This window comes from Schumannella soli (genome assembly GCF_006517435.1).
GTDB lineage: Bacteria > Actinomycetota > Actinomycetes > Actinomycetales > Microbacteriaceae > Schumannella > Schumannella soli.
The window spans coordinates 1-87,510 of the sequence record NZ_VHQG01000003.1 but is presented as its reverse complement, the minus strand read 5'-3'; the positions used below and the strand labels follow the sequence as shown (position 1 = coordinate 87,510).

The following is an 87,510-nucleotide window of genomic DNA, read 5'->3' as shown; positions in this document are numbered from 1 at the left end:
GGGACCTCGTGGGAGAGTAGGACACCGCCGGACTTCTTTCGAAAGAAGCCCACCCGTTTTCACGGGTGGGCTTCTTTTGTTTAAGGCGCCGTCGAGGCGGCCCGCAGCCTGGTTCGATGAGCGGCCTCATGATCTGGTCCCGTCGACTGGTCCGCGCCGCCTGGTGGCGGGCGCACACGCTGTCGGCCGGTGTCTTTCTCGGCGCGGGATCCCTCATCGGTTTCGAAGCGCTCGCTCTCGTCGTGGGGTTCTCAACCGCGTGGCCCGTCCCATCCCATCCCGTTGGTCGTGGCCGCGCTAGCTCTCGTGTACTGGCTTCGGCGGCTGCTCATCAGGCGCCCGTACCCGAATGAGCCAGACCTTCCGCCATGCCGTCAGGGGACGACTGGAGCGCGCCGGCGACGGTGATCGACGGGGTGTTCTGCGGTCCGGAGCCCGGTCTCGCAGAAGTCGCTACTCGTGCGGCAGCTGCCCTGAGCGCCGCTGGCGCCGGTCCCGCAGAGCGCGTTACGGCTTCTTCGGGGCCGGCATCTCGCGCACGTTGCCGGCGCGCTTCGCGATGGCGATGACGCGACCGGGGCCGAAGAGGAACCAGGCGCCGACCGCCAGCAGCAGAGAGACGACGAAGACGATCAGGCCGATCGCATCCGTGGCATCCCGCGCCGCGTACATCGTGTTGAGGTTGCGCAGGGCACCCGTGGTGAGCACGAGTCCCACGTGCACGATCGTGAAGACCACGAAGTACCAGAGCACGAGGGCGTGGATGCGACGGGCGAACAGGTCGCCGAGAACGCCCGAGGCGCGCTTCCACGCCGCAGGCCATCCGGGAGAGAGGCGCAGGCCGGTCAGCAGAGCGAGAGGCGCCGCGAGGAACACGGTCGCGAAGTAGCTGAGCTGCTGCAGTCCGTTGTAGTTGGTCCAGCCGTGGTGCACGGGCCACTCGAGCGAGAGGTACTGCACGCCTGCGGATACGGCGTTCGGCACGACGTCCCAGCTGAGCGGGACGATCCGCATCCACTGCCCCGTTGAGAAGAGCAGCACGACGAAGACGATGCCGTTCAGCACGAACAGCGAGTCGACGACCAGGTGCCACCAGACGTGGATGCTGAGCCGGGTCGGCTTCCCCTTCAGTTTCGGGAAGCGCTCGGGATCGCGGGTGAAGAACGCCGGCGGGCGCTGCTTGGAGCGGATGCGCAGCCCCGAGGCCACGATGAAGATCAGGAAGAACGAGTTGAGCGCGTGCGACCAGTTGAGCCAGGCCGGGAAGCCGATCGGCGTTCCGGCGGCCGGGAGCACCTCGCCCGGGTAGGCCGCGAGGAAGTCGGTTCCGGTGGCGGTTCCCCGCCACCAGCGCGCGGCGACGATGGCGACCACGAGCACGACGACGGCCACGGCAGCGGTGATCACCACGGTGCGAACCGGCCAGCCGAGAACACGGCGGGGCTCGGGGTGACTCACCCGCACGAATCTACCGGGTGGCGCGCACGGATCCCGCGCTCGACGCCCTGCCGACGCGGTCCTACGGCGCAGGACGACGCACGACGCCGCTGACCGATCGGCCCGGGCGTGACATCCTGGAACCCCGTGCCTCGCGCTGTCGCGTGCACGGAAGAGAGGACGACTGGAATGACCATGGAGCGAGCCGTCGCCCCCGCGCAGCGCGCGGTCGACATCCTCGGCGGCGACGTGAGCGAATCGGCCCTCAAGGGCTACCTCGACGGCCTGCCCGGCGTGGATGCGGTGGGCCTCGAGCAGCGGGCAGCCGGCCTCGGCACCCGCTCGATCAAGACCAGCTCGAAGAAGTGGGCGCTGGACCGCATCATCGAGCTCATCGACCTGACGACGCTCGAGGGCGCCGACACCCCCGGCAAGGTGCGCTCGCTCGTCGCGAAGGCGCTCGTGCCCGACGCGAGCGATCTGACGACGCCGCGCGTCGCGGCGGTCTGCGTCTACGGCGACATGGTGCCGCACGCGGTCGAGGCGCTCGGCGCCGCCCACGGCGACCCCGACCAGGGGCTGGTCAGCGTGGCGGCGGTCGCGACGGCGTTCCCGAGCGGACGCGCGTCGCGCGCGGTCAAGCTGGCCGACACCCGGGATGCCGTGGCCGCCGGCGCCGACGAGATCGACATGGTCATCGACCGCGGCGCCTTCCTCTCGGGGCGCTGGGGTCAGGTCTTCGACGAGATCGTCGCCGTGAAAGACGCCTGCCGCAAGGCCGACGGCAGCTACGCCCACCTCAAGGTGATCCTCGAGACCGGCGAGCTCAACACCTACGACAACGTGCGCCGCGCATCCGTGCTGGCGATCCTCGCCGGCGGCGACTTCATCAAGACCTCGACCGGCAAGGTCAGCCCGGCGGCGACGCTGCCGGTAACGCTGCTCATGCTCGAGGTCGTGCGCGACTGGCACCGCTGGACGGGCGAGAGGATCGGCGTGAAGCCGGCCGGCGGCATCCGCACCTCCAAGGACGCGATCAAGTACCTCGTGACGGTCGCCGAGACGCTGGGCGAGGAGTGGCTCGTGCCGCACCTGTTCCGCTACGGCGCCTCGTCGCTGCTCAACGATGTGCTGCTGCAGCGGCAGAAGCTCGCGTCTGGCCGCTACAGCGGCCCGGACTACGTGACGATCGACTGAGACCAGCGGAGATACGGACAATGAGCTTTCTCGAGTACGCCCCGGCGCCGGAATCGACGTCGGTCCTCAAACTGAAAGACGCCTACGGCCTCTTCATCGACGGCGAGTTCGTCGACGGCAGCGGCGCCCCCTTCGACACCATCGCACCCGCGACGGGCAAGAAGATCGCGACGGTGTCGACGGCGGATGCGGCCGACATCGACCGCGCGGTCGCCGCGGCCCGCCGCGCCTACGACACGACCTGGTCGCGCCTCAGCGGTCGCGACCGCGGCAAGTACCTGTTCCGCATCGCGCGGCTCGTGCAGGAGCGCGCCCGCGAGCTCGCCGTGGCCGAGAGCCTCGACAACGGCAAGCCGATCAAGGAGACGCGCGACTTCGACATCCCGACCGTCGCGGCGTGGTTCTTCTACTACGCCGGATGGGCCGACAAGCTCGACCACGCCGGGCTGGGACCCGCCCCGCGCGCGCTGGGCGTGGCCGCGCAGGTCATCCCGTGGAACTTCCCGCTGATGATGCTCGCGTGGAAGATCGCACCGGCGCTCGCGGCCGGCAACACGGTCGTGCTGAAGCCGGCCGAGACGACGCCGCTCACGTCGCTCGTGTTCGCCGAGATCCTGCAGCAGGCCGACCTGCCCGCCGGCGTGGTCAACATCGTGACCGGCGCGGGGGAGACGGGCGCGGCGCTCGTCGCGCATCCGGGCGTCGACAAGGTCGCCTTCACCGGCTCGACCGCCGTCGGCAAGCGCATCGCCCAGACGATCGCCGGCCAGGGCAAGAAGCTCACGCTCGAACTCGGCGGCAAGGGCGCGAACATCGTGTTCGACGACGCCCCGATCGAGCAGGCCGTCGAGGGCGTCGTGAACGGCATCTTCTTCAACCAGGGCCAGGTCTGCTGCGCCGGCAGCCGTCTGCTGGTGCAGGAGAGCATCCACGACGAGTTCCTCGACCGGCTCAAGCAGCGCATGCGCACCCTGCGCGTGGGCGACCCGCTCGACAAGAACACCGACATCGGCGCGATCAACTCGGCCGAGCAGCTGCAGCGCATCACCGCGCTGACCCAGGCGGGGATCGCCGAGGGCGCCGAGGCGTGGAGCCCCGAGTGCGAGCTGCCGAGCGAGGGCTTCTGGTTCCGCCCGACGATCCTCACGAACGTCGCCACCTCGAACACGGTTGCGCGCGACGAGATCTTCGGACCGGTGCTGTCGGTGCTGACCTTCCGCACCCCCGCCGAGGCGGTCGCGAAGGCGAACAACTCGCCCTACGGCCTCTCGGCCGGCATCTGGAGCGAGAAGGGATCGCGCACGCTCGCCCTCGCCGACAAGCTCAAGGCCGGCGTCATCTGGTCGAACACCTTCAACACCTTCGACCCGACCTCGCCGTTCGGCGGGTACAAGGAGTCGGGCTACGGCCGCGAGGGCGGACGCCAGGGCATCGGCGCGTACCTGCAGGCGGCGGATGCGCCGGCTCCGGCGCGCGCGCCGGGTGAGCTCGGCGCTTCCGGTTCGGCCGGCGCGGGCAGCGCTGCCGGTGCTGCCTCCTCGGTCGCCCAGCGCGTCGCGAAAGCCGTGACCAAGCCCGCCGCATCCAAGTCGCCGGCTGCCAAGGCCGCCGCTGCCAAGCCCGCGAAGACCTCGACCCGGAAGGCCGCCAAGTGACCCGCCTCGCCGTGCCCAAGACCTACAAGCTCTACCTGGGCGGCAAGTTCCCGCGCAGCGAATCGGGTCGCACCTTCGAGGTGCGCACGCCCGCGGGGGAGTTCCTCGCGAACGCCGCCCTCGCCTCGCGCAAGGACGCCCGGGATGCGGTCGTCGCCGCCCGCGGCGCCGTCAGCGGCTGGGCGGGCGCCACCGCCTACAACCGCGGCCAGGTGCTCTACCGCGTGGCCGAGGTGCTCGAGGGGCGTCACGCGCAGTTCGTCGACGAGATCGTGCAGCAGGAGGGCGTCTCGCGCGCCGCCGCGACCGCGCAGGTCGACGAGGCCATCGACCGCTGGGTCTGGTACGCGGGCTGGACCGACAAGTTCGCCCAGGTCGCCGGCAACGCCAACCCGGTCGCCGGCCCGTACTTCAACATCTCGGTTCCCGAGCCGACGGGCGTCGTGGCGATCGTGGCGCCGCAGGACAGCTCGCTGCTCGGCCTGGTCAGCGCGATCGCCCCGGCCCTCGTGACCGGCAACACGGTCGTCGTGGTGGCGAGCGAGCGCTTCCCGCTGTCGTCGATCAGCCTCGCCGAGGTGCTGGCGACGAGCGACCTGCCCGGCGGCGTCGTCAACGTGCTCACCGGCTCGCCGGCCGAGATCGCGCCGTGGCTCGCATCGCACCAGGACGTGGACGCGCTCGACCTCGTCGGCGCAGGCGACCTCGACTGGGTCGCCCTCGAGCAGGCGGCCGCGGAGAGCGTCACGCGCGTCTCCTGGCCCGAGCAGGGGCCGGATGCGGCGGCGCCGTCGCTGGAGCGCATCCGCCAGTTCACCGAGACCAAGACGGTGTGGCACACGAAGTCGCTGCTGTAGCCCAGCCCGCGAGAGTACGTGCTTTACGCCCCTCGCTCGGAGCGTCGCGCCGCACAGTGCGTCCTCTCGCGGAGCCCGGTCGGACGGACGGGCGACGCGCCCGGACCGACCGCGGGACCAGGCGAGTGGTCAGAGCGGGCTCGTGCGTAGGGTAGAGTGATTCCTCGGTCCGGTCCTTCGGGAACGGCCTTGGGGTATGGTGTAATTGGCAACACGGCGGTTTCTGGTACCGTTGTTCTTGGTTCGAGTCCAGGTACCCCAGCTTTTCGAAGCCTCGTTCTTCTTCCTCAGCCTCGGCAGCGTCGGGGATTTTTGTTGCCCGGGTGCGGGCTGGAGCCGCGTCGACGGCGCTCTACACTCGGGCGCATGACCACCCCGCCGCGCTCGCCGCGGAGTCGTACTTCGGTGCGATCCGATTCGGGTGAGGCGCGGGGATCATGGGCGCGGGAGCCCGGCACTGAGGTGCGGGCGTTCACGGCGACGGACGTCGATCCGCCGGGCGGGGAGGCGACGCCGCGGGTGATCCGCACCGGGTCCGAAGTGGCGGACGTCCCACTCGAATGGGCTCCGCACGCGCACTCGATGCATGAGCTCGTGTGGGTGCGCGGCGGCACGATGACCTCGCGCGTCGGGGATCGGGTGTTCACCGTCGCGGAAGGGCGCGGGCTGTGGATGCCGGCGGGCGTCGAGCACGCCGGTCGGCTGACCGCGGGCGGCGAGCTCTTCGACGCGTTCTTCGAGGTGGGGACGACGCCCGGCGATGTCGCGCGGCGGCTCGGCGGCGACCGCGCGCGCGAGATCGAGATGACGCCCGTGCTCGAATCGCTGCTGCTGCACCTCGCGCGGCCCGACCTCGAGCCGGCGGCGCGGGCGCGCGCCGAGGCGGTGGTGTTCGACGTGATCGAGCCGGCCGCGCATCCGCTCGCTCTGGCGGTTCCGCAGGACGCGCGCATCGCGCCGATCGTGACGGCACTGCTCGACGATCCGGCCGACGCGCGCGGGCTCGAGGACTGGGCCGCCGAGCTCGACGCGAGCGAGCGGACCATCACGCGGGCTTTCCGGCGGGCGACGGGGCTCTCGTTCGCGCAGTGGCGGCAGGCGCGGCGGGTGCACCACGCGCTGCTGCTGCTCGCCGAGGGCGGCGACGTGAACTCGGTCTCCGACGAGCTCGGATACGCCCAGGCGAGCACCTTCATCACCGCGTTCCGTCGGGTGATCGGCGTGACGCCGGGCGCCTTCGCGGCACGCCAGTGAGTCGAGCCGCGGTCCGGCGTTCACGGGGAGTGGTGGCCGGAATCGTGGATCGGGTGTCGGATGGACCGGGTTGCTGACACGGCGGCGCGCGACCTAGGGTGTTCGAGGCAAGGTAAGCCTTACCTGATCTGAGACGAGGACCTCGCCGTGTCAGCACCCATCGACGGGAGCCGGCGTCGCGCGCACCACAGCAGCGCACGACGAGCGGCGAACGGACCGGCGACGCGGAGCAGCATCCGCTCGCCGGCGCCGGAAGGTCGGAAGACCGGACCGCCGCGCCGATCGCGATCAGGACAGCGCCGTGCCACGCATCCACCCGAGAGGATCCACCCCATGACCCGACTGCGCCTGCTCGCCGCGGCCGCCACGGCCGCGGCCGTCGCGCTCGCTCTCAGCGCCTGCGGCACCACGACCGTCGCCGACGCCGGCTCCGACGCGCCCGCGAAGCCGACCACCGCCGAGTGCAAGGCCGACACGACGACGACCGACACCGGTCCGGTCACGATCACCGACGGCGTCGGTCGCACCGTCGAGCTCGAGCACGCCGCGAAGCGCGTCGCCGTTCTTGAGTGGCAGCAGATCGAGGATGCGCTGACCCTGTGCATCACGCCCGTCGCCATCGCCGACCCCGAGGGTTACGCCACCTACGTCACTGCCGAGCCGGTTCCGACGGGTGTGAAGAGCGCCGGCACCCGCGAGGAGCCCGACCTCGACGCGATCTACGCCCAGAAGCCCGATCTGATCATCGTCGAGGCCTTCAGCGCCGATGACGAGAAGGTCACCCGCCTGCTCAAGCGCGACGTGCCCGTGCTCGTGACCAAGGGGTCGGACACGAGCGATCCGATCGGCAACATGAAGAACGTGTTCTCGACGATCGCGAAGGCCACCGGACGCACCGAGCGCGCCGAGGCGGTGCTGAAGCAGTTCGACGAGCACCTCGCGAAGGCGAAGGCGAAGGTCGCCGACGTGTCGCTGCCGACCAAGAAGTTCCTCTTCTTCGACGGCTGGATCGAGGGCGGCAACGTCGTCATCCGCCCCTACGGCCAGGGCGCGCTCTTCACGGCGCTCGGCGAGGAGCTCGGACTCGAGGGCGCCTGGACCGACGACATCGACAAGACCTACGGCTCGGGCGGCGTCGACCCGGCTTACGGACTCGGCCAGACCGACATCGAGGGACTGACCGCCGTCGGCGACGCGAACCTGTTCTTCTCCAACGACGAGACCGACGAGAGCTACGTGCCCGAACTCGAGAAGAGCCCGATCTGGACCGCGCTGCCGTCGGTCAAGGAGAAGCGCGCGCACGCGTTCCCGGCCGGCGTGTGGGGCGCGGGTGGTCCGAAGTCGAACCAGCTCGCGATCGACGCTTACGTCGACACGATCCTCGGTTCCTGAGCGCCGCGGCCGCGGGTGGATGCCGGTGGCCCGCCTGAACACGGAGTGATGACCACCACGTGACGTCGACCTTCGAGCGCGATGCGCCTTCCGGCACCGAGTCGGAGGGCGCATCGGCGCGTCCGGATGAGGCGCTCGTCGCGGCCGATGCGGCCGATGCGGCCAACGCGACGAGCGCGCGCCCCCGGCTCGGCCTCCGCGGCGGCTCGGCCGGCGCGCTCGTGCTCGTCGGACTCGCGATCGCTGTCGTCGTGGTCGGCGCCTGGCACCTGACGCAGGGCACCTCGGGCATCGGCCCGCTCGACCTGCTGCGCCTGGCGACGGGGGCGAAGGAGACGGTCGGCGGGGTTCCGGTCGAAGACGTGCTGACCGGCTCACGTCTGCCGCGCCTGCTCGCCGGCGTCGCCGTCGGCGTCGCGCTCGGCGTCGCGGGCGCGCTGCTGCAGTCGGTCACGCGCAATCCGCTCGCCTCGCCCGACACGCTCGCGGTCACGGCCGGCTCGTACTTCGCGGTGTCGGCCGTCGCGGCGTTCGGCATCAGCATCCCGCTCTGGGCTTCGGGCGCCGTCGCCTTCATCGGCGGGCTGCTCGCCGCCGCGGTGGTGCTCTCGATCGCCGGGGCGGGCGCGGCGACGGCGACGACCCGGCTCATCCTGGCCGGCTCGGCGATGGCGATGGCCCTGGACGCGGCCAGTGCGGTGCTGCTGATCCTGTTCAAGGAGAGCACGACCGGGCTGTTCGCGTGGGGGAGCGGTTCGCTCGCGCAGCTCAATCTCGACGCATCGCTGCGCGCGGCGCCGCTCATCGCCGTGGTCGTCGCGGTCGGCATCCTGCTCGCGCGCCGACTCGACCTGCTCACGCTCGGCGACGACGCGGCCGCGTCGCTCGGCGTTCCGGTGCGCTCGACCCGGGTGATCGCGGTCGTCGGAGCAGTGCTGCTGACGAGCACCTCGGTCACGGTCGCCGGCCCGATCGCGTTCGTCGGGCTCGCGGCGCCGGTCGTGGCGCGCCTGCTCGCCGGGCGCATCCGCTCGCTGCACCGGCACGTGCTGTTCCTGCCCGTGTCGGGGCTGCTCGGGGCGCTGCTGATCCTGCTCGCGGATGCGGTGGTGCGGGCGATCCTCGGCGCCGAGGGCGCCACGGTGGTGCCGACCGGGGTGCCGACCGCGCTGCTCGGGGCGGTCGTGATCGTGCTGCTCGCGCTGCGCATCCGGGCCGCGTCGGCCGCGCGCACGCCGCCCCAGGCGAAGCTGCGGGCGCGTACGCGTCGGCGCTTCGTGGTGATCCTCGTCGGAGCGGCGGTGCTGGTCGTCGCCGCGGTCGTGCTCGGCGTGCTCGCGGGCAGCCTGTGGCTGAAGCTGGGGGATGTCGCGCTCTGGCTGCAGGGCGCCGCACCCGACCTGATCGCGCACGCGCTCGATGAGCGGGTGCCGCGCGTGCTCGCGGCGCTGCTCGCCGGCGCCGGGCTCGCGCTCGCCGGAACGGTCGTGCAGAGCACCGTGCGCAATCCGCTGGCCGAGCCGGGCGTGCTCGGCATCAGCGCCGGCGCGGGCCTCGGCGCCGTGATCGTGGTCACGTCGCTCGGGGGCAGCCGACCGCTGCTCGTGCTCTTCGCCGTCGTGATCGGCGTCGCGACCTTCGCCGCCGTCGCCCTGCTCTCGGCACGCGGAGGGCTGCAGCCCGAGCGCTTCGTGCTGGTCGGCATCGGCTTCGGCTACGGGCTGAGCGCGCTGACGACGTTCCTGCTGCTGCGCTCCGACCCGTGGAACACGCCGCGCATCCTCACCTGGCTGTCGGGCACGACGTACGGGCGCGAGTTCGTCGACGTGCTGCCGATCGCGGTCGGGCTGGTCGTGGCGGTGCCGCTCGTGGTGGGCCTGCGTCGCCGGCTCGACCTCGTCGCGATCGACGACGACACCCCGCGGCTCATGGGCGTGCAGGTCGGCCGCACGCGTCTGCTGCTGCTCACCATCGCGGCGCTTCTCGCGACGCTCAGCGTCGTCGCGGTCGGCGTCGTCGGCTTCGTCGGACTCGTGGCGCCGCACCTCGCCCGCGCTCTCGTCGGCGCGCGGCACGGGCGCATCATCCCGGTCTCGCTGCTCTTCGGCGCGCTGCTCGTCTGCATCGCTGACACGCTCGGACGCACCGTGATCGCGCCCTCGCAGATCCCGGCCGGGCTCGTGATCGCGCTGATCGGGGCGCCGTACTTCGTCTGGCTGCTGCGGCGCACGCGCGCCTGAGATCTCGGGTGCTGCGCGCGGGCGGCGTCAGCCGCCGGCGAGGAACTCCCGGATCAGCGTCTCGACCAGCGCGGGGCGGTCGGCGACCACGTCGTGCGTGGATCCGGGCACGATCGCGAGCTGCGCGCCCGGGATCGAGGCGGCGATGAGCAGGCTGTGATCGACCCGCACCGAGTCGCGGTCGGCCGAGAGGATGAGCGTGCGCGCGGTGATCGCGGCGAGCGAGGCCGGGTGGATGCGCGGCTGCTCGGTCCAGAGCTTCACGAGCTTCGCCATGACCACGTCGCCGTGCGCGGGGCCGTCGGGGGAGAGGCGGTCGTAGTGCCTCCGCTCGGCGTCGCGCTGCGGAGCGGCGGATGCGGCGCTCGAGCCGTCGGTCTCGGTCTCGGCGGTTGCGGATGCGGCCGGCGCCGCCCGTTCCCGCAGCACACGCGCCCCCGCCGGGGCGTCCGGCGCATCCACCGCGAAGCTGAAGCCGGAGTAGTCGAGATTCCCGCTGATCGCGACGAGGGAGCGCACGCGGCGGGGCTGCTCGCGCGCCAGCAGCAGGCCGAGGATCGCGCCGTCGCTGAACCCGACGACATCCACCTCCTCGAGCGCGTGCGCGTCGAGGTAGGCGATCAGCGAGGCCAGCGCGACGTCGTAGGAGTAGTCGCCGGCGACGTCGGCCGTGCGACCGTGCCCCGGACGCTCGTAGGCGAGCACGCGACGCCCGCCGGCGACGAGCGCGTCGCCCTGCGCCCGCAGGTGCTCGAGCGAGCAGAAGCCGCCGTGCAGCAGGAGGAGCGGGTCGCCCGAACCCGCGACCTCCTCGTAGAGGTCGTCGTCGCCGATCCGCAGGTAGCTCACGGTCTGACAGGCTAGCGACGATGCCCGATACGCCCGCTCCGCTCGCCCCCGCCGTCTCGCCCGCGCGCCACTGGATCGGCCTGCTCGCCGTCGGCCTGATCGGCGGCTTCCTGTCAGGCCTCTTCGGCGTCGGCGGCGGCATCATCATGGTGCCGCTGCTCACCACGATCGTCGGCTTCGACCACCGCCGCGCCGCCGCGACCTCGCTCGCCGCGATCGTGCCGACCGCGATCGCCGGAACCGCGAGCTACGCCGCGGGCGGCCAGGTGCAGCTCATCGCGGCGACGATCATCGGCGTCGGCGGCATCATCGGCGCCCAGATCGGATCGCGGCTGCTGCGACGGCTGCCGCTCGGCTGGCTGCGCTGGCTCTTCGTCGCGCTGCTCGTCGTCGTCGCCGTGCGCACCCTGATCGAGGTGCCGTCGCGCGGCGGGGAGTTCGCGATCACCGGCCCGAGCGTCGTCGGACTCATCGCGCTCGGGCTCGTGATGGGGATCGCGTCGGGGCTGTTCGGCATCGGCGGCGGCATCCTCGTCGTGCCCGTGCTGATCGCCGTCTTCGGCGCGAACGACCTGCTCGCGAAGGGGACCTCGCTCGCCGCGATGATCCTCACGGCACTGTCGGGCACGATCGCGAACGTGCGGGCCCACCTGGTGCGTCCCGCGGAGGGCCTCGTGCTCGGCGTCGCCGCGGTCGCGTCGTCGTTCGGCGGCGTCGCGCTCGCCTTCGGACTGTCGCCGATCGTGGCGAACGTCCTGTTCGCCCTGCTGATCGCCTTCTCGGCGGTGCAGATCGTGATCGCCGCGCTGCGGGACCGCCGGTCGCGCTAGGTCGACGGCTCAGCCGATCGTCGCCGACGAGAATCCGGAGGCGACGTGAACGGTGAGCTGATCCGGCGCGTCCGTCGAGTAGGCCAGCAGGAAGGTGGCGCTGCCGCCCGCATCCAGCTCGCCGGTGTGGCCGGCGTCGATCCCGGCGCGGCGGTCGAGGAGCGGCGTAGCCGCCACGCCGTTCGCGGACGCCGAGAAGAGCAGATCGAGGTCGGCGGCCTTCGTGCCGGTGTTCGTGACGGTGACGGTCATCACCCGCTGAGCGGCCTGGTCGTCGCCGATGGCGCGACGGGTGGGCGTGTAGTCGGCGGGCTGTGACACGGTCACATCGAAGCCGCCGACGTGCACCGTCTGGCCGAAGGCGGGCGACGCGACGGGCTGCGCCTCGGCGGTGTCGCCCGTGACCGACGCGGCCGTCGTCGTGTCGGCGAGAGCGGATTCGCTCGGGATCGGCGCCGAGGTGTAGCCGAAGATCAGGGCCAGAGCGATGGCCGAGAACGAGAGGGTGGCGCCGAACAGCGCGACCGCCTCGCCGCGACCGCGGCGGCGGGTGAGCACGATCAGCCCGGCGATGATGCCGACGAGACCGGCGCCGGCGGCGACGATCATCGTGCCCTGCATGGCCGACATCACGGCCGCGATCGAACCGAGCCCGAGCGAGAGGGTCGCGAAGGCGACCGGCGGCAGACCGCCGCGGGGAGCAGATCGATCGAGGGCGGCCGCCTCGGCGTCATCCGCCAGGCTCACGCCGGCGACGCCGCCGTTCGCGTGACGCAGAGCGGAGACCGGCGCCGCATCGGCGGCGGGCGCGGCCGGCTCGAGCACGGACGCGACGACGGAATCCACGAGGGATACCGCCGAGGTGTCGAGTGTGCTCATGGTGCCCACCCTGCCCCTCGCGCGCGGGCGGGATCAGTCCCAATTCGAGCGCGCCCCTTTCGAGGGACGGGCTTTCCGCTGCCGCCGACCGCGGCCCCGGATCAGAGCTCGATCGACTCACCGGGCTGCAGGACGAAGGCCTCGCCGCCGACCTGCGCCACCATGTCGGCGATGCGGGTCTCGGCCATCGACTTGCCGGCCTGCGAGTTGATCATCTCGTGGATGGGGAAGGTGCGCTTCGGCTTGACCTCGAGCACATAGTCCATGAACTCGGCCGCCTTCAGCCAGGGCGCGCTCGACGGCACGGCGAGCACATCCACCGGCTCGTCGGGGATCGTGAACGAGTCGCCCGGGTGGAACAGCGTGCCGTCGACGAGCACGGCGACGTTGTCGATTTGCGGGATCGACGAGTGGATGATCGCGTGGCGTCCGCCCTCGAACTTCAGCGTGAACGGCCCCACCTCGACGGTCTCGCCGGGTCGGGCGATGATGACGTCGAATCCGGTCGCCGCCAGCGCGACGGCCTCGGTCGAGTAGACCGGGATGCCCTCGTTGAGCTCGAGGATGCGCTCGACCTGCTGCTGCGTCCAGTGATCAGCGTGCTCGTGGGTGATGACGATGCCGGCGACCTTCGTCAGGTCGAACAGCGGAGTGGTGAACGAACCCGGGTCGATGACGAGCTTCTCGTCGCTCTTCTCCAGCACCAGGCAGGCGTGCTCGTACTTCGTCAGCTTCATGCCGCCGACGCTAGCGCGCGCGGCCGACGCGGATGCGGTGCGCGCGGTGCGTGCTCAGGATGGCGCGGTCTGCCGCCGGCTCAGGACCGCATCCAGCGCCGCAGGTCGAGCGCGACGACCCGGCGACGCCCGGGCCACTCGCTGTGCGTCCAGAGCCGGCGGCGGTCGGGGTCGACGGCGATGTCCTCGGGGCCGGAGGGCAGCACCTCGCGGTGGCGGACGAAGCCGCCGACGATCTCGAGCTCGGCAGCGCGGTCATCGGCGGCGGCGCGTCGAACCGCGCCGTCGCCGACCCCGCCGACCCAGAGGTCGCCGCCGCGCCGGTCGCCGTTCGTCGAGGTGAGGAACCAGGTGCCGTCGACGACGACCGCCCCCTGCAGTCCGCGCAGCCCGGGCTGGTGCACGTCGTCGATCGGGATGCGGTCGGGTTCGTCGTCGGCGCCGCAGCCGTCGAGCAGGGCGTCGGCGTCGAGCGGGATGCGGAGCAGGCGCCCGCCCTCGGGGGTCGAGCTGAACTCGCCGGCGACGAGGAAGGCGCCGGCGGTGCCGGTGCCGGTGCCGCCGTCCGCGGTGCCGCCCGGCTTCCCGCTCTCGAGCGAGATGAAGGAGAAGCGCAGGCGGCCGCGCGCCCCGAGCGAGGAGTAGGAGCGGTGCTGCGGCAACACCAGCCGGTGTCCGAAAGGCAGCCGTCCGGCCGCCCAGGGGATGCCGGCTCCGGCGCGGCCCGATCCGTCGAGGAGCAGCAGATCGCCGAGCCGGAACTCGCGCAGCCCGCCGCTCGCCGCGGCGACCAGAAGTCGATCGCCCGTGAACGCGATGCCGCCCGCGTGCACCTCGACCGGCTCGAAGCGCACGCCGCTCGGGGCCGCCTCGTCGACGACCGCGTGCACGAGCAGCACGTTCCAGTAGCGCGGGCGCCGTACATCCAGGTCGACGATGCTGAGCCGCGATCCCTGACTGGCGCCGCGCCGCTTCTGCGCGAACCAGCTGACGAGCAGCACGCGGCGTCCCTCGTGGCGGATGACCTCGATGCCCTGCGGCCACCAGCGTTGACTCCGGTCGTCGAGCCACTGCCAGCGGAGGGTGTGCGTCGCGGCCGGAGCGGTCGAGCGGATGCGCGACATGCGCCGCGGGCGGGGGAGGCCGTCGCTGCGGCGCCACCCGAGTCGGGCGAGCAGCGCGCTCGCGCCCGCCGCCTGACGTCCGGAAGCGAGCAGCCCGTCGAGCCCGAGCCGGGTGTGCGCGGCGAGCAGGCGGTCGCGGGCGTCGTCGTCGGCGATCTCCCGCCGCAGTCCGTGCCGCACCTGAGCCACGCGACGAGCCTAGGGCGGGCCGCCGTCGCGGACCCGGCCGTCGAGCGGGCGGTGCGCATCCACTCGGCGAACGCGCATGCGGGATGCGTCGATCGAGCGGCCGCGCCCCGCACTGGGGGAGCGCGCCGTCTCGGAGCGGACGCGGCGTTCTGCCATGATGCGAGGCATGCCGCGCGACGACGACCGTCCGCGACGCGTCGTCGTCGCGATCAACCCGAGTGCCTCGTTCGGCGCGAAGTCGACCGTGGGCCCCGCCCTCGTGGCGACGCTGCGCGCCTCGGGTCACGACGTCACGTCGTTGACCGAGCCCGACTTCGAGCAGCTGATCGCCTCGGCCGAGCGTGCGATCCGGTCGAAGCCCGACGCCTTCGTGGTCGTCGGCGGCGACGGCATGGTCAACCTGGCCGCGAATCTGCTCGCCCGCACGAAGGTGCCGATGGGTCTCGTGCCGTCGGGCACCGGCAACGACATGGCGCGCGGGCTCGGCATCCCGCACGACGATACCGAGGCGGCCATCCGCCACCTGGATGCGGCGCTGAAGCGCCCGCCCCGCACGATCGACGCCGCTCTGATGCGCTTCACCGACGCGAAGACGGGCACCGCGACCGAGAAGTGGTTCGCTTGCATGCTCAGCGCCGGCTTCGACGCGATCGTCAACGAACGCGCCAACAACATGCGCAACCCGAAGGGGCCGAGCCGCTACATCCTGGCGATGCTGATCGAGCTGCTGAAGCTCAAGCCGATCCGCTACCGCCTCGAGATCGACGGACGCCCGCTCGAGACCGCCGCGAGCCTCGTCGCCGTCGGCAACGCGATCTCGCTCGGCGGCGGCATGAAGCTGACCCCCGACGCGCAGGTCGATGACGGCGTGCTGGATGTCGCGGTCGTTCAGCCCCTGTCGCGCCTCGGCTTCCTCAAGCTCTTCCCCTCCGTCTTCAAGGGCACGCACGTGCGCGACAAGCGCGTCGCGATCTACCCGGCGAAGCGCGTGCGCATCGAGGCGGATGTGGTGGCCTACGCCGACGGCGAGCGCGTCGCCCCGCTCCCCATCGACGTCGAGGTGGTGCCGGGCGCCCTGCGCGTGCTCGCGTGACCCGCAATCCCTGCTCGGCGGCCGGCGCGCAGCTGACGCGCGCATCGTACGGAAGATTGCCGTACGCTCGAATGCTATGGCTGCCATCAAATCCGAACGACTCGAATTGCGGCTCACCGGTGAGCAGAAGTCCGAGATCGAGCAGGCTGCGGCACTCTCCGGCCGCTCGGTGACGGACTTCTCGGTGACGGCACTCGTGCGCGAAGCCGAGGAGGTCATCCGGGTCGAGCGCGACCTCCACGTGTCTCCGGAATCGTGGGACGCGTTCAACGCGATCCTCGATCGTCCGGCGAAGCCCGTGAGCGGACTGGCCGATCTGCTCCGTCGCCCGAGCGCTTTCACCGAGTGAGCTCGTTCGAGCCGCCACGCGCGATCGTCGCGGGGGATCGATTCGTCACCTTCGACTGCGGCCGGCAGCCGCTCGATGAGTGGCTTCGATCGCGGGCGCTGCGGAACGAGGTGACGGGAGCCTCGCGCACTTTCGTCACGGTCGAGCGGGATTCCGGCGATGTGGCCGGGTACTACTGCTTGTCGGCCGGTTCGCTCGCCCTCGACGAGGCGGTCGGTCGCGTCCGGCGCAACATGCCGTCTCCCATTCCGATCATCCTCATCGGTCGGCTCGCGGTGGATCGGCGATTCGCCGGTCGCGGACTCGGCGCCTCGCTTCTGCAGGACGCGGTGCTCAAAGGTCTCGAGGCGTCGCGCATCATCGGCGCGCGGGCGTTTCTGGTCGATGCCCTCGACGATTCCGCCGAGAGCTTCTATCGCAAGTTCGGCTTCGAGCTGATGCCGCCCTCGTCCAAGCGCGCCATGTACCTGCTCGTGGCCGATGCCGAGGCGACTGTCGCCGCACTCTGACTGGAGCGTCGGACTTTCGATCCGAAGTCCGACTCTGCGTGCCACCTGGCCGAACGATCCGCGCGTCAGGCGTCGACCCAGCCGAGGTCGGCGTCGGGGACGAAGCGCACCTGCGCGGCGGGGGCCGCATCGAGCTCGAGCACGAGGATGTCGTTGAGGCCGGCACGGAGCACGGGCCCGGGCACGACCAGGGTGCGCTGCGGCCCGCGCGACCAGTAACGGCCGAGGCAGAAGCCGTTGACCCAGACGATGCCCTTGCCGAGGGTGCTCGTGTCGAGGAAGTGATCCGGGCGCGAGGCATCTGCCGGGGCTTCTTCGAGCTCGATGGTGCCGCGCGCGAAGGACGGGCCCGCCAGCGGGCGGAGGGCGGCGCTCGCCGCGTCCGCGTCAACGGGCCTGCCCGACGCGCCTGATTCGTCTGACTCGCCTGACCCATCAGGCCGGCGCGCCCCATCCTCGCCTCCGAGCTCGCGCAGCGCCGGCTCGCCGAGCACCCGCGTCGTCCAGCCGAGCAGCTCCTCGCCGTCGAGATGAGCCCCGCCGATCACGCCCTTGTCCTCGCCGATGCGCGGGCCGTAGTTCACGCGGCCCTGGTTCTCGACCAGCAGCTGCAGGCGGGTGCGGATGGGCGGCACGGTCAGGGCGCGCTGGTGGTGGTCGCGTGCGATCACGCCGACCACGACGTCGTCGACGATCACGTGCACCCGGTCGCGCACCTCGCCGACGGTGAGCACCGAGGCCGCGGCGGTGCGGATGCTCGTCTCGTGCAGCAGGAATGCCGCATCCACCGTCACCTGCGACATGGTCGGCAGCGCGCCGGTCGCGGCGATGGCCGGCAGGGACGCGGCGGCGTCGATCATCGAGCGCGACCGTGTGAGCGGGATGTGCCCGGTCGCCGGCTCGACCGACGACGGCGGAACCTCGTCGGGCAGCGTCGTGTAGCGCCCCAGCACCTCGCGGAACGCCCAGTACTTCTCGGTCGGCCGACCCGCCTCGTCGAGTGGCGCGTCGTAGTCGTAGCTCGTCGCGATCGGCTGGAACAGACCCTTGTCGTTCGCCCCGCTCGTCAGGCCGAAGTTCGTGCCGCCGTGCAGCATGTACAGGTTCACCGAGGCGCCCGTGGCGAGCAGCGCATCCAGGTCGGCGGCGGCGTCCGCGGCCGAGGTGGTGTGGTGCGGCTGGCCCCAGGAGTCGAACCAGCCGTCCCAGTACTCCATGCACATGAGCGGACCGGTCGGCTGGTGCTCGCGCAGCGTCGCGAGCCGTTCCGGGGAGCGCGATCCGAAGGATGCGGTGCGGTGCAGGCCGGGGCGGGATCCGCGGTCGAGCATGTGCGGCTGCGGCTGATCGACCGTGGTGAGCGGCACGGTGATGCCGGCCGCGCGGGTCAGCCGGGTCAGCTCATCCAGATAGTCCGCGTCGTCGCCGTAGGCGCCGTACTCGTTCTCGACCTGCACGAGCACGACAGGACCACCGGCATCGATCTGCCGTGGCGCGACGATCGCGAGTGACCGTGCGAGGTAGTCGCCGACCGCGGTGAGGAAACGCGGCTCCTGTCGGCGCACTCCGACGTCGGGATCGCTGAACAGCCAGGCGGGGAGCCCGCCGCCGTCGAGCTCGGCGCAGATGTACGGCCCCGGGCGCACGATCGCGTGCATGCCCTCGGCCGCGATCTCGTCGAGGAACCGCGCCAGATCGAGCGCGCCCTCGTCGAGCCAGACTCCCGGTTCGGGGGAGTGCTGATTCCAGGCGATGTAGGTCTCGATCGTGTTGAGGCCGAGCAGCCGCGCAGCCCGGATGCGGTCGCGCCAGCGGTCGGGGTGGATGCGCCAGTAGTGCAGCGCTCCCGACAGGATGCGGTGCGGTCGCCCGTCGAGCAGGAAGTCGTGCTCGCCGATCTCGAAGCGGGTCATGCGCGGACCGCCGCGCTCGCCGTGGTGTCGGCGTCGGCGTCGACGCCTTCCGGCGCCCCGATCGTGTCGAGCAGCACGAGCAGCACCGACGCCGTCCAGGTCATCGAGCGGTCGCGCAGCCCGGCGCCGCTCAGCGCGTCGAAGTTCTCGGCCATGCCCTCGGCGGCGCAGGCGGCCGCGAAGTCGCGCGCGATGCGCTCGGCGAGATCCGCTCGCCCGCCGCGGCGCAGCCCGTCGACGAGCAGCAGCGTCGTCGGCGCCCAGACCGGGCCGCGCCAGTAGCCGTCGGGGTCGTAGTCGGGGCTCGACGGCGGCTCGGTCGCCGGGCCGACCGCGGTCAGGTAGCCGTCCTCGATGAGGGTCGCGACCGCCGCATCGAAGACCTCCGTCGGCAGCAGCTCGCCGAGAGCGAGCGGCATGAGCGTGAGCAGACTCCGCGAGGGGATGCGCTCGCCGCTGAGCGTGTGCCGCGCCGCGAAGCGCTCCCCGGTCCAGAAGCCGTCGACGAGCAGCGCGACCGTCGCCGCGGCGCGCTCTCGCCGGAGCGCCGCCTCATCCGGCCGACCGAGTCGTCCGGCGATGCGACCGAGCGCGGACTCCTGCAGCGCCAGGAAGGCGAGCAGGTCGGGGCTCTGCACGGGCACGCCCTCGCCGAAGACGGTCGAGTTGTCCCAGCCGGAGTCGTTGCCGTGGTTGTAGGAGGGGATGCGGTCACCGCGGTAGTCGCGCTGCTCGCGCCACCACGTCGTCCAGCGTCGCAGCGGCGACTCGAGCGCGGCGAGCTGGCCGTCGCTGACGGCGTCGTGATCCATCAGCCAGGAGACGGTCCAACCGTGGATGGGCGGCTTCGCGAAGTTGAACTGCACGCCGGCGTCGTCGATGTGGTCGGGCAGTCCGCCGTGCTCGTCCTGGTGGTCGAAGATCGTCAGCAGCTGGTCGACCGCGGCTGTCGGGTCGCGGCGCAGGGCCATCGCGTTGAAGCAGTGGTCCCAGCTCCAGATGTGCGCCATCCGGTTCTTCGACATCAGCATCGACTCGCGGCGCAGTGCCCCGCCGGCGGGGACGAGCGCCGACCACGTGACGTAGGCGGCGAGCCGTGCGGTCGGCTCGAAGCGCGGGTCGTGCGCTGCGGGGGCTCCGTGCCGCTTCCACCAGCGGTCGAAGTCGGACTCGGCCGAGGCGACGGCGTCGTCGAAAGAAGCCCGGGGCGACGCGAGACCGAGTTCGCCGCTGCTCACCGCGACCGCCGGGTTCGCCGCGGGCGCGCTGCCGAACTCGTCGATCACGAGCAGGGCCGGGCCGTCGGCGGCCGACACCTCGAGGCGTCCGTCGGTGCTGCGTTCGACGTCCCACCCGCTCGCGAAGCGGGCCTCTCCGGTCAGCAGCTCGAGACGGTAGTTGCGCACGGCGCCGCTGTCGATGAAGCGCCAGGCGCTCTCGCTCTCGGCCAGCACGACGTCGTAGCGGTCGCGCACCGCGAAGTCGATCGTGAGGGTGCCGCGGAGCACGCGGATGAGCGCGCGGCCGGAGCCCGTCAGCGTCAGCTCGACCTCGGCGGTCGCGCCGTCGCGCAGCAGCAGCCTGCCGGCGTTCACCTCGACGCCCGGCAGCAGCGCATCCCCGACGCGCAGCCGCAGGATCTCGCGATTGCGCACGCCGCCCCGCACGGTGCGCAGGTACACGCCCGCGACCGGCTCGTCGAAGGCCGAGACGGCGAAGAACGACCCGCGGATGCTGAACGGCGTGCCCGTGATGTCGACGGGCAGTGCGGCGCTCACGCGGCGTCCGGCAGCGGCAGCAGGACCGAGGCCCCGGCGGCGAGCTCGACGGTCGTCTGCGCGGTCGGCGCGCCGACGACCCCCATCGCGCCGGCGATCGCCGACAGGTCGACCCGGAAGCTCCGTGCCTCGTCCGCCAGATTGCGCAGCTCGAAGCCGGCGTCGCTCAGCGTCCAGCTCAGTCGGTAGGCGTCCTGCTCCAGCGTGATCGTGCCGTGGTCGCTCACGCGCGGCGCGATGATCAGGTCGGCGTCGAGCGCCGGTCGCACGCCGAGGTACTCGTTCACGAGCACCCACGCGAACACGCAGGGGTACTCGTAGTAGTGCGCGGCTCCGTGCCAGGGCGTGCCGTCGATGTAATAGACGTGATTCATGTCGTAGCGCTCGCCCATGATCCAGGCGTCGTCGCGCCCCTGCCGGGCGACCGTGTCGAGCTGCGTCCGCAGGGTCGCGCCGTCGCCGCGCCACGACCAGTAGGCCGCATCCCAGCTCCAGTAGCGGCCCGCGGCGCAGAGGTCGTAGGGTCCGCCGTCGCCGATCTCGCTCGCGGTGTAGTCCTGAACCCGTGCCGACAGGAACGTCGGGAAGCGCTGGAACTCGGGCCGCTCGCGGTCGACCAGCTCGGCGACGGCGCGGGTCTGCGCCGCTTCCGCCTGGCCGAAGAGGGCCGGCAGCACGTTGGCGAGCAGGTGGATGTGGTCGTGCACGACGCCCGAGCGATCGACCCAGTCGGTAAAGCGGCCGGCATCCTTGTCCCAGTAGCCGACCGGGAGCGGAGCGACGAGCGCGCTCGTCAGCTCGGTCGCCCGGGCACGGTAGTGCGCGCTGCGCTCGCCGCGGTCGAGCAGCTGCTCGAGCTCGGCGAGCAGCTCGAAGGAGCGGATCGCGAGCGAGGCCGACATGGTCTCGCGGCCGTCTTTGATGACCTGGTCTTCGTAGTAGACGTCGCTCCAGAGTCGGCCGAGCGGGTCGAGGCAGCTCTCGACGAGCGAGGTGGCGCCCTCGAGCTCGTGGATGTGCGCGGCCAGCCAGTCGAGGTCGCGGGTGCGGGCGATGTACATCCGCACCGACTCGATCACGGCGATGTTGCCGGTGGCGAGGAACATCTCGGCGTTCTCGCGCCCGTCGGCGCTGTTGCGGCGCACGTGGTACTCGCGATCGCCGTCGGGCTGCACCGCGCAGGGGTCGCGCCAGAGACCGGTCGGGTCTTCGCGCATCAGGCGCAGCTGCAGCTCGATCATGCGGCGCACGACGTGCAGGTCGGCGCGGTCGCCCCAGGCGAGGCGTCCCTTGATCTGGAACTCGTGGTCGACGTCGGGGTAGGTGCCGAGGTACTTGTCGGCGAGCGTGCTGATCACGTAGCCCGCGGCGTCAGGGTAGTCGGCGGCGACCGTGCGTTCGACGACGCAGGGCACCATCGTGTCCCAGTAGAAGCCGGCCGCGGCATCCGCGAGCAGCTCGCCGCCGGGGATGTCGAGGGCGAAGCGTGCTCCGGTCACGTCGGCGTGCGGGCGGGCCCGGTGCCGGATGAGACGGGCCTCGCGGGCGGCGATGCGCACCACCCAGCCGTCGGCGTCCGGAACCGCCTCGATCGCGGCACCGGCACCGGCACCGGCACCGGCGCTGTCGCCGCCGTCCGCTGTCTGCAGCAGCCAGGCGGGCTCCCCGCCGAGCGCATCGGCGGGGAGCAACCAGGCCGTGCCGCGGCCGCTCAGAGTGCGACCGGAGTCGTCGCTCGGCAGCACGAAGAGCTCGTCGTGACCGTCGAGCAGCACGACCGACCCGCCGCTCACGCGCAGCTCGATGCCGGGCACGTCGTCGGGGGCGGTGACGGACCAGGTGCGCTCGTCGCGCGGGGTCAGGATCGCGCTGGTCGCGGGGAGCCGGGTCGGCTCGGCGGTCTGCTGCATCGGTGGGGCACTCCTTCGTGTTCATGCTCGCGATCGCGACGCCGGCTCGATCTCTCGTCGCTTGCCAGTTCGCGAATCGCTCGGTTACAGTTTGCAAACTTCGGTTGCAAGATTGCAAGCCGAACGGCGATACTCGCCGAAGACCGACTCCCCACCGGTGCTGCAATCCGATCAGAGAGGATCTCGATAGCAATGACCTCCCACTTCTCCCGACCGAGGCGCTGGGCCGCTCGCGCGGGTGCGCTGGCCCTCGGCGCGGCGCTCGCCGCCGGCACCCTCGCCGGCTGCTCGACCTCCTCCGGCGACGACGCCGGCTCGAAGACCATCACCGTCTGGGGCTGGGGCGACCCGGTCAAGGGCATGAAGGCGGCCGTGCCCGCCTTCGAGAAGAAGCACGCCGGCGTCACCGTCAAGGTGCAGGACGTCGGCAACCCCGCCATCTGGGACAAGGTGACGACCGGCATGGCCGCCGGCGGCAGCGGCCTCCCCGACGTGATCGACGTCGGCGCCGACTATATGAGCAACTACCTCGAGACCTTCCCCGACGGCTTCGCCGATCTCACCCCGCTCGGCGCCGACAAGCTCGAGAAGAACTTCCCCACCGGACTCTGGGGCGGGGCGCAGAAGGCCGACGGCCACCAGTACGGCATCCCCTTCGAGGTCAACACGAGCCTGATCTTCTACCGCACCGACCTGTTCCAGCAGGCGGGCGTCGACCCGGCATCCATCGACACCTGGGATCAGATGCTCGACGCCGGCAAGAAGATCAAGGCCGCAACAGGCGCCGACCTCTTCGCCGTCGACAAGGCGGCCACCCAGGCCGACGCGGCGAACTTCTGGCAGATGCTCGCCCGGCAGAGCGAGTCGTTCTTCTTCGACAAGAAGGGCGACATCGACTTCACCAGCAAAGGCAGCGTCGATGCGCTCGAGTTCATGAAGAAGGCCAACGACGCCGGACTCATCGCCGACGTGCCGCAGAGCCAGGGCACCACCTCGCAGGCCAAGGGCGAGACCCCGGTCGCGCTGCTGCCGCTCGCTTCGTGGGCTGTCAGCACCTTCGCCAACGACGCCCCTGACATGAAGGGCAAGTGGGCCGTGCGCACGCCCCCGGCGACCGATGCCGGCGGGCTGACCGCGGCCTCCGCGGGCGGCACCTACCTCGCCGTCACGAAGGCCAGCAAGAACCAGCAGCTCGCCTACGACTTCGTCGAGTTCTCGATGGCCACCCTCGAAGGGCAGCAGCTGGTCTACGACGGCGGTCACCTGTTCCCGAGCTTCAAGCCGATGTGGGAGACCGACGCCTTCAAGGCTGACAACGACTACTTCGGCATCAACACCAACGACCTGGTGATGACCGCGCTGAACCAGAAGACGCCGCCGGACTACTACACGAAGGACTACGCGAAGGCCCTCAAGGCCTACGACGACGCGCAGACCCAGGTGCTCGTCAGCGGCGCCGACCCGAAGAAGGCGCTCGCCGACGCCGCCGAGCTGCTCGCCGGGCAGACCGGCCGCAAGATCGCGAAGGGCTGAACCGTCGGTGCGGATGCGGGCCCCGGCTCGCATCCGCACCCTGGCATCCGAGAAGACATGACCACACTCACCACCACGTCCGGCAGCGCCGCCGCGACGCGAGCACCGGCCGCCGCGCCGGCGCCTCGCCGCCGACGCACCCTGCGCGGGCGGCACATCCCGTACCTGTTCCTGTTGCCGGTGATCCTGCTGTTCGTCGGCTTCAAGGCCTACCCGGTGCTCTACGCGCTCGTGCTGAGCTTCACGAGCAACAAGGGCGGCGTCGACACCTTCGTCGGCTTCGACAACTTCGCGCGCGTGTTCTCCGACCCGCTGTTCGGGCGGGCGCTGCTCAACACGGTGCAGATCCTGGTGATCCAGGTGCCGGTGATGCTCGTCATCGCGGTGCTGCTCGCCGTGGCTTTCAACTCGAAGCTGCTCAAAGCCCGCGCGTTCCTGCGCGTCGCCTACTTCGTGCCGATCGTCATGGGGCTCGTCGCCTACGGCATCCTGTTCTCGGCGCTGCTCAGCTACAACGACGGCTTCCTGAACTTCCTCCTCACCTCGGTCGGGCTGCCGCGGGTGCCGTGGCTGGCCGACCCGAACTGGGCGAAGGTGTCGATCATCCTGGCGCTCACCTGGCACTACACGGGCAACAACGCCGTCATCTACCTGGCGCAGCTGCAGTCCATCCCCGAAGAGCTCTACGAGGCGGCGGCGATGGACGGCGCGAACCGCCGCCAGCAGTTCTGGAACGTGACGCTGCCCGGATTGCGCCCCGCGCTCGTGCTCACCGTCATCCTGTCGACGATCGGCACCCTGCAGCTCTTCGACGAGCCCTACGTGCTCACCGGCGGCGGCCCCGACAACGCGACCCTCACGATCGGCATGTACCTCTACAACAACGCCTTCAAGTACTTCGACTTCGGCTACGCCTCGGCGATCGGCTACGTGCTCACCGCGATCGTGGCGGTGCTGTCGGTCGTGCAGCTCCTCGTGCTGCGACGGAGGGCGTCATGAGCGCCGCCGTCACGAGCACCGCGAGAGCGCAAGCCGTCGCGAAGGAGCGGCTGCGTGCCCTCGCCGCCCGGCGCAAGCCGACCTCGCCTGGCGACCGCGCGCTCAGCATCGTGCTCACCACGGTGATCGCACTCGGCGCCGTCGTGATGATCGCGCCGTTCATCTGGCTGTTCGTCGCGACGACGCACACGACATCCGACATCTTCAGCTCGCCGCCGGCGCTGCTGCCCGGGCCGGAGTTCTGGAACAATCTGAAGGGTCTGCTCGACTCGGTGAAGTTCGGGGATGCGATCCGCAACTCCGTCGTCGTGTCGCTGCTGTTCACCTTCTTCGGCCTGATCATCTGCAGTGCCGCCGGCTACGCCTTCGCGAAGTTCACCTTCCGCGGCCGTGACCTCATGTTCGGCCTGCTGATCGCCTCCTTGGCGCTGCCCGGCCAGGTCACGCTCGTGCCGCTGTTCAAGATCATGGTCCAGCTCGGCTGGCTCGACTCCTACCAGGCGCTGATCCTGCCCGACCTGGCGATGCCCTTCGGCATCTTCCTCATGCGGCAGGCGATGCAGGCGGTTCCCGACGAGCCGCTGCAGGCCGGTCGCATCGACGGCGCGGGGGAGTTCCGCATCTTCTTCCGTCTCGTGCTGCCGATCATGCGGCCGTCGCTCGCCGCTCTGGCGATCTTCCTGTTCCTCGCGCGCTGGAACGACTTCGTCTACCCGCTGATCATCCAGCGCAATCCGGAGTCGTACACGCTGCCCGTCGCGCTGGCGACCCTGCGTGGAATCGGCACGACCGACTACGGCCAGCTGCTCACCGGCACGTTCATCTCGATCCTGCCGGTGCTGGCCATGTTCCTCTTCCTGCAGCGCCACTTCGTGGCCGGCCTGCTCGGCGGATCCGTCAAGCAGTAGCGGATGTGTAGGTTTCTGCGAGAGAAGACGGGAACGCGATGGTGATGCAGCAGGCGGGCGCCGAGCCGGCCCCGCGACGGAAGGGCTCCCGCACGCCCGTCGGGTCGACGAGCCTCGCGCACATCGCCCAGCTCGCTGAGGTCAGCGAGGCGACGGTCAGCCGTGTGCTCAACCGCAAGTACGGCGTCTCGGCGGCGACGCGGGCGGCGGTCGAGGACGCGCTGCGACAGGTCGGCTACGAGCGTCCGATGGGCAACGAGCTCGTGCTCATGATCACGCCGAACCTGCGCAACCCGATCTTCGCGCTGCAGGCCGATCGCATCGAGAACGAGCTCAGCCCGCACGGACTCAAGTCGATCATCTGCCAGGTGTACCCGGGCACGCCGCAGGAGCGCGACTACGTCGAGGCGCTCATCGACTCGGGTGTCGCCGCGATCGTCTTCCTGTCGGCGAGCAACACGCTGACCAAGGCCGACCACCGCGTGGTGCAGCTGATCGAGTCGCGTGGCACCCCGTATGTGAGCATCAACGGCGGATTCCCCGAGACGGATGCTCCGGTCGTCTCCACCGACGACTGGCGCGCGGCCGAGCTCGCGGTCGGGCACCTGCACGACCTCGGGCATCGCCGCATCGGGATGCTGGCGGGGCCGGTCGACAACATCCCCGCCGATCGCCGCGTCGACGGCTTCATCCAGGCGATGGAGCGCCGCGGCATCGACGACGCCGACGACTTGGTGGTGCGCAAGCACTTCAACGTCGAAGACGGCCAGCAGGCGACCGCCGCGCTCATCGCGCAGGGCGTGACCGGCATCGTCGCCTCGAGCGACGAGATGGCGCTGGGCGGCTATCGCGCGGCCGAACGGGCGGGCCTGCGGGTGCCGCAGGATCTCTCGATCGTCGGCTACGACGACTCGCCGATGCTCGACTTCACGGCCCCGCCGCTCACGACGGTGCGGCAGCAGACCGATCGGATCGCCGAGAACGTGGGTCGCATCGTCACGGCGCTCATCTCGAAGCGCGCCGTCGGCACCGAGGAGATCCTCATCGACCCCGAGCTGCGTCTGCGCGGCTCGACGGCGCCGCCGCCCCGCGCCTGAACGTCCGGACCGTTCGACGAACGGGCCACACGTCAGGCCCGGAAACAGTGGGTTCCGGGTTCAGCTCGCGTGCATCGCCGCGACGAGGTCGGCGGCGGCCTCGGGGTCGAGGCGGTGGTGCAGCATGCGGGGCTCGATCACGAGGCGGTGCTGAGGCAGCAGGGTCGCCAGGCGGTCGGCCGCGGTGATGAGCACCGGGAAGGTCTGCTCGCCGCGCAGGATCGCGACCGGGGCGTCGACGGCGAGCATCGCCGGCGTCGGGACCGCGAAGTCGCGGGTGATCGTCGCGTCGTAGACGGTCGACTGGGCGAGCGGCAGCAGCGACGCCCACATCGGAGACTGGCGGAACTGCTCGATCGCCTCCGCGGGCAGGCCGACGCCCTCGAGCTGGAACAGGGCGACCGCGTCGCCGTTCTCGCCGGCATCCACCAGAGCCTGCAGACGGTCGGGCAGGTCGGCGGCGAAGGGGTTCTCGAAGAGGAACGGCGGCTCCGACAGCACGAGCTGCTCGATCGGGGCGCCGAGCGACGCGGCGACGAGTGACAGGATCGCGCCCGACGAGTGACCGACGACCGATGCGCGGCCGCCGAGGTGGTCGATGACGGCGACCAGATCCTCGGCCTCGCGCTCGGGGGAGTAGGGAGCGGTGTCGCCGCTGCCGCCGCGGGCTCGACGGTCGAGCGTCGCGACGCGGAAGCCGCGGCCGGCGATGGCGGCGGCGACCTCGGCGCCGTCCTCACCGCGCGAGAGCGCGCCGCCGACGAGCACGAGAGGGATGCCGTCGCCGCGGGTCCGCACCGCGATCGGGGTGCCGTCAGCCGAGATGACGGTGGTCGTGTCGTCGTCGCTCATGCGTCCATGACAGCACCGACAGCCGACAGGGGGAAGGGGCTTCGGCATCCCTCGTCCGTAGCGGCTGCACGGCGAGCGCCGCCGGCGGCGCACCCGCCCCCGGCGGGGTCGAGTCGACCGGCGAACGGGGCGCGAATCCCCGGAAAACCGGGGCTGAACGCCGCGCGACACGCCGAAGGGCGCCGACGGCCCCGCTCGATTTGGAAGCCCGTCGGCGGCTGTGTCATACTCATCCAGTTGTCGTGACGGCCCCATCGTATAGTGGCCTAGTACGCCGCCCTCTCACGGCGGTAACGCGGGTTCGAATCCCGCTGGGGTCACGAGCAAAAGCCCTCGGTTCGCAAGAGCCGGGGGCTTTCTTCTTGCGCGGATGGGTGCATCCCGCTGACGACGAAGGCCCCGCCTGGAGTGATCCGGTGCGGGGCCTTCCTGTCGTCGCGGCGGCGCGGGCCGACGAGGACCGCGGTCAGTGCGTGGGACGCTCCGGGCTCGACGCGCTGGCACCTGCCGCCCCGCCGAGAGCAGCACCTGCCGGACCTCCGAGCGCGGCGCCGGTGGCGGCCCCCACCGCGGCGCCGGCGACCGGGGCCGGGCCGGGCACCGAGATCGTGCCTCCGTCGGCGGTCGGGATGGAGTGCTTCAGCGACCAGCGGTCGATGAGGGCGAGCGCGACCGCCGAGAGGATGAAGGTCAGGTGGATCACGACCTGCCAGAAGACGCCCTCGCTCGTGTAGGTCTCGCCGGTCACGTTGTTCTCGGCGGTGGTCGAGTTCTTCGCACCGAGATCGCCGACCTCGATGAAGGTCTTCAGCAGGTGGATCGACGAGATGCCGATGATGGCCATCGCCAGCTTGACCTTGAGCACGTTCGCGTTGACGTGCGACAGCCACTCGGGCTGATCCGGGTGCCCGTCGAGGTCGATGCGCGAGACGAAGGTCTCGTAGCCGCCGATGATGACCATGATCAGCAGGTTCGCGATCATGACGACGTCGATGAGGCCGAGCACGCCGAGCATCACCGTCGCCTCTTCGATCTCGATGCCGTGCTCGCCAGGGTGGGTCACATCGTGGATGACCTGCGCACCCAGGTGCCACAGTTCGAACATGAACACGATGACGTAGATCAGCTGGGCGATGATCAGGCCGATGTAGAGCGGAGCCTGCAGCCAGCGGCTGAAGAAGATGAAGTACCCGATCGCCGTCGCGCCGCGTCCGCGGGCGGCGGGCGGGACGGAGTACGACGGGTTGTCGGCAGGGCGCGGCGAAGTCATGGGGATCTGGTCTCCTGGCTGGGTCGGCGAGGCCACTAGACTAGGGCGCGCGAGAGGGAGTATCCCGCTAATCCGTTTCCGTCAGGACGGGCGCCGATGACGTCGCCCCGGAACCGGACGCCGCACATCCACCATCGACAGCCGCAGGGCCGTCGCGGGCGGGAGCGGCGGGGAGAGACTTTCGGCCCTCTGCCGTACCCCGGCACCGACCGAAACCCCTTCGGAGTCTGAATGACCCTCGCCCTGCCCTTCGCCTTCGAGATCGGCACGTACATCGTGCTGCTGCTGATCCTGACGGCCGACGTGGTCATCGCGTTCAAGCGCCCGCACGTCCCCTCGACCCGCGAGTCGGCGCTGTGGATCGGCTTCTACGTGCTGCTCGCCCTGATCTTCGCCGGGCTCATGCTCGTGCTGGGAGATGCGGAGCACGCGGGCCAGTTCGTGGCCGGCTGGCTGACCGAGTACAGCCTGTCGATCGACAACCTGTTCGTCTTCCTGCTGATCATGGCCCAGTTCAAGGTGCCCAGGAAGTATCAGCAGGAGCTGCTGATGGTGGGCATCATCATCGCGCTCGTGCTGCGCGGCCTCTTCATCGTCATCGGCGCCGCGGTGATCGAGCAGTGGAGCTGGATCTTCTACATCTTCGGCGCGTTCCTGCTCTATACGGCCGCGAACCAGGCGTTCACGAACCACGACGACGAGGCGCAGACCGAGAACCGCCTCATCCGCTTCCTGCGCAAGCGCATCGCCATCACCGACGACTTCGAGGGCGCGAAGCTGCGCACCACGGTCGACGGCCGCCGCTTCTTCACGCCGGTGCTGATCGTGCTCATCGCCCTCGGCACGACCGACCTGGTGTTCGCGCTCGACTCGATCCCGGCGATCTTCGGCATCACGCAGAGCCCGTTCATCGTGTTCACGGCGAACGTGTTCGCGCTGATGGGTCTGCGCCAGCTCTACTTCCTGCTCGGCGACCTGGTCGAGAAGCTCGTCTACCTGAAGTACGGGATCGCGTTCATCCTCGCGTTCATCGGTGTGAAGCTCGTGCTGCACGCGATGCACGAGAACGAGCTGCCGTTCATCAACGGCGGGCACGGCATCGACTGGGCGCCCGAGATCCCCACCTTCGTGTCGCTCGGCGTGATCGTCGCGTCGATGGCGGTGGCGGTGATCGCGAGTGTGGTCAAGCTGCGGATGGATGCGCGAGATCGAGCCGACATCGGGAAGCCTCCTCGCGTCCGCTGAGGGGTGATCCTGCTGCGGTTGCTCGGTCAGTCGTGGTCGCTCGCGGCGTGATGTGCCTGCTCGGATGGCTCGGCTCTCTCCTCCGCCTCGGCGTCGATTCGCCGTCCGCGGGGTCGACTCGTCAACCGGTAGCCGGAGCCGGATGACTGACGCGCCACCAAGCCGTAGTCGACGAGGTACCGGCGAAGCACAGCGACGTCCGAGAAGGGCAAGAGGCGCGTGTTGACCGCAGCCTCGTCCAGGGTCTCTTCCGGGACGAACGCCTTCTCGGCGACGATCTCGAGGAGCTCACCTCGAACATCGAGATTCGCCGGGTAGGTCGTTATCCGACCATCCTGGCCGAAGAACCGTTCGACGCCGACGGGCTGAGGTCGCGCGGCGTTGTCGATGATGCGTCGGAAAACGGACTCGTTCGGGGCTACGTTCTCATCCTCCCCGGCGACGAGATCGGCTCGCCGCAGGGCTGAGAGCACCCGACGTCGCCGTCCAGCTGGGAGGTTATCGAGCGCGGGGCTGCTCTGATGAACGACGAGCTCCGCGAAGACCCGACGGGCGTCGTCGTTGGCCAGCGCGGCGATGACTGATCGCCATGCGTTCTCATCGGGCGTCGTCGGCTGATCCACTATCCACTCCGTCTTCCCGTTCTTCGCTGACTTCATTCTCGTACTCGGCGGCTATTCGGCGTGACGGCGCCAGCACCGCGACGGCGAGGTAGAGCACGCCTTCATGGGAGCCTCCCTTCCATAATCGTGGTGTGCTCATATTTTCGATTGCGCGAGGGATAGTCGAATCGGTATAGCCCCGATCGGGGGGCAGAAGTCATGTGGCACCGGATGGCGATCTACACTGACCCCGGCTCCGCGCGCGGCGGGCCGGAGCGGAGGCGGGCGTGGGGGCGCTGAGTCGGCTCGCGGCACGGCCGAAGGCGCTCGCGTCGGGCACGGCGATCGCCGTCGTCGGCGGGGCTCTGCTGGCTCTCGCGGTCGCGCATCCCGGCTACCCGCTCAGCGACGTCGACCTGACGACGAAGGATGTCTGGGTCACGAACTCCGAGAAGGCGCTCGGCGGCCGGCTGAATCGTCAGATCGACGAGCTGACGGGGGCGGTCAACGCCGCCTCGGGCGATCTGGACGTGTTCCAGGACGGCGAGACCGCGTTCATCCAGGACCGCTCGGGCGGCACCCTCGCCAAGGTCGACCGGGCCTATCTCGAGTTCGGCGACGAGGTGACGCTGCCGAAGGGCGCGCAGGTCTCGTACGGCAAGGACGCGCTGAGCATCCTGCGTCCCGATGACGGCGCGCTCTGGACCGTCAGCACGCAGACGAATCTGTCCTTCGACGCCGCGAAGGACCGCCCGCTGCTGAAGCTCGGCCGGGGCGCCGCCGCGGTCGTGGCGGCGAGCGGCACGGTGTTCGCGGTCAGTCCCGGGAAGGGACTACTCTATACGGTGTCGCCGGGCTCGGCGCCGGTGTCGGCGAAGATCCCGAAGCTCGGCGGCGATGCCGAGGTGCAGATCACCGCGGTCGGCGACGTGCCCGTCGTGCTCGACGTCGGCGGCAAGCGGCTGATCCGGGCCGACGGCTCGAGCGTGAAGCTCAGTGGCACGCCGCTGAAGCTGCAGCAGACGGGAGCCGAGGCGGATGCCGCCCTCGTGGCGACCGCCGACCGCCTGCTCAGCGTGCCGCTCAGCGGCGACGCGAAGCCCTCCACGATCGGGAAGCCCCGCACGACCGAGACGACGGACCCCAACCGGATCGCCGCTCCGGTGCGCCTCGCCGGCTGCGCCCACGCGGCGTGGGCGACGGCGGGCAGCTACCTGCTCGCCTGCGATGGTCAGGCGGCGCAGGACTTCGACATCCCCGACGCCTCGCGCTCCGCGCAGCTCGTGTTCCGCGTCAACCGCGACGTCATCGTGCTCAACGACACGAACTCGGGCGACGTGTGGGTGCCGAAGCAGACCCTGCGCCTGGTCGACAACTGGGATGAGGTGACCCCGCCCGACGACACCGACGCCCCGGAGGGCGACGAGAAGAGCGCGACCCAGTCGTTCGAGGACACGCTCGCCGAGCGCACCGACGTGAACCGTCCGCCGATCGCCCGCGACGACGCCTTCGGGGTGCGGCCGGGGTCGACGACGATCCTGCCGGTGCTGAACAACGACACCGATCCCGACGGCGACGTGCTGACGATCACGAACGTGACCGACGGCTGGGCCGCGCTCGGCACGCTCGACGAGATCGACGGCTCGCGCGCGCTGCAGTTCACGCCGAACGCCGGCGCGAGCGGCGCCTTCTCGTTCCGCTACACGGTCGACGACGGCCGCCCGGGCGGCGTCGCGCAGGCCAACGTGCAGGTGCAGATCGTTCCGCCCGAGGTGAACAACCCGCCGGTCGCGCAGCGCCAGGCGTCGGTCGCGGTCGAGCAGGGGCAGAGCATCGGCTACAACGTGCTCGCCGACTGGATCGACCCCGACGGCGACGACCTGTTCCTCGACAACGCGCAGTCGCGCGGCGGGGATGCAGTGCGCTTCTCCGCCGACGGCACGGTCACCTTCCGCAACACCTCGCAGCAGGTGGGGGAGAAGCAGGTCGACTTCACCGTCTCGGACGGCACGGCCACCGCATCCGGAACCCTCACCATCGACGTGAAGCCCGCCGGTCAGCTGAAACCGGTGGGCACGCCCGACTTCTACCAGACCTTCGCCGGCGAGCGGTCGTCGTTCGCCCCGCTCGAGAACGACTCCTCGCCGAGTGGCGCCCCGCTCAAGCTGGTCTCGATCGAGCCGCTGACCGACGGCATCCAGGCCGGTGCCAACACCGACCTCGGCACGATCGACGTCACCTCGCCCGGCCCCGGCGCCTACTACCTGCAGTACACGCTCGCGGCCGGCTCGGTCACCTCGATCGGGCTGATCCGGGTGGATGTGCGCGAGGCCGCCGACAAGCCGCTGCCGCCGATCGCGGTCAAGGACACGGTCTACCTGCGCGGCGCCGAGACCGGTACGGTCAAGCCGCTGAACAACGACGTGTCGCCGAGCGGCCGGGTGATCGGCGTGCAGAGCGTCGAGATCCCCGACGACGAGGCCTTCCTCAGCGTCGAGGTGGTCTCGAACACCGAGCTGCGGGTGACGTCGAGCCAGGTGCTGAAGACGCCGGCCGAGTTCCGGTACACGATCTCCGACGGCGTCGGCAGCTCGACCGCGACGGTCTCCGTGCTGCCCGTGCAGCCGCTCGTGAACCACCAGGCGCCGATCGCCGTCCACGACCAGGCGACCGTGCGCGCGGGCGATGTGGCGAGCGTGGATGTGCTGGCGAACGACAGCCACCCCGACGGCGTTCCGCTGCGGCTGCGCCCCGACCTCGTCGAGCAGCCCACCGCGGGGCTCGCCTTCGTGTCGAGCGGCCGCGTGCGCTTCCAGGCCCCGGATGCGCCGGGCGCCTACTCGGTCGTCTACACCGTCGGCGACGACTACGGACAGCAGGCCACCGCCCGGCTGACCTTCACCGTCACGGCCGACTCGGCCAAGGGCGACCGGGCTCCGGTGCCGCAGCCGATCGTGGCGCGCGTCTTCGCCGGGTCGGACGTCACCATCCAGGTCCCCCTCGACGGCATCGACCCCGACGGCGACTCTGTGCAGCTCGTCGACTTCCCGGTCGCGCCGGCGAACGGGCTCATCAAGCACGACGCGGGAGCCTTCACTTACACGGCGTTCCCCGACAAGCCGGGCACCGACTCCTTCACCTACGAGGTCGTCGACAGCTACGGCGTCAGCGCGACGGGCACCATCAAGATCGGCGTGCTGCCGCGCCCGGCGCAGGTCATGCAGCCGGTCGCGGTCAACGACGAGACGGCGATGCGTCCGGGGCGCACGGCGACCGTGCCGGTGCTCGCGAACGACTCCGACCCCAACGGCTACCGGCTGACCGTCAACGACAAGCTCACCGTGCCGGCCGGGGTGAAGGCCGAGGTCGTCTCCGGCCAGGTGCAGGTGACGGCGCCGCAGAAGGAGCAGGCCTTCGTCGTCGGCTACACGATCACCAACGAGCACGGCGGCGTCGACACCGCGACCCTCGCCGTGACCGTGACGAAGGACGCGCCGCTGCAGCCGCCGACCGCGATCGACCACACGATCGACCAGAAGGACCTCGGCGACGACGGAACCCTCGCCGTCGACGCCCGCGCCGGCGCCACGAACCCCGGGGGAGCACTGCGCGACCTCGCGGTCGCCGTGACCGGACCCAACAGGTCGGCCGCGACCGTGCTCGACGACGGAACCGTGCGCGTCGGGGCCGGCGCGAAGCGCACGGTCGTCGCCTACACGCTGACGAACGAGATCGACGACCTCACCGCGACGGCGTTCCTCATCGTGCCCCCGGCGCCGAAGGCCGGCTTCGACCTGCCCTGCAAGATCCGGCCCGACCTGGCGAAGCAGATCGTGCGGGTGGATGAGACGAAGACGTACAAGGTGAAGGACCTCGTCGTCTGCCCCTCGGGTCGCGACCCCATCCTCACCGGCGCGAAGAACGTCTCGGCGACCCGCAGCAGCGGGGCCTCGCCCTACGTCGACGCGGCGACGCTGCGCTTCACGCCGGAGAAGGGGTACCGCGGCCCCGCCACGCTGAACTTCGAGGTGACCGACGGCGCGAGCGCCGCCGACCCGAAGGGCAACGTGAAGGCCCTGACCCTGCCGATCACCGTGGGCGACCCCGGGTTCAAGGACAAGGCGCCGACCTTCAGCTCGCCGAGCCTCAAGGTCGAGGCGGGCACCACGCTCGACTTCGATCTGCACACCGCCACCGCGCACGAGAACCCGCAGGTCGTGCAGGCGACGACGTTCACCGACCTGGCCGGCGGCACCGCGCAGGTGCAGCCGAGCCTGAGCGGATCGGTTCTGCACCTGACCGCCCCGCGCAAGGCGAAGATCGGCAGCACGGCGCGGATCACGTTCACGCTCGTCTACGACGACTTCCGGGTGAAGGGCAGCGTGCTCGCGACCGTCGTCTCGTCGACCCTGCCGCTTGCGCGCACGATCGACGACCACGACTTCGTCGCCCGCGGCAAGTCCGCCACGATCGACGTCACCGCGAACGACACGAACCCCTTCGCCGACGAGCCGCTGAAGGTCGTCGACGCGAAGCTCGAGAACCCGAACTCGGGCGCGAAGGTCTCGCACACCGCATCCACCGTCACGATCACCGCGGGCGCGAGCTTCATCGGCGACGCGGTCGTCGCCTACACGGTGCAGGATGCGACCGACGACAGCACCCGGCAGGTCACCGGACGCGCGACCGCGACGATCTGGGATCGGCCCGAGGCCCCGGCGCGCCCGTCGGCGACCGCGGACGACGGCAGCGCCACCGTGGTGCACCAGGGCAGCGCCCAGACGAACGGCACCTCGATCACGGGCTACACCGTGCGCAGCAGCGGCGGCCAGAGCCGCGAGTGCGCGGCGGGCGCCCAGTGCGTCGTCACCGGGCTGCAGAACGGCACCTCCTACAGCTTCACGGTCGTCGCCCACGCGGTCGTGCCGGGCTCGTCGATCACGACCGACAGCTCGGCGTCGACTGCCAGCGTCGCGGTCACGCCGTACGGCGTGCCCGCCGCCCCGACCGGGGTGACGATGTCGAACAGCGGCTACGCGCCGTCGACGGTCAGGATCGCCTGGGGCGCCAGCTCGAGCAGCGGCGGCGGCACCGTGCGCTACGAGTGGGAGGTCAACGGCTCCGGCGGCACGATCACCGGCACCTCGGCCAGTCGCGGCGGACAGGGCGCGGGCAGCTACTCCGGGCGGGTGCGCGCCTGCAACAGCGGCGACAAGTGCAGCGCCTGGGCGGCCTCCGGAGCGCCGACCGTCGTCCAGAACGAGCCGCCGCCCCCGCCCCTGCCGAACGCGACGACGCGCACGACCTGCGGCATCCACGTCGCGAACTTCAACGCCTACAACAACGACTGCGTCTCGATCGCGGCCGGAACCCGCATCCAGTTCCAGTGCCGTGGTCAGCAGAACGGCAAGCAGTACGCGCTGTCGACGATCACCGGCTACGGCGAGCAGCTGATGATCCTGCAGGACGACACCGACTACCCGGCCGCCTACCGCAGCGGGCACAACTGCTGAGCGCCGCCCGGATGCCGCGGGGCCGCGCTCGCCGCATCGCCCGCGTGGATACCGGAGCCCCGCTCGTGGATACTGGATCAGCGATCATGACCGACGACGACTTCGACCCCTCCGCCGCGCGCCCGCTCTCCAGCGCGCGCAGCGACGTGGGCCGGGTGCGGAGCGTCAACGAGGATCTGGCGCTCGCGCGCTTCCCGCTCTTCTTCGTCGCCGACGGGATGGGCGGCCACGAGCGCGGCGACCGGGCCAGCCGCACCGCGATCGACACGCTCGCAGCCCTGCTGCCGGGGGACGATCCGGTGTCGCCGGCCGAGCTGCTCGACGCCGTGCGCGCCGCGAACACGGCCGTGTGCGCCCTGCGCGATCCGGTGACCGGGGCGCTCTCGGGCACGACCCTCACCGGTCTCGCCGCGGTGCGCGCCGAGACGGGCGAGCAGCTCTGGATGGTGGTCAACGTCGGCGACTCGCGCGTCTACCGCTGGAGCGGTCGGTCGCTCACGCAGCTCACGATCGATCACTCCGTCGTGCAGGAGCTCGTCGACGCGGGCGAGATCACCCAGCTCGAGGCCGAGCGGCACCCGGAGCGCAACACGATCACCCGGGCGCTCGGGGCCGCCGACGAGGTCGAGATCGACGCCTGGCTGCTGCCCTACGCCGGGGCGGCCACCTTCCTCATCTGCTCCGACGGCGTGACGAAGGAGCTCGGGCTCTTCGACATCGAGAAGCTGCTCTCGGGCCACGGCGACCCCGACCGCGACCTCGCCGACAGCATCGTGCAGGCCGCGCTCGACGCGGGCGGCCGCGACAACGTCACGGCGATCGTGGTCGAGTCGGGCGAGCTCGCCGAAGCCACCGCGCTGAGCACCGAGCGGCGCGACCACGTCTTCGAGTTCGACGACACGCATCCGCGCGGTTCGCTGTGATCCCCGCCCACCCGACGGCGCCGCGGCGCCCCACCGCCCATCTGAGGAGCCTGCTGTGACCATCTACTCCGTGACTCCCGGCACCCCCGGAGAGTGGGCCGCGCTCGCCGCCGACCGGCTGCTGCTGGTGGTGCGCGCCGATGCCGCGCTCGAGCCCGCGACCCTGCTCGGCGAGCTGGCCGGATCCGAGCCGGCGCGGCGCGTGATCGAGGCGCTGACCTCGCGCGGACTCGCCGCGACCCCCTCGTTCGCGCTGCTGGAGCACCCCGAGGCCTCGGGCCCGGTGCGGGTGATCGTGCGCGGCGAGATCACCGTGTCGGGAACGGCCCACGGCAGCCCGGTCGAGGTCGGCGGCTCCGGTGTCGCGACCTGGGTCGAGCAGCTGGTCGATGGTCTCGAGGATGCGGTCGTCGCGACCTCGGCGGTCGCGTCGGGCACGGCGCTGCCGCTCGGGCACGGCGGGGCGTGGGCGAGTCGGGTGTCGGTGTCGTCGACGGCCAGCTCGGCGATCGCCGCCGACCCGGCCGCCGCCGCTGCCGCGGCGGACGGCGGCTCCGCTGAGCCGCTCCTCGCCTCCGGCCCCGATGTCGTGCCCGTCGCCGTGGCCCCGCTCGTGGTCGCCGCGGCGCCCGTCGCGGACGTCGATCTCGCCGATGCCGCCGGTGTCGTGGACGCCGACGCGGACGGTGCCGACGCCGGCGCCGCCGGCGCTGCGGATCCGCTCGCCGACGAGGACGCCGAGGTCGACGAGGCCTCCGAGGCGCCCGAGGCGGATGCCGCCGACGCTGCCGACGAGCCGGCCGCCGCTGCGGGAGACGCCGCCGATCGGCCCGCTGAGCCCGACCTGCTGCAGGAGCAGACGATCATCCCGTCGAGCGACGACCCGCTCGCCGACGAGTCCGGAGCCGAGGCGCACGCCGGCGCCGGCGCCGACACCGACTCCGACCCTGCCCTCGACGCGGCCGAACCCGCCGTGCCTGACGCAGCCGACGCCGAGGCCGAGGGCAGCGACTACGACCATCTCTTCGAGGCGACGATCGTGCGCCCCATCGAAGACGCCGCCGTGCGCCCGCCCGAGGAGGGCGAGGAGGAGGGCGCCGCGCCGGTCGCGCCCGCCGCGCCGGTCGCACCCGTCGTGGACCCCGGCTTCGAGGGCGAGCACGACGGTCAGACCGTGCTGAGCTTCGGAACCCCGGGCCATGAGCGCCCCGCCGACAGCGAGATCGCGGCGGCCCCCTCCGGGCCCCGGTTCTGGCTGGTGCTGCCGAGCGGCATCCGCGAGCAGCTGACCCGCGAGACCCTGGTCGGCCGTGCCCCCGCCGGTCGGGTCACCGGCGGCGAGCTGCCGCGTCTGGTCACGCTCGCCGGCGACCCCGACATCTCGCGCACGCACGTGCGCTTCCAGATCGAGGGCGACACCGTCGTGGTCACCGACCTCAACTCGCGCAACGGCACCTCGGTCGTGCTGCCGGGCAAGCCCCCGCAGCTGCTGCGCGGCGACGAGCCCGTCGCCGTCATCGCCGGAACCCTGATCGATCTCGGCGGCGGCAGCGTGATCACCCTGGAGCAGTCCGCCTAGTGCGCCGCCCCGCCTCGACTCCGCCGAACCTCCCCGGGTTCGAGTTCGTGAAGCTGCTCGGATCGGGCGGCTTCTCGGACGTGTTCCTCTACCAGCAGCACCTGCCGCGCCGTCAGGTCGCCGTCAAGGTGCTGCTCAGCGAGGAGCTCACGGCGGCGTCGCAGCGGGCGTTCGTCGACGAGGCGAACGTGATGGCGCAGCTCTCGGCGCATCCCTACATCGTCACGATCTACGGCGCGGCGGTGGCCGAGGGCGACAAGCCGTACTTCGTGATGGAGTACTGCGCCGGGCCGAGCCTGAGCGACCGGTACAAGGCCGAGCGCTTCAGTGTGGTGGATGCGCTGCGCACCGGAGTGCGGCTGTCGAGCGCGATCGCGACGGCGCACTCGGCCGGCATCCTGCATCGCGACATCAAGCCGGCGAACGTGCTCACCAACGACTACGGCTGGCCGGCCCTCACCGACTTCGGCATCGCGTCGACGCTCGAGGAGCTGCCGGTGCACACGACGACGACCGGCGCGATGCTGGCCGGCGCCGAGAGCACGGGCACCGGCACGGGCAGCCAGTCGGTCGGCATGAGCGTGCCCTGGTCGCCGCCGGAGATGTTCCTCGACGACCCGCAGCCCGATGTGCGCAGCGACGTCTTCTCGCTCGCGGCGACGATCTGGACCCTGCTCTCGGGCCGCACGCCCTTCGAGGTCAGCGGCCGGCCGAACGGCACCCTCGACCTGATCGGCCGCATCGAGCGCGGACTCATCACGCCGATGGGGCGCGACGACCTGCCGGTGTCGTTCGTCGCCGTGCTGCAGAAGGGCATGGCCGTGCGGCGCACCGAGCGCTACCAGACGGCGCTCGAGTTCGCGCGGGCGCTGCAGCGCGTCGAGCTCGAGCTCGGCTACGCCCCGACCACGATCGAGGTGCCGCGCACGCTCGCCGAGCGAGCGGTGGCGCCGAACCCGGATGCCGACGAGACGCGCGTGCGCGGCGTCGCGACGATCGCGGCGCAGCCGGTCGTGGCGCCGGCCCCGCTCGCCCCTCCGCCGGCGCCGATCGGCCAGCCGCCCGCGGCTCCGGCGGGTCTGGTCTCCGACCCGACGCAGCTGCGCGGCGTGCCGACTGTTGCCGCCCAGGGCCCGGCGTCGGCGCCGCCCGCGTACGACGTCGAGGGCACGATCGTGCGCCAGCGCGGTCCGGTCGTCGACGCCCAGCCGGCGCCGCCGACCACGGCAGGAGCCGGTGCCGACCCGGCCATCGCCGCCGCGCCGGCCGCGGCGCCGCGCCGGCGCATCCCGCTCGCCGCGCTCATCGCGATCCCCGCCGCCGTGATCGTCGCCGCGGCGGTCGTCATCGCCCTCCTCGTCGTCGGACTGCCGAAGGCCGACCCCGACCCCACCGCCTCGCCGAAGCCCAGCGGCGGCAGCGCGCTCGGCGGCAACGTGGTCGCCGCGCCCAAGCTGCTCTCGGCCGAGCCGAGCGCCGACGGCACCAGCGTCACCTTCACCTTCGCGCCCGTCGACGACGCGTCCGCCTACCAGTGGGCGCCGTCGGAGCAGCCGGATGCGCGCACCGGCATCACGGTCCCGGTCGTGCAGCGCACCGGCGTCACCCCCGGCACGCGCGTGTGCGTGCAGATCATCACCGTCGCGAACGGGCGCACCTCGCAGCCCACGGAGGCCTGCTACCCGTCATGAAACCCGTCACGATCGACTTCATCGGCGAGCAGTACCGCGTCGAGCACCCGAACGACTTCACGATCGGGCGGGATGCCGATCTCACGATCGACGAGAACCCCTACCTGCACCGCCACTTCCTGCGCGTCTACGAGGACTTCGGCCTGTGGTGGCTCGGCAACGTCGGCTCGCTGCTGTCGGCGACCGTGAGCGACGGCACCGGCCAGGTGCAGGCGTGGCTCGCGCCGGGCGCGAAGCTGCCGATCGTGTTCCAGACGATGCATGTGATGTTCAGCGCCGGGTCGACGACCTACGACTTCACGATCCACACCGACGAGGACTACTTCAACACCTCGACGGCGGCGGCCTCGCAGGGCACCAGCACGACGATCGCGCCCGTGACCCTGACGACCAGCCAGCGGCAGCTCATCCTGTCGCTCGCCGAGGGCCTGCTGCGCCAGACCGTGCCGGGCCGGGGCGACATCCCGACGTCCGCGAACGCGGCGAAGCGTCTCGGCTGGTCGATGACCACCTTCAACCGCAAGCTCGACAACGTCTGCGACAAGCTCGACAAGATCGGCGTGCAGGGGCTGCGCGGGGGAGCGGGGAAGCTCGCCACCAACCGGCGCGCCCGGCTCGTCGAGTACGCGATCGCGAGCCATCTCGTCTCGGTCGAGGACCTGTACCTGCTCGACCTGCCGAAGGACCCGGCGAAACCGGCGGATGGGGAGTAGTCCCCATTTCGAGGCGGTGGAACCCTCGTGTTACCGTGGCCGCGATCTGAGGCGACTTTTCGTCGCGTGACGGGGTGACATGCTGCGCTTTCTGACCGGCTGGAGCCGTGGACGGAAGGCCATCGCCTCCGGCACGGTCATCGCGCTGGCGGCGGGGGTGCCGCTCACGGCGGCGATCCTGCACCAGGGGTTCCCGGTCAGCGACGTCGAGCTCGACAGCCGCGACGTGTGGGTCACGAACGCCCACGACCAGCTCGGCGGCCGCCTGAACCGGCAGATCGAAGAGCTCGACGCCTCGGTCCAGGGCACCAGCCAGACGATCGACGTGCTGCAGAACGGCCGCCAGGTCTTCATGACCAACGAGTCGGCGCACTCGATCGAGCGCATCGATCCGGCCTACGCGACGCTGCAGCAGAAGGCCGAGCTCCCGAAGAAGGCGGAGGTCGTCCTGGGCGGCACGACCATCGCCGTGCTCGACCCGAAAGACGGCGCGCTCTGGTCGGTGTCGGTGCGCAATCAGCTCGCCTTCGACCCGACGACGAAGGATCCCGACATCGTGCTGGGGGCCGGGGCGCACGTCGCGGTGACGCCCGAGGGCGCGGTCGTCGCCACCTCGCCGAAGAAGAAGCAGCTCGTCACGATCCCGACGCCGGGCGCCCTGCCCGAGACCGCCGGGCTCGACGTGCCCGCGCAGCACCAGCTCGCGCTGGTGGGCGACACCGCCGTGCTGCTCGACACGAAGGCGAACACGGTGGTGTTCGGCAACGGAACGCGCACGAAGCTCCCGGTCGAGGGGATGCGGCTGCAGCAGTCGAGCGCGAAGCACGACTACGCGCTCGTCGCCGCCTCCGATCGTCTGCTCCGGGTGCCGCTCTCGGGTGGCGCCGTCGACGAGGTGAAGGCCGACATCCCGACCGCGAAGAGCGACGCCGGCGTCGCCGCCCCGGTCTGGCTCGACGGCTGCGCCCACGGCGCCTGGGCCGATCAGCAGCGCTACCTGCTCGCCTGCGACGGGCAGAAGCCGCAGCTCGCCACGATCGAGCAGAACACGGCAGGCGACCGGCTCGAGTTCCGTGTCAACCAGCACGTGATCGCGCTCAACAACCTCGACGACGGCAACGCCTGGCTGCTCAACAAGACGCTGCGCGTCGTGAACAACTGGGATGAGGTCACGCCGCCGCAGCAGGAGGAGAGCGACGAGGAGAGCGACGAGAAGGCGACCGTGCAGTCGTTCGAGGACACCCTCGCCGAGCGCACCGACGTCAACCGGCCCCCGGTGCTCAATCCCGACAGCTTCGGGGTGCGGGCCGGGCGCACGACCGTGCTGCCGGTGCTCGACAACGACACCGACCCCGACGGCGACGTGCTCGTCATCACCGACTTCACCCAGATCCCGCCCGAGATCGGCCGCCTCGACCTCATCGACGGCGGTCGAGCGCTGCAGTACACCCCGTCGGCGAACGCCGTCGGCACGGCGTCGTTCCGCTACACGGCGAGCGACGGACGTGAGAACGGCACGGCCGAGACCACCGGAGACATCCGCGTCGTGCCGCAGGAGCAGAACACCGCGCCGAAGGAGAACCGGCTCTCGTCGACCACGGTCGAGACCGGGCAGAGCACCGACTACAACGTGCTGCTCAACTGGATCGACCCCGACGGCGACGAGCTGCAGCTCGTCGCGGCCAGCCCGTCGAGCGCCGACCAGGTGCGTTTCACGCCGGACGGCACGATCACCTTCACCCACACCTCGGGCGAGGTCGGCGAGAAGGAGATCGCGTTCACGGTCAGCGACGGCCGCGCCACGACCGACGGCGTGATGAAGGTCAAGGTCGAGCCGGCGGGATCGCAGAAGCCGATCGGCACGCCGGACTTCGCCGAGACCTTCGCGGGCGAGACCGCCGTCATCCACCCGATCGACAACGACCTCTCGCCGTCCGGCGCGCCGCTGCGGCTGCTCGGCGTGCAGGAGATGCCGGCGAACGCGACCGTGACGCCGAACCTCGACAAGGGCACGATCGACGTCACCTCGAATCAGGTCGGCACCGTCTACTTCGAGTACTCGCTCGGCGCCGGCGCGCAGAGCTCGGTCGGACTGGTGCGCGTCGACTTCCAGAAGAAGCCGAGCGACGCCCCTCCGCCGGTTCCGGTGAAGGATGTCGCCTACCTGCGCGAGGGCCAGACGACGACCGTCGCGGTGCTCGACAACGACGTCTCGCCGAACGGCAGCGTGCTCGCCGTGCAGACGATCGACACCTCCGCGACCGACCCGGCCGTCAAGGTCGAGCTGCTCAACAGCACCGTCGTGCGGGTGAGCGCCTCCGCCGCGCTGAGCGAGCAGACGCAGTTCACCTACGTCGTCTCCGACGGGATCAACACGGCCGTCGCCGGCGTGACGGTCGTGCCGGTCTCGGCGACCGTCACCCGCCAGCCTCCGATCGCCGTCGACGACCAGGTGACCGTGCGCGCCGGCGACATCGCGACCGTGCACGTGCTGAAGAACGACCGGCACCCCGACGGCGCGGCGATGAAGGTCGACCCGCAGCTGACGGATGTGCGCGGAGCCGGCAAGGGACTCGCCTTCGTGCAGGGCGACACCGTGCGCTACCAGGCGCCGAAGGAGGCCGGGTCGTACACGGTCACCTATCGGGTGCGCGACCAGTACGGCGAGAGCGCGACCGCCGATGTCGTCTTCAACGTGCAGCCGCGCGACGACAAGAACGATCGCGCTCCCGAGCCGAGCCCGCTCATCGCCCGCGTGTTCGCGGGGGCTCAGGTGCGCATCGACGTGCCGCTCGACGGGATCGACCCCGACGGCGACTCGGTGACCCTGCAGGGGTACACGAGCGCGCCCCAGCTCGGCCGCATCACCGCGGATGCGAGCGACCACTTCGTGTACGAGGCCTACGCGTCCGGCGCGGGCACCGACACCTTCCGGTACGCCGTCGCCGACACGCTCGGCAAGACCTCGGTCGGCGAGATCCGCATCGCCGTGATCCCCCGCGCCGAGACGGCGCTGCGGCCGAACGCCGTCGACGACCAGGTCGAGGTGCGCCCGGGCAAGACGGTCGCGGTGCAGCCGCTCGCGAACGACTCGGACCCGAACGGCTACACGCTCGCCCTCGACAAGAAGCTCACCGAGGTCGACAAGGGGCTGACGGCGGAGGTCGACCCGAAGGAGGGCAAGGTCGTCATCAAGGCGCCCGACAAGCCCGGCGCGTTCAACGTGCGCTACCAGGTCTCGAACGGCAACGGCGGCACGAACCAGGCCTTCATCATCGTGAAGGTGTCGCGGGATGCGCCCATCCAGCTGCCGACGGCGACCGACCACTACGTGCAGCCCGCCGACATCGGCAAGAAGTCGACCGTCACGGTCGATGTCGGAGATCTGATCGACAACCCGAACGGGCTCGATCGCGACCTCGTGGTCACGCTCAGCGGGCCCTCCGCCGGCTACGGCTCGGTGCAGGGCCGGTCGCAGAAGGTCGAGCTGACCCCGCAGGATCGCCGCGTCGCCGTCGCCTACACGGTCACCGACCCCGACGACGATCAGCTCTCGGCGACCGCCTTCCTCATCGTGCCGGCGAAGAGCGACTCCGGCTACTCGCCGCCGCCCTACCTCGACCCGAAGCTGCCGGTGCCGCAGGTCGTGCCGCAGAACGGCGAGAAGGAGTGGAAGCTCGACGACATCCTCATCGTGCCGTCGGGGCGTCCCGCGATCCTCACCGACGCGACGCTGGTCAGCGCCAATCACAGCGACGGGATGCCGCTCGCCGTCGACAAGAAGACGATCCGCTTCGGGGCCGCGAAGGACTTCCGCGGGGCGACCGCCCTCGTGTTCCAGGTCACCGACGGCGACTCGAAAGACGACAAGACCGGGCACACGGCGCTGATCACGCTGCCGATCGTCGTCGGCAAGGACGACCACAGCGACGAGGCCCCGCGCTTCACCTCGTTCACGCTGCCGATCGAGGCGGGCGAGGCGGCGACGAGCGTCGACCTGCGAGCGTCGACGGCTCACCCGAACCGCAGCGTCATCTCGCAGGTTCAGTACTCCGGACTCAAGGGCGTCATCCCGCGCCTGAACGCCTCGCTGAGCGGCGCCACCCTGCAGGTCAGCGCCGAGCAGGGCACGAAGGTCGGCACGTCGACCGACCTGACGTTCGAGCTCAAGTACCTCGACTACACGGTGCCCGCCACCATCCACGTCGTGACCGTGCCCTCGACCCGCCCGCGGGCGCAGGCGGTCACCGACGAGGTGAAGTCGCAGCGCGGCAAGACCGTCAGCGTCGACGTGCTCGCGAACGACTACAACCCCTTCCGCGATCAGGGCAAGCCGCTGCGCGTCATGGATGCGAAGGTCGACGATCCGGCGACCGGCGCCTCGGCCACCCACAGCGCCGACGGAACGGTCTCGGTGACGGCCGGGCCGAGCTTCATCGGCATCGCCAGCATCACCTACACGGTGCGCGACGCGACCGACGACGCGAGCCGCGACGTCACCGGCCGACTGCTGGTCAACGTGCGCGATCGGCCGGATCAGATGGCGGCGCCGCAGATCGTGCGCGAGGGCGACAAGCAGGTGCAGATCGCCTGGACGACGCCCGCGACCAACGGTGAGCCGATCAACAACTACACGGTCAAGTGGGGCGCCGCCGGGTCGAAGACGGTCGGAGCCGATCAGTCGGGGACGACGATCGACGGTCTGGCGAACGGCACGAGCTACAGCTTCACGGTGACCGCCGAGAACCTGCTCGGCGTCTCCACGCCGTCGAGTCCGAGCGCCGCGGCGGTGCCCTACGGCAAGCCCTTCGCGCCCACCGGCCTCAGGCTGACCGCCTCCGACAGCGGCGACGGCAAGCTCACGATGAGCTGGGGCGCCGCGAACGGCAACGGCCGCGGCGTCGACAAGTACATCTGGCAGGTCGCGGGCGGGCCGAGCGGCGAGGTCGGCGGCGGCGTGCTCAGCGCGGCGACCAACGTGGCTGTCGGCAAGGCTTACACCTTCACCGTGCGCGCCGTCGGGCTCGGCGGCACCAGCGACAGCAGCGCCGCCTCGAACAGCGACACCCCCAAGCCGGGCGCGCCGAAGAACGTCAGCGCCACGACGGGCGGCGCCGGCAGCAAGCGGGTCACCGTCACCTGGAACGCGGCCGACTCGCGCGGGACGACGCCGCACTACGAGGTGTCGGTCAACGGCGGCAACTGGACGACGCGGTCCTCCGGCTACGCCTTCGACGGCGACTTCGGCACGAAGTACACCGTGCGGGTGCGCGCGGTCGCCGGCAGCGCGACCGGACCCATCGCGTCCGACGAGGTGACGCCGAAGGACAACGACCCCTCCGGCAAGGTCGTCAAGGGCGCGAGCGCCCCCTACTGCTCGGGCTGCCACTACGTCAGCGCCGACTTCTCGAACCTCTCCCCGGGCACCTACGACGTGGTCACCGTGCTGAACGGCGGGTCGGGCAGCTTCTACGTCGGGCGGTTCACCCTCGGCTCGAGCGGCTCGGTGACCCTGCAGAATGGTCTCGGCAAGCGCAACGGCGACAACGTCCAGGTGGCGTTCCGCGCCGTCGGGGGCGGGGCCAAGAGCTACACCACGCCCGATTTCCACGGCTGGGACGGCCTCTCGGCCACCGGTCGCACCCCGTGAACCCTCGAACAGGAGCATGATGCCCGTCAGCGAAGAACAGGCGACCTGGTTCGCCGACGCCTTCACGAAGCTCGTCGACAACGTCGACCTCGCGATCGTCGGCAAGAAGGAGGTCATCCGCCTGGTCGTGACCGCGCTGCTGAGCGAGGGGCACGTGCTGCTCGAGGACTTCCCGGGCACCGGCAAGACCGTGCTGGCGAAGTCGATCGCGAACACGATCGACGGCACGAACTCGCGCATCCAGTTCACCCCCGACCTGCTGCCGTCGGACGTGACCGGCGTCACGATCTACGACCAGGGCAAGGGCGTGTTCGAGTTCCACAAGGGCCCGATCTTCGCCTCGGTCGTGCTGGCCGACGAGATCAACCGCGCGAGCCCGAAGACGCAGTCGGCGCTGCTCGAGGTGATGGAGGAGGGCGTCGTCACGGTCGACGGCGTCGGCCATTCGGTCGGCGCGCCGTTCATGGTGATCGCGACCCAGAACCCGGTCGAGCAGGCGGGCACCTACTCGCTGCCCGAGGCTCAGCTCGACCGCTTCCTCATCAAGACCTCGCTCGGCTACCCCGACGACGCGACCGCCGTGTCGCTGCTCATGGAGTCGTCGAACCGGGCCCGCGCCTCGCTCGTCTCGCCGATCATCGCCTCCGGCTCGGTCGCGAGCATGGCGCAGCTCACGAGCGAGGTCTTCGTCGACCCGGCGGTCATGCAGTACCTGCAGCAGATCGTCACCGGAACCCGCAGCCACAAGGATGTCGTGCTCGGCGTCAGCATGCGCGGCGCCCTCGCGCTCGCCCGCGCCGCGAAGACCTGGGCGCTGTCGCGCGGCCGGGGCTATGTGACCCCCGACGATGTGCGCGAGCTCGCCGTTCCGGTGCTCGCGCACCGCATCATCGTCGATCCGGAGTCGGAGTTCGCCGGCGTCTCAGCGCACGACATCGTGAACCGCATCCTCGTCGACGTCGAGCCGCCCGCCTACCGCGCGGCATGACGACGACCCTCGAGCCGCCGGCCGGAGCGCCGCAGCCGATCGGCCCCGGGCCGACCGGCTCGGAGTCGTCGTCCGACGAGGCCGCGGTCGCCCGCTCGCGGGCGCGGCGTCGTGCTCGACGTGCCTGGCCGGTCTGGCTTCGCTGGGTCCCGGCGCTGGGCCGCCGCGTCGCCGGCATCGCCCGGGTCGTCGTGCTGCTCGTCTCGCGGCTGTGGGGCGTGCTGCGCCCGCGCCTGGCCATCGTCAGCGCCATGGGATGGCTCGTGCTGCTCGCCGCCGTCGTCTTCGGCGTCGCCGGGTTCCTGCTCGGCTGGCAGGAGTTCGTCTACCTCGCGATCACCCTGCTCGCCGGGCTGCTCGTGGCGGTCGGCTTCGTCTTCGGCCGCTCGAGCTTCCGCGTGCTGATCGAGCTCACGCCGCGCCGGGTCGTCGCGGGCGAGCGCGCGCTCGGGCGGATGCTCGTCGCCAACACGAAGGCCAAGCGCAGCACCCCGGCGCGCATCGAGCTGCCGGTCGGCGCCGGGCTAGCCGAGTTCGTCATCCCGCCGCTCGCCCCCGAGGCCGAGCACGAGGAGCTGTTCGCCGTGCCGACGAACCGGCGCGCGGTCATCGTGGCGGGGCCCGCCGTCTCGGTGCGCGGCGACCAGCTCGGCCTGCTGCGCCGCACCGTGCGCTGGACCGAGCCGGTCGAGCTGTTCGTGCATCCGCTCACGGCCCGCCTCGCGCCGAGCGCCGCCGGCCTCGTCCGCGACCTCGAGGGCGAGACGACGAAGACCATCACCAACAACGACATCTCGTTCCACGCGCTGCGCGCCTACGAGCCGGGCGACGACCGCCGCTACGTGCATTGGCGCACCTCGGCGCGCACCGGGCAGCTCATGGTGCGGCAGTTCGAGGAGACGCGCCGCTCGCAGCTCACGATCGTGTTCAGCTCCGACCGCCGCTGGTACGTCGACGAGGCCGAGTACGAGCTCGCCGTCTCGGTCATGGCCTCGCTCGCGCAGCAGGTCATCCGCGACGGCACCCGCGTCAGCGTCGTGAGCGAGCAGCGGCAGCTGCGCACCATGACCCTGACGGCGATGCTCGACGACAGCTGCCGGCTCGAGCCCATCACGAGCCCCTACCCGAACCCCCGCGAGTTCGCGCGGCAGGCGACCCTGCGCCTGCCGCCGCCCAGCGTCGCCATGATCGTCGCCGGATCGCTCATGCCGCTCACCGACTTCCGCGCGGTCGAGCGACTCTTCGGCCTCGACACCCAGACCGTCGGATTCCGCACCGAGGTGGGCGCGACGCCGCGCCTCGCGTCGATCAGCGGCCTGCGGGTCGGCACGATCGGCGAGCTCGCCGACCTGCAGAAGATCGTGCGGAGGATGTCGTGAGCGCCGCCGCCGAGACCGTCACCTCGATCCCGACGCGGCCCGACGGCGCGGATGACGCGCATCTCGCGCCGCGCGCGATCAGCCTGCGCACCGGGGCCGACATCGGCGTCATCGCCGCGCTCACCCTGATCGGCCTCGTCGGCCTCGGCACGGCGTTCACCGACCTCGGCTACCTGCTCGCCGGCGTCGGCGGCCTCGTCGTCGGCGGGGGAGTCGCGATCCTCGCGGCCCGCTACCGATTCGGCGCGCTCACGACCGTCGCGATCGCGGTCGTCGCCTACTTCCTGCTCGGCAGCGCACTCGCGATCCCCGAGCAGGCGCTGCTGCACGTGCTGCCGACCCTGCAGACGCTCTCGGGCCTCGCCGTCGGCGCCGTCTTCGGCTGGGCCGACCTGCTCACGCTGCGGGCGCCGGTCAGCCTGCCGTATTACGTCAACGCGGTGCCCTACGTCAGCACCTGGTTGATCGCGCTGGTCTCGGTCACGCTCGCGACCCGCTGGCTCGCCGAGCGCCGCCGCACCGTGGGGCGCGCCTCTCTGCTGCTGATCGGCCCGGCCGTGCTCTACGTCGCCGGCGTGCTGCTCGGCACCGACGAGCCGTACTTCGCGGCCGTGCGCGGCGTCGCCTTCGCCGCGATCGCGCTGATCTGGCTCGGCTGGCGTCGCCGCGAAGGCGGGCGTCTCAACGTCGGCAGCGGGAGCCTGCTGCTGCGCCGCAAGATCGCCGGCACCGCGATCGTGGTCGTCGCCGCGGTCATCGTCGGCGTGATCGGCGGAACCCTGCTCGCCCCCGCACCGGCGAACCGCTTCGTGCTGCGCGAGCAGATCCAGCCGCCCTTCGAGCCGCTCGACTACCCGGCGCCGCTCGCCGGATTCCGCAAGTACACGAAGGATCTCGACGACACGAAGCTCTTCACGGTGCGCGGCCTGCGCGACGGCGACTACCTGCGCCTCGCGACCATGGACACCTACGACGGCGTCGTCTGGGGCGTCGCCGGGGCGGATGTCGACGTGCAGGGCTCGGGCAGCTTCCGGCTCGTGGGGCGCACGATCCCGAAGGCCCCCTTCGCCACGGCCGGAGCGAAGCGCACCCTCGACGTGACCGTCGACGGCTACTCCGACGTGTGGGTGCCCGACTCCGGTTACGCGACCTCGCTCGACGTCGACGACGTGCGTGGCGGCAGCGGCGAGGATGTGCGCTACAACGCCGCCACCGGCACCGCGGTCATGACGACGGGACTCAAGAAGGGCGACGAGTACCGCGTCGCCGCGGTCAGCCAGAAGCAGGTCGACCAGAAGAGCCTGGCCGACGTGCCCACCGCATCCATGGCCCTGCCGCCCGTGCGCAACATCCCCGACGTCGTCGCCGCGAAGGCCGGCGAGATCATCGCCGAGAAGAAGTCGCCCATCGACCAGGTGCAGGCGATCGCCGACACCCTGTCGACGACGGGCTTCCTCAGCCACGGCACCGCCTCCGACCAGGCGCCCTCGCGCGCCGGCCAGGGCAGCGACCGCATGGCCGAGATGATCACGGCGCAGCACATGGTCGGCGACGAGGAGCAGTACGCCTCGCTCATGGCCCTCATGACGCGCAGCCTCAACATGCCCACCCGCGTCGTGATGGGCTTCAAGCCGACCGTGCCGAAAGACGGCGGCACGGCGATCGTCACGGGCGAGAACGTCACCGCCTGGGTCGAGGTGGCCTTCCAGAGCGTCGGCTGGCTGCCGTTCTACCCGACGCCCGACGACACCGACGTGCCGCAGGATCAGACGCCGAAGCCGAAGACCGAGCCGCAGCCGCAGGTGCGGCAGCCTCCGCGCACCGAGAACGACCAGGACGACCTGATCACCCCGGTCGAGATCGACGACTCCGACAAAGACGACGACAATCTGTTCCAGCTGCCGGGCTGGGTGATCCCGCTCGCGCTGAGCATCCTCATCCCCCTCGCCGTCGTGTTCCTGCCGATGCTCGTCATCGCGTTGCTCAAGCGGCGGCGGATGCGACGCCGTCGCGGGCCCGGAGGCGACCGCTCGGTCGCGGGAGCCTGGGACGAGATGGTCGATCGGCTCAGCGAGCTCGGCTACGACCCGCCGACCCGGGTCACCCGTCCGCTCGTCGCGGCGGGCCTCGCACCCGCACTCGGCGAGCACGGCGCCGGAGTGACCCTGCTGGCCGAGCGCACCGACCGTGCCGTCTTCGCCGGTCAGGATGTCGACGCCGACCGGGCGGACGCCGCCTGGACGGAAGCGCTCGGGGTCGTCGACGGCGCCGGGACGGCGGCCGGGCGCACCCGCCGGCTGCTGAGCCGCTACCGCGTCGGCGCGGTGCGCCGCTGGGCCGGGCGGCTCTCCGCCGCGGCGGTCGCCTCCGCCGCGCGCCGCCCCTCCGGCTCGGACGCGCCGGAGCTGTGACCGCCCCGGGATGACCCTGATGGGGACCGGTGCCCATTTTTCTCGAGCGCCCTTCGACATAGATTGAAGGCACTCGGTCACCTGAGAGGGATGGCCTCAGGACCCAACTAAGGAGTGATCGGCCCCATGGCTAACGTCAACGTCACCTACAGCGACATGAACGATGCCGCCCACCGCCTCATCGCCGGCAAGGACGACATCACCGCGAAGCTCACCGAGCTGCAGACCCTGGTCAACGGCCTCGTCAACGGCGGCTTCGTGACCGACTCGGCGTCGGGCGCGTTCCACACCTCGTACGAGCAGTTCACCAAGGGCACCACCGACGCGGTCGGCGGACTCGACGGCATGTCGCAGTTCCTCACCAAGGCGGCCGAGGCTCTGCAGAACGTCGACAGCGAGCTCGCCAAGGGCATCGGCGGCTGAGTCAGCAGCCTCACCACGACGGGGCGCGGCGGATCGGGGGATCCGGCCGCGCCTCTCGTCTGTCACCGGGCCTCCGTCCGGCGGCGCATCGGATCGACCACACGGTCGTCAGCAGATCCGATGCGTCGCGAGACGGGGGCCCGGTCTCGCGTGCGCGGGACCGAACCCGTCGCGCAGGCGTCAGCCGTCGGCCCCGGTCAGAGGGATTCGCCGGTCAGAGGGATTCGCCGGTCGTGGGCAGCTCGCCCGACTTCGGGGCTCCACGACCCAGCCAGAAGCCCAGTACGAGCAGTCCGAGGCCCAGCACGACCGTGACGGTGCCGACTGCGATGCCCGCCTCGGCGTCCTCGTCGGAGAGCCCCCAGCCGAGGAACGCCCCCCATTGGGCGACCGCGACACCGAGGGCGACCGTCCACAGGTCGAGACGCCAGCGATAGGTCACCCAGCGCCAGGCCGCGCGCCGAGGATGATCCGCGATCGCGCCGACCCGCATCCAGTGCGTCTTCTTCGCCAGCGAGGCCAGGGCCACGAACGGCAGCGGCAGGAACAGCAGCGACACGAGCAGCCAGCTCGGCCGCGGGTCGGCCGACGACGGCACGTCGAGCGCGTCCTGGTCGAGCAGCGTCGCCGGCACCGCTGCGACGAGCATGCCGACGATCAGCGCGAGCGACAGCAGCGCCCAGAAGAGGTGCCATCCGCTCGACAGCGGCCGGAATCGGGACACGTTCACGGCGCCGTCGGCGTCGGGATTCGCGACGATCTCGCCGCGTCGCAGCTGCTCGCCGGGGATGAGGAAGCACGTCGCGATGAGCGCCGCGATCCCCACGGTCATCGGCTGGGCGAAGACGACCACCGGCGACAGCGCGCCGGCGTCGCCGCCCGCCGCCGCGATCAGCAGCGCGAGGGCGCCGCCGCCGACGAGCGCGGCGACCGGCACTCCCAGCACCACCAGTCCGGCGGCGACGAGCACGACCCCGAGGGGACCGCGGCGGCCGCGAGGGTGGCGACCGCGCCGGTCGCGTCGGGCAGGGGACGTGTGATCGCTCGACATCGCCTCGAGTCTGTCATGCGGGCTCGGCGGCGATGCGGATCATCCACAGGAGAGCGCACGGCCCGGACGTCGTCGTTCACGGCGGAGCTCGGCGAGGCCGCGGACCGCGCGGTGCGACGAGGGTCGGTCCGGTGAGGCTCAGGTCGTCGGATCCGCCGGCGCGGCGGACTCTGCGGTGGGAGCGGCCGCGACGGCAGGCGCCGGCTCGCGCCAGCGGACCGAATCCGCCACCGCGTCGAAGAAGGCGGTGAACAGCTGCGCATCCTGGCACATCGGAACCGACACGAGCAGGCTCAGCAGGTCGCCGGCCGGGGTGGGGAACCAGTACTCCAGGCTCAGCTCGGGGAACTCGGTCTCTCCGACCGTCTCGGTGCCGAGCTCGGAGCGGCGCAGCACGTATCCCGATCCTCCCTCGAGCACCGTGCCGTCGGGGAAGGCCCTGGCCAGGCGGCCCGTCTCGCCGTCCTCGGCTGCCGGGGCGGCGGGCGGCCAGCCCTGTTCGAATGCGATCACCGCGGCGGGGAACGGCACGGACGGAAGGATCTCGAGTGCCACGGCGAACAGCACGGCGCCGTTCTCGGCGGCCTTCGTCGCGCCGGCGATCATCTCGTCGCGCACGACGCGGCGCATCCGGGCGAGCTGGTCGTCGCGCGGCACCTGGTGCTTGACGATCTCCTTGGCGCGGCGCTCGATCGCGGCGGCGTCGGTCATCGGGATGCCGGCCCAGGTGCCGGGCAGCAGGATGGCGAAGGTCTCGTCGGCCGACCGGGCTGCGGTCAGATCGGGGGCGGTGTCGGTCATCGTGCCTCCTCGGTGCGCACCCGCAGGGTGGCGACGATCTCCTGGGTCTCGGCGGCGATGTCCTCGAACGAGCCGACGCCGGCCGCGGTGAAGATGAGCTGCACCATCTGGCGTGCGCCCGGCACGAAGACCCCGTAGAGCACGCGGTCGACGACGCGGCCCGTCTCGGCGTCGCCGTCGAGGATCAGCTGCCGTGCGCCGACCATGCGACCGGCGGGGATGTCGTGCTGCCAGACGCCGACCTCGGCGAACTGGTAGCCGTCGTCGGCCGCGCCGGCATCCTGCTCCATCTCGGCGGCGAACACCTCGGCGGTGTCGTCGCGGCCGATCTCGGCCAGACGGAAGGTCAGCGAGCAGGCGATCGTGCCGGTCTCGGGATACGGGGCCCAGACGACGGCGGTCATGCCGGGGTCGTCGATCGACTGCAGCTCGCGCTGCAGCTCGTCGAGCTGCGAGCGGAGCGACTCGGCGGCGGGTCCCTCGACGCCGAGCTCGGCCGTGAGCCGGGCCCCGGCCCCGTCGGCGCCCGCAGTCTCGCCGAGCGGGAGGGCGAGCCAGCCCTCGGCGAACCCGAGGTCGTAGTCGACGATGTCGAGGGTGCGATCCAGTGCGGAGGCCATCGTCACCAGCCTCGCACGAGGTCGCTGCCGCGGCCGTCGAATTCGCTGAAGGCCGGTCCGGTCTTGTTGATCAGGCCGGGCAGCGAGAGGCCCTTGTCGATCGGGCCGTACCCGGTCGAGACCGCGCCGCCGTCGAAGTCGTGGTTGGCCCAGTTGATGAGGGGCACGGCGCGCTGGCCGCCGACCAGGGCGGTCACGCCGGCGAGACCGGCGACGTCCTTCGCGCCGTGGATGACGTTGTTGCTCGCGCCGATCTTGATCGCGTTGTAGATGTCGCGCTGCGCGGCGACCGGGTCGAGGAAGCTCTTGACGCTCGACTTGAAGATGGTGCCGCCGCTCTCGCCCGCCCAGCTGGGGCGGAACGAACGGTAGCCGCTCTGCAGGATCGACTTGCCGAAGCCCTTCATCGAGGACGTGGCCGCCTGCAGCTCGCCCTTGGCGACCTTCGCCTGCACGTAGCTCATGCCCTTCGCGCCGCCGACGCGGTGCAGCGGGAGGCCCTGGATGCGCTGCATGATCTTCGTCGAGCGGCCGCCGAGCTTCGTCGCGGCGCGGACGACCATGACGCCCTTGAGGCCCTTGGCGGCCATGGCGATGAGCTTGCCGCCGAAGATCGTGAGCACGGCGCCGACGCCGGCGAGCAGCAGATCGCCCAGGCTGGCGTCGCCGTGCAGGAACTTGATGAGGGTCTCGGCGAACTCGAGCAGTGCGCCGACGGCGGCGAGCACGAGCAGCAACGGTCCGAGGAACGGCACCCACGACAGGAAGATCGCCAGGATGCCGGCCCACTTGCAGATGACCTTGAAGACCTCGTAGGCCGCCTTCGCGAAGCCCTTGATGTTGTCCCAGCGGCTGTCCTTGAGGCCCTCGTTGTTCTTCTCCACGACGTCGTGGATGCTGCCGATCGCGACCTTCGCGGCGTCGTTCTTCTTCTCCCGGGCGGCGCGCCAGTCGTCCTGGGCGTCGGTGACCTTGCCCTGAGCCGTCGTGTACGTCGTTCCGGCGGTCTTCGCCGCGGTCGCGTCGGCCTGCTCGTCGGGGCTGCTGCTCGATCGGGACTGGTTCGCCTTCTCCTCGGCCTCGTGCGCGTTGCGCCGGGCTGTGTCGGCCGCGTCCTCCGCGGCGCCGAGGCGAGCGATGGCGCGGTTCGCGTCGCCCTGCGCCTCGCTGAGCTTCGAGGCGTAGAGCACGAGCGCGTCGGCGGTGACCTTGTAGCGGTTCTGCGCCTTGCCGATGTCGTCGGCGACGCTGTCGGCGGAGTCGCGCAGCTTGTCGATAGCCTTGCCGGTCATGCCGTCGACGCTGCTGATCTTGCCGAGCGTGGTGACCGAGCGGGTGATCGCCCGCGCGACGCGCTCATAGCGATGCGCCTCGTTCGTGAGGGTCGTCGGGTGGCCCTTGAGGGGTTCGTACTCGTGGTCGCTCATGTCTCTCGCTGTCTCCCTGTGCCGTCAGCCGTCGTGATGGTTACTCCGGGTCCCGGCCCGGCGGCGGGTAAGCCTTGTCGCCGGAATCGGCACCCTCTTCGAGAGCCTTCGCGAGCTCCTTGTCGACTTTGGTGAAGTTGTCGGTGATCTGGGCGATCTGACCCTGCAGGGTCGTGATGGCCTCGAGCATCTCCTTGCGCTTGTCGTTCCACTTGTGCGCGAAGTCGTGCACGCGGTCCTTCAGCTCGTCGTGGCCGGTGTCCTCGCCGACGGCGTCGCTGATGTCGTCCGCGTCGGTGAACTCGTCGAGCACGAGCTGCAGGTCGTCGCGCAGCTGCCCCAGCAGTTCGAGGTCGTACTTCAGGTCGGCCATGCCATCTCCCACATCACCTGGGCCGCGACGCGATCGTGCGGCGGATACGGCACCACGCTAATCAGAACTCTGCTCGGGATCGATGGGCACAGCTGCCCATCGGGATCGCCGGGCGGCCGTCGCGGCTCATCCGGGCAGCGGCAGCTGGATGCGCACCGACTTGCCCTTGGCGATGAGCATCCCGCGTCCGGGCGGGAACTCGGAGCGGCTCATGCGCGGCAGCGCGGTCTTGAGCAGGATGTCGCCCTCGACGGCTTCCGGCTGCAGCAGCAGACCGCGGCGCCCGTTCTTGACCTCGCCGAGCAGAGGCCACGACGAGCTCCAGGCCGAGGTCTCGCTCTCGGCGAGCAGGAAGTGATCGCTGCGCTTGACCGCGCGGATGAGCTCCACCAGAGGCGAATCGGCCGGGGTCTGCAGGAAGTCGCCGATGCTCTCGACGACGACCGCGATCCGCCCCTCCGTATCGGGATCCGTCACGGCCTCGACGAGCAGCTTCGCCAGTTCGGCGACGCCCTCGGGCGTCGTCGCCGAGCCGGCCCAGTCGCGCGAGCGCCCGACTTCCGAGCGGCTGTTGCCGAAGTAGTAGAGCCGGGTCTCGGGGTCGGCGCGGCCGATCGCCTGGGCGATCGTCTGGAGGGCGAGGCTGCGCCCGCTCGCCGGGGGCCCGGCGAGCAGGAGCGTGCCCACCGGGTCGAAGCCCCAGGCGCCCAGATCGACGTCGCTGAGTCCGAGCACGGGGAAGCCGTCGACCCGGTCGGGCAGGCTCGACTGGGGGTACTCCTTGGGCAGCGAGCCGACGCCGGGCGCCTCGGCCACGCCGGCACGGCGCATGGCCTCGCCGAGCAGACGCGTCGCCGTGGACTGCTCGGCGACGACGCGGCTGCCGCCGAGGATCGCGATCTGCGTCTCGAGACCGTCGACGATCGCGCGCCCGGGAGGCGACGCGGGGCTGAGCACGTCGTTCGGCGCATCCACGAGGCTGTAGCTGTCGTCGGCGAGACGCAGCACGACGCGGCGCTGGATGTTCGAGCCGATCGCGGTCGGCACGGCACCGGGGCGGTCGGCCGTGAGCGCGATGTGCATGCCGAGCTGACGGCCGTCGCTGAGGATGTCCTCGAACACCGAATACCACTGCGCGCGTCCCGCCGGGATCTCGAAGTCGTCGCGGAAGCTCGGGAAGCCGTCGACGAGCAGCAGGATGCGCGGCTCCTGGGTGCGTCCGGTGAGCGAGCGGTACTCGGTGATGCTCGACGCGTTCGCCTCGGCGAAGCGCGCGGCGCGGGTCTCGAGCTCGTCGCGCATGCGGCGGAAGAGCCGGATGACCCGCTCGGTGTCGTCGCCGTTGATGATCGCGCCGACGTGCGGCAGCTGCTCGAGCATGCGCAGACTGCCCGCGCCGAAGTCGAGGCCGTAGACCTGCACGGGGCCGCCGCGCGGGGTGATCGCGGCCGCGCCGGCGAGGGTGCGCAGCACGGCCGACTTGCCCGAGCCGCCGGTGCCGAGGATCGACAGGTGGCCGTCGACGTCGGGCAGGAAGTACACCGGCATCTGCCGCTGCTGCTGGGGCACGTCGGTGACCCCGAGCAGCAGTTCGGCGTCCGTGCGCTGGCGCAGGCGGCCGAGATCGTAGGCGAGCGCGAGCTCGTCGAGCCAGGGGCGGCGAGGCGCGGGGATCTGCGCTCCGGCGGAGGCCTTGATGATCGACGCGACGAGGCGCTGCTGGTCGGTGGGCCCGAGATCCTTCTCCTCGGCAGGGGCGTCGGAGCGCGGCTCCTCCCAGCGCACCTCGCCGCCGAAGCGCAGCTCGGAGACGAGCACATCGGCCACCTCGGGCTCGCGGGTCGTCCAGCCGCCCGCGTACGCCGACTGGAACTGGGCGAGGCGGCCGGGGCCGGTCTTCGCCACGCCGCGGCCGGGGATGCCCGGGTCGAAGTGCGCCGCCTCCTTGATGCCGACGACATCCTGGCTGTCCGACTCGTCGGCCATGCGCAGCGCGACGCGCATGTTGGTGTTGGCGCGCAGGTTGTCCTTGATGACGCCGGCCGGACGCTGGGTCGCCATGATCAGGTGGATGCCGAGCGAGCGGCCGCGCTGGGCGATGTCGACGACGCCGTCGACGAACTCGGGAACCTCCCCGGCGAGGGCTGCGAACTCGTCGATCACGAGCACGAGCGCCGGCGGGCTGTCGGGGTCTCCGCGCTTCTCGAGCTCGAGCAGGTCCTTCGCCTTCTTGCGGTTGAGCAGGTGCTCGCGGTGGTGCAGCTCGGCGCGCAGGCTGGTGAGCGCGCGTCGCACGAGGTGCGGGCTCAGGTCGGTCACGAGGCCCACGCAGTGCGGCAGGGTCACGCAGTCGGCGAAGGCCGAGCCGCCCTTGTAGTCGACGAAGAGGAACGTGACCCGGTCGGGGCTGTACTCCGCGGCCATGCCGAGCACCCATCCCTGCAGGAACTCGCTCTTGCCCGCGCCGGTGGTGCCGCCGACGAGGGCGTGCGGGCCCTGCGTGCGAAGGTCGAGATGCATGGCGTCGACGCCCGCGCTGCCGACGATCGCGCGCAGCTTGCCGGCACGCCGGCGCTTCGGCTCGATGCCGGGCGTGCGGTCGTGGATGGACTCGTTCTGCTTCCAGCGGTCGATGACCGACTCGCTCGCCTCCACCAGCTCGTGGCCGAGCAGCGTGATGAGCGAGATCGAGCGCGGCAGGTCGCTCGCGTCGGCGACGAGCGCGCCGGCGTCGATCACGGGCGCGAGCCGGCGGGCGTAGTCGAGGGCCTGCGCCGGGTCGACGAAGTCGACGAGGACGTTCTCGATCGTGTCGCCGAGCCGCACGAAGCCGACCGTGGGCGTCGCGGTCGTCGGCACGAGCTCGGGCTCGGGCGTCGGCAGCGGCGGCAGACCCTTCTTGCGGCGCTTCACCTCGGCCTTGCGCTTCTTCGCCTTCGTGCGCGCGAGCTTGCGGGCCGCGCGCGAGCCGGCCGGCGGGCGCTCGACCTTCTCCTCGGGCTTCGGCGCCATGACCGTCGAGCCCGGCTCGGGCAGCGCCAGGAAGGTGCGGCAGACGGCGGGCAGGTCCTTCTGCGCCTCGGCCAGCCAGATCGGGTAGACGCCCGCGTCGGCGGCCTGCTCGGCGAGCTGCACGAGGCGGGCGCGGTCGACGGCCACGTCGTCGCTGATCAGCAGCACGAGCGCGGGGATCGGGGATCGGGTGCCCTGCGTCTCCTGATCGTCGCCGACCGTCGCACCCCGGTCGAGCGCCGTCTGCTCCTCCTTGGTGGCGCCGCGGCGGCCGTCGCCCTTCGCGGCGCCGAGGCGGCGCTCGACGAGCTCCTCGATCGCGCTCAGCAGCGCCGTGCCGCTCGACGCGCTGTCGGCGAGGTGGCTGCCGGGGATGGGGCTGTGCGGCGACGACGTGTGCGGCATCCACTTCAGCCAGTCGAAGCCGCCCGACCAGGCCGGGGTGATCAGCGCGGCCACGGCGAGCTCGGCAGGGGAGTGCAGGCCGGTGAGCTGCACCAGCAGCGCGTTGGCGGCCGCGATCGTCTGCGGCGTCGGCCCGGCGATGCCGAGCGCGCCCGAGTCGTGCAGGTTGTCGATGATCGGCACCTGCTCGACGTGCCGGTTCTCGCCTGCGACCTCGTCGAAGCGCTCCTGGTAGTCGGGCAGCGTGTCGTTGCCGGCGGAGTCGTCGCGGATCGAGTTGCGCGAGAGCATCCGCCCGACGCCGAGACGCACGTTGAGGAACGACCAGTGCTCGGGACGGCGCGTCCACAGCATCGTCTGGTGGTGCAGGGCGGCGTCGAGCACCTCGTGCGTCGACGGCGCCTCGCGGTGCCGGCGCTCGCGCTCGGTGACCTTCTCGTCTTTCAGCTCGTCGACGAGCCGCTCGAGGTGGCCGTCGAACTTCTCGATCGACTCGCGCTTCTTGCGCCGCTTGTTGAGCGCCTGGGTGACCCAGTTGCCGAGGGCGAGGAGCGGCGAGAGGGCGACGAAGATGAGCGACTGGAATCCCGCGCCGGGGCGCGCGAAGAACAGCACCGCGCCCATGACGAGCGGCGACAGCACCATGAGCAGCGGGAAGGGCTGGCTGTCGGCGTCTTTCGGCACCTCGGGCCCGAGGAACTCCTGCCCGGGATAGCGCGGCTCGACCGAGGGCGAGCGGTTGAAGTACACGGGACCCGCGGTCGGCGCGCCGCCCAGCTCGGCGACCTCCTGGTCGACGTCGATGCGCAGCGCCGTGTCGCCGATCATGATCGTCTCGGAGGCCTCGACGCGCAGACGGGTCACGAGACCGCCATCCACCTCGATGCCGTTCGCCGAGCCGAGGTCGACGATCTCGACCGCCGCATCCGCCTCGAGGCGCAGGTGGCGCTTCGAGACGAGCGGATCGTCGATCACCACGTCGCAGCTGCGGTCGCGGCCGATGATCGTCGTGCCGGCGTGCAGGTCGAGGGTGCGGCCGCCCTGGGGGCCGCTGAGGATGCTCAGCCGCGCGACCACCGGACCGCGCCCGGTGCCGGCGGGGGAGTAGTAGCGCCCCGCGTCGACGAGCTGCACCGTCGCGCCCGACCCGATCCACGACTCGCCGACCGGCCCGTCGGGCGGCAGCACGAGCGACTGGCTCGACCCCGGCAGCACGGCGCTCAGCGTGAGCGAGCCGGCGGGCGCGGGGCCGGGGGATGCCGGGTCGACCCGGCGGATCGCGCCGGCGACCTCGGCGATCGTCGCGGCCGCATCCGTCGTGATGACGATGTCGTCGCTCGTTCCCGAATCGCGCTTCAGGGTCAGCTTGAGTCGCACTCGGCCTCCTCGTGAGCGGGCGCGGCGCAGCCCGCGCGCCCCCACGGGAACCCTATTCGCTGGAGTGCCGCTCAGCTCTGCCGAGGGGATGGGGATCACTCCCCATCCGATAGCCTGACGCGGTCGGAGAGGGGGTGCGGATGACCGAGCAGAAGCGGTTCCTCATCACCCCGCCGCCCGGGCTGCTTCCCGAGGCGCCCGGCGCCCCGCCCGAGCCGGAGCCGGAGCGCCGGGTCGACGAGGAGCACGGCGACTCCGCCACGCGACGGGTCATGCCGCGCTCGCCGGGGGTGGCCTTCCCGCTGCCGGCGAATCCGATGGGCGGCCTGGCTCCCGCAGTCGCCGGCCCGGCTCCCGCGGCGGAGTCCGCGCCCGGCTCCGCTCCCGCGCCGTCGTCCGTGTCGACTCCGTCGGGCGAAGCCGAGGTGCCGACCGGCGAGCACCCCGCCCAGCCGGGGCCGTGGACGATCCGGCTCCCCGACGGCGCCACGCAGGTCGTCACGACGTCCGGCGTGGTGCTCGGCCGCAATCCCGTCGTTCCCGAGCGCTGGCCCGCGGCCGAGCGGCTGCGCATCCACGACCCCGAGCGCACCGTGTCGAGCACGCACGCCCTGCTCATCGTCGTCGGAGGCGCGCTGCGCCTCATCGACCTCGGCTCGACCAACGGGGTCGCCGTCACCTCGGGAGGGCTGCGCGAGAAGGTCGCCGGAGTCGACGGCGTCAAGGTCGGGGATCCCGCCGAGATCGAGCTCGGCAGCTTCCACCTGCGGGTCGCCCGCGCCTGAGCGCGCGGCTGAGCGGCGGGGGTTCGCGAGCGCGGCGCGCGCCCGGATCGCGGTGGTAGCCTGGCGCGATGCTGCGCGATCGGCTCCTTCTCCTTCGTCGCCGCGACGAGGCCTAGTCTTTCCGGCCTCCCTCGTCGCGGAGTCCGTCGCGGGCCGACACCGATCGAAGAAGGACCGACATCTCCATGAGCACCGAAACCCCCTCGGCTGAGCGCTCCGCCGCGAGCGCGGCCGCTCCCCGCACCCTCGCTGAGAAGGTCTGGGCCGACCACGTCGTCGTCGCCGGCGAGAACGGCGAGCCCGACCTCATCTACATCGACCTGCACCTCGTGCACGAGGTCACCAGCCCGCAGGCCTTCGACGGCCTCCGCCAGGCCAGCCGGCAGCTGCGCCGCCCCGACCTCACCATCGCGACCGAAGACCACAACACCCCGACCCTCGCGATCGACCGGCCCATCGCCGACCCGACCAGCCGCATCCAGATCGAGACGCTGCGCAAGAACGCCGAGGAGTTCGGCGTGCGCATACACTCGCTCGGCGACGTCGAGCAGGGCATCGTGCACGTCGTCGGCCCGCAGCTCGGCCTCACCATGCCGGGCATCACGGTCGTCTGCGGCGACTCGCACACCTCCACGCACGGCGCCTTCGGCGCGATGGCGTTCGGCATCGGCACGAGCGAGGTCGAGCACGTCATGGCCACCCAGACGCTGCCGCTCAAGCCCTTCAAGACCATGGCGATCACGGTCGAGGGCGAGCTGCGCCCCGGCGTCACCGCGAAGGACATCATCCTCGCCGTCATCGCCAAGATCGGCACCGGCGGCGGCCAGGGCTACGTGCTCGAGTACCGCGGCAGCGCGATCCGCTCGCTGTCGATGGACGGCCGCATGACGATCTGCAACATGTCGATCGAGGCGGGCGCCCGCGCCGGCATGGTCGCCCCCGACCAGACCACCTACGACTACCTCAAGGGCCGCGCCCACGCGCCCGAGGGTCAGGACTGGGACGACGCCGTCGCCTACTGGGAGACGCTGAAGAGCGACGACGACGCCGTCTTCGACGCCGAGGTCTTCCTCGACGCGAACGAGCTGGAGCCCTTCGTCACCTGGGGCACCAACCCCGGCCAGGGCGTCTCGCTGAGCGAGCCCGTGCCGGATCCGGCGCAGATCGCCGACCCGAACGCCCGCGCCGCCGCCGAGCGCGCGCTGGAGTACATGGACCTCGAGGCCGGCACCCCGATGAAGGACATCCCCGTCGACGCCGTCTTCATGGGCTCGTGCACCAACAGCCGCATCGAGGACCTGCGCGCCTTCGCGTCGATCATCCAGGGCCAGAAGAAGGCGGATGGCGTGCGCGTCATGGTCGTGCCCGGCTCGGCCCGCGTGCGCCTCGAGGCCGAGGCCGAGGGCATCGACAAGATCGTCGAGGCCTTCGGCGCCGAGTGGCGCTTCGCCGGATGCTCGATGTGCCTGGGCATGAACCCCGACCAGCTGGCGCCGGGCGAGCGCTGCGCCTCCACCTCGAACCGCAACTTCGAGGGCCGGCAGGGCAAGGGCGGCCGCACCCACCTGGTGTCGCCGCTCGTCGCCGCCGCGACCGCCATCCGCGGCACCCTGTCGTCGCCGTGGGACCTCGCGCAGGACGGCGGCGATGCCGTCAGCCCCGTGACCCCGAGCACCGAGGAGGTGGCGGTCTGATGGAGAAGGTCAGCGTCATCACCGGCACCGCCGTTCCGCTCAAGCGCTCGAACGTCGACACCGACCAGATCATCCCCGCCGTGTTCCTCAAGCGGGTCACCAAGACCGGCTTCGACGACGCGCTGTTCCACGGCTGGCGCCAGGACCCCGAGTTCGTGATCAACCGCCCCGAGTTCCAGGGCGCGACCGTGCTCATCGCCGGCCCCGACTTCGGCACCGGCTCGAGCCGCGAGCACGCCGTGTGGGCGCTGCGCGACTTCGGCTTCCGCGCCGTCATCAGCCCGCGCTTCGCCGACATCTTCCGCGGCAACTCGGGCAAGCAGGGACTGCTGACCGGAACCGTCACCGAAGAGCAGGTCGAGGCGCTCTGGGCCGCGATCGACGCGAACCCGGGCGTCGACGCGACCGTCGACCTCGAGGCGCGCACGGTCTCGGTCGGCGACGTCACCTTCCCGTTCGACATCGACGACTACACGCGCTGGCGCCTCATGGAGGGCCTCGACGACATCGCGCTCACCCTGCGCGAAGAGCAGAAGATCACCGAGTTCGAGGGCACGCGCGCCGCCTGGCGCCCGACGACCCTCCCCGCTCGCTAGGAGGACGCATCCCGTTGGCAGCTGATCAGGCGGCATCGCTCGCGAAGCACGCATCCCAGTCGGGTGAGCGCGTCGGTCTCACGGCCGACCGCATCACGGTGCACGGCGGAAAGCCCCTGCAGGGGCGCATCCGCGTGCGCGGCGCGAAGAACCTCGCCACCAAGGCGATGGTCGCGGCCCTGCTCGGCGAGACGCCGAGCGTGCTGCAGGACGTGCCCCTGATCAGCGACGTCGACATCGTCACGCGCATGCTCGAGGCCTACGGCGTGGCCGTGTCGAGCCCCGACGACGGCACGCTCGTGCTCGACCCGCAGAACGTCGAGAAGGCGCACTTCGCGAAGATCGACGCGCTCGCCGGCTCGAGCCGCATCCCGATCCTGTTCTGCGGTCCGCTGCTGCACCGCCTCGGCGAGGCGCTCATCCCCGACCTCGGCGGCTGCCGCATCGGCGACCGCCCGATCGACTTCCACATGGATGCGCTGCGGGCCTTCGGCGCGATCGTCGACAAGAGCTACGAGGGCATCACGATCACGGCGCCCGACGGACTGCACGGCGCGCACATCGAGCTGCCGTACCCGAGCGTCGGCGCGACCGAGCAGGTGCTGCTCACGGCGGTGCGCGCCGAGGGCGTCACCGAGCTCAAGAACGCGGCGATCGAGCCCGAGATCCTCGACCTCATCGCGATCCTGCAGAAGATGGGCGCGATCATCTGGGTCGAGCCGAACCGCACGATCTTCATCGAGGGCGTCGAGCGCCTCGAGGGCTACACGCACCGCGCGATCTCCGACCGCAACGAGACCGCCAGCTGGGCCTCGGCCGCGCTCGCGACCGGCGGCGACATCTTCGTCGAGAACGCGAAGCAGCCCGAGCTGCTCACCTTCCTCAACGTGTTCCGCAAGGTCGGCGGCGCCTTCGACGTGGCCGAGGACGGCATCCGCTTCTACCACCCGGGCGGTGCGCTGAAGGCGGTGCAGGTCGAGACCGACGTGCACCCCGGCTTCATGACCGACTGGCAGCAGCCGCTCATCATCGCCCTCACGCAGGCCGAGGGCGTGTCGACCGTGCACGAGACCGTCTACGAGAACCGCTTCGGCTTCACGGACGCGCTGCTCGACATGGGCGCCGACATCGTCGTGCACAAGGACGGCCTCGAGTCGGTCACCCGTCGCGTGCCGCGCCGCCGCCTCGAGCAGGCCGCCGTGATCACCGGCCCGACGCCGCTGCACGGCGCCGACGTGCGGGTTCCCGACCTGCGCGGCGGATTCAGCTACCTCATCGCCGCGCTCGCCGCTGACGGCACCTCGACGATCAGCAATCTCGGGCTCATCAGCCGCGGCTACGAGCACATCATCGACAAGCTCACGGCGCTCGGCGCCGACTTCGAGCTCGACTGAGCGCCGGAACGCGCGTGACGGTGACGGTGACGGCAGGTCTTCGGTGAGCCGCTCGACGAACGTCGATCTGCCCCGTCGCGGCGTCGACTGGAACCGCGGCTGGCGCGCGTTCGGCTTCGTCGTGCTGCCGCTCGCCTCGCGGGTGCTGCGCCTGCACATCCGCGGCGAGCAGAACCTGCCGCAGGTCGGCGCCTTCGTCGTCGCGGCGAACCACTACACGACGGTCGACCCGATCGCGGTCGGCCTGGCCGTGGCGCGGATGGGGCGCGCCCCGCACTTCCTGCTCAAGGCCTCGCTGCTGCGCCTGCCCGTGCTCGGTCCGATCCTGCGCCGGCTCGGGATGATCCCCGTCGAGCGCGCGGCCCGGGGCGGCGGTGACCCGCTCGCGCAGGCCGGCGCGCTGATCGCCCGCGGCGGCGGCGTCGTGATCTACCCCGAGGGCACCCTCACCCGCGACCCCGACCTGTGGCCGATGCGCGGCAAGACCGGCGCGGTGCGCGCGGCGCTCGGCGCCGGCATCCCGCTCGTGCCGGTCGCGCACTGGGGTGCGCAGAAGGTGCTGCCGCCGTACGGCGGCACGCTGAAGATCGTGCCGCGCCAGGTGGTCGAGATCCTCGTGGGCGAGCCGCTCGACCTGAGTCCGTGGGCCGGCCAGCCGATGACCGGACGCCTCGCCGACGAGGTGACGACCGTGCTCATGAACCGCATCGCCGAGCTGCAGGGCGAGCTGCGCGGCGAGACGCCGCCGGCCGAGCGCTGGGATCCGGCGCAGCACGGGCAGAGCGAGTTCGGGCGGCCGTAGGCGGCGTCGGCGATCGACGGCGTGGCGGATCAGCGCGGCGACGGCGTGCCGTCGACGGCCGTCGGGTCGTATGCCGTGCGGGCGAAGGCTGTTCGGGCGAGGGCTGTGCGGGCGAGCAGCGTCGCGCCCGCGACCGCGGCCGGCATCGTCACGATCGCGCCGAGCGGGATCAGGAAGAGCAGCTGGGTCGCGACGCCGAATCCGAGCTGCTCGGCGCGCGAGCCGCGCAGCACCGCCCGGCTCTCGCGGCGGCCGATCCCGCGCGCCTCGAGCGGTCGCGTCACGAGCTCGGCGGCGAGGATGCGGCCCGACAGCACGGTTCCGACGACGGGCCCCAGCACGCCGCCCGCCACCGGGATGAGGCCGAGCAGGAACACCAGCGCACCCACGCCGATACCCGCGAGCACGAGCAGCAGCGCATCCCGCAGCGCGCGGCCGAAGCCCAGCCCCGATCCCTGCGGTGCGTCGCCGAGCAGGGTCTCGGTCTCACGCCAGATGCGCTCGTAGAAGGGATCGCCGACGGCCAGGGTGAGGCCGGTGAAGGCGAGGATGCCGAGCGCGCCGAGACCGACGAAGGCGACCGCCGCGAGAGCCGTGCGCAGCGCGGCGGCCCAACCCGCATCCCAGCCGTCGGCGAAGGGCGTCGCCCAGGTCGCCAGCGGTCCGAGCCCGAACGCCGCCGCGACGAGCAGCGCGACGCCCGCCGTGAAGACGATGAGCGGCGGGATCATGCCGAGCAGCATGAGCGCCGGACGCGTGCGCCAGAGCGCGAAGCCGCGCAGCACCAGGCCGGCGCCGCCGAGGAATCGCCGGGCGGCGGAGGCTCCGGCGCGGGCGGCGGGGCGGGCATCCATCGCGCCCACCCTAGGCGGGGATGGGCGCCGCCGACAGCGAGGCGGGCAGGCGCACAGCGGCTCATGCGGCAGACTGGGCGGGATGCGACGGGTAGCTGTTCTGGGAGCGGGATCCGCGACGGGGGAGCGCGCCACCCGCAGAGAAGGACGCGGCCGATCGACGGCACGCACGAGAGACGTGAGCTGATGCGACGGGTAGCTGTTCTGGGAGCGGGATCGTGGGGCACCACCTTCGCGAAGGTGCTGGCCGACGGGGGATCCGAGGTGACCCTCTGGGCTCGGCGTCCGGAGCTGGCGCGCGAGATCAGCCAGTCGCGGCGCAACAGCGACTACCTGCGCGGCATCAACCTGCCGCGCCGACTGTGGGCGAGCTCGAACCTGCACGATGTACTCGACGACGCCGAGCAGGTGTACCTGTCGGTGCCGAGCCAGTCGCTGCGCGAGAACCTGCGCATCGTGCGCGATCTCATCCCCGAGGGCGTGCCCGTCGTCTCGCTCATGAAGGGCGTCGAGAAGGGCACCCGCTACCGCATGAGCGAGGTGATCCAGCAGGAGCTCGGATGCGACCCGGGCCGCATCGCGGTCGTGTCGGGCCCGAACCTGGCGCTCGAGATCGCGAAGGAGCAGCCGACCGCATCCGTCGTGGCGTCGGAGGATCCGGACACGGCGGCGGCGGTCGCGACGGCGGCGACGAACGCCTATTTCCGGTGCTTCATCAACAACGACGTGATCGGCACCGAGTTCGGCGGCGTGCTGAAGAACCTCATCGCGGTCGCGATCGGCATCGTCGACGGCGTCGGCTACGGCGAGAACACGAAGGCGTCGATCATCACCCGCGGCCTGGTCGAGATGACCGATTTCGCTGTGGCGCACGGCGCCCGTCCCGAGACCCTCAGCGGTCTCGCCGGGCTGGGCGACCTCATCGCGACCTGCGAATCGCCGCTGTCGCGCAACAACACGGCCGGGCGTCTGCTCGGCCAGGGCTACGCCTTCGCCGACGTGGTGAAGCAGATGAACCAGACGGCCGAGGGGCTCTCCTCGGTGGGTCCGGTGCTCGAGCTCGCCGCCGCGCACGGCGTCGAGATGCCGATCGTGGCGCAGGTCGCCGAGGTGCTCGCGGGCACTCTCGACCCGCGCGACATCGCGCCGCACCTGACGACCGACGACAGCCCCGCGCCGCCGACGGAGGAGTGAGTCCGATGACCGCGCACCGTCGAACCATCACCTGCGGAATGAGCATCCTGTGACGACCAGAATCGCCCTCATCTTCGGCGGCCGCTCGAGCGAGCACCAGATCAGCTGCGCCACCGCCGGCGGCGTGCTCGGCGCGATCGACCGCGACGCCTACGAGGTCGTGCCGATCGGCATCACCCGCGACGGCGCCTGGACGCTGCAGCCCGACGACTCCTCCCGCTTCCGCCTCGCCGACCTGCCCGAGGTCGCCGACGACGGCTCGCGCGTGCACCTGCCGGCGTCGGCATCCACCCGCGAGTGGACCGTCACCCGCCCGGACGGCACGATTGAGTCGCTCGGCGAGATCGACGTGGCCTTCCCGCTGCTGCACGGCCCCTTCGGCGAGGACGGCACCCTGCAGGGCGCCCTCGAGCTCGTCGGCGTGCCCTACGTCGGCAACGGCGTGCTCGCCTCGGCGCTGGGCATGGACAAGCACTTCACCAAGACCGTGCTGCAGGGCGCGGGCGTCGAGGTCGCCCCGTGGGTGACCGTGACGCGGTCCGAGTGGGCGCGTGACCGGGAGCTGTGGGAGCGGCGGATGCACGGCCTCGCGCTGCCCGCTTTCGTGAAGCCCGCCCGTGCCGGATCGTCGGTCGGCGTGAGTCGCGTGACCGAGTGGGCCGAGCTCGATGCGGCGCTCGAGACCGCCTTCCGTGAGGACAGCCGGGTGCTCGTCGAGTCGGGCATCGTCGGCCGCGAGCTGGAGTGCGCGGTGCTCTCGGGGCGCGACGGCGGCGCGACGCGGGTGAGCGTGGCCGGCGAGATCGTCATCACGGGCCGCGACTTCTACGACTTCGAGGCGAAGTACCTGGATGCGCCCGGCATCGACCTGGTCTGCCCGGCCCAGCTGGGCGAGCAGGAACTCGCCGAGATGCAGCGCATCGCCGCGCGCGCCTTCGACGCGATCGGCGGCTCGGGCCTGGCTCGCGTGGACTTCTTCTTCACCGGAACCGACTTCGTGATCAACGAGATCAACACGATGCCCGGGTTCACGCCGATCTCGATGTTCCCCGCCTGCTGGCAGGCGAGCGGGCTCAGCTATCCCGAGCTCATCACCGAGCTGATCGAGCTGGGGCGCACGGCCGTCCGCTGACGATCGGTCGCGCTGCTTTGTTCGGCGGAGCGGCCGGGTCAGCCGTCGGTCTTGTCGACGCCGAGGGAGTCCTCGACGTCCTGGCAGCTGAGGCCGTTCTTCGTCGTCTCGGAGACCGCGTCCGACAGGTCGTAGAGCACCTGACCGGGCGCGACCCGCCCCGAGGCCTTCGTCTGATCGGAGCGGATCGCGACGTCGATCGCCGGCTCGCGGCCGAAGGTCGTGAAGATGTAGAGCGGCGCCTTCGAGTCGTCGCGCAGCCACAGCACGTTCTTCGTCTGCACGCACGGCAGCTCGGATGCGGCGGGCACCTTCACGCCGCAGGTCAGCAGCACATCGGCCGGGTCACCGTAGGCGGCCGTCGCCTGCGCGTTCGTCTCGCGCTTCGCGAGGCCCTGCGTCGAATCGGGCAGACGCACGATGACGTCGGCGCAGCCGGGGTCGTTCGCGTCGGCTGCGGGCTCGGTCGCGACAACGGGGGAGCAGCCGGCGAGCACGGCGGTGAGGGTGGCCGCGAGCAGCAGGAGGGCCGCGACGGGTCGGGTGCGCATCGGCATGAGGGTACCGCGCGGCGGCTGGGCGAATCCCCGCGCCGGCGCTGGCCGGACGGTCGGCGGGCGTGCGCGTACGCGGCGGATCCGCATCCGTCCTCTCTCCCGCGACGAGGGAGCCGCGCATCCGCCGCCCGCTACCGTGGTCGGGTGACTGCTGAGCCGGCCGAGACCCTGCGCGACATCGGCGAGACGGCCGTGCTGCAGCGCATCTTCCCGCGCCTGCCGCAGGCCGACGCGGCGCTCGTCGGGCCGGGCGACGACGCGGCCGTCATCGCCGCGCCCGACTCGCGCATCGTCATCACGACCGACACGATGGTGCACGGCCCCGACTTCCGCACCGCGTGGTCGACGCCCTATGACCTCGGCTGGAAGGCCGCCGCGACGAACCTCGCCGACGTGGCCGCGATGGGGGCGACCCCGACGGCGCTCGTGGTCGCGCTGACGATCCCCGCCGACACCCCGGTCGCCGATCTCGAGGCCTTCGCCGACGGGATGCGCGAGGCCTGCGCCGCGCTCGCCCGCGGCTGCGGCGTGGTCGGCGGCGACCTCGGCGTCTCGCCGACCTTCACGATCGCGGTGACGGCGATCGGCGACCTCGTCGGCGGGGATCCGGTGCTGCGCTCGGGTGCGCGCCCGGGCGATGTCGTCGCGGTGGCGGGACAGCTCGGCCTCGCCGCGAAGGGTCTCGCGCTGCTGTTCGCGCGCGGCGTCGACAGAGAAGGGGTGCCGGACGCCCGCCGCGCCCGCAACCTGCGCAGCCGCTTCCCGGCCGAGGTCTCGGCGCAGCTCGCACCGCGGCCGCCGATCTACGCGGGTCCGGTCGCCGCGCTCTCGGGCGCGACGGCGATGCTCGACGTGAGCGACGGCCTGCTGCTCGATGCCCGGCGCATCGCCCAGGCCTCCGGCGTGACGATCGATCTCGCCACCGAGGGCACGGGCGTGGCCGAGGTGCTGCACGGCGGCGAGGATCACGCGCTGCTCGCCTGCTTCCCCGGCACGGCCGACGTGCCGCCGCCCTTCCGGGTGATCGGCCGCGTGCTGCCGGTCGCCCCGGGGAGCGACCCCGGTGTCACGGTCGACGGGGCCGCCGCCGATGAGCGCGGCGGATGGGATCCCTACGCCGAGTGGGCCGGCGGCGCCGGGTGAGCTGACGGCCACGCCCTCGAGCCGGGCGCCGGGATGTGCCGCTCGATGCGCACCGGCTCGGCGTCGAGGCCGGCGGCGACGCGGGCGTCGAGGCTCAGACGCAGTCGATCCGCTCGACCTGCGCGAAGTCGGGGCTTCCGGGCCAGCGCTGCACGACGAGGCGCCCGCTCGCGTGCTCGGCGAGGCCCGCGACCGCGTACTTGCGGTGCTGGGTGGGGGCGGTGTCGGCGGCGTCGGCGAAGGTGACGGTCGCGATCATGGTGCCGTCGGTGCACTGCTCCGAGCTCGTGATCGTCCAGGCCCAGCATTCGCCGGCGACCGAGCAGTCATCCGTCGTGCTCGTGTCGGCCGGCGTCGAGTCGAAGGCCAGACCCGCCGTGCTCGCGTCGCTGCTGGGCTTCTGCGGCACCGCGGCGGGGAAGGTGACCGGCTGCGGATCATCGTGGAACAGCTGCGGGTTCACGGCGACGAGCACGCCGACGACGATGCCGATCAGGGCGATCGTCGTGCCGAGCGCGATCGTGAGCCGCTCGCGCCGGCGGCGGTGACGCACGCGCTGGGCTTCGATCTCGCCCGTCGTGAGCTTCTCGTCGGCGCTCGGCACCCAGCGGCTCACGGCGGGAGCGGCGCCGTCCCACTCGGGGTCGGCCGCGGCATCCGGTGCACCCGAGTGGGACGCGAAACCCGCGGCGGCGGTCTCGGCGTCGCCGGATGCGGCGGGCGGCATCCAGTAGCTCTCGCCCGTCGGCCGCACCGGTTCGGCGGATTCCGTGGGCAGCGGGCTCAGCTCGACCTCCTCGCGCTCGTCGACGGGCGGCGGCGGAGCCCAGCGGGCCGGGTCGGCGGCCAGATCGGCGAGGGTCGCGGTCGGATCGTCGGGCAGGTCGCTGAGGTCGACATCCGCGTGCGCCGGATCGGGCTCGGGCGGGGCGAAGCGGCTGCGCGGGCTCGAGCCGCGGCGACGCGCGGCGAGCTCGTCGGCGGGGTCGGCGAAGGGCCGCTCGTCGCCGAGGCCGCCGCCGCGTCGGCTCGAGCCGGCCGCGGCGTAGGGTCCGCTGAGGATCGCGAACGCCGGACGCGTCAGCTCGTCGCGCAGCAGATCGCGGGCTGCTTGGGCCCGGTTGAAGCGCTCGCTCGCGTCGCGAACCTCATCGGGGTGCGCATCGGCGGTGAGGAGGTCGGGATGCGTCGCGCGGGCGAGCTTGCGGAAGGCGCGCTCGATCTCCTCGAGGGTCGCTCCCGGCGTCACCCCGAGAACATCCTCCGCCTCGTCCGGCGTCACGCGTCCCCTCGCACCTGGGCAGGCTAAGCGGGGTGGACAGCCCGTGTCTCACCCCAGATCGGGGCGTGGGGCGGGTGCGGCGTCGAGGCCCCGCTCCCGCCAGGCGCGCTCGGCGCGGCGACCCCAGACGGTCGCGGCGAGCAGGATCGCGGCGCCGCAGAGTCCGAGCGGCCCGATGCGCTCTCCGGCGAGCACGACGGCGATGCCGAGAGCCCAGACCGGCTCGGTCGCGAGCAGCATCCCCGCCCGCGACGCCGACGTGCGCCGCGTCGCCCAGAGCTGCCCGAGGAACGCGCCGATCGTGCACCCGACGATCAGGTAGGCGATGACGCCCCACTGCGCCGCGCCGAATCCGCTCGCCGCCGACAGCAGCGGCCCGGTGCCGACGACCGCGAACACGACGGCCCCCACGGTCAGCTCGATCGTCGTGAGCGCGATCACGTCGGTTCCGGGGCGCCGCGCCGTCTGCGCCTCGGCGACGCCGAGCGCGGCCCGGGTCACGGCGGCGGTGAGCAGCAGCGCGTCGCCGAGGTTCGGCGGGGTGACGCCGTTGCCGCCGACCAGCAGCGCCACGCCGACGAGGGCGAGCAGGATGCTGCCGAGCAGCGACGCCGAGATGCGTCGCCGGCGCACGGCCGACTCGATGAGCGGGGTGAACAGCACCGACAGGCCGATGATCAGCCCCGCGTTGGCGGCGCTCGTGATCGTGACGCCGACGGTCTCGAGGGCGATCGTCGCGGTGCGCAGGGCGCCGAGCGCGAGTCCGGGGCGCAGTGAGCCGCGCAGCCCGCGCCCGCGCCGGGCGGCGCAGAGCGCCAGCATGATCAGCGCCGCGGGCACGAAGCGCGCGCACGTGACGGCGGCGGCCGTCGACGCGGCGGCGAGATCCTTCGAGGCGAGGTAGCTGCCGCCCCAGACGACAGCGATCGCGATGAGCACGAGGTCGGGGGTCTGGCGGCGCAGCGCCGAGCCGACGCGGGAGGAGATCACGTGTCGAGACTGGCCAGCGCATCCCTGAAGAACAACGGCGTCTGTGCTCAGGTACGAGTAAGTTCTGCTTCATGGATTCCGTCCACCTCCGCACGCTGCGCGAACTGCGCGACCGCGGCTCGGTCACGGCCGTGGCGCAGGCGATGCACCTGTCGGCGTCGGCGGTGTCGCAGCAGCTGGCGACGCTGCAGCGGGCGGTCGGCGACGTGCCGCTCACCCGGCAGCAGGGACGGGTGCTCGTGCTGACGCCGGCGGGTCACCGTCTGGCGGATGCGGCGGGCGACGTGCTCGGCGCCCTCGCCCGCGCGCGTGAGACGGTGCAGGAGTACCTCAGCGAGCCGGCCGCGGTCGTGAGCGTCACCGCGTTCCACAGCGTCGGGCTGGCCTGGTTCCCTCAGCTCATCGCCGACACGGTCGCCGCGGCCCGCACCGACCCGGCCGCACCGACGGTGCGCTGCCGCGACGAGGACGTCTCGATCGACGGATTCCCCGACCTCGTCGCCGACCACGACATCGTGATCGCCCACCGTCCGCTCGCGTCCCCGCCCTGGCCCGAGACGCGCGTGACGGTGACGCCGCTGCTGGTCGAGCCGATCGACCTCGCCCTCCCCGTCGACCACCCGCTCGCCCGGCGCGACCGCATCCAGCTCGCCGATCTGGTGGACGCGACCTGGCTCGCCGCCCACGAGGGTTTCGCACTCGAGCCGCTGCTCGTGCAGGCGCACGCCGCGACGACCGGCCGCCCGATCGAGATCGCACACCGCGTCAACGAGTTCAACGTCGCCGCCGGCATCATCGCCGCGACCTCGGTCATCGGGCTGCTGCCCCGGCACACCGGCCTGCCCGACGCCTACCGCGACCGCGTCGTGCTGCGTCCGATCGCCGACCTCACGCTCGGCCGCCACGTGGACGTGCTCACCCGCCCCGAGTCGGCGGCGCGCCGCAGCGTGCAGACGGTCATCGAGCGGCTGAAGGCGATCGCCGCGGCGACGGAGCGCGGCGGGGCCCACGGCGCCTGATCAAGGGCGGGCTCGGGCGAGGGCTCAGCCCTGCGCGGTCTGCTCGTCGATCGCGGCCTCGAGGCGCTCGAGCTTGCCGTCGAGCTCGCCCGTGTGACCGGGGCGGATGTCGGCCTTGAGCACGAGCGAGACGCGCGTGCCGTAGGCGGCGACGGCCTCGGTGGCGCGCTTCACGACATCCATGACCTCATCCCACTCGCCCTCGATCTCGGTGAACATCGAGCTCGTGCGGTTCGGCAGGCCCGACTCGCGCACGATGCGCACGGCCGCGGCGACGGCGTCGTGCACCGAGGCGCTGTCGCCGGTGCCGGCGGGGCCGCCGCTCGGGGCGACGGAGAAGGCGACGATCATGGGGTGGGCTCCTCGTTCGGGGTTGTCGCGATCCAGTGCACGGCCGTGTCGCCGTAGTCCTTGCTGCGTTCGAGTTCGAGGCCGGCGGGCAGCTCGGGCAGCAGATCGCGAGCGGAGCGCTCGATCACGACGAGCGCGTCGTCGGCGAGGACGCCGACGAGCGCCTCGAGGTTGTGCGTCAGCTCCGCGCCGCCGAGGTCGTAGGGCGGGTCGAGGAAGACGAGATCCCAGGGGCCGACCGTTCCGCCGAGGAACGACTGCACGGGCGAGCTCGACACGGTGATCTGCGGGGCGGCGCCACGCGGGGCGGCCCGGCTGACGAGCTTCGCGTTGTCGCGGCCGACGCGCGCGGCGGCGGCGGAGCGGTCGACCAGCACGACCTCGCGCGCGCCGCGGGACGCGGCCTCGAGACCGAGCGCGCCCGACCCCGAGTAGAGGTCGAGCACCCGCATCCCCTCGATCGCGTCGCGGGCCTCGAGCGCGGAGAAGATCGCCTCGCGCACCCGGTCGCTCGTCGGGCGGGTGCCGGCCGGCGGGACCGCCAGCCGCAGCGACCCGGCGAAACCGGAGATGATGCGCGTCACGGCTCCACGCTAGCGTCGCGCGGCGAGGTCGGAGGCGTCGGGGCGATCGTGTCCTCCGCTGTCACGGCGGCGCGAGCCGCGGCCCGCCGCCCCGCCAGCGCCAGCAGCACGACCGCGCCGATCACGATCACCCCGCCGATGAGCTGCACGGAAGAGACGGGATGCCCGAACAGCAGCCCGGTCAGCGCCGTGAACACGACCATGAGGTTGATGTAGATGGATGCCGCCGCCGCGGACACGCGCCGCGTCGCCGTGTTCCAGAGCAGGTACGAGCCGACCGAGGGGAACAGCACGATGAACAGCACCTCGAGCCATCCGCCGCCCGACACCGGCCACGCGACGCCGTGCGCGAGCGCGAACGGCGCCCCGACGACCGCGACGATGAGCGCCTGAACGGCGGTGCTCGTGATCGGGGGCACCGCCGTGAGGCGCCGCCCGAGCAGCGTGTAGATCGACCAGATCGTGATGGCGAGCAACATGATCGCGTCGCCCGGGTTGAGTCCGTGCGCGAGCAGCGCCAGCGGGTCGCCCTTGCTGATCACGAGCAGCACGCCGCCGAGTCCGAGCAGGATGCCCACGACGGTGAGCGGGGTCACGCGCTCGCGCAGGAACACGGCCGCGATGATCACGATCAGCGCTGGGTTCGCGGAGTTGATGAGCGACGCCGACAGCGGGCTCGTGAACTCGAGCGCCGAGTAGAGCGTGAGCGGATAGCCGGCGAGTCCGAGTGCGCCGAGCAGCAGCAGCTTCGGCCAGTGCCGCGCGACCTGACGCCAGGACGGGCGCTCGACGACCTGGGCGATGAGCAGCAGCGGCAGCGCGGCGAGCAGCCAGCGGATCCACGTGAGGCTGACGGGGTCGAGCTCGTCGAGCGCGGCGGCGCCGACGACGAAGTTGCCGGCCCAGAACAGGGTGGCCAGCACGAGGAGGACAGCCGAGCGCATCCCCTCGACGCTAGCGGGCCGGGACGACCGGGGTGAGCTGCCCGGCGCGCCTCCGCGCATCCTGAGCCGTGCCCCCGCTGCGTCGCCGGGCGGGCCTACGATGCTCGCGTGACCGACACCTCACGCCCGACCGCCGCCACCGGCGCGACCGCGGCCCCGCGCATGCCCGCGAGCGTGCTCAAGAACGTCGTCTACGCCGGCGGCGCCCGACTCGCGGCGCCCGGCAGCTTCAACGAGACCTTCCACCTGCTCGACGAGAACCCCGACGCGCTCGCCTGGATCGGCATGCTCAAGCCGAACGAGGCGGATATGGCCGAGCTCGCGGCCGAGTTCGACCTGCATCCGCTCGCGATCGAGGATGCGGTCACCGCCCACCAGCGCGCGAAGATCGAGCGCTACGGCGAGACCCGCTTCATGGTGCTCAAGGCCGCCTACTACGACGACGCCGCCGAGCAGATCGAGTTCGGCGAGCTGCACGTCTTCAGCGGCCAGAACTTCGTCATCACGGTGCGCCACGGCGAGTCGCCGAAGCTGACGCCGGTGCGCGATCGGATGGAGACCACGCCCGAGGCGCTCGCCGAGGGTGCCGAGGCGGTGCTCTACGCGATCCTCGACGCCGTCGTCGACGGCTACCTGCCCGTCGTGAAGGGCCTCGCCAACGACATCGACGAGATCGAGACGCAGGTGTTCGACGGCGACCCGACAGTGTCGAAGCGCATTTACCAGCTCAACCGCGAGGTGATCGAGTTCGACCGCGCCGTGAGCCCGCTCATCGGGATCATCGACGAGCTGTCGTCGGGCTGGGTCGACGGGGACGTGGCCGAGGTGCTCGAGCAGTACCTGCGCGACGTCGCCGACCACGTCGTGCAGGCGAAGGAGCGCATCGACGAGTTCCGGGTGCTGCTGCGCGACATCCTGCAGGTCAACACGAACCTCGTCGGTCAGCGCCAGAACGAGGAGTCGCAGCGGCTCTCGGCCGCCTCGAACCGGCAGGCGGAGGAGGCGCGCCTCATCTCGGCGTGGGCCGCCATCCTGTTCGTGCCCTCGCTCATCGGCTCGATCTACGGCATGAACTTCAAGTACATGCCCGAGCTGAACTGGACCTTCGGCTACCCGCTGGCGATCGGGATCATGGTCGGCTCGGCGGTCGTGCTGTACTTCGTCTTCAAACGGCGCGGCTGGCTGTAGTGCCGCGGCTGGCACCACGTCGCCGCCTGACGGACGCGGTCGGTAGCCTCGGAACGTGACCCCGAGCCCCGCCTCCGCGCACGCGCTCGACGGCGGACCGCTCGAGCGGCGGCTCGCGGCCGTCGTCGGCGACCGCACCGCCGCGGCCTTCGAGCGCGGGCTCGGCCTGCGCACGGTCGGCGACCTGCTGAGCCACTACCCGCGCCGCTACGCCCGCCGCGGCGAGCTGACCGCCCTCGCGAGCCTCGTCGTCGGCGAGGACGTCACGATCGTCGCCGAGGTGCGCAAGGTCAACGAGCGCGTCATGCGGCAGCGCAAGGGATCCATCCTCGAGGTCGAGGTGACCGACGGCAGCGGCATCCTCAGCCTCACCTTCTTCAATCAGGCCTGGCGCTCGCAGCAGCTGAAGCCGGGCGTGCGCGGCATGTTCGCGGGCAAGGTCGGCGACTACCGCGGGCAGCGGCAGCTCGCGCATCCCGACTACGAGCTCTTCGACGCCGACGACCCGCGGGCGGACGCGCTGCGCGCCGGAGGCGACGAAGCGAAGAGCTGGGCCGAGCAGCCCGTGCCGGTCTACCCGGCGACGTCGACGCTGCCGACGTGGAAGATCCAGCAGGCCGTCGAGGTCGTGCTCGACTCCCTGCCCCGACTCGACGATCCGGTTCCGGATGCGGTGCGCCGCGAGCGCGGACTGGTCGACTTCGCGCAGGCGCTCGAGCTCGTGCACCGGCCCGAGAGAGATCGCGACTGGCGTGCCGCGCGCGATGCGCTGCGCTTCCAGGAGGCCTTCGTGCTGCAGTCGGCGCTGCTGCGTCAGCGCGCCGCCCGCCGGGCCGAGGCGGCCGACCCGCGCCATCCCGGTCGGCTGCTCGCCGAGTTCGACGCGGCGCTGCCGTTCCAGCTCACCGGCGACCAGCGGCTCGTGGGGGAGGAGGTCGAGCGCGATCTCGCCTCCGATGCGCCGATGAACCGGCTCGTGCAGGGCGAGGTCGGCTCGGGCAAGACCCTCGTCGCGCTGCGGGCGATGCTCACGGTCGTCGACTCGGGCGGTCAGGCGGCGCTGCTCGCCCCGACGGAGGTGCTCGCCGCGCAGCACCTGCGCTCGATCACCCGCTCGCTCGGCCCCGACCTCGCCGCGCGACTGCGTCCCACGCTGCTGACCGGGCAGCTGACCGCCGCCGAGCGCCGCAAGGCCCTGCTCGCGGTCGCCTCCGGTGGGGCCTCGATCGTCGTCGGCACCCACGCGCTGCTCGGCGACAACGTCAGCTTCGCCGACCTCGGTCTCGTCGTCGTCGACGAGCAGCACCGCTTCGGCGTCGACCAGCGCGAGGCGCTGCGACTCAAGGGGCGCTCACCGCACGTGCTCGTGCTCACGGCGACGCCCATCCCGCGCACGGTCGCGATGACGGTGTTCGGCGACCTCGACATCTCGACGATCTCCGAGCTGCCGGCCGGTCGCACGCCCATCGCCTCCTTCGTCGTCGGCCTCGCCGACCACCCCGGCTGGGAGCGCCGTATCTGGGAGCGGATGTCGGAGGAGCTCGCACAGGGCCGTCAGGCTTTCGTGGTGTGCCCGGCGATCGACGCGAAGACCCCCGACCCGGATCTCGCGCCCGCGCCCGACGACGGACCGGCGCCGGCCGGACAGCCCGGCGCCGACGGCCCTCCGCCGCCCATCGCGGCCGTGCTCACCGTCGTCGAGGAGGTGCGCCGCAACCCGCTGCTCGCCGGGCGCCGCATCGAGGCGCTGCACGGCCGCATGAGCGCCGACGAGAAGGATGCGGTGATGCGCCCCTTCGCCGCCGGCGACATCGATGTGATCGTCGCGACCACAGTGATCGAGGTCGGCGTCGACGTGCCGAACGCCTCGACCATGGTCGTGCTCGACGCCGACCGCTTCGGCGTCTCGCAGCTGCACCAGCTGCGCGGCCGGGTCGGCCGCGGCGGCGTGCCCGGGCTGTGCCTCTTCGTGACGCACGCCGCGCCCGAGACGCTCGCGCGCGAGCGGGTGGATGCGGTCGCGGCGACCCTCGACGGCTTCGAGCTGGCGAACGTCGACCTCGAGCTGCGGCGCGAGGGCGACGTGCTCGGCAGCGCCCAGTCGGGCGGCCGCTCGTCGCTGCGCCTGCTGCGCGTCGCGAAGGACGGCGACCTGATCGGCGACGCCCGCGAGGCCGCAGCCGGGGTGCTCGACGCCGACCCGGCGCTCGCGCAGCATTCCGCGCTCGCCGCCGCTCTCGCCCGTCGGCTCGACGAGGCCGAGGCGGCGTTCCTCGCCAAGGGCTGAGGCTGCGCTGTCCCGTGACCTCCGGTAACAAGATGGTCACAGGGACTCGCTACGCTGGATGCCGTGAGCAGGATCGCCGTCGTCCCCGGTTCCTTCGACCCCGTCACCCTGGGTCACCTCGACGTGATCGAGCGCGCGGCCGGCATCTTCGACCAGCTGCACGTGCTGGTCGTGCACAACCCCGGCAAGACGGCGCTGCTGCCGATCGCGCAGCGCGTCTCGCTCATCCAGGACTCGATCGCCGAGGCGAAGATCTCGGGCGACATCCTCGTCACCAGCTGGAGCGTCGGGCTGCTCGTCGACTACTGCACCGACGTGGGTGCGAGCGTGCTGGTGAAGGGCATCCGCTCGCAGGTGGATGTCGCCTACGAGACCCCGATGGCGATCGTCAACCGCGACCTCGCGGGCGTCGAGACCGTGTTCATGCTGCCCGACCCGGCGCACACGCACGTGTCGTCGTCGCTCGTGCGCCAGGTCGCCGAGCTCGGCGGGGATGTGCGCCCGTACGTTCCGACGCCGGTCGCCGACTACCTGCAGACGCCGCGCTGATCCGGTGCTGACCCCGGGCTGCGTCGCCATGGAGTCGACGCCGAGTCGCCGGCGCTGACGCAGAAGGGCCCCGCCGGTCGGCGGGGCCCTTCTGCTGTGCGCGTCGGCTCAGGTGAGGCGCTCGGACTCGGTGCCGCGCGCCCGTCCGATCAGGCTCATCACGTGGTAGACGACGATCGCCGCGACCGTGCCGAGGATGATGCCGGTGAACTGCATATCGCCCGAGACGAGCGTGAAGTTCGCGATGCCCATGATGAGCGCGACCCCGGCCGTGAGCTGGTTCTTCGGCAGCGAGAAGTCGACCTTATTCTCGACCCAGATGCGCACGCCGATGATGCCGATGAGGCCGTAGAGTGCGGTCGTGACGCCGCCGAGCACGCCCGGCGGCACCGTGTTGATGACGGCGCCGATCTTGGGCGACAGGCCGAGCAGGATCGCGGCGATGCCGGCGACCCAGTACGCGGCGGTCGAGAAGACGCGGGTCGCGGCCATGACGCCGATGTTCTCGCCGTAGGTCGTGGTCGGTGAGCCTCCGCCGATGCCGGCGAGGATCGAGGCGACGCCGTCGGCGAAGAGGGCGCGTCCGGTCAGCGGAGAGAGGTCGCGCTTGGTGAGCTGGCCGACGCCGCGGATGTGGCCGACGTTCTCGGCGATGAGGGCGAGCACGACGGGCAGGAACGCCAGGTAGAGCGGCAGGTGGTCGAGCGTGAAGCTCGGCGTCGTGAACTCGGGCAGGCCGACCCACGGCGCCTTCGCGACCTCGTCGAACTTCACTTCGCCGGCGATGACCGCCGCGATGTATCCGACGACGACGCCGATCACGATCGACAGTCGACCGAGGAAGCCCTTGAACAGCACGGCGGCGAGGATGACGGCGAGCAGCGTGATCAGCGCGATGCCGGGCGATTTGGCGAAGTTGTCGCGGGCCGCCGGGGCGAGGTTGAAGCCGATGAGCGCCACGATGGCGCCGCTGACGATCGGCGGCATGAGCACGTCGATCCAGCGGGTGCCCGAGAAGTGCACGATCGCGCCGACGATCGCCAGCAGCACGCCGACGATGATGACGCCGGCGAGGGCCGACCCACGCCCGCCGGCCGCCGTGGCGGCGCCGATCGGGGCGATGAAGGCGAACGACGAGCCCAGGTAGCTGGGCAGGCGGTTGGCCGTGATGAGGAGGAAGAGCAGGGTGCCGACGCCCGAGAACAGCAGCGTCGTGCTGGTCGGGAATCCGGTGATGAGCGGAACCAGGAACGTCGCGCCGAACATCGCGACGACGTGCTGCACGCCGAAGCCGATCGTGCGCGGCCAGCTCAGGCGCTCCTCGGGGAGCACGATCTCCTGAGACGGCACCGTCTTGCCGTCGCCGTGCAGCTTCCAGATCGCCACGAAGGCCCCTCTCCCGGGCGGCTCCGTGCCGCGCCTCGCACGACATTAGCGGGACGTGCGCGGCCTCCCCGTACCACTCGCGAATGAGCGCATCCTCCGAGCGGCGGATGCGCGGGGTGCGGTCGCTTCCTAGCGTGGAGGCATGCACGTCATCGCTCTGTCCCCGTTCGCCGCAGCCTCGCTCGCGTCGGCGGCGCCCGCTGCCGCCGACGACTCCACGGTCGCCGGTCTCGCCGTCGGCGGGACCATCGCGATCGTGGTGGTCGTGGTGCTGCAGGTCGTGCTCTTCATCGCCGCGCTCATCTCGATCCTGGTGTCGGCGCGCTACACCGGCGGCGGCAAGCTGCTGTGGATCCTGCTCGTGTTCTTCATGCCCTTCCTCGGGCCGCTCGGCTGGTTCCTCGGCGGCCGCAACGCGCAGATCCGCACGAACACGCCGTAGCCCGCGCGGCATCCGCCTCGCTCTCAGCTCGTGGTGGTCTCGGTGAGGTTAGGCTTCCCTTCTATGCCGAAGCTCCCGAGACTCCAGCCGGCCGATCCGCGACTGTTCCGCGCGCAGGTCGTGGCGAGCCGTCGGCTCACCCCGTCGATGCAGCGCGTCACCGTCTCGAGCGCCGAACTGGCCGAGTTCGACTACCTCGGATTCGACCACTGGTTCCGCCTGTTCCTGCAGCTGCCGCACCACGACGAGCTCTTCCTGCCCGCCGTCGAGGGGCGCAAGTGGTGGCAGAACTACCTCGACATCCCCGAAGAGCGCCGCCCGCACTGCGCGAACTACACGGTCGCCGCGTTCCGTCCGGCGGCCGAGGCGGACGACGCGGCCGACCGCGCCGACGGGGAGCGCATCCCGGCCGAGCTCGACATCGACTTCGTGCTGCACCGCAGCGCCGCCGGCGAGCTGGAAGGCGGTGCCGCGATCTGGGCCGACGCCGCGCAGCCCGGCGACAACATGGCCTTCCTCGACCAGGGCGCCCTCTACGACCAGCCCGACGACACGACCGAGGTGCTGATCGTCGCCGACGAGACCGGACTGCCGGGCACCGCCGGCATCCTGGCCTCGCTGCCGGTGGATGCGACGGGCCTGGTCTTGCAGGAGGTCGCGACGCGCGGCGACGTGCGCGAGCTGCCCGGCCCGGTCGGCGTCGAGCGCCGCTGGATCGTGCGCGACGAATCCGCCGACCCCCGCGCGACCCCCGGCCAGGCCGCGCTCGCCGAGCTGCTGCGCGTCGAGGGCCTCGCCGATACGGCGTACGCCTACCTCGTCGGCGAGTCCGACCTCGCGACGAGCGGGCGACGCCATGTGCGCCGCCTCGGCCTCGACAAGGAGCGCATCTTCTTCTCCGGCTACTGGCGTCAGGAGCGCCGCCGGCAGCTGCAGACCGCCTGACGGGCCGCCCCGCCTGCCGCAGCCCCGCTGAGAGCGCGTCCGCGACCCGGCGCATCCCGCCGCCGGAATGACAGGATCGACGGGTGACACTGACACTCGGGTACAAGGCATCGGCCGAGCAGTTCGCCCCGCGCGAGCTCGTCGAGATCGCGGTCGCCGCAGAGGCGCACGGCATGGAGTCGGTGGCGGTGAGCGACCACTTCCAGCCCTGGCGGCACGAGGGCGGTCACGCGCCGTTCTCGCTCGCGTGGATGGCGGCCGTGGGGGAGCGCACCTCGACGATCCGCATCGGCACGAGCGTGATGACGCCGACCTTCCGCTACAACCCGGCCGTCGTCGCCCAGGCCTTCGCCACGATGGGATGCCTGTACCCCGGCCGCATCTTCCTCGGCGTCGGCAGCGGCGAGGCGCTCAACGAGATCGCGACCGGATTCCAGGGCGCGGGCGAGCAGCAGTGGCCCGAGTTCAAGGAGCGCTTCGCCCGCCTGCGCGAGTCGGTGCGGCTCATGCGCGAGCTCTGGAAGGGCGACCGCGTCGACTTCGAGGGGGAGTACTACTCCACGCACGGCGCGTCGATCTACGACGTGCCCGAGGGCGGCATCCCCGTCTACATCGCCGCCGGCGGCCCGATGGTCGCGCGCTACGCCGGCCGTGCGGGCGATGGCTTCATCTGCACCTCCGGCAAGGGCATGGAGCTCTACACGGAGGACCTCATCCCCTCGGTGCTCGAGGGCGCTGAGAAGGCGGGCCGCGACGCGAGCACGATCGACCGGATGATCGAGATCAAGCTCAGCTACGACACCGATCACGACGCCGCGCTCGAGAACACGCGCTTCTGGTCGCCGCTGTCGCTGTCGAAGGAGCAGAAGCACGACATCACCGATCCGCTCGAGATGGAGAAGGCGGCGGATGCGCTGCCGATCGAGCAGATCGCGAAGCGCTGGATCGTCGGCAGCGACCCCGACGCGGTCGTCGCCGAGATCAAGCAGTACGTGGATGCGGGTCTCAACCACCTCGTCTTCCACGCGCCGGGTCACGACCAGCGTCGTTTCCTCGAGCTGTTCGAGCGGGATCTGGCGCCGCGGCTGCGCGCGCTGGGCTGACGCGCTGACCTGACGCGCGGGCTGACGCCCCGAATCGTTTTCGACACCCGTCCGGGGAGTCCTCCTAATGGGGGACTCCCCGTTCTGTCTATCCTCCATGAGACTCGTACCTGTCACACGGAGATCGCGAGCGGGGGCTCGCGTCATCCCGAAGTCTCCGCGTGGCAGGGGAGTTCCAATGCACACGCGAGAGCGTGCCGTCGAGACGATCGCACGATGACGGCCACCTGGGCCCAGGGGGCGCCGACCGAGAGCCGGTACTCCGGCGTCGGCTTCGAGCCCGCGGCCGAGGCCGCCGGCGTCGCCGTGTCCGGCTGGGCGCGCGTCGCCGTGGCGGTGCACGCCGTCGGCCCGACGCCCGCACCCGTCGTCATGCGACTCGACGTCGCCAGCTACGCGCCCATCCTCATCGACTTCCGCGAGCGCGCCTTCGAGGCGAAGCTGCCGATCGGCCAGTACCCCTCGGCGCCCGACAGCGTGCTCGTGCATCAGGCGACCATGGCCGAAGGCGATGCCGCCGTCTTCCCGCTGCCGGGCGCCGACCTCGACAAGCTGCTCTGGCGCGTCGGGTTCACCTGCTTCGGCGACGCCCCCGCCCCGTGGCTGATCCCCGGCGAGCGCTACAAACTCAACCGCTGGCCGAACTTCGTCGAGCTGACGCACCACATGGATCACATCCGCATGGCCGCCGCTCTCGCGAACGCGCACTACTCGGCCGACGAGCTCGCCGCCGCGGCCGGCACCGACCGCTCCTCCGCGCAGCGCCTCATCAACGCCTTCACGCTCATGCGCGTGGTCGAGGCGTCGGCGGTCGCCGCGGTTCCCGTCACCGTTCCGGCGCGCGCCGATGCGCCCCGGAGCCTGTTCCGCCGCCTGCGCGAGAAACTGGGGATGTAACGCATGGCCGAGCACGTCATCCTCTTCGCCGGGCCCATGGGCGCCGGCAAGACGACCGCGATCCGCAGTCTCAGCGAGATCGAGGTGGTCAGCACCGAGGCCGCCAACAGCGAGCGCCACGTCGTCGACAAGGCCACCACCACGGTCGCGCTCGACTACGGCGAGATCACCCTCGGCGACGACGACAAGGTGCGCCTCTACGGCGTTCCCGGTCAGAAGCGCTTCGACTTCATGTGGGCGATCCTGAAGAAGCGCGCCCGCGGCATGATCATGCTCGTCAACGACGACGCCCCCGACGCGGTGCAGACGATGATCGAGTACCTCGACGACTTCCGCGACCTCTACGAGCGCGGCGGCGTCATCGTCGGCGTCTCGCGCACCGACCTCGGCGTCGGCCCCGGCCTCGCCGCGTACTCGGCCGCGCTGCAGGCGCAGCGCCCCGACCTGATCGTCCCCGTCTTCACGGTCGACCCGCGCGACGCCGGCCAGATGCGCACCGTGCTCATGACGCTCATCGCCAACATCGAGATGCGGGCGATGCTCGCCCCGGCTGCGGAGGCGGTCGCACCATGAACCAGCCCATCCACCAGGACCAGTTCGTCATCGGCGAAGGGCACGCCGCCCTCAGCGGGATGTGCGAGCTCGCCCCGTCGACCATCTACGCCGCGCTGCTCACCGACGACGGCTTCGACATCGTGCACGTGTCGCGCACGCAGACCGAGGCGAGCCGCTTCGCGAGCATGTCGAGCTCGATCCAGGCGCTCAGCGACGCGGTCGGACACGAGCTGCGCATCGGCGACAGCGAGTACGTGATCATGGGCAGCGCCCAGGGCCACGTCATCCAGTTGCGCATCCCCGGCCAGCCGATCGTGCTCGCCGCGCTGTTCCAGCCGCACGAGACCCTCGGCAAGGCGCTCTCGACCGCCCGCCTCACCGCCGAGCGTCTCGCCCAGCGTCTGCCCGCCGCGGCGTCCGCCGCGATGGCCGCCCCGAACTTCTGATCTGTCGCGCGCTCGACCGCGCTCGCCGATCAGGACCACCAGAACATCCGAACTCACACGAACACCACAACCCGAAAGAAGAACGAACCATGACCGACATCGCTGCTGTCTCCAACGTCCAGGCCTCGCTCGAGGCGCTCCTGCGCATCGAGGGTGCGAAGGCCGCCGCCCTCGTCGACTCGGGCACCGGCATGCTGCTCGGCGGCGTCGGCTCGGGCATCGACCTCGACGTCGCCGCCGCCGGCAACACCGAGGTCGTGCGCGCCAAGCTGCGCACCGCCAAGGCGCTCGGCCTGGGTGACGCGATCGACGACATCCTCATCACCCTCACCACGCAGTTCCACATCATCCGCCCCATGGCCCGCACCCCCGAGGTCTTCATCTACCTCGTGCTCGACCGCGACCGCTCGAACCTCGCCATGGCGCGCCTCAAGACGAAGGAGATCGAGGGCCAGCTGGCTCTCTGATCCCGCTCTCCTGACCGATCCGCGCGGCCTCGTCCCGGCGCGCACGGATCCTCCGGAACGCAGGCCCCGACGCCCTCGACGGCGGCGGGGCCTGCGTGCGTTGCGGGGGAGGGGTCTTGACGCGCGCGCAGTACTAGGCCGGCCTGGCGCTCATCTCGTCTCGTCTCGTCTCGTCTTGGTTTCGCCGAGGGTACGAACTCAGGCGCGAGAAGTGCCTCGGTGCGTTCGAGACGTCGGTGGAGCGCGCTCCGGGCCTCCGGTCGGGTGTCCCAGGGTGGCGCCCGGTCGGCACCGGCTGAGCACGTATCTGGCCGGCGAGCTGAGGCCGCGCTGACGCGCTGCACGATGTCGGCGGAATGTGCTTCTGAGGAGCGAGCCCGGCGCGCGGAGGGGCGCGAACGGATGTCGGTGGAATGTGCATCTGATCTGCGGTTCTGGTCGACGATGATGGTCCGCGCGGATGTCGGTGGTGGCTGTCAGAGTGCAGGTATGGAGAAGCCCACGACGACACCCGGATGCGACGGCCGAGCGCCGTTCGTTGACGGCGGCGCAGGCGGCTTCGCGGCACCGACTCGTGGTGACGTCGACGGTGGCGCGGCGTCGGTCGGTGGTGTGTCCGGTCGTGACGTGTCGCTGCCGGGGCTGGTGGGTGAGGCGGAATCCGCGGCTCTGAGGCTGGCGGCCGCCCAGGTGGCGGAGGTGCGGATGCTCGCCCGTGCCGGCCAGCTCGCGGAAGCCGAAGCGGCTGGTTCGCCGGCGAATGTGCGGGCGCATGACATGGCGCTCAGGTCGATCGCCGCCGAGATCGGCGGGGTGCTGCGTTCCCCGGACCGGACCGTGCAAAGGCGGATCGGAGAAGCGCGGGAGATCGTGGAGTTCTACCCGGCGGC

The 87,510-nt window shown here is 71.5% G+C and carries 69 protein-coding genes, 2 tRNA genes and 1 pseudogene; 47 read left to right on the top strand and 25 right to left on the bottom strand.

Features of this window, described 5'->3' with window-relative positions; genetic code table 11:
* Nucleotides 1–507: 507 nt before the first annotated feature.
* Complete coding sequence (locus FJ657_RS12680) at nucleotides 508–1,458, bottom strand: cytochrome b/b6 domain-containing protein (protein ID WP_255447326.1); 951 nt, start codon at nucleotides 1,456–1,458, stop codon at nucleotides 508–510.
* Between the two features lie 168 nt (nucleotides 1,459–1,626).
* On the opposite strand from FJ657_RS12680, the gene deoC reads away from it, so the two are divergent.
* From deoC to FJ657_RS12645, 7 genes are all read left to right on the top strand, one after another.
* The gene (gene deoC, locus FJ657_RS12675) at nucleotides 1,627–2,634 is read left to right on the top strand and encodes a deoxyribose-phosphate aldolase (RefSeq protein WP_141164090.1); all 1,008 of its coding nucleotides are present in this window, start codon (nucleotides 1,627–1,629) and stop codon (nucleotides 2,632–2,634) included.
* Nucleotides 2,635–2,654: 20 nt separating this feature from the next.
* Nucleotides 2,655–4,289, top strand: a complete 1,635-nt coding sequence (locus FJ657_RS12670; RefSeq protein ID WP_255447325.1) for an aldehyde dehydrogenase family protein — start codon at nucleotides 2,655–2,657, stop codon at nucleotides 4,287–4,289.
* On the top strand, nucleotides 4,286–5,146 hold the full coding sequence (locus FJ657_RS12665; RefSeq protein ID WP_141164089.1) for an aldehyde dehydrogenase family protein: 861 nt from the start codon (nucleotides 4,286–4,288) through the stop codon (nucleotides 5,144–5,146). Before FJ657_RS12670 ends, FJ657_RS12665 begins: the two co-directional genes overlap by 4 nt.
* 190 nt (nucleotides 5,147–5,336) lie before the next feature.
* Nucleotides 5,337–5,408, top strand: a tRNA-Gln gene (locus FJ657_RS12660).
* A gap of 104 nt (nucleotides 5,409–5,512) precedes the next feature.
* Nucleotides 5,513–6,400 carry a helix-turn-helix transcriptional regulator gene (locus FJ657_RS12655; RefSeq protein ID WP_141164088.1) on the top strand — a complete coding sequence of 296 codons (888 nt, stop codon included), beginning with the start codon at nucleotides 5,513–5,515 and terminating at the stop codon, nucleotides 6,398–6,400.
* Between the two features lie 333 nt (nucleotides 6,401–6,733).
* Nucleotides 6,734–7,792 (top strand): iron-siderophore ABC transporter substrate-binding protein, encoded by a 1,059-nt coding sequence (locus FJ657_RS12650; protein WP_141164087.1) that lies wholly within the window; start codon nucleotides 6,734–6,736, stop codon nucleotides 7,790–7,792.
* A gap of 59 nt (nucleotides 7,793–7,851) precedes the next feature.
* Nucleotides 7,852–10,032: an iron ABC transporter permease gene (locus FJ657_RS12645; RefSeq protein ID WP_141164086.1), complete on the top strand. Its 2,181-nt coding sequence runs from the start codon at nucleotides 7,852–7,854 to the stop codon at nucleotides 10,030–10,032.
* 27 nt (nucleotides 10,033–10,059) lie between these two features.
* On the opposite strand, the gene FJ657_RS12640 is transcribed toward FJ657_RS12645, so the two are convergent.
* Entirely contained in the window at nucleotides 10,060–10,881 is an 822-nt protein-coding gene (locus FJ657_RS12640; protein WP_219995927.1) for an alpha/beta fold hydrolase, read from the bottom strand.
* A gap of 20 nt (nucleotides 10,882–10,901) precedes the next feature.
* Here FJ657_RS12640 and FJ657_RS12635 point away from each other — a divergent pair, with 20 nt between their 5' ends.
* A complete protein-coding gene (locus FJ657_RS12635; protein ID WP_141164085.1) occupies nucleotides 10,902–11,711 on the top strand; it encodes a sulfite exporter TauE/SafE family protein in 810 nt (269 codons plus the stop codon).
* Between the two features lie 9 nt (nucleotides 11,712–11,720).
* On the opposite strand, the gene FJ657_RS12630 is transcribed toward FJ657_RS12635, so the two are convergent.
* The 3 genes from FJ657_RS12630 to FJ657_RS12620 all read right to left on the bottom strand — a co-directional run bounded on the left by FJ657_RS12630 (nucleotide 11,721) and on the right by FJ657_RS12620 (nucleotide 14,640).
* Entirely contained in the window at nucleotides 11,721–12,590 is an 870-nt protein-coding gene (locus FJ657_RS12630; RefSeq protein ID WP_141164084.1) for a DUF4352 domain-containing protein, read from the bottom strand.
* A 101-nt stretch (nucleotides 12,591–12,691) separates the two neighbouring features.
* The gene (locus FJ657_RS12625; RefSeq protein WP_141164083.1) at nucleotides 12,692–13,327 is read right to left on the bottom strand and encodes an MBL fold metallo-hydrolase; all 636 of its coding nucleotides are present in this window, start codon (nucleotides 13,325–13,327) and stop codon (nucleotides 12,692–12,694) included.
* Between the two features lie 80 nt (nucleotides 13,328–13,407).
* Nucleotides 13,408–14,640, bottom strand: coding sequence for a hypothetical protein (locus FJ657_RS12620; RefSeq protein ID WP_141164082.1), 1,233 nt, complete (start codon nucleotides 14,638–14,640; stop codon nucleotides 13,408–13,410).
* Between the two features lie 166 nt (nucleotides 14,641–14,806).
* On the opposite strand from FJ657_RS12620, the gene FJ657_RS12615 reads away from it, so the two are divergent.
* From FJ657_RS12615 to FJ657_RS12605, 3 genes are all read left to right on the top strand, one after another.
* Nucleotides 14,807–15,733 (top strand): diacylglycerol/lipid kinase family protein, encoded by a 927-nt coding sequence (locus FJ657_RS12615; protein WP_141164081.1) that lies wholly within the window; start codon nucleotides 14,807–14,809, stop codon nucleotides 15,731–15,733.
* A gap of 76 nt (nucleotides 15,734–15,809) precedes the next feature.
* Nucleotides 15,810–16,082 (top strand): type II toxin-antitoxin system TacA family antitoxin, encoded by a 273-nt coding sequence (locus tag FJ657_RS12610; protein ID WP_255447324.1) that lies wholly within the window; start codon nucleotides 15,810–15,812, stop codon nucleotides 16,080–16,082.
* Nucleotides 15,989–16,591: a GNAT family N-acetyltransferase gene (locus FJ657_RS12605; RefSeq protein WP_369407409.1), complete on the top strand. Its 603-nt coding sequence runs from the start codon at nucleotides 15,989–15,991 to the stop codon at nucleotides 16,589–16,591. The genes FJ657_RS12610 and FJ657_RS12605 overlap by 94 nt, the downstream gene beginning before the upstream one ends.
* 65 nt (nucleotides 16,592–16,656) lie before the next feature.
* On the opposite strand, the gene FJ657_RS12600 is transcribed toward FJ657_RS12605, so the two are convergent.
* The 3 genes from FJ657_RS12600 to FJ657_RS12590 are packed head-to-tail and all read right to left on the bottom strand — an operon-like array spanning nucleotide 16,657 to nucleotide 22,192.
* Nucleotides 16,657–18,504 carry a glycoside hydrolase family 35 protein gene (locus tag FJ657_RS12600; protein WP_141164079.1) on the bottom strand — a complete coding sequence of 616 codons (1,848 nt, stop codon included), beginning with the start codon at nucleotides 18,502–18,504 and terminating at the stop codon, nucleotides 16,657–16,659.
* Entirely contained in the window at nucleotides 18,501–20,282 is a 1,782-nt protein-coding gene (locus FJ657_RS12595) for an amylo-alpha-1,6-glucosidase (RefSeq protein ID WP_141164078.1), read from the bottom strand. Before FJ657_RS12595 ends, FJ657_RS12600 begins: the two co-directional genes overlap by 4 nt.
* Nucleotides 20,279–22,192 carry a hypothetical protein gene (locus tag FJ657_RS12590; protein ID WP_141164077.1) on the bottom strand — a complete coding sequence of 638 codons (1,914 nt, stop codon included), beginning with the start codon at nucleotides 22,190–22,192 and terminating at the stop codon, nucleotides 20,279–20,281. Before FJ657_RS12590 ends, FJ657_RS12595 begins: the two co-directional genes overlap by 4 nt.
* Before the next feature lie 192 nt (nucleotides 22,193–22,384).
* Between FJ657_RS12590 and FJ657_RS12585 the strand changes: the two genes are divergently transcribed.
* The 4 genes from FJ657_RS12585 to FJ657_RS12570 are packed head-to-tail and all read left to right on the top strand — an operon-like array spanning nucleotide 22,385 to nucleotide 26,729.
* Complete coding sequence (locus FJ657_RS12585) at nucleotides 22,385–23,725, top strand: ABC transporter substrate-binding protein (protein ID WP_141164076.1); 1,341 nt, start codon at nucleotides 22,385–22,387, stop codon at nucleotides 23,723–23,725.
* A 57-nt stretch (nucleotides 23,726–23,782) separates the two neighbouring features.
* Nucleotides 23,783–24,724, top strand: coding sequence for a carbohydrate ABC transporter permease (locus tag FJ657_RS12580; RefSeq protein ID WP_141164075.1), 942 nt, complete (start codon nucleotides 23,783–23,785; stop codon nucleotides 24,722–24,724).
* On the top strand, nucleotides 24,721–25,632 hold the full coding sequence (locus FJ657_RS12575; protein WP_141164074.1) for a carbohydrate ABC transporter permease: 912 nt from the start codon (nucleotides 24,721–24,723) through the stop codon (nucleotides 25,630–25,632). Before FJ657_RS12580 ends, FJ657_RS12575 begins: the two co-directional genes overlap by 4 nt.
* Before the next feature lie 38 nt (nucleotides 25,633–25,670).
* On the top strand, nucleotides 25,671–26,729 hold the full coding sequence (locus FJ657_RS12570; protein ID WP_219995926.1) for a LacI family DNA-binding transcriptional regulator: 1,059 nt from the start codon (nucleotides 25,671–25,673) through the stop codon (nucleotides 26,727–26,729).
* Nucleotides 26,730–26,789: 60 nt separating this feature from the next.
* Here the strand turns inward: FJ657_RS12570 and FJ657_RS12565 are convergent, their stop codons facing one another.
* Complete coding sequence (locus FJ657_RS12565; protein WP_141164073.1) at nucleotides 26,790–27,581, bottom strand: alpha/beta fold hydrolase; 792 nt, start codon at nucleotides 27,579–27,581, stop codon at nucleotides 26,790–26,792.
* 247 nt (nucleotides 27,582–27,828) lie between these two features.
* Between FJ657_RS12565 and FJ657_RS12560 the strand changes: the two genes are divergently transcribed.
* A tRNA-Glu gene (locus tag FJ657_RS12560) sits at nucleotides 27,829–27,901 on the top strand.
* 146 nt (nucleotides 27,902–28,047) lie between these two features.
* Here the strand turns inward: FJ657_RS12560 and FJ657_RS12555 are convergent.
* Nucleotides 28,048–28,851, bottom strand: a complete 804-nt coding sequence (locus tag FJ657_RS12555; protein WP_181408971.1) for a TIGR00645 family protein — start codon at nucleotides 28,849–28,851, stop codon at nucleotides 28,048–28,050.
* Between the two features lie 231 nt (nucleotides 28,852–29,082).
* Between FJ657_RS12555 and FJ657_RS12550 the strand changes: the two genes are divergently transcribed.
* Nucleotides 29,083–30,096, top strand: coding sequence for a TerC family protein (locus FJ657_RS12550; RefSeq protein WP_141164072.1), 1,014 nt, complete (start codon nucleotides 29,083–29,085; stop codon nucleotides 30,094–30,096).
* Between the two features lie 26 nt (nucleotides 30,097–30,122).
* Here FJ657_RS12550 and FJ657_RS12545 read toward each other — a convergent pair whose 3' ends face one another.
* Nucleotides 30,123–30,755, bottom strand: coding sequence for a DUF2087 domain-containing protein (locus FJ657_RS12545; protein ID WP_141164071.1), 633 nt, complete (start codon nucleotides 30,753–30,755; stop codon nucleotides 30,123–30,125).
* A 230-nt stretch (nucleotides 30,756–30,985) separates the two neighbouring features.
* Between FJ657_RS12545 and FJ657_RS12540 the strand changes: the two genes are divergently transcribed.
* The 10 genes from FJ657_RS12540 (at nucleotide 30,986) to FJ657_RS12495 (ending at nucleotide 51,968) form a co-directional block, all read left to right on the top strand.
* Nucleotides 30,986–36,211 carry an Ig-like domain-containing protein gene (locus FJ657_RS12540; RefSeq protein WP_141164070.1) on the top strand — a complete coding sequence of 1,742 codons (5,226 nt, stop codon included), beginning with the start codon at nucleotides 30,986–30,988 and terminating at the stop codon, nucleotides 36,209–36,211.
* A gap of 86 nt (nucleotides 36,212–36,297) precedes the next feature.
* Complete coding sequence (locus tag FJ657_RS12535) at nucleotides 36,298–37,134, top strand: PP2C family protein-serine/threonine phosphatase (RefSeq protein ID WP_141164069.1); 837 nt, start codon at nucleotides 36,298–36,300, stop codon at nucleotides 37,132–37,134.
* Nucleotides 37,135–37,189: 55 nt separating this feature from the next.
* Entirely contained in the window at nucleotides 37,190–38,713 is a 1,524-nt protein-coding gene (locus FJ657_RS12530; protein ID WP_141164068.1) for an FHA domain-containing protein, read from the top strand.
* Nucleotides 38,713–40,404: a serine/threonine-protein kinase gene (locus tag FJ657_RS12525; protein ID WP_141164067.1), complete on the top strand. Its 1,692-nt coding sequence runs from the start codon at nucleotides 38,713–38,715 to the stop codon at nucleotides 40,402–40,404. The genes FJ657_RS12530 and FJ657_RS12525 overlap by 1 nt, the downstream gene beginning before the upstream one ends.
* Nucleotides 40,401–41,117 carry an FHA domain-containing protein gene (locus FJ657_RS12520; protein WP_141164066.1) on the top strand — a complete coding sequence of 239 codons (717 nt, stop codon included), beginning with the start codon at nucleotides 40,401–40,403 and terminating at the stop codon, nucleotides 41,115–41,117. Before FJ657_RS12525 ends, FJ657_RS12520 begins: the two co-directional genes overlap by 4 nt.
* A 79-nt stretch (nucleotides 41,118–41,196) precedes the next feature.
* Entirely contained in the window at nucleotides 41,197–46,767 is a 5,571-nt protein-coding gene (locus FJ657_RS12515) for an Ig-like domain-containing protein (RefSeq protein ID WP_141164065.1), read from the top strand.
* A 19-nt stretch (nucleotides 46,768–46,786) separates the two neighbouring features.
* Complete coding sequence (locus FJ657_RS12510) at nucleotides 46,787–47,755, top strand: AAA family ATPase (protein ID WP_141164095.1); 969 nt, start codon at nucleotides 46,787–46,789, stop codon at nucleotides 47,753–47,755.
* Nucleotides 47,752–49,134, top strand: a complete 1,383-nt coding sequence (locus tag FJ657_RS12505) for a DUF58 domain-containing protein (protein ID WP_141164064.1) — start codon at nucleotides 47,752–47,754, stop codon at nucleotides 49,132–49,134. The genes FJ657_RS12510 and FJ657_RS12505 overlap by 4 nt, the downstream gene beginning before the upstream one ends.
* A complete protein-coding gene (locus tag FJ657_RS12500; RefSeq protein ID WP_141164063.1) occupies nucleotides 49,131–51,545 on the top strand; it encodes a transglutaminase TgpA family protein in 2,415 nt (804 codons plus the stop codon). The genes FJ657_RS12505 and FJ657_RS12500 overlap by 4 nt, the downstream gene beginning before the upstream one ends.
* A 126-nt stretch (nucleotides 51,546–51,671) precedes the next feature.
* The gene (locus FJ657_RS12495; RefSeq protein ID WP_141164062.1) at nucleotides 51,672–51,968 is read left to right on the top strand and encodes a WXG100 family type VII secretion target; all 297 of its coding nucleotides are present in this window, start codon (nucleotides 51,672–51,674) and stop codon (nucleotides 51,966–51,968) included.
* A 214-nt stretch (nucleotides 51,969–52,182) separates the two neighbouring features.
* Here the strand turns inward: FJ657_RS12495 and FJ657_RS12490 are convergent, their stop codons facing one another.
* From FJ657_RS12490 to FJ657_RS12465, 6 genes are all read right to left on the bottom strand, one after another.
* Nucleotides 52,183–52,938, bottom strand: coding sequence for a hypothetical protein (locus FJ657_RS12490; protein ID WP_141164061.1), 756 nt, complete (start codon nucleotides 52,936–52,938; stop codon nucleotides 52,183–52,185).
* A gap of 219 nt (nucleotides 52,939–53,157) precedes the next feature.
* Nucleotides 53,158–53,820 carry a hypothetical protein gene (locus tag FJ657_RS12485; protein WP_141164060.1) on the bottom strand — a complete coding sequence of 221 codons (663 nt, stop codon included), beginning with the start codon at nucleotides 53,818–53,820 and terminating at the stop codon, nucleotides 53,158–53,160.
* A complete protein-coding gene (locus tag FJ657_RS12480) occupies nucleotides 53,817–54,440 on the bottom strand; it encodes a hypothetical protein (RefSeq protein WP_141164059.1) in 624 nt (207 codons plus the stop codon). The genes FJ657_RS12485 and FJ657_RS12480 overlap by 4 nt, the downstream gene beginning before the upstream one ends.
* Before the next feature lie 2 nt (nucleotides 54,441–54,442).
* A complete protein-coding gene (locus tag FJ657_RS12475; RefSeq protein WP_141164058.1) occupies nucleotides 54,443–55,867 on the bottom strand; it encodes a putative T7SS-secreted protein in 1,425 nt (474 codons plus the stop codon).
* Nucleotides 55,868–55,907: 40 nt separating this feature from the next.
* Nucleotides 55,908–56,240: a hypothetical protein gene (locus FJ657_RS12470; RefSeq protein WP_141164057.1), complete on the bottom strand. Its 333-nt coding sequence runs from the start codon at nucleotides 56,238–56,240 to the stop codon at nucleotides 55,908–55,910.
* 126 nt (nucleotides 56,241–56,366) lie between these two features.
* Nucleotides 56,367–61,034, bottom strand: coding sequence for a type VII secretion EssC family protein (locus FJ657_RS12465; protein WP_141164056.1), 4,668 nt, complete (start codon nucleotides 61,032–61,034; stop codon nucleotides 56,367–56,369).
* A gap of 140 nt (nucleotides 61,035–61,174) precedes the next feature.
* Between FJ657_RS12465 and FJ657_RS12460 the strand changes: the two genes are divergently transcribed.
* The 5 genes from FJ657_RS12460 (at nucleotide 61,175) to FJ657_RS12440 (ending at nucleotide 66,305) form a co-directional block, all read left to right on the top strand.
* Nucleotides 61,175–61,819, top strand: coding sequence for an FHA domain-containing protein (locus tag FJ657_RS12460; protein WP_141164055.1), 645 nt, complete (start codon nucleotides 61,175–61,177; stop codon nucleotides 61,817–61,819).
* A 185-nt stretch (nucleotides 61,820–62,004) separates the two neighbouring features.
* Nucleotides 62,005–63,513: a 3-isopropylmalate dehydratase large subunit gene (gene leuC / locus FJ657_RS12455; RefSeq protein WP_141164054.1), complete on the top strand. Its 1,509-nt coding sequence runs from the start codon at nucleotides 62,005–62,007 to the stop codon at nucleotides 63,511–63,513.
* The gene (gene leuD, locus FJ657_RS12450; RefSeq protein ID WP_141164053.1) at nucleotides 63,513–64,109 is read left to right on the top strand and encodes a 3-isopropylmalate dehydratase small subunit; all 597 of its coding nucleotides are present in this window, start codon (nucleotides 63,513–63,515) and stop codon (nucleotides 64,107–64,109) included. Before leuC ends, leuD begins: the two co-directional genes overlap by 1 nt.
* A 14-nt stretch (nucleotides 64,110–64,123) precedes the next feature.
* On the top strand, nucleotides 64,124–65,503 hold the full coding sequence (gene murA, locus FJ657_RS12445) for a UDP-N-acetylglucosamine 1-carboxyvinyltransferase (RefSeq protein ID WP_141164052.1): 1,380 nt from the start codon (nucleotides 64,124–64,126) through the stop codon (nucleotides 65,501–65,503).
* A 43-nt stretch (nucleotides 65,504–65,546) separates the two neighbouring features.
* Entirely contained in the window at nucleotides 65,547–66,305 is a 759-nt protein-coding gene (locus tag FJ657_RS12440; protein ID WP_255447323.1) for a lysophospholipid acyltransferase family protein, read from the top strand.
* Nucleotides 66,306–66,334: 29 nt separating this feature from the next.
* On the opposite strand, the gene FJ657_RS12435 is transcribed toward FJ657_RS12440, so the two are convergent.
* Nucleotides 66,335–67,159 carry an EI24 domain-containing protein gene (locus tag FJ657_RS12435; protein ID WP_141164051.1) on the bottom strand — a complete coding sequence of 275 codons (825 nt, stop codon included), beginning with the start codon at nucleotides 67,157–67,159 and terminating at the stop codon, nucleotides 66,335–66,337.
* Nucleotides 67,160–67,345: 186 nt separating this feature from the next.
* Here FJ657_RS12435 and FJ657_RS12430 point away from each other — a divergent pair, with 186 nt between their 5' ends.
* Both FJ657_RS12430 and FJ657_RS12425 read left to right on the top strand, forming a co-directional pair.
* A complete protein-coding gene (locus FJ657_RS12430) occupies nucleotides 67,346–68,353 on the top strand; it encodes an NAD(P)H-dependent glycerol-3-phosphate dehydrogenase (protein WP_141164050.1) in 1,008 nt (335 codons plus the stop codon).
* A gap of 49 nt (nucleotides 68,354–68,402) precedes the next feature.
* Complete coding sequence (locus tag FJ657_RS12425; protein WP_141164049.1) at nucleotides 68,403–69,485, top strand: D-alanine--D-alanine ligase family protein; 1,083 nt, start codon at nucleotides 68,403–68,405, stop codon at nucleotides 69,483–69,485.
* Nucleotides 69,486–69,523: 38 nt separating this feature from the next.
* Here FJ657_RS12425 and FJ657_RS12420 read toward each other — a convergent pair whose 3' ends face one another.
* Complete coding sequence (locus FJ657_RS12420) at nucleotides 69,524–70,036, bottom strand: DUF3515 family protein (RefSeq protein WP_255447322.1); 513 nt, start codon at nucleotides 70,034–70,036, stop codon at nucleotides 69,524–69,526.
* A 150-nt stretch (nucleotides 70,037–70,186) separates the two neighbouring features.
* Here FJ657_RS12420 and thiL point away from each other — a divergent pair, with 150 nt between their 5' ends.
* The gene (gene thiL, locus FJ657_RS12415; RefSeq protein WP_141164047.1) at nucleotides 70,187–71,185 is read left to right on the top strand and encodes a thiamine-phosphate kinase; all 999 of its coding nucleotides are present in this window, start codon (nucleotides 70,187–70,189) and stop codon (nucleotides 71,183–71,185) included.
* A gap of 94 nt (nucleotides 71,186–71,279) precedes the next feature.
* Here the strand turns inward: thiL and FJ657_RS12410 are convergent, their stop codons facing one another.
* Nucleotides 71,280–72,467: a J domain-containing protein gene (locus tag FJ657_RS12410; RefSeq protein ID WP_141164046.1), complete on the bottom strand. Its 1,188-nt coding sequence runs from the start codon at nucleotides 72,465–72,467 to the stop codon at nucleotides 71,280–71,282.
* A gap of 48 nt (nucleotides 72,468–72,515) precedes the next feature.
* Nucleotides 72,516–73,457: a DMT family transporter gene (locus tag FJ657_RS12405; RefSeq protein ID WP_141164045.1), complete on the bottom strand. Its 942-nt coding sequence runs from the start codon at nucleotides 73,455–73,457 to the stop codon at nucleotides 72,516–72,518.
* 71 nt (nucleotides 73,458–73,528) lie between these two features.
* Between FJ657_RS12405 and FJ657_RS12400 the strand changes: the two genes are divergently transcribed.
* Nucleotides 73,529–74,476 (top strand): LysR family transcriptional regulator, encoded by a 948-nt coding sequence (locus tag FJ657_RS12400; RefSeq protein ID WP_141164044.1) that lies wholly within the window; start codon nucleotides 73,529–73,531, stop codon nucleotides 74,474–74,476.
* A 24-nt stretch (nucleotides 74,477–74,500) separates the two neighbouring features.
* Here the strand turns inward: FJ657_RS12400 and FJ657_RS12395 are convergent, their stop codons facing one another.
* From FJ657_RS12395 to FJ657_RS12385, 3 genes are read right to left on the bottom strand one after another with little or no spacing between them, the layout of a single operon-like run.
* Nucleotides 74,501–74,827, bottom strand: coding sequence for a thiamine-binding protein (locus tag FJ657_RS12395; RefSeq protein WP_141164043.1), 327 nt, complete (start codon nucleotides 74,825–74,827; stop codon nucleotides 74,501–74,503).
* Nucleotides 74,824–75,411 carry a 16S rRNA (guanine(966)-N(2))-methyltransferase RsmD gene (gene rsmD / locus FJ657_RS12390; protein WP_141164042.1) on the bottom strand — a complete coding sequence of 196 codons (588 nt, stop codon included), beginning with the start codon at nucleotides 75,409–75,411 and terminating at the stop codon, nucleotides 74,824–74,826. The genes FJ657_RS12395 and rsmD overlap by 4 nt, the downstream gene beginning before the upstream one ends.
* Complete coding sequence (locus FJ657_RS12385) at nucleotides 75,408–76,355, bottom strand: DMT family transporter (protein ID WP_141164041.1); 948 nt, start codon at nucleotides 76,353–76,355, stop codon at nucleotides 75,408–75,410. Before FJ657_RS12385 ends, rsmD begins: the two co-directional genes overlap by 4 nt.
* A gap of 108 nt (nucleotides 76,356–76,463) precedes the next feature.
* Between FJ657_RS12385 and FJ657_RS12380 the strand changes: the two genes are divergently transcribed.
* The 3 genes from FJ657_RS12380 to coaD all read left to right on the top strand — a co-directional run bounded on the left by FJ657_RS12380 (nucleotide 76,464) and on the right by coaD (nucleotide 80,379).
* The gene (locus FJ657_RS12380) at nucleotides 76,464–77,543 is read left to right on the top strand and encodes a magnesium and cobalt transport protein CorA (RefSeq protein ID WP_255447321.1); all 1,080 of its coding nucleotides are present in this window, start codon (nucleotides 76,464–76,466) and stop codon (nucleotides 77,541–77,543) included.
* A 55-nt stretch (nucleotides 77,544–77,598) separates the two neighbouring features.
* Complete coding sequence (locus FJ657_RS12375; RefSeq protein ID WP_141164040.1) at nucleotides 77,599–79,830, top strand: ATP-dependent DNA helicase RecG; 2,232 nt, start codon at nucleotides 77,599–77,601, stop codon at nucleotides 79,828–79,830.
* A gap of 63 nt (nucleotides 79,831–79,893) precedes the next feature.
* Complete coding sequence (coaD, locus tag FJ657_RS12370) at nucleotides 79,894–80,379, top strand: pantetheine-phosphate adenylyltransferase (RefSeq protein ID WP_141164039.1); 486 nt, start codon at nucleotides 79,894–79,896, stop codon at nucleotides 80,377–80,379.
* Between the two features lie 108 nt (nucleotides 80,380–80,487).
* On the opposite strand, the gene FJ657_RS12365 is transcribed toward coaD, so the two are convergent.
* Nucleotides 80,488–81,765 (bottom strand): uracil-xanthine permease family protein, encoded by a 1,278-nt coding sequence (locus tag FJ657_RS12365; RefSeq protein WP_255447320.1) that lies wholly within the window; start codon nucleotides 81,763–81,765, stop codon nucleotides 80,488–80,490.
* 142 nt (nucleotides 81,766–81,907) lie between these two features.
* Between FJ657_RS12365 and FJ657_RS12360 the strand changes: the two genes are divergently transcribed.
* The 8 genes and pseudogenes from FJ657_RS12360 to FJ657_RS17415 form a co-directional block, all read left to right on the top strand.
* Nucleotides 81,908–82,207: a PLDc N-terminal domain-containing protein gene (locus tag FJ657_RS12360; RefSeq protein WP_141164038.1), complete on the top strand. Its 300-nt coding sequence runs from the start codon at nucleotides 81,908–81,910 to the stop codon at nucleotides 82,205–82,207.
* 63 nt (nucleotides 82,208–82,270) lie between these two features.
* A complete protein-coding gene (locus FJ657_RS12355; protein ID WP_141164037.1) occupies nucleotides 82,271–83,152 on the top strand; it encodes a siderophore-interacting protein in 882 nt (293 codons plus the stop codon).
* 83 nt (nucleotides 83,153–83,235) lie between these two features.
* On the top strand, nucleotides 83,236–84,255 hold the full coding sequence (gene fgd, locus FJ657_RS12350) for a glucose-6-phosphate dehydrogenase (coenzyme-F420) (RefSeq protein WP_141164036.1): 1,020 nt from the start codon (nucleotides 83,236–83,238) through the stop codon (nucleotides 84,253–84,255).
* A 216-nt stretch (nucleotides 84,256–84,471) separates the two neighbouring features.
* The gene (locus tag FJ657_RS12345) at nucleotides 84,472–85,152 is read left to right on the top strand and encodes a hypothetical protein (RefSeq protein WP_141164035.1); all 681 of its coding nucleotides are present in this window, start codon (nucleotides 84,472–84,474) and stop codon (nucleotides 85,150–85,152) included.
* Nucleotides 85,153–85,155: 3 nt separating this feature from the next.
* Complete coding sequence (locus tag FJ657_RS12340; protein WP_141164034.1) at nucleotides 85,156–85,725, top strand: GTP-binding protein; 570 nt, start codon at nucleotides 85,156–85,158, stop codon at nucleotides 85,723–85,725.
* Nucleotides 85,722–86,153, top strand: a complete 432-nt coding sequence (locus FJ657_RS12335) for a roadblock/LC7 domain-containing protein (RefSeq protein ID WP_141164033.1) — start codon at nucleotides 85,722–85,724, stop codon at nucleotides 86,151–86,153. The genes FJ657_RS12340 and FJ657_RS12335 overlap by 4 nt, the downstream gene beginning before the upstream one ends.
* 89 nt (nucleotides 86,154–86,242) lie before the next feature.
* A complete protein-coding gene (locus tag FJ657_RS12330; RefSeq protein WP_141164032.1) occupies nucleotides 86,243–86,620 on the top strand; it encodes a hypothetical protein in 378 nt (125 codons plus the stop codon).
* A 489-nt stretch (nucleotides 86,621–87,109) separates the two neighbouring features.
* Nucleotides 87,110–87,510, top strand: a pseudogene (locus FJ657_RS17415) (hypothetical protein); the annotation flags it as partial.

What these genes read in the sequence shown, in the direction of transcription:
- deoC (WP_141164090.1), top strand. Translation starts at nt 1,627, where the DNA reads ATGACCATGGAGCGAGCCGTCGCCCCCGCGCAGCGCGCGGTCGACATC.
- FJ657_RS12670 (WP_255447325.1), top strand. Translation starts at nt 2,655, where the DNA reads ATGAGCTTTCTCGAGTACGCCCCGGCGCCGGAATCGACGTCGGTCCTC.
- FJ657_RS12655 (WP_141164088.1), top strand. Translation starts at nt 5,513, where the DNA reads ATGACCACCCCGCCGCGCTCGCCGCGGAGTCGTACTTCGGTGCGATCC.
- FJ657_RS12650 (WP_141164087.1), top strand. Translation starts at nt 6,734, where the DNA reads ATGACCCGACTGCGCCTGCTCGCCGCGGCCGCCACGGCCGCGGCCGTC.
- FJ657_RS12635 (WP_141164085.1), top strand. Translation starts at nt 10,902, where the DNA reads ATGCCCGATACGCCCGCTCCGCTCGCCCCCGCCGTCTCGCCCGCGCGC.
- FJ657_RS12630 (WP_141164084.1), bottom strand. Translation starts at nt 12,590, where the DNA reads ATGAGCACACTCGACACCTCGGCGGTATCCCTCGTGGATTCCGTCGTC.
- FJ657_RS12625 (WP_141164083.1), bottom strand. Translation starts at nt 13,327, where the DNA reads ATGAAGCTGACGAAGTACGAGCACGCCTGCCTGGTGCTGGAGAAGAGC.
- FJ657_RS12615 (WP_141164081.1), top strand. Translation starts at nt 14,807, where the DNA reads ATGCCGCGCGACGACGACCGTCCGCGACGCGTCGTCGTCGCGATCAAC.
- FJ657_RS12610 (WP_255447324.1), top strand. Translation starts at nt 15,810, where the DNA reads ATGGCTGCCATCAAATCCGAACGACTCGAATTGCGGCTCACCGGTGAG.
- FJ657_RS12600 (WP_141164079.1), bottom strand. Translation starts at nt 18,504, where the DNA reads ATGACCCGCTTCGAGATCGGCGAGCACGACTTCCTGCTCGACGGGCGA.
- FJ657_RS12590 (WP_141164077.1), bottom strand. Translation starts at nt 22,192, where the DNA reads ATGCAGCAGACCGCCGAGCCGACCCGGCTCCCCGCGACCAGCGCGATC.
- FJ657_RS12585 (WP_141164076.1), top strand. Translation starts at nt 22,385, where the DNA reads ATGACCTCCCACTTCTCCCGACCGAGGCGCTGGGCCGCTCGCGCGGGT.
- FJ657_RS12580 (WP_141164075.1), top strand. Translation starts at nt 23,783, where the DNA reads ATGACCACACTCACCACCACGTCCGGCAGCGCCGCCGCGACGCGAGCA.
- FJ657_RS12575 (WP_141164074.1), top strand. Translation starts at nt 24,721, where the DNA reads ATGAGCGCCGCCGTCACGAGCACCGCGAGAGCGCAAGCCGTCGCGAAG.
- FJ657_RS12570 (WP_219995926.1), top strand. Translation starts at nt 25,671, where the DNA reads ATGGTGATGCAGCAGGCGGGCGCCGAGCCGGCCCCGCGACGGAAGGGC.
- FJ657_RS12565 (WP_141164073.1), bottom strand. Translation starts at nt 27,581, where the DNA reads ATGAGCGACGACGACACGACCACCGTCATCTCGGCTGACGGCACCCCG.
- FJ657_RS12555 (WP_181408971.1), bottom strand. Translation starts at nt 28,851, where the DNA reads ATGACTTCGCCGCGCCCTGCCGACAACCCGTCGTACTCCGTCCCGCCC.
- FJ657_RS12550 (WP_141164072.1), top strand. Translation starts at nt 29,083, where the DNA reads ATGACCCTCGCCCTGCCCTTCGCCTTCGAGATCGGCACGTACATCGTG.
- FJ657_RS12545 (WP_141164071.1), bottom strand. Translation starts at nt 30,755, where the DNA reads ATGAAGTCAGCGAAGAACGGGAAGACGGAGTGGATAGTGGATCAGCCG.
- FJ657_RS12535 (WP_141164069.1), top strand. Translation starts at nt 36,298, where the DNA reads ATGACCGACGACGACTTCGACCCCTCCGCCGCGCGCCCGCTCTCCAGC.
- FJ657_RS12520 (WP_141164066.1), top strand. Translation starts at nt 40,401, where the DNA reads ATGAAACCCGTCACGATCGACTTCATCGGCGAGCAGTACCGCGTCGAG.
- FJ657_RS12515 (WP_141164065.1), top strand. Translation starts at nt 41,197, where the DNA reads ATGCTGCGCTTTCTGACCGGCTGGAGCCGTGGACGGAAGGCCATCGCC.
- FJ657_RS12510 (WP_141164095.1), top strand. Translation starts at nt 46,787, where the DNA reads ATGCCCGTCAGCGAAGAACAGGCGACCTGGTTCGCCGACGCCTTCACG.
- FJ657_RS12505 (WP_141164064.1), top strand. Translation starts at nt 47,752, where the DNA reads ATGACGACGACCCTCGAGCCGCCGGCCGGAGCGCCGCAGCCGATCGGC.
- FJ657_RS12495 (WP_141164062.1), top strand. Translation starts at nt 51,672, where the DNA reads ATGGCTAACGTCAACGTCACCTACAGCGACATGAACGATGCCGCCCAC.
- FJ657_RS12485 (WP_141164060.1), bottom strand. Translation starts at nt 53,820, where the DNA reads ATGACCGACACCGCCCCCGATCTGACCGCAGCCCGGTCGGCCGACGAG.
- FJ657_RS12480 (WP_141164059.1), bottom strand. Translation starts at nt 54,440, where the DNA reads ATGGCCTCCGCACTGGATCGCACCCTCGACATCGTCGACTACGACCTC.
- FJ657_RS12475 (WP_141164058.1), bottom strand. Translation starts at nt 55,867, where the DNA reads ATGAGCGACCACGAGTACGAACCCCTCAAGGGCCACCCGACGACCCTC.
- FJ657_RS12470 (WP_141164057.1), bottom strand. Translation starts at nt 56,240, where the DNA reads ATGGCCGACCTGAAGTACGACCTCGAACTGCTGGGGCAGCTGCGCGAC.
- FJ657_RS12460 (WP_141164055.1), top strand. Translation starts at nt 61,175, where the DNA reads ATGACCGAGCAGAAGCGGTTCCTCATCACCCCGCCGCCCGGGCTGCTT.
- leuC (WP_141164054.1), top strand. Translation starts at nt 62,005, where the DNA reads ATGAGCACCGAAACCCCCTCGGCTGAGCGCTCCGCCGCGAGCGCGGCC.
- leuD (WP_141164053.1), top strand. Translation starts at nt 63,513, where the DNA reads ATGGAGAAGGTCAGCGTCATCACCGGCACCGCCGTTCCGCTCAAGCGC.
- FJ657_RS12435 (WP_141164051.1), bottom strand. Translation starts at nt 67,159, where the DNA reads ATGGATGCCCGCCCCGCCGCCCGCGCCGGAGCCTCCGCCGCCCGGCGA.
- FJ657_RS12430 (WP_141164050.1), top strand. Translation starts at nt 67,346, where the DNA reads ATGCGACGGGTAGCTGTTCTGGGAGCGGGATCGTGGGGCACCACCTTC.
- FJ657_RS12420 (WP_255447322.1), bottom strand. Translation starts at nt 70,036, where the DNA reads ATGCGCACCCGACCCGTCGCGGCCCTCCTGCTGCTCGCGGCCACCCTC.
- FJ657_RS12400 (WP_141164044.1), top strand. Translation starts at nt 73,529, where the DNA reads ATGGATTCCGTCCACCTCCGCACGCTGCGCGAACTGCGCGACCGCGGC.
- FJ657_RS12395 (WP_141164043.1), bottom strand. Translation starts at nt 74,827, where the DNA reads ATGATCGTCGCCTTCTCCGTCGCCCCGAGCGGCGGCCCCGCCGGCACC.
- FJ657_RS12385 (WP_141164041.1), bottom strand. Translation starts at nt 76,355, where the DNA reads ATGCGCTCGGCTGTCCTCCTCGTGCTGGCCACCCTGTTCTGGGCCGGC.
- FJ657_RS12360 (WP_141164038.1), top strand. Translation starts at nt 81,908, where the DNA reads ATGCACGTCATCGCTCTGTCCCCGTTCGCCGCAGCCTCGCTCGCGTCG.
- FJ657_RS12355 (WP_141164037.1), top strand. Translation starts at nt 82,271, where the DNA reads ATGCCGAAGCTCCCGAGACTCCAGCCGGCCGATCCGCGACTGTTCCGC.
- FJ657_RS12345 (WP_141164035.1), top strand. Translation starts at nt 84,472, where the DNA reads ATGACGGCCACCTGGGCCCAGGGGGCGCCGACCGAGAGCCGGTACTCC.
- FJ657_RS12340 (WP_141164034.1), top strand. Translation starts at nt 85,156, where the DNA reads ATGGCCGAGCACGTCATCCTCTTCGCCGGGCCCATGGGCGCCGGCAAG.
- FJ657_RS12335 (WP_141164033.1), top strand. Translation starts at nt 85,722, where the DNA reads ATGAACCAGCCCATCCACCAGGACCAGTTCGTCATCGGCGAAGGGCAC.
- FJ657_RS12330 (WP_141164032.1), top strand. Translation starts at nt 86,243, where the DNA reads ATGACCGACATCGCTGCTGTCTCCAACGTCCAGGCCTCGCTCGAGGCG.